The sequence below is a fragment of the Parafrankia soli genome, assembly GCF_001854695.1.
In the GTDB taxonomy this organism is placed as follows: domain Bacteria; phylum Actinomycetota; class Actinomycetes; order Frankiales; family Frankiaceae; genus Parafrankia; species Parafrankia soli.
Genome location: NZ_MAXA01000213.1, coordinates 115,344 through 230,686, shown reverse-complemented (window position 1 = coordinate 230,686; position 115,343 = coordinate 115,344). Strand labels below are relative to the sequence as shown.

Annotated in this window: 104 protein-coding genes, 1 tRNA gene, 1 pseudogene and 1 riboswitch (2 of these 107 cut by a window edge); of the genes and pseudogenes, 56 read left to right on the top strand and 50 right to left on the bottom strand. The window is 73.0% G+C overall.

From position 1 onward, the window contains the following. Positions 1 to 220: the 5' portion of an S-(hydroxymethyl)mycothiol dehydrogenase gene (locus tag BBK14_RS17345; RefSeq protein ID WP_071063756.1), read on the bottom strand. The gene continues 881 nt to the left of window position 1, outside the view; 220 of the gene's 1,101 nt are visible here — the first part of the coding sequence; its start codon is at positions 218 to 220; its stop codon lies off the left edge, out of view. 549 nt (positions 221 to 769) lie between these two features. Here BBK14_RS17345 and BBK14_RS17340 point away from each other — a divergent pair. From BBK14_RS17340 to der, 9 genes are all read left to right on the top strand, one after another. Next, complete coding sequence (locus tag BBK14_RS17340; protein WP_071063754.1) at positions 770 to 1,759, top strand: ParA family protein; 990 nt, start codon at positions 770 to 772, stop codon at positions 1,757 to 1,759. A gap of 113 nt (positions 1,760 to 1,872) precedes the next feature. Further along, positions 1,873 to 2,562, top strand: coding sequence for a M50 family metallopeptidase (locus BBK14_RS17335; RefSeq protein WP_071063752.1), 690 nt, complete (start codon positions 1,873 to 1,875; stop codon positions 2,560 to 2,562). Between the two features lie 67 nt (positions 2,563 to 2,629). Then, positions 2,630 to 3,760 (top strand): segregation and condensation protein A, encoded by a 1,131-nt coding sequence (locus BBK14_RS17330; protein ID WP_071063750.1) that lies wholly within the window; start codon positions 2,630 to 2,632, stop codon positions 3,758 to 3,760. Next, positions 3,757 to 4,473, top strand: coding sequence for an SMC-Scp complex subunit ScpB (gene scpB, locus BBK14_RS17325; RefSeq protein WP_071063748.1), 717 nt, complete (start codon positions 3,757 to 3,759; stop codon positions 4,471 to 4,473). Before BBK14_RS17330 ends, scpB begins: the two co-directional genes overlap by 4 nt. Next, complete coding sequence (locus BBK14_RS17320) at positions 4,470 to 5,249, top strand: pseudouridine synthase (RefSeq protein WP_071063746.1); 780 nt, start codon at positions 4,470 to 4,472, stop codon at positions 5,247 to 5,249. Before scpB ends, BBK14_RS17320 begins: the two co-directional genes overlap by 4 nt. After that, positions 5,246 to 6,436 carry a prephenate dehydrogenase gene (locus tag BBK14_RS17315; RefSeq protein ID WP_071063744.1) on the top strand — a complete coding sequence of 397 codons (1,191 nt, stop codon included), beginning with the start codon at positions 5,246 to 5,248 and terminating at the stop codon, positions 6,434 to 6,436. The genes BBK14_RS17320 and BBK14_RS17315 overlap by 4 nt, the downstream gene beginning before the upstream one ends. Before the next feature lie 213 nt (positions 6,437 to 6,649). Then, positions 6,650 to 7,480 carry a (d)CMP kinase gene (gene cmk, locus BBK14_RS17310; RefSeq protein ID WP_071063742.1) on the top strand — a complete coding sequence of 277 codons (831 nt, stop codon included), beginning with the start codon at positions 6,650 to 6,652 and terminating at the stop codon, positions 7,478 to 7,480. After that, on the top strand, positions 7,477 to 8,421 hold the full coding sequence (locus BBK14_RS17305; protein ID WP_071063740.1) for a lysophospholipid acyltransferase family protein: 945 nt from the start codon (positions 7,477 to 7,479) through the stop codon (positions 8,419 to 8,421). Before cmk ends, BBK14_RS17305 begins: the two co-directional genes overlap by 4 nt. A gap of 112 nt (positions 8,422 to 8,533) precedes the next feature. Beyond that, positions 8,534 to 9,922, top strand: a complete 1,389-nt coding sequence (der, locus tag BBK14_RS17300) for a ribosome biogenesis GTPase Der (protein ID WP_071063738.1) — start codon at positions 8,534 to 8,536, stop codon at positions 9,920 to 9,922. Positions 9,923 to 10,553: 631 nt separating this feature from the next. Here der and BBK14_RS17295 read toward each other — a convergent pair. Beyond that, positions 10,554 to 10,627, bottom strand: a tRNA-Pro gene (locus BBK14_RS17295). A gap of 144 nt (positions 10,628 to 10,771) precedes the next feature. Then, complete coding sequence (locus tag BBK14_RS38970) at positions 10,772 to 11,251, bottom strand: hypothetical protein (protein WP_241831616.1); 480 nt, start codon at positions 11,249 to 11,251, stop codon at positions 10,772 to 10,774. Between the two features lie 351 nt (positions 11,252 to 11,602). On the opposite strand from BBK14_RS38970, the gene BBK14_RS17285 reads away from it, so the two are divergent. The 14 genes from BBK14_RS17285 (at position 11,603) to BBK14_RS17220 (ending at position 25,785) form a co-directional block, all read left to right on the top strand. Beyond that, on the top strand, positions 11,603 to 12,625 hold the full coding sequence (locus BBK14_RS17285; protein WP_241831615.1) for a class F sortase: 1,023 nt from the start codon (positions 11,603 to 11,605) through the stop codon (positions 12,623 to 12,625). 739 nt (positions 12,626 to 13,364) lie between these two features. Then, positions 13,365 to 14,423 carry a C40 family peptidase gene (locus BBK14_RS17280; protein WP_071063732.1) on the top strand — a complete coding sequence of 353 codons (1,059 nt, stop codon included), beginning with the start codon at positions 13,365 to 13,367 and terminating at the stop codon, positions 14,421 to 14,423. A gap of 226 nt (positions 14,424 to 14,649) precedes the next feature. Next, positions 14,650 to 15,252: a cardiolipin synthase ClsA gene (gene clsA / locus BBK14_RS17275; RefSeq protein ID WP_071063730.1), complete on the top strand. Its 603-nt coding sequence runs from the start codon at positions 14,650 to 14,652 to the stop codon at positions 15,250 to 15,252. A gap of 26 nt (positions 15,253 to 15,278) precedes the next feature. Continuing rightward, positions 15,279 to 17,795 carry a mannose-1-phosphate guanyltransferase gene (locus BBK14_RS17270; RefSeq protein ID WP_071063728.1) on the top strand — a complete coding sequence of 839 codons (2,517 nt, stop codon included), beginning with the start codon at positions 15,279 to 15,281 and terminating at the stop codon, positions 17,793 to 17,795. 67 nt (positions 17,796 to 17,862) lie between these two features. Then, the gene (locus tag BBK14_RS17265; protein ID WP_071063726.1) at positions 17,863 to 18,765 is read left to right on the top strand and encodes a DUF881 domain-containing protein; all 903 of its coding nucleotides are present in this window, start codon (positions 17,863 to 17,865) and stop codon (positions 18,763 to 18,765) included. Next, entirely contained in the window at positions 18,762 to 19,112 is a 351-nt protein-coding gene (locus BBK14_RS17260) for a small basic family protein (protein WP_071063724.1), read from the top strand. Before BBK14_RS17265 ends, BBK14_RS17260 begins: the two co-directional genes overlap by 4 nt. Then, a complete protein-coding gene (locus BBK14_RS17255; protein WP_071063722.1) occupies positions 19,109 to 19,960 on the top strand; it encodes a DUF881 domain-containing protein in 852 nt (283 codons plus the stop codon). Before BBK14_RS17260 ends, BBK14_RS17255 begins: the two co-directional genes overlap by 4 nt. A gap of 114 nt (positions 19,961 to 20,074) precedes the next feature. Beyond that, positions 20,075 to 20,455: a glycine cleavage system protein GcvH gene (gcvH, locus tag BBK14_RS17250; protein ID WP_071063721.1), complete on the top strand. Its 381-nt coding sequence runs from the start codon at positions 20,075 to 20,077 to the stop codon at positions 20,453 to 20,455. Positions 20,456 to 20,864: 409 nt separating this feature from the next. After that, positions 20,865 to 21,410, top strand: a complete 546-nt coding sequence (locus BBK14_RS17245; protein WP_020572244.1) for an FHA domain-containing protein — start codon at positions 20,865 to 20,867, stop codon at positions 21,408 to 21,410. Positions 21,411 to 21,426: 16 nt separating this feature from the next. After that, positions 21,427 to 22,242, top strand: a complete 816-nt coding sequence (gene ftsR / locus BBK14_RS17240; RefSeq protein WP_071063911.1) for a transcriptional regulator FtsR — start codon at positions 21,427 to 21,429, stop codon at positions 22,240 to 22,242. Positions 22,243 to 22,401: 159 nt separating this feature from the next. Beyond that, positions 22,402 to 22,887, top strand: coding sequence for a bifunctional nuclease family protein (locus BBK14_RS17235; protein ID WP_006540374.1), 486 nt, complete (start codon positions 22,402 to 22,404; stop codon positions 22,885 to 22,887). A gap of 361 nt (positions 22,888 to 23,248) precedes the next feature. Continuing rightward, positions 23,249 to 23,875, top strand: a complete 627-nt coding sequence (locus BBK14_RS17230) for a MerR family transcriptional regulator (RefSeq protein ID WP_116430100.1) — start codon at positions 23,249 to 23,251, stop codon at positions 23,873 to 23,875. Between the two features lie 63 nt (positions 23,876 to 23,938). Further along, positions 23,939 to 24,976, top strand: coding sequence for an ATP-binding cassette domain-containing protein (locus tag BBK14_RS17225; RefSeq protein ID WP_071063718.1), 1,038 nt, complete (start codon positions 23,939 to 23,941; stop codon positions 24,974 to 24,976). Next, positions 24,973 to 25,785, top strand: coding sequence for an ABC transporter permease (locus BBK14_RS17220; protein ID WP_020462472.1), 813 nt, complete (start codon positions 24,973 to 24,975; stop codon positions 25,783 to 25,785). The genes BBK14_RS17225 and BBK14_RS17220 overlap by 4 nt, the downstream gene beginning before the upstream one ends. A 60-nt stretch (positions 25,786 to 25,845) precedes the next feature. On the opposite strand, the gene BBK14_RS17215 is transcribed toward BBK14_RS17220, so the two are convergent. Beyond that, on the bottom strand, positions 25,846 to 26,415 hold the full coding sequence (locus BBK14_RS17215) for a phosphatase domain-containing protein (RefSeq protein ID WP_420849170.1): 570 nt from the start codon (positions 26,413 to 26,415) through the stop codon (positions 25,846 to 25,848). Between the two features lie 500 nt (positions 26,416 to 26,915). Here BBK14_RS17215 and BBK14_RS17210 point away from each other — a divergent pair, with 500 nt between their 5' ends. The 6 genes from BBK14_RS17210 to BBK14_RS17185 all read left to right on the top strand — a co-directional run bounded on the left by BBK14_RS17210 (position 26,916) and on the right by BBK14_RS17185 (position 34,844). Next, positions 26,916 to 29,807, top strand: a complete 2,892-nt coding sequence (locus BBK14_RS17210; protein ID WP_071063716.1) for an FtsK/SpoIIIE domain-containing protein — start codon at positions 26,916 to 26,918, stop codon at positions 29,805 to 29,807. 179 nt (positions 29,808 to 29,986) lie between these two features. Next, on the top strand, positions 29,987 to 31,090 hold the full coding sequence (locus BBK14_RS17205; protein WP_241831614.1) for a hypothetical protein: 1,104 nt from the start codon (positions 29,987 to 29,989) through the stop codon (positions 31,088 to 31,090). Between the two features lie 111 nt (positions 31,091 to 31,201). Next, the gene (locus tag BBK14_RS17200) at positions 31,202 to 31,465 is read left to right on the top strand and encodes a hypothetical protein (protein ID WP_018499991.1); all 264 of its coding nucleotides are present in this window, start codon (positions 31,202 to 31,204) and stop codon (positions 31,463 to 31,465) included. Between the two features lie 393 nt (positions 31,466 to 31,858). Then, positions 31,859 to 33,379, top strand: coding sequence for an alpha,alpha-trehalose-phosphate synthase (UDP-forming) (locus tag BBK14_RS17195; RefSeq protein ID WP_071063714.1), 1,521 nt, complete (start codon positions 31,859 to 31,861; stop codon positions 33,377 to 33,379). Positions 33,380 to 33,417: 38 nt separating this feature from the next. After that, a complete protein-coding gene (locus BBK14_RS17190; RefSeq protein ID WP_071063712.1) occupies positions 33,418 to 33,642 on the top strand; it encodes a hypothetical protein in 225 nt (74 codons plus the stop codon). 92 nt (positions 33,643 to 33,734) lie between these two features. Then, on the top strand, positions 33,735 to 34,844 hold the full coding sequence (locus BBK14_RS17185) for an ATP-grasp domain-containing protein (protein ID WP_241831613.1): 1,110 nt from the start codon (positions 33,735 to 33,737) through the stop codon (positions 34,842 to 34,844). A gap of 61 nt (positions 34,845 to 34,905) precedes the next feature. Here the strand turns inward: BBK14_RS17185 and BBK14_RS17180 are convergent, their stop codons facing one another. The 4 genes from BBK14_RS17180 to BBK14_RS17165 all read right to left on the bottom strand — a co-directional run bounded on the left by BBK14_RS17180 (position 34,906) and on the right by BBK14_RS17165 (position 37,877). After that, positions 34,906 to 35,457, bottom strand: coding sequence for a SixA phosphatase family protein (locus BBK14_RS17180; RefSeq protein ID WP_071063710.1), 552 nt, complete (start codon positions 35,455 to 35,457; stop codon positions 34,906 to 34,908). Positions 35,458 to 35,726: 269 nt separating this feature from the next. Then, on the bottom strand, positions 35,727 to 36,095 hold the full coding sequence (locus BBK14_RS17175) for a WhiB family transcriptional regulator (protein WP_020462464.1): 369 nt from the start codon (positions 36,093 to 36,095) through the stop codon (positions 35,727 to 35,729). 778 nt (positions 36,096 to 36,873) lie between these two features. Beyond that, positions 36,874 to 37,257, bottom strand: a complete 384-nt coding sequence (locus BBK14_RS17170; protein ID WP_071063708.1) for a rhodanese-like domain-containing protein — start codon at positions 37,255 to 37,257, stop codon at positions 36,874 to 36,876. Beyond that, a complete protein-coding gene (locus tag BBK14_RS17165; RefSeq protein WP_071063706.1) occupies positions 37,254 to 37,877 on the bottom strand; it encodes a cysteine dioxygenase in 624 nt (207 codons plus the stop codon). The genes BBK14_RS17170 and BBK14_RS17165 overlap by 4 nt, the downstream gene beginning before the upstream one ends. A gap of 618 nt (positions 37,878 to 38,495) precedes the next feature. Here BBK14_RS17165 and BBK14_RS17160 point away from each other — a divergent pair. Further along, a complete protein-coding gene (locus BBK14_RS17160; RefSeq protein ID WP_071063704.1) occupies positions 38,496 to 40,334 on the top strand; it encodes a GAF domain-containing sensor histidine kinase in 1,839 nt (612 codons plus the stop codon). Positions 40,335 to 40,408: 74 nt separating this feature from the next. On the opposite strand, the gene BBK14_RS17155 is transcribed toward BBK14_RS17160, so the two are convergent. The 3 genes from BBK14_RS17155 to BBK14_RS17145 all read right to left on the bottom strand — a co-directional run bounded on the left by BBK14_RS17155 (position 40,409) and on the right by BBK14_RS17145 (position 43,391). Continuing rightward, positions 40,409 to 41,104, bottom strand: coding sequence for a response regulator (locus BBK14_RS17155; protein WP_083391024.1), 696 nt, complete (start codon positions 41,102 to 41,104; stop codon positions 40,409 to 40,411). Positions 41,105 to 41,202: 98 nt separating this feature from the next. Beyond that, on the bottom strand, positions 41,203 to 42,414 hold the full coding sequence (locus BBK14_RS17150) for an MFS transporter (protein WP_071063702.1): 1,212 nt from the start codon (positions 42,412 to 42,414) through the stop codon (positions 41,203 to 41,205). A gap of 107 nt (positions 42,415 to 42,521) precedes the next feature. Then, positions 42,522 to 43,391, bottom strand: coding sequence for a rhomboid family intramembrane serine protease (locus tag BBK14_RS17145; RefSeq protein WP_071063700.1), 870 nt, complete (start codon positions 43,389 to 43,391; stop codon positions 42,522 to 42,524). Positions 43,392 to 43,596: 205 nt separating this feature from the next. On the opposite strand from BBK14_RS17145, the gene BBK14_RS17140 reads away from it, so the two are divergent. Then, positions 43,597 to 45,000 (top strand): MFS transporter, encoded by a 1,404-nt coding sequence (locus BBK14_RS17140; protein ID WP_071063698.1) that lies wholly within the window; start codon positions 43,597 to 43,599, stop codon positions 44,998 to 45,000. A gap of 27 nt (positions 45,001 to 45,027) precedes the next feature. Here the strand turns inward: BBK14_RS17140 and BBK14_RS17135 are convergent, their stop codons facing one another. The 3 genes from BBK14_RS17135 to BBK14_RS41345 form a co-directional block, all read right to left on the bottom strand. Further along, a complete protein-coding gene (locus BBK14_RS17135; protein ID WP_071063902.1) occupies positions 45,028 to 45,396 on the bottom strand; it encodes a hypothetical protein in 369 nt (122 codons plus the stop codon). A 432-nt stretch (positions 45,397 to 45,828) separates the two neighbouring features. Continuing rightward, positions 45,829 to 46,635 carry an HNH endonuclease signature motif containing protein gene (locus tag BBK14_RS17130; protein ID WP_275078495.1) on the bottom strand — a complete coding sequence of 269 codons (807 nt, stop codon included), beginning with the start codon at positions 46,633 to 46,635 and terminating at the stop codon, positions 45,829 to 45,831. Next, positions 46,535 to 47,215 (bottom strand): DUF222 domain-containing protein, encoded by a 681-nt coding sequence (locus tag BBK14_RS41345; protein WP_275078494.1) that lies wholly within the window; start codon positions 47,213 to 47,215, stop codon positions 46,535 to 46,537. Before BBK14_RS41345 ends, BBK14_RS17130 begins: the two co-directional genes overlap by 101 nt. 69 nt (positions 47,216 to 47,284) lie before the next feature. On the opposite strand from BBK14_RS41345, the gene BBK14_RS38965 reads away from it, so the two are divergent. Further along, entirely contained in the window at positions 47,285 to 47,542 is a 258-nt protein-coding gene (locus BBK14_RS38965) for a hypothetical protein (RefSeq protein ID WP_071063696.1), read from the top strand. 498 nt (positions 47,543 to 48,040) lie between these two features. Here BBK14_RS38965 and BBK14_RS17120 read toward each other — a convergent pair whose 3' ends face one another. The 3 genes from BBK14_RS17120 to BBK14_RS17110 form a co-directional block, all read right to left on the bottom strand. After that, positions 48,041 to 48,982 (bottom strand): LLM class F420-dependent oxidoreductase, encoded by a 942-nt coding sequence (locus BBK14_RS17120; RefSeq protein ID WP_071063694.1) that lies wholly within the window; start codon positions 48,980 to 48,982, stop codon positions 48,041 to 48,043. 487 nt (positions 48,983 to 49,469) lie between these two features. Continuing rightward, positions 49,470 to 50,024 (bottom strand): hypothetical protein, encoded by a 555-nt coding sequence (locus BBK14_RS17115; RefSeq protein ID WP_241831612.1) that lies wholly within the window; start codon positions 50,022 to 50,024, stop codon positions 49,470 to 49,472. A gap of 221 nt (positions 50,025 to 50,245) precedes the next feature. Further along, a complete protein-coding gene (locus tag BBK14_RS17110) occupies positions 50,246 to 50,698 on the bottom strand; it encodes a GNAT family N-acetyltransferase (RefSeq protein WP_071063692.1) in 453 nt (150 codons plus the stop codon). A gap of 331 nt (positions 50,699 to 51,029) precedes the next feature. Here BBK14_RS17110 and BBK14_RS17105 point away from each other — a divergent pair, with 331 nt between their 5' ends. Continuing rightward, on the top strand, positions 51,030 to 52,187 hold the full coding sequence (locus BBK14_RS17105; RefSeq protein ID WP_241831611.1) for an SMP-30/gluconolactonase/LRE family protein: 1,158 nt from the start codon (positions 51,030 to 51,032) through the stop codon (positions 52,185 to 52,187). A gap of 42 nt (positions 52,188 to 52,229) precedes the next feature. Here the strand turns inward: BBK14_RS17105 and cbiE are convergent, their stop codons facing one another. The 4 genes from cbiE to BBK14_RS17085 all read right to left on the bottom strand — a co-directional run bounded on the left by cbiE (position 52,230) and on the right by BBK14_RS17085 (position 56,471). Further along, positions 52,230 to 53,570, bottom strand: coding sequence for a precorrin-6y C5,15-methyltransferase (decarboxylating) subunit CbiE (gene cbiE, locus BBK14_RS17100; RefSeq protein WP_071063690.1), 1,341 nt, complete (start codon positions 53,568 to 53,570; stop codon positions 52,230 to 52,232). 65 nt (positions 53,571 to 53,635) lie between these two features. Further along, positions 53,636 to 54,979, bottom strand: a complete 1,344-nt coding sequence (locus BBK14_RS17095; RefSeq protein ID WP_071063688.1) for a sensor domain-containing phosphodiesterase — start codon at positions 54,977 to 54,979, stop codon at positions 53,636 to 53,638. Between the two features lie 120 nt (positions 54,980 to 55,099). Further along, positions 55,100 to 55,366: a TFIIB-type zinc ribbon-containing protein gene (locus BBK14_RS17090; RefSeq protein WP_071063896.1), complete on the bottom strand. Its 267-nt coding sequence runs from the start codon at positions 55,364 to 55,366 to the stop codon at positions 55,100 to 55,102. 64 nt (positions 55,367 to 55,430) lie between these two features. Next, positions 55,431 to 56,471, bottom strand: coding sequence for a phosphotransferase (locus tag BBK14_RS17085; RefSeq protein ID WP_235013581.1), 1,041 nt, complete (start codon positions 56,469 to 56,471; stop codon positions 55,431 to 55,433). 142 nt (positions 56,472 to 56,613) lie between these two features. On the opposite strand from BBK14_RS17085, the gene pepN reads away from it, so the two are divergent. Next, the gene (pepN, locus tag BBK14_RS17080; protein ID WP_071063686.1) at positions 56,614 to 59,187 is read left to right on the top strand and encodes an aminopeptidase N; all 2,574 of its coding nucleotides are present in this window, start codon (positions 56,614 to 56,616) and stop codon (positions 59,185 to 59,187) included. On the opposite strand, the gene BBK14_RS17075 is transcribed toward pepN, so the two are convergent. From BBK14_RS17075 to BBK14_RS17065, 3 genes are all read right to left on the bottom strand, one after another. After that, positions 59,174 to 59,995: an enoyl-CoA hydratase/isomerase family protein gene (locus BBK14_RS17075; protein ID WP_071063684.1), complete on the bottom strand. Its 822-nt coding sequence runs from the start codon at positions 59,993 to 59,995 to the stop codon at positions 59,174 to 59,176. The genes pepN and BBK14_RS17075 overlap by 14 nt on opposite strands. Positions 59,996 to 60,060: 65 nt before the next feature. Further along, positions 60,061 to 60,888, bottom strand: coding sequence for a hypothetical protein (locus tag BBK14_RS17070; RefSeq protein ID WP_083391023.1), 828 nt, complete (start codon positions 60,886 to 60,888; stop codon positions 60,061 to 60,063). A 20-nt stretch (positions 60,889 to 60,908) separates the two neighbouring features. Then, positions 60,909 to 61,139, bottom strand: a complete 231-nt coding sequence (locus BBK14_RS17065) for a hypothetical protein (protein WP_071063682.1) — start codon at positions 61,137 to 61,139, stop codon at positions 60,909 to 60,911. Positions 61,140 to 61,290: 151 nt separating this feature from the next. Between BBK14_RS17065 and BBK14_RS17060 the strand changes: the two genes are divergently transcribed. The 5 genes from BBK14_RS17060 to BBK14_RS17040 all read left to right on the top strand — a co-directional run bounded on the left by BBK14_RS17060 (position 61,291) and on the right by BBK14_RS17040 (position 67,187). Then, positions 61,291 to 63,558, top strand: a complete 2,268-nt coding sequence (locus BBK14_RS17060) for a phosphoinositide-specific phospholipase C-related protein (RefSeq protein ID WP_241831609.1) — start codon at positions 61,291 to 61,293, stop codon at positions 63,556 to 63,558. Positions 63,559 to 63,710: 152 nt separating this feature from the next. Further along, the gene (locus BBK14_RS17055; RefSeq protein WP_071063680.1) at positions 63,711 to 64,577 is read left to right on the top strand and encodes an AfsR/SARP family transcriptional regulator; all 867 of its coding nucleotides are present in this window, start codon (positions 63,711 to 63,713) and stop codon (positions 64,575 to 64,577) included. 2 nt (positions 64,578 to 64,579) lie between these two features. Then, positions 64,580 to 64,834 (top strand): lasso peptide biosynthesis PqqD family chaperone, encoded by a 255-nt coding sequence (locus tag BBK14_RS17050; RefSeq protein WP_071063678.1) that lies wholly within the window; start codon positions 64,580 to 64,582, stop codon positions 64,832 to 64,834. After that, the gene (locus BBK14_RS17045; protein WP_083391022.1) at positions 64,831 to 65,289 is read left to right on the top strand and encodes a lasso peptide biosynthesis B2 protein; all 459 of its coding nucleotides are present in this window, start codon (positions 64,831 to 64,833) and stop codon (positions 65,287 to 65,289) included. Before BBK14_RS17050 ends, BBK14_RS17045 begins: the two co-directional genes overlap by 4 nt. Then, positions 65,286 to 67,187: an ABC transporter ATP-binding protein gene (locus BBK14_RS17040; RefSeq protein WP_071063676.1), complete on the top strand. Its 1,902-nt coding sequence runs from the start codon at positions 65,286 to 65,288 to the stop codon at positions 67,185 to 67,187. The genes BBK14_RS17045 and BBK14_RS17040 overlap by 4 nt, the downstream gene beginning before the upstream one ends. A gap of 8 nt (positions 67,188 to 67,195) precedes the next feature. On the opposite strand, the gene BBK14_RS17035 is transcribed toward BBK14_RS17040, so the two are convergent. Next, complete coding sequence (locus tag BBK14_RS17035; RefSeq protein WP_241831608.1) at positions 67,196 to 68,764, bottom strand: ABC transporter ATP-binding protein/permease; 1,569 nt, start codon at positions 68,762 to 68,764, stop codon at positions 67,196 to 67,198. Between the two features lie 185 nt (positions 68,765 to 68,949). On the opposite strand from BBK14_RS17035, the gene BBK14_RS42260 reads away from it, so the two are divergent. After that, positions 68,950 to 69,111 (top strand): hypothetical protein, encoded by a 162-nt coding sequence (locus BBK14_RS42260; RefSeq protein ID WP_083391021.1) that lies wholly within the window; start codon positions 68,950 to 68,952, stop codon positions 69,109 to 69,111. Positions 69,112 to 69,277: 166 nt separating this feature from the next. Next, positions 69,278 to 69,922, top strand: a complete 645-nt coding sequence (locus BBK14_RS17030; protein WP_241831603.1) for a DsbA family protein — start codon at positions 69,278 to 69,280, stop codon at positions 69,920 to 69,922. Here BBK14_RS17030 and nhaA read toward each other — a convergent pair. From nhaA to BBK14_RS16980, 10 genes are all read right to left on the bottom strand, one after another. After that, positions 69,866 to 71,263 carry a Na+/H+ antiporter NhaA gene (gene nhaA / locus BBK14_RS17025; RefSeq protein ID WP_071063672.1) on the bottom strand — a complete coding sequence of 466 codons (1,398 nt, stop codon included), beginning with the start codon at positions 71,261 to 71,263 and terminating at the stop codon, positions 69,866 to 69,868. The two genes, BBK14_RS17030 and nhaA, sit on opposite strands and share 57 nt — an antisense overlap. A gap of 171 nt (positions 71,264 to 71,434) precedes the next feature. Continuing rightward, positions 71,435 to 72,205 carry a class I SAM-dependent methyltransferase gene (locus BBK14_RS17020; RefSeq protein WP_071063670.1) on the bottom strand — a complete coding sequence of 257 codons (771 nt, stop codon included), beginning with the start codon at positions 72,203 to 72,205 and terminating at the stop codon, positions 71,435 to 71,437. Between the two features lie 376 nt (positions 72,206 to 72,581). Next, complete coding sequence (locus BBK14_RS17015; protein WP_198541322.1) at positions 72,582 to 73,259, bottom strand: NADPH-dependent FMN reductase; 678 nt, start codon at positions 73,257 to 73,259, stop codon at positions 72,582 to 72,584. Positions 73,260 to 73,359: 100 nt separating this feature from the next. Continuing rightward, positions 73,360 to 73,938, bottom strand: a complete 579-nt coding sequence (locus BBK14_RS17010) for an FHA domain-containing protein (protein ID WP_071063668.1) — start codon at positions 73,936 to 73,938, stop codon at positions 73,360 to 73,362. A gap of 62 nt (positions 73,939 to 74,000) precedes the next feature. Then, complete coding sequence (locus BBK14_RS17005; RefSeq protein ID WP_071063666.1) at positions 74,001 to 75,296, bottom strand: VWA domain-containing protein; 1,296 nt, start codon at positions 75,294 to 75,296, stop codon at positions 74,001 to 74,003. After that, entirely contained in the window at positions 75,296 to 76,417 is a 1,122-nt protein-coding gene (locus tag BBK14_RS17000; protein ID WP_071063664.1) for a protein phosphatase 2C domain-containing protein, read from the bottom strand. The genes BBK14_RS17005 and BBK14_RS17000 overlap by 1 nt, the downstream gene beginning before the upstream one ends. After that, positions 76,414 to 78,717 (bottom strand): serine/threonine-protein kinase, encoded by a 2,304-nt coding sequence (locus BBK14_RS16995; protein ID WP_071063662.1) that lies wholly within the window; start codon positions 78,715 to 78,717, stop codon positions 76,414 to 76,416. The genes BBK14_RS17000 and BBK14_RS16995 overlap by 4 nt, the downstream gene beginning before the upstream one ends. After that, positions 78,714 to 80,126: a hypothetical protein gene (locus tag BBK14_RS16990; RefSeq protein WP_071063660.1), complete on the bottom strand. Its 1,413-nt coding sequence runs from the start codon at positions 80,124 to 80,126 to the stop codon at positions 78,714 to 78,716. The genes BBK14_RS16995 and BBK14_RS16990 overlap by 4 nt, the downstream gene beginning before the upstream one ends. A gap of 5 nt (positions 80,127 to 80,131) precedes the next feature. Continuing rightward, positions 80,132 to 81,091 carry a glutamate ABC transporter substrate-binding protein gene (locus tag BBK14_RS16985; RefSeq protein WP_241831601.1) on the bottom strand — a complete coding sequence of 320 codons (960 nt, stop codon included), beginning with the start codon at positions 81,089 to 81,091 and terminating at the stop codon, positions 80,132 to 80,134. A 567-nt stretch (positions 81,092 to 81,658) separates the two neighbouring features. Next, on the bottom strand, positions 81,659 to 83,050 hold the full coding sequence (locus tag BBK14_RS16980) for a hypothetical protein (protein WP_071063655.1): 1,392 nt from the start codon (positions 83,048 to 83,050) through the stop codon (positions 81,659 to 81,661). 174 nt (positions 83,051 to 83,224) lie between these two features. On the opposite strand from BBK14_RS16980, the gene BBK14_RS16975 reads away from it, so the two are divergent. Beyond that, positions 83,225 to 84,250: a sigma-70 family RNA polymerase sigma factor gene (locus tag BBK14_RS16975; protein WP_071063653.1), complete on the top strand. Its 1,026-nt coding sequence runs from the start codon at positions 83,225 to 83,227 to the stop codon at positions 84,248 to 84,250. 10 nt (positions 84,251 to 84,260) lie between these two features. Here BBK14_RS16975 and BBK14_RS16970 read toward each other — a convergent pair whose 3' ends face one another. Together BBK14_RS16970 and BBK14_RS16965 are read right to left on the bottom strand one after the other, a co-directional pair. Then, entirely contained in the window at positions 84,261 to 84,629 is a 369-nt protein-coding gene (locus tag BBK14_RS16970) for an STAS domain-containing protein (protein WP_071063651.1), read from the bottom strand. A 142-nt stretch (positions 84,630 to 84,771) separates the two neighbouring features. After that, positions 84,772 to 85,707, bottom strand: a complete 936-nt coding sequence (locus tag BBK14_RS16965) for a sulfotransferase family protein (RefSeq protein WP_071063649.1) — start codon at positions 85,705 to 85,707, stop codon at positions 84,772 to 84,774. Between the two features lie 236 nt (positions 85,708 to 85,943). On the opposite strand from BBK14_RS16965, the gene BBK14_RS16960 reads away from it, so the two are divergent. The 3 genes from BBK14_RS16960 to BBK14_RS16950 all read left to right on the top strand — a co-directional run bounded on the left by BBK14_RS16960 (position 85,944) and on the right by BBK14_RS16950 (position 88,965). Then, the gene (locus BBK14_RS16960) at positions 85,944 to 86,924 is read left to right on the top strand and encodes a hypothetical protein (RefSeq protein WP_071063648.1); all 981 of its coding nucleotides are present in this window, start codon (positions 85,944 to 85,946) and stop codon (positions 86,922 to 86,924) included. 57 nt (positions 86,925 to 86,981) lie between these two features. Beyond that, a complete protein-coding gene (locus BBK14_RS16955) occupies positions 86,982 to 87,896 on the top strand; it encodes a hypothetical protein (protein WP_071063646.1) in 915 nt (304 codons plus the stop codon). 256 nt (positions 87,897 to 88,152) lie between these two features. After that, positions 88,153 to 88,965: a VIT1/CCC1 transporter family protein gene (locus BBK14_RS16950; protein WP_083391020.1), complete on the top strand. Its 813-nt coding sequence runs from the start codon at positions 88,153 to 88,155 to the stop codon at positions 88,963 to 88,965. 102 nt (positions 88,966 to 89,067) lie between these two features. Here BBK14_RS16950 and BBK14_RS16945 read toward each other — a convergent pair whose 3' ends face one another. The 3 genes from BBK14_RS16945 to BBK14_RS16935 form a co-directional block, all read right to left on the bottom strand. Beyond that, entirely contained in the window at positions 89,068 to 90,567 is a 1,500-nt protein-coding gene (locus tag BBK14_RS16945) for a class I adenylate-forming enzyme family protein (RefSeq protein ID WP_071063642.1), read from the bottom strand. Between the two features lie 14 nt (positions 90,568 to 90,581). Beyond that, the gene (locus BBK14_RS16940; RefSeq protein ID WP_071063881.1) at positions 90,582 to 90,896 is read right to left on the bottom strand and encodes a hypothetical protein; all 315 of its coding nucleotides are present in this window, start codon (positions 90,894 to 90,896) and stop codon (positions 90,582 to 90,584) included. 200 nt (positions 90,897 to 91,096) lie between these two features. Then, positions 91,097 to 92,590, bottom strand: coding sequence for a TetR/AcrR family transcriptional regulator (locus BBK14_RS16935; RefSeq protein WP_071063640.1), 1,494 nt, complete (start codon positions 92,588 to 92,590; stop codon positions 91,097 to 91,099). A gap of 264 nt (positions 92,591 to 92,854) precedes the next feature. Between BBK14_RS16935 and BBK14_RS16930 the strand changes: the two genes are divergently transcribed. Continuing rightward, positions 92,855 to 93,322: an ester cyclase gene (locus tag BBK14_RS16930; protein WP_071063638.1), complete on the top strand. Its 468-nt coding sequence runs from the start codon at positions 92,855 to 92,857 to the stop codon at positions 93,320 to 93,322. Here BBK14_RS16930 and BBK14_RS16925 read toward each other — a convergent pair. Next, complete coding sequence (locus tag BBK14_RS16925; RefSeq protein WP_083391036.1) at positions 93,274 to 94,125, bottom strand: SAM-dependent methyltransferase; 852 nt, start codon at positions 94,123 to 94,125, stop codon at positions 93,274 to 93,276. The genes BBK14_RS16930 and BBK14_RS16925 overlap by 49 nt on opposite strands. A gap of 420 nt (positions 94,126 to 94,545) precedes the next feature. On the opposite strand from BBK14_RS16925, the gene BBK14_RS16920 reads away from it, so the two are divergent. Beyond that, positions 94,546 to 95,079, top strand: a complete 534-nt coding sequence (locus BBK14_RS16920) for a pyridoxamine 5'-phosphate oxidase family protein (protein ID WP_020462410.1) — start codon at positions 94,546 to 94,548, stop codon at positions 95,077 to 95,079. A 165-nt stretch (positions 95,080 to 95,244) separates the two neighbouring features. Here BBK14_RS16920 and BBK14_RS16915 read toward each other — a convergent pair whose 3' ends face one another. The 3 genes from BBK14_RS16915 to BBK14_RS16905 all read right to left on the bottom strand — a co-directional run bounded on the left by BBK14_RS16915 (position 95,245) and on the right by BBK14_RS16905 (position 98,810). After that, the gene (locus BBK14_RS16915; RefSeq protein ID WP_241831600.1) at positions 95,245 to 95,994 is read right to left on the bottom strand and encodes a neutral zinc metallopeptidase; all 750 of its coding nucleotides are present in this window, start codon (positions 95,992 to 95,994) and stop codon (positions 95,245 to 95,247) included. A 277-nt stretch (positions 95,995 to 96,271) separates the two neighbouring features. Further along, on the bottom strand, positions 96,272 to 97,891 hold the full coding sequence (locus BBK14_RS16910; RefSeq protein ID WP_071063633.1) for a sulfatase family protein: 1,620 nt from the start codon (positions 97,889 to 97,891) through the stop codon (positions 96,272 to 96,274). A gap of 265 nt (positions 97,892 to 98,156) precedes the next feature. After that, positions 98,157 to 98,810 (bottom strand): lysophospholipid acyltransferase family protein, encoded by a 654-nt coding sequence (locus BBK14_RS16905; protein ID WP_071063631.1) that lies wholly within the window; start codon positions 98,808 to 98,810, stop codon positions 98,157 to 98,159. An 89-nt stretch (positions 98,811 to 98,899) separates the two neighbouring features. Between BBK14_RS16905 and BBK14_RS16900 the strand changes: the two genes are divergently transcribed. From BBK14_RS16900 to BBK14_RS42880, 6 genes and pseudogenes are all read left to right on the top strand, one after another. Next, positions 98,900 to 99,529 (top strand): TetR/AcrR family transcriptional regulator, encoded by a 630-nt coding sequence (locus BBK14_RS16900; RefSeq protein WP_241831597.1) that lies wholly within the window; start codon positions 98,900 to 98,902, stop codon positions 99,527 to 99,529. A 106-nt stretch (positions 99,530 to 99,635) separates the two neighbouring features. Continuing rightward, a complete protein-coding gene (gene recD2, locus BBK14_RS16895) occupies positions 99,636 to 101,870 on the top strand; it encodes an SF1B family DNA helicase RecD2 (protein WP_071063627.1) in 2,235 nt (744 codons plus the stop codon). A 134-nt stretch (positions 101,871 to 102,004) separates the two neighbouring features. Then, positions 102,005 to 102,118, top strand: a riboswitch (SAM riboswitch). Positions 102,119 to 102,154: 36 nt separating this feature from the next. Further along, positions 102,155 to 103,663: an aminotransferase class V-fold PLP-dependent enzyme gene (locus BBK14_RS16890; RefSeq protein ID WP_071063624.1), complete on the top strand. Its 1,509-nt coding sequence runs from the start codon at positions 102,155 to 102,157 to the stop codon at positions 103,661 to 103,663. Between the two features lie 214 nt (positions 103,664 to 103,877). Further along, positions 103,878 to 105,581 (top strand): DUF262 domain-containing protein, encoded by a 1,704-nt coding sequence (locus tag BBK14_RS16885; RefSeq protein ID WP_071063622.1) that lies wholly within the window; start codon positions 103,878 to 103,880, stop codon positions 105,579 to 105,581. Positions 105,582 to 105,631: 50 nt separating this feature from the next. Then, on the top strand, positions 105,632 to 106,843 hold the full coding sequence (locus BBK14_RS16880) for a type II toxin-antitoxin system HipA family toxin (RefSeq protein ID WP_241831595.1): 1,212 nt from the start codon (positions 105,632 to 105,634) through the stop codon (positions 106,841 to 106,843). Next, a pseudogene (locus BBK14_RS42880) lies at positions 106,797 to 107,132 on the top strand (helix-turn-helix domain-containing protein); the annotation flags it as partial. The gene BBK14_RS16880 and the pseudogene BBK14_RS42880, both read left to right, overlap by 47 nt. A gap of 33 nt (positions 107,133 to 107,165) precedes the next feature. Here BBK14_RS42880 and BBK14_RS42875 read toward each other — a convergent pair. The 5 genes from BBK14_RS42875 to BBK14_RS16855 all read right to left on the bottom strand — a co-directional run bounded on the left by BBK14_RS42875 (position 107,166) and on the right by BBK14_RS16855 (position 110,232). After that, a complete protein-coding gene (locus BBK14_RS42875) occupies positions 107,166 to 107,495 on the bottom strand; it encodes a hypothetical protein (RefSeq protein ID WP_071063618.1) in 330 nt (109 codons plus the stop codon). A gap of 16 nt (positions 107,496 to 107,511) precedes the next feature. Next, on the bottom strand, positions 107,512 to 108,144 hold the full coding sequence (locus BBK14_RS16870) for an ATP-dependent Clp protease proteolytic subunit (RefSeq protein ID WP_071063616.1): 633 nt from the start codon (positions 108,142 to 108,144) through the stop codon (positions 107,512 to 107,514). Continuing rightward, entirely contained in the window at positions 108,141 to 108,875 is a 735-nt protein-coding gene (locus BBK14_RS16865) for a ClpP family protease (protein WP_071063614.1), read from the bottom strand. The genes BBK14_RS16870 and BBK14_RS16865 overlap by 4 nt, the downstream gene beginning before the upstream one ends. A 245-nt stretch (positions 108,876 to 109,120) precedes the next feature. Continuing rightward, positions 109,121 to 109,579 (bottom strand): MerR family transcriptional regulator, encoded by a 459-nt coding sequence (locus BBK14_RS16860; RefSeq protein WP_020462400.1) that lies wholly within the window; start codon positions 109,577 to 109,579, stop codon positions 109,121 to 109,123. 188 nt (positions 109,580 to 109,767) lie between these two features. Then, on the bottom strand, positions 109,768 to 110,232 hold the full coding sequence (locus BBK14_RS16855) for a MerR family transcriptional regulator (RefSeq protein WP_420849168.1): 465 nt from the start codon (positions 110,230 to 110,232) through the stop codon (positions 109,768 to 109,770). A 592-nt stretch (positions 110,233 to 110,824) separates the two neighbouring features. On the opposite strand from BBK14_RS16855, the gene BBK14_RS16850 reads away from it, so the two are divergent. Both BBK14_RS16850 and BBK14_RS16845 read left to right on the top strand, forming a co-directional pair. Then, positions 110,825 to 111,721: an NUDIX hydrolase gene (locus tag BBK14_RS16850; protein WP_071063610.1), complete on the top strand. Its 897-nt coding sequence runs from the start codon at positions 110,825 to 110,827 to the stop codon at positions 111,719 to 111,721. Positions 111,722 to 111,965: 244 nt separating this feature from the next. Continuing rightward, positions 111,966 to 113,771: a serine/threonine-protein kinase gene (locus tag BBK14_RS16845; RefSeq protein ID WP_071063608.1), complete on the top strand. Its 1,806-nt coding sequence runs from the start codon at positions 111,966 to 111,968 to the stop codon at positions 113,769 to 113,771. Here BBK14_RS16845 and BBK14_RS41710 read toward each other — a convergent pair. Further along, a complete protein-coding gene (locus tag BBK14_RS41710) occupies positions 113,758 to 114,468 on the bottom strand; it encodes a helix-turn-helix transcriptional regulator (protein WP_071063605.1) in 711 nt (236 codons plus the stop codon). The two genes, BBK14_RS16845 and BBK14_RS41710, sit on opposite strands and share 14 nt — an antisense overlap. A 330-nt stretch (positions 114,469 to 114,798) precedes the next feature. On the opposite strand from BBK14_RS41710, the gene BBK14_RS16835 reads away from it, so the two are divergent. After that, positions 114,799 to 115,343, top strand: the 5' portion of a protein-coding gene (locus BBK14_RS16835; protein ID WP_198541321.1) for a DEDDh family exonuclease. Its footprint extends 451 nt past the window's final position; only the first 545 of its 996 coding nucleotides appear in the window; its start codon is at positions 114,799 to 114,801; its stop codon lies beyond the right edge, outside the window.

Sequence of the window (115,343 nt, the reverse complement as noted above, 5' to 3'; positions counted from 1 at the left end):
CCGTCCCGGCCGCCTCGTGGCCGAGTAGGAACGGGTAGTCGTCGTTGATCGCGCCCTCGCGGTAGTGCAGGTCGGTGTGGCACACCCCGCACGCCTGCACCCGGACCCGGGCCTCCCCGGGGCCCGGCGGCGGCACGATGATCCGTGTCAGCGCCACCGGCGCGCCCTTCTCGACCGCGACGACCGCCTCCACCGCCACTGCCTGCGGGCCATCCGTCATGGCACTCCCTTTCACCATCGCCGTGTCATCACCGACTCACCTGGACGTCAGCCAACACCCGACCGTCATCTCACCGCAATGTCGTCGCGCAACCGGAGCCGGCGGGCGGGGGAGCGGCTCTGCGCCCGCGGCGTCCGGTCCGGCGGCGGCGACGTAGGCGGCGGGTACGCGGTGACGTAGGCGACGGTGTGCGGCGACGTGCGCTTCGGGTACATGGAGCGCAAGATGAACTACCGCAGATATCGCCGCGAAACGCGCCGGGTGGGCACCGAAGTTCGAGTCACACATGAGGCGAGGAACGCGACACGCCGACTGGCGGCCCCCGAGACCGCCGATACCGGGTCCGGGTCGGTACGCTCCAACCGGTCCGTTTCTGCTCGTCACAGGAGGAGACCTCCGCCGGGAAGCAGTAACAGCCGACGCTGTAACAGCTGATGYGGTATCAGCTGATGCGGACGCACCCGAAGCTGAGACAGCCGAAGCAGGGGCACCCGAACCAGAGGTATTCACGCAGGGACTGCCCGAGCAGTCGTGAGGAGCAGGTACACCGTGGTCCGTTCCGACTCCGCCGCGGTCTCCGGTCCGCCGGGCCGCCGCTACTACGGTGAGGTGACGGTCGGCGAGCCCCGCCTGTCCGAGGACGGCCGGCTTGAGGTCGGGGGCGAGGAACCCGACGAGGGTGTCGGCAAGCCCGGTCCGACCGGGCGTCCGATGCCGGTGTTCCCCGTCCCGCCGGCACTGAGCTCACACGGCCCCGCCTGGGTCGTCGCCATGTGCAACCAGAAGGGCGGCGTGGGCAAGACCACGAGCACGATCAACCTGGGGGCCGCGCTCGCCGAGTACGGCCGGCGGGTGCTGCTCGTCGACTTCGACCCCCAGGGTGCGCTCTCGGTGGGCCTGGGCATCAACCCGATGCAGTTCGAGGTCACCGTGCACGATCTGCTGCTCGGCGGCGACGCCGACATCCAGGACACCATCGTCGAGACCCAGGTCGAGGGCCTCGACCTGTTGCCGAGCAACATCGACCTGTCGGCCGCCGAGGTGCTGCTGGTCACCGAGGTCGGCCGCGAGCACAGCCTGGCCCGCACCCTCACCCCGGTGATGGACGTCTACGACGTCATCCTCATCGACTGCCAGCCGTCGCTGGGCCTGCTCACGGTCAACGCCCTGACGGCCGCCGACGCCGTCATGGTTCCGCTGGAGTGCGAGTACTTCGCGCTGCGCGGGGTGGCGCTGCTCCTGCAGACCATCGACAAGGTGCGCGAGCGGCTGAACTCCCGCCTGGAGCTCGCGGGCATCCTGGCGACCATGTACGACGCTCGTACGCTGCACGCTCGCGAGGTGCTCGCCCGGGTCGTCGAGCGGTTTCCCGAAGAGGTCTTCCACACGGTGATCAACCGGACGGTACGGTTCCCGGAGACCACCGTGGCCGGGGAGCCGATCACGACCTACGCGCCGACATCTGTCGGTGCGGCCGGATACCGTCGGCTGGCCCGGGAGCTGATGGCGCGCTACGCGACGCCGCCCGCGGTCGGGTGACCCGGGCCGGCCCGCCCGGCTGACCTGTCGGCCAGCCGGTGGGCCGGTAGGCAGCGGGACCCGGTCGGCGGGTCCTGGAGGTAGGACGACGGATCGGGGACGGACGACAAGCCGTGCTGTTTCACCTCGCCGAGCCCGCGGCGCTGCTCGGGATCGTGCTCGCCTTCGTCATCGGCATCGTCGTCCACGACGGTGCGCAGATCCTCGCGGCCCGGCTGGCCCGTGACCCGATCCCGAGGCGCTCCGGGCGGCTGACCGCCGGGGTGGGCACCCAGCGGATCAGCCCGTTCAGCTGGGTCGGCGTGCTCATCGGCGGTGCCGGGTGGGCGGAGCCGATCCGGATGAACGACGTCTGGCGCAAGCGCCGTTTCCACGTGGCCGCCGCCCTGCTCGCGGGCCCGCTCTCCTACGCGCTGCTCGCGCTCGCGTCGCTCGCCGGCGCACGCGCGCTCACGCAGCGCGCAGTGATCGACACCGGGGACCGCGCGGCCGAGATCGTCGGCGGCACCTTCTCGGTGGAGCTGCTGCTGTGGATGGCGATCACCTTCGGGTCGTTGTGCATCCTCAGCCTCGTCCCGGTGCCGCCGACGGACGGCGGGCGCATCCTGTTCCTGCTCGGCCCGCAGTCCGAGGGCTGGCGCAAGGCGAACCACCGGCTCACCGAGGGCAACGTCGGGGTGGTGATCCTCCTCGCGGTGATCATCCTGCCGGTGCTGTTCCCCGGGTTCCCGTCGGTGATCGGTCAGCTGATCTGGCCGCTCACCCGCGGCCTGGGCTCCCTGATCGGGATCGATCTGCCGTAGGCGGGCCCAGGTGGGTGCGGCCGGTGTGCACGTCGGGACGATACGTCACAGGGCGTAACGTGGCCGTATGAGCTCGTCCGGGACAGACACGGCCACCGGTGTGGGCGTGCTCGGCCCGGCAGCGGACGAACCGGTGCCCAACGGGCCCACTGCTCCCACAGGGTCCACCGGACCCGCCAGGCCGATGAAGGCCGCCGCGCCCGCCGCGCCTGCCGGGGCCGCCGTGCCGACCGCGCGTGGCGGGCGCACCGAGCCGTTCGTCGTCGAGCTGGAGAACTTCTCCGGCCCCTTCGACCTGCTGCTCTCGCTGATCGCCAAGCATCGGCTGGACGTCACCGAGGTGGCGCTGTCGCAGGTGACCGACGAGTTCGTCGCGCACATCAGGCGGCTGGGCAAGCACTTCGACCTCGGCCAGGCCACCGAGTTCCTGGTGATCGCGGCGACGCTGCTCGACCTGAAGGCCGCCCGCCTGCTGCCCGGCGCGATCTCCGACGACGAGGCCGAGGACTTCGCCCTGCTGGAGGCTCGTGACCTGCTGTTCGCCCGGCTGCTCCAGTACCGGGCCTACAAGGAGGCCGCCGCGATCTTCACCGCGATGATGGCGCTGGAGTCGAGGTTCGTCCCGCGGGCGGTGCCGCTGGAGCCGCGCTACGCCGCCGCGTTGCCCGAGGTGCAGATCAGCATCGGGCCGTCCGAGCTCGCCGCGCTCGCCGCCCGGCTGCGTGAGCCGCCGCTGCCCCCGCAGGTGGCCACCGACCACGTCCACCTGCCCCGGGTCAGCGTCCGCGAGCACATGATCGCGGTGATCGGGATGCTGCGGGAGCTGGGTGCCGCGTCGTTCACCGCGCTGTGTGCGGGCCTGGCCGAGACGATAGAGGTCGTCGCGCGCTTCCTGGCCCTGCTGGAGCTGTTCCGGGAGGGCCGGATCGTCTTCGAGCAGGAGCGCCCGCTCGGTGAGCTCATCGTCCGCTGGGTCGCGCGCCCCGAGGACGACGACCGTCCTGTCGGTGCCTCGCTCTACTCTGGCGAGGATGAGCCGGACGAGCCCTTCACCCCTGTGGTGAGCACCGCCCCCGCCGGGGACACCGCCGCCGCCGGTGCGGGTGCCGGTGCCGGAGCGGGGGAGGGCACCGGAGCTGAGGACGATCCGCTCGACGGCCGCCGCCGGCCGAGGCGACCGAGGAGACCGACCGCGTGACCCCTGATTCCACCAACGGGCCAGTCGGCGCCGACGGCTTCGCCGGCACCGACTGGCCCACCGGCACGGGCGCGCCCGCTGGCACGAACGGGGCGGTTCCCGCGCCCCGGTCGCCGGCTCCGCCCCGGTCGCCGGGCCCGCGGGTGCCGCCGGCTCCGCCCGCGGGCGAGCGGCCATCCGACATCGCGCTCGTCGAGGCGGTGCTGACCGTCGCGGAGAACCCGGTCGGCGTGGCCGAGTTCGCCACCGCACTCGACATCCCCGCCCGGCGGGTCGAGGCGCTGCTCGCCGAGCTCGCCGCACAGTACGAGCGGGACGGGCGCGGCTTCCGGCTGCGCCACGTGGGTCGGGGCTGGCGGCTGTACACGGCCGACGAGTGCGCCCCGTGGGTCGAGCGCTTCGTGCTGGCCGGCCAGTCCGCCCGCCTCTCCCAGGCCGCGCTGGAGACGCTGGCGATCGTCGCCTACCAGCAGCCGGTCAGCCGCGGTCGGATCTCCGCGGTGCGCGGGGTCTCGGCCGACGGCGTCATCCGTACCCTCACCGCCCGCAACCTCGTCGAGGAATGCGGCCACGACCACGAGTCGGGAGCCATCCTGTACCGCACCACCGACTACTTCCTGGAACGCATGGGCCTGCGTGACCTGGACGAACTGCCCCCGCTCGCACCCCTGCTGCCGGGTGTGGACGATGTCGATGACATCGTGGCGTCATGAACGGCACCGAATCCGAGTCCCCCGGCACCCGCCGCCGGGACCCGGCGTCCGAGGGCATCCGTCTGCAGAAGGTGCTGGCCTCCGCCGGCATCGGTTCTCGCCGGCACAACGAGGAACTGATCGACTCCGGTCGCGTCCGGGTCGACGGCGAGGTGGTCCGCGAGCAGGGCCGTCGGGTCGACCCGGAGACGGCGGTGATCGAGGTCGACGGCGAGCGCGTCGTCACCCGCACCGGGCTGGTGCACCTGGCGCTGAACAAGCCGCGCGGTGTGCTGTCGGCGATGTCCGACGACCGCGGCCGGCCGACCATCGCCGACTTTCTCACCGAGTTCGGCTCCGTTGGCCTGTTCCACGTCGGCCGGCTGGACGGCGACAGCGAGGGCCTGCTGCTCGTCACCAACGACGGCGATCTCGCCCACCGRCTCACCCACCCGTCCTTCGGCGTGCCGAAGACCTACCTGGTCGAGATCAGCGGCCCGGTCCGCCGCGACGTCCCGCGCCGGCTGCGCTCGGGGGTGACCCTCGAGGACGGCCCCGTCTCGGTCGACGCCGCCCGGATCGTCGACGTCGCCGCGTCCCGGGTCATGATGGAGCTCACCCTGCACGAGGGCCGCAAGCACGTGGTCCGCCGCATGATGGAGGCCGTGGGGCACCCGGTGCACCGCCTCGTCCGGGTCTCGTTCGGCCCGGTGACGCTCGGCACGCTGCGGGCCGGCCGCGCCCGCCATCTCACCCGGCACGAGGTGGGGGCGCTCTACAAGGCGACCGGGCTGTGAGTCCCGGCGAGCCCCCCACGGCGGCCGGGCGGTTCTCGCCGCCCTACGTCCGCCCGGGGGTCGAGGCGGCCGCGGGGGGCTCGCCCGCGTGGGATCCGGCGCACCTGCCCGAGCTGCGCCGGGTGGCCGTCGTCGGGTCCGGGCTGATCGGCACGAGCATCGGGCTGGCGCTGTCCGGGCGCGGCGTGGAGGTGTTCCTGCGCGACTCCGACGGCGCCCAGGTGAAGCTCGCCGAGGCGATGGGCGCCGGCCGGCCCTGGCAGGGCGAGCGGGTCGACCACGCGGTGATCGCCACGCCGCTGCCCACCGTCGCCGCCGAGCTGCGCGACCTGCAGCGCGGCGGCCTGGCGACGACGGTCAGCGACGCCGGCAGCGTGAAGACCCGCCCGCTGGTCGAGGCCGTCCAGCTCGGCTGTGATCTCGGGGCCTGGTGCCCGGCCCATCCGATCGCCGGGCGGGAGCGGCACGGGGCGGTGTCCGCCCGCGCGGACCTGTTCGCCGAGCGGGTGTGGGCGGTCTGCCCGGTGGCCCACACCGGCGCGGACGCGATCGCGGCGACCGCCGCCCTCGCCCTTGCCTGCGGCGCGACACCGGTGCGCACCACCCCCGAGCGCCACGACGCCGCGATGGCCGTCCTCTCGCACGTTCCGCAGCTGGTGGCGAGCGTGCTCGCCGGGAGCCTGCTCGGCCTCGACTCGCACGACCTGCCGTTCGCCGGCCAGGGCTTCCGCGACACGACCCGCCTCGCCGACAGCGACCCCGTCCTGTGGGCGTCGATCATCGAGGGCAACCGCGGGCCCATCGCCGAGCGCGTGCGCCGGCTGGGGCGGGAGTTCACCCACCTCGCGGACGTGCTCGCCGAGGGGACCCGTGACGAGGTGGTCGAGGCGGTCACGGCGGCGATCCACGGCGGGCGGCACGGCCGGTCGCTGCTGCCCCGCAAGGCCGGCGCCCGGGCACTTCCGTGGGGCTGGGTCGGTGTGGTGCTCGACGACCGTCCCGGCCAGCTCGCGGCGCTGTTCGCCGTGATCGGCGAGTGGGACGTCAACATCGAGGACGTCGGGCCGTTCGAGCACAGCCTGGACGCCCCCGCCGGCATCGTCGAGATCGCGGTCGATCCGGACGGCGCGGACGGACTCGTCGAACGGCTGACGCGGGCCGGATGGACGGCATATCGGCGCTCGTGACGGACCAGCGAGTAGCCTGAGCCGGGTTGGCCGTCCGGCAGGTGTTCTAGGGACCACCAGCCTGGGACTTCCGGCCCGGAGACAGTCGGGGTGGGCGCGCCGCGCCGCCCCGGCCGCGACCGGGCCGTCGGCCCGGGTCCGAGACGCCGCCGGCCTGGCGTGGACGAAGGAACATGCGGGTCGCACAGACACGCGTCCGGACGGAGGAGACGGGTGAGCCCCGACGACGGGTCCGCTTCGCCGGGGGCTTCGGCCACCGGCAGCCACGACGATGCTTTCAGGACGGGGGGCCCCGGGACGACGGTGGCGCCCTCGGTACCGGGCCCGGTGACCGCCGGGGCCGCCCCCGCCGCCCCCACCGGTCTCGTGGTCGCGGTGGACGGCCCGGGCGGCTCCGGGAAGAGCACCGTCTCCCGGGAGATCGCGCGCCGGCTCGGCCTGCGCTACCTGGACACCGGGGCGATGTACCGGGCGGTCACCCAGGTCGCACTGGAGCGCCGCATCGACATCGAGGACCCGGCCGCGGTGGCCGAGGTCGTCGAGCGCACCGTCCTCACGGTCGGCACGGATCCCGACCGCCCGTCGATCTCCGTCGACGGGGTGAACGTCGACGAGCAGATCCGCACCCGGGCGGTGACGAACGCCGTGAGCGCGGTCGCCGCCGTGCCCGCCGTGCGGGCCCGGATGGTCGCGCAGCAGCGCGAGATCATCGCCGAGGCCCTCGTCGCCGGCGGCATCGTGGTCGAGGGCCGCGACATCGGCTCGGTCGTCGCGCCGGACGCCCCGGTCAAGGTCTTCCTCACCGCGTCCACCGAGGTGCGCGCGCTGCGGCGGTCCCGGCAGCTGGGAGAGAAGGGCGTCGACGACGTGGCCCGCACCCTGGCCGAGCTCGACCGCCGTGACGCCCTCGACAGCTCGCGCACGGTCGACCCACTGTCCATTCCCGCGGGCGCGATCGTTCTCGACTCCAGCGCGCTGTCGGTCCCCGAGGTGGTGGACGAGGTCCTGCGCCAGGGCGAGCACGTGCTCGCCACGACCTCATGACCGCCGCCGACGGCCGGCTCGACACGCCGGACGGGCCGGTGGCCGAGCCGGTAGCCGGGGCCGGCGCTCCGGCCGAGCCCGCTCCGGTCGAGCCCGCGGCGGTCGAGCCCGCCGCGGTCGAGTCGGCTCCGGCAGCTCCGGCCGCAGGCGGAGTCGAGCCGGCGCCGAAGGCCGTCGTGCCAGCTCCGAGCGGCGTCGAGTCGGCGACGAGCGGGGCCCGGGCCGAGCGGGTCCGTCCGGCGACCTCGGTCGGGGCGCCGGCGCACCGCGGTGCCGCGTCGAAGCCGTTCAACGACATCACCCACCGCGTGCTCAAGCCGCCGGTCCGCCAGGTCCTCAACCACCTGGTGATGAACGTGGTCCACGAGGGCTGGGAGAACGTCCCGCACGGCGAGCCTCTGATCTTCGCGGGGAACCACAGCAGCTGGATGGACGGGCCGCTCGTCGTCATCGAGGCGCCGCGCACCGTGCGGTGCCTGGTGAAGTCCGAGATGTACAAGGGCATCCTGGGCAGGCTGCTGCTGTTCGTCGGCCAGATCCCGATCAACCGCGGCCGCCCGGACCGCGACGCCCTGCACACCGCGCTCGACGAGCTCTCCCGTGGCGGCGCCATCGGCGTGTTCCCCGAGGGCACCCGGGGCAGCGGTGAGATGGCCGCCGTCCAGCACGGCATCGCCTACCTGGCCGTGCACGGGCGTTGCCGTGTCCTTCCCGTGGCCTGCATCAACACCGGTGCCGCGCTGCCCCGGGGCGCCAAGTGGCCGCGTCGGTCGGTGAAGGTCCGGGTGGTGTTCGGCAAGCCGTTCGAGGTGGAGGTGCCGGCGAACCCGCGTTCGCGGCGGGCGCTGGCCGCCGTGGCGGAGGACATCCGGGTCCGGCTGGCGGATCATCTGGCGACGGTGCGTGCCGGCGAGAGCCGGGATTCGTCGGCGGCGGAGTAAGTTCTACCGGATCGCTGTTTGTTCCGAGTGCGCCGGACGGGTCCGCCGTCCGCGGAAGGACAGCTCGCAGCCAGTTCACCGAGATGTCCAGCCCAAGCGGAGTGCAGCCGTCATGAACACCGAAGATCTCGCCGCGTCCGTCGACGACGGCCCTGTGGGCGCTGCCCTCCCGCTGGCGGGAGGGCAGCCCGTCCTCGCCGTCGTCGGCCGGCCGAACGTGGGCAAGTCGACGCTGGTCAACCGCATCCTGGGCCGCCGCGCGGCCGTCGTCGAGGACGTCCCCGGCGTCACCCGTGACCGGGTCGCCTACGACGCGGTGTGGAACGGCCGCCGGTTCACCCTCGTCGACACCGGCGGCTGGGAGCCCGACGCCCGCGGCCTCGCCGCCCGGGTCTCCGACCAGGCCCGCGCCGCGCTCGACACCGCCGACGGCGTGCTGTTCGTGATCGACGCCACCGTCGGCGCGACCGACGCCGACGAGGCCGTCGCCCGGGTGCTGCACCGGTCGGGCCGGCCGGTGATCCTCGCCGCGAACAAGGTCGACGACGCCCGCACGGAGGCCGACGCCGCCGCGCTGTGGAGCCTCGGGCTGGGCGAGCCGTACCCGGTGTCCGCGCTGCACGGCCGGGGCAGCGGCGACCTGCTGGACGCCGTCCTCGCGGTGCTGCCCGAGGCACCCCGCGAGCGGTTCACCGAGGAGGACGGCCCCCGGCGCGTGGCGCTGATCGGGCGGCCGAACGTCGGCAAGTCCAGCCTGCTCAACAAACTGGCCGGCAGCGAGCGCTCGCTGGTGCACGACGTCGCGGGCACGACCCGCGACCCGGTGGACGAGCTCGTCACCGTCGGCGGCGAGACCTGGATGTTCATCGACACCGCCGGCCTGCGGCGGCGGGTGAAGGAGGCCTCCGGCGCCGAGTACTACTCGTCGCTGCGCACCGCCTCCGCGCTGGAGGCCGCCGAGGTCGCGATCGTCCTGCTCGCCGCGGACGAGCCGGTCACCGAGCAGGACCAGCGGATCATCAGCATGGTCACCGACGCCGGCCGGGCCCTCGTCCTCGCCTTCAACAAGTGGGACACGCTCGACACCGAGCGCCGTCTCGACCTGGAGCAGGAGATCGTCCGCGAGCTGGGCCGGGTGGCCTGGGCGCCGCGGGTGAACATCTCGGCCCGCACCGGCCGCGCCACCGACCGGCTCGCCCCGGCGCTGCGGACGTCCCTCGACTCGTGGGGAACGCGCATCCCGACCGGCCGCCTCAACGCCTGGATCGGCGAGGTCGTGGCGGCCACGCCGCCGCCGTCGCGGGGCGGGAAGCTGCCGCGGGTGCTGTTCGCGACCCAGGCCGGGGTGCGCCCGCCGCGCTTCGTCGTGTTCACCACCGGATTCCTCGAGCCGGCCTACCGGCGTTTCCTGGAGCGCAAACTGCGCGAGGACTTCGGCTTCGCCGGCACGCCCATCGAGATCTCGATCCGGGTCCGCGAGCGTCCCGACCGCCACCGCTAGCCCCGGGGCTGAGCCGTGCTGTCGTACCCGCGGTCCTTCTCGGTGGTGACGGAGCGGTGTGCCGGTACAGCAGAGCGCGGCCGCTCGGCCTGGTGCCGTTGTAGCTCGGCATGGCGGAACTGGTAGGCGGTGCCAGGCTGCCGCAGCCCTTCACGAATCCGCCCGGGATCCCGAACGTGAGACCGATCTGGCGGGGATCCTGCGGGGTGAGCACCGGATCCCGATGAGCTTCGGACGCAGTGCTGTTCATCGTCTTCCTGCCTGAGCTGGCGTCCCTGGCCATCGAGACACGGCTGCGGAATGAGCTCGCTCCCGACAGAGAGCATCACCCCGGACATGCGTCCAGTCATGCAGGAGGAGGTGTCGGGCGCCTGATCGCAAACAACGGGAGTCGGGTGGACATACCTCGCGCTGACGACAGCGTGACGTTCCTGCATCCGGTGCCGTCGGTTCGTCGTGGCCCGGAAGCGGGGAGCCGCCGGGCGGCGCGGCACCTGACAGATCAGGTCCCGAGGTCCCAACGGGGACGAGGCGGAGCCCTTCAACCGGGATCGGCCAGGTGGTCCCGACAGCACGAAAAAGCCCGCTGACCAGGCTTCTGCCTGTCCAGCGGGCGGTAAACCGTTTTATGTCGGGACGACAGGATTTGAACCTGCGACCCCCAGACCCCCAGTCTGGTGCGCTACCAAGCTGCGCCACGTCCCGTGCTGACGAACGCTACCCTACCGGAGATCCGGCGCTGTGGTGGGGGTCGATCTCACACACCGGCTCAGGTCCGTCCCGGGGGATCGGCCGGCGCGACATGACCACACCGGCCGATCCGTCCTAGGCTCCTGGGGGGCGGTCGGTTCAGATCGACCCGTGGCCGCGGCGGCGCATGCCCGCGCCGATCAGGATGGCACCGAGACCGGCCCCGGCGATCGGCAGCAGCGGCGAGTTGCCACTGTCCGCGGTGCCGCCACCGCCCGCGCCGACGCCGCCGACCGGGGCCCCTCCGGCGCCCGCACCGACACCGACACCGGCACCGGCGACGACGCCGACCGGGCAGTCCCTGTCCTTGTCCTTGTCGTCGAACCAGTCGTCGTCCTTGTCCCTGTCGTCCTTGACGGCGTCCTTGTCGTCGACGAAGGCACGGGCCTCCTTGTCGCCTTCGCGGTCCTTGTCGTCCCTGTCCTTGTCGCCGAAGATGTCCCACTCCTCGGACTTCTTGTCGTCGCACCGACCCTTGTCGTCAAAGATGTCGGCGTGCGCGGCCGTCAGTCCGGGTCCGAAGCTGAGGATGACGGTTGCCGCGCTCGACATGGCGAGAAGCGCGGCGCTCCGTCCCATTCCCTTCCTCATCTGGTCCCCTCTCTCACGCATGGTTATTGCTTGGTCACTGCGAGTGACACCATAGCGAGGAGTGGTCGGGATGGGACGCAGCGAGACGGCGTGGTGTGACGGGTCCGAACGGGCCGCGGGTGCGACCGGCGCGGGACCGGCATCCATTGCGGGACATGGGTTGAGCTGCGGCGCGCGACCGCCTCGCACCTCCTTGCCGGATGTGGTCCTGGCGTGGGTCGTTCGCGTCACGCGACTCGACGCGCAACTACGCTCGGCTACCACCGAGGCTCGATACCATCACCTTGCGTAGTTCTTGGTGGGTCGGTGTCGATGGACGGTCGCTGGACGGAGACAGTCGTGAAGCGTGGAGCGACGGAGCGGTCGCCGGTGCGTATGACGTTCTCCCGCCTGTTGCTCGTCGCGGGCGTGGTACTGGTCGTCGGGAGCGGGTTCCGGCTGACCGAGTCCGATCCCGCCCCGCCCTCGGACACCGAGAGGGTCGACGTCGCCGGCCTCGGCACCGCGATCGACCAGGCCGGCGCCCTGGACGGGACGGGTGCGCCCACCGGCCCGACGGCCGCCGCGCCGGTGCCGGCGCTCCCGCCGGTCGTGGTCACCGACCCGACGCGGGTGCGGATCCCGGCGATCGGAGTGGACGCGGCGATCGTCCGGCTCGGGCTGAACGCCGACGGCTCGCTGGCCGTGCCGAAGAAGTGGCAGGAGGTCGGCTGGTACGACCGGGGCCCGGCGCCCGGCGCGCTCGGCCCGTCGGTGCTGGTCGGCCACTACGACTCGACCTCCGGGCCGGCCGTCTTCTACCGCCTGCGGGCGTTGCGCGCCGGGGACCAGATCGAGGTCACCTCGCCGACCGGGCTGCGCACGACGTTCACGGTCGACCGCACGGAGGACACGACCAAGAAGGCGTTCCCGACCGATCGCGTCTACGGCGCGGTGGGCCGGCCGGAGCTGAGGCTGATCACCTGCGGCGGGGCGTTCGACGAGGACACGAACCACTACCTGAGCAATCTGATCGTCTACGCGCACGCGAACAGCCCGTCCGTGCCGGGCGCCCAGCCGCCCGGCGCCGGGGCGCCGCCCGCCGGCGCCCCGGCGCCGGCCGTGTCCGCGCCGGCTGTGCCCACTCCAGTCGCGCCGGCGCCGTCCCCGTCCCCGTCCCCGGCCGTGTCCGCGCCGGCTGTGCCCGCTCCAGTCGCGCCGGCGCCCGCCATCCCTGTGCCGGTCGGGGTGGCACCCGCAGCCCCGGTGTCTGTCGCGCCCGTGCCTGTCACGCCCGCTACGGCCATGCCCGCGCCCGCCGCGCCCGTGCCAGGCGCGGGCGCGGCGCCGAACGCCCCCGCTCCGCCGGCCCCAACCGGCTGAGCCGGCCGGCGACCTTTCGCCGGATGTTTCGCGGTGGCCCCAATGTGCTTTGCGGGCGCTCCGCGGCGGTCGCGCGCCCCCCACGAAGGTCGAGCCCGCCCCGCCCATTCTGTTTCACGCGTATTGCCCGGTGTGGCCGCGCAGACCCGCCGTCGCTGGCGCCCGGACCCAAAAGGCCACGTCCGGGGCGGTCTGGCGGCCCGTGCGGGGGCGTTCCGGCGCGCGTCGCCCTGATGATCCGCCCGGCTGGCGCCGGAAGCCCGAATGCCTATATCAGGCAGGCATCAGCGGCCTCTCCCCGGGTGCCGTCACGGCCCGCCCGCCCCACGCCCGCCGGGTGTTGATCCGACGGAAAGTAAGCGGCTATTTCCATGTCGTGATCGAACCCTCGCGTTCCGGGAAGGTGGGCGATTGTTGTGAGGGGGGTGATTGTCGGGCAAGTGCCGAAGTCCACTATCTTCAGCATCGGCACCTGCGTGCACAGCTATTTGAGAGTGCCGAGCACCGTCCGATGTATGTAAAGCGTCGAGCCGAAGCGCCGTGTCCTGCCCCCGGCCCGACGACCCCTCCGAGACAGGCGGGGCAGGACGAGGGACCTCGGCGGTCCCGGTGACCGGGCGATCCGTCCGGCCGCCGGACGGCCGATCCGGTCCTGCCGGCCGTGCTGGCCGGCGGGTCGGTGTGCGATGCCGAGCGCGGCAGAGCGCCTCACAGGCGCCGGTAGAGAGAAGGACACGCGTTGCCCCGTCGTGGAATTGCCTGGCTGCCCGAGGACTGGGAGCAGTTCGTCAAGGGGCGACAGCGCCCCTCGAACGCCCGATCGGGTACGGGCGCCCGGCGGCGCACCTCCCAGCCGCCTCGTCGGGCGGCGACGATCGCCGCGTTCACCACGGGCACGCTCGCGGCCTCGACGGCGGCCTTCGCCGCCACGGTGCCGGCCACCCCGGACGGCGCCGCGTCCATCGACCCGGGCGCGACCCAGACGGCCTCCGTTCTGCCGGGCCAGGGCGGGACGGACGCGCCGGACGCCGCGGCCGCCGCCGCCGCGGCCGCCGCCGCGCCGCTGGCGGGGGCGATCGCGTCCTCCGAGCCGATGTTCACCAAGGTCTCGCTGACGGCGGACAACACCACGGTCGCGCCGAACGCCCCGGTGGTGCTGACCGTCCGGGCCAATGAGGCTGGCGGCGCTCCGCTGGCCAACCAGCGGGTCCGCATCGTCGTGGTGAACGGGCCGAAGTGGCAGACCTCGACGGCGCTGACGACCGACACCAACGGTCAGGCCCAGATCACCGCGCGGCTGCTGACCACCACGACGATCACCGCCGTCTTCGACGGCACGAGCGCGCTGCGGCCCTCGCTGGCCGGCGCGGCCACGATCACGATCAAGGCGCCGACGGCGCCCCGCCCGGCCGTCAGCCAGGCCATCCCGTCGGTGATCCCGGGCAGCTCGATCGGGGAGAAGGCCGTCTACCTGGCCTCGCTGCAGAAGGGCAAGCCGTACGTGTGGGGGGCGGAGGGCCCCTACTCGTTCGACTGCTCCGGCCTGGTCCAGTACGTCTTCAAGCAGCTCGGACGTTCCCTGCCGCGCACCGCGCAGGGCCAGTACGACGTGTCTACCCACGTGCCGCAGTCCGGTAAGCGCCCCGGCGACCTGATCTTCTACGGGACCGAGGGCAACATCTACCACGTGGGCATCTACGCCGGGAACGGCTACATGTGGGCCGCGCCGCAGACCGGCGGTGTGGTGTCGCTCCGCCCGATCTACAGCTCCACCTACAAGGTCGGCCGGATCATGTGACGCGCGGGGCGGCACTCGGCCCGAACCGGGCCGAGTGCCGCCCCGCGCTCCCGCACCTGGCCGCGCGCCGTCCCGCACCACGCCGGGCCCGGACGGCGGCGACCACTCGGCGACCCGGCCGGCGCCTATCCGCTAGCGTCAGAGCCGACGACCCGCGTCCAGCGGTCGGCGCGCGAGCCGTCGGCGCCCGTCTTCGTGCGGCCGGGTCGGGGAGGAGGGACGCGGCGTGACGGCGGAGACGCAGGCCTCCGACCGGATCTGGACCATCCCGAACCTGCTGTCCGGTCTGCGCCTGCTGGGCGTGCCGCTCTTCCTCTGGCTCGCGCTGGGCCCGGAGGCGGACGGTGCCGCGCTGGGTGTGCTCGCCTTCGCCGGCATCAGCGACTACCTGGACGGCAAGCTCGCCCGGGTGCTGAACCAGACCAGCCGCCTCGGGGTGACTCTCGACCCGCTGGCCGACCGGCTCTACATCTTCGCGACCATCGCCGCGCTCACCCTGCGCGACATCGTCCCGCTGTGGTTCGCGTTGGCGCTCGTCGCCCGGGACGTCGCACTGCTGGGCCTGGTGCCCGTGCTGCGCCGGCTCGGGGTGGGCACCGCGCTGCCCGTCCACTACCTCGGCAAGGCGGCCACCTTCAACCTGCTGTACGCCTTCCCGCTCCTGCTGCTGTCCGCCGGCGACTCGTGGCTGGCGACGGCGGCCCGCCCGCTCGGGTGGGCGTTCGCCATCTGGGGTATCGCTCTTTACTGGTGGTCCGGCCTCCTCTACGCAGAACAGGCCCGCCGGCTGGCCGGGGAACGCGCCCGCCTGGCCGCGGCGCGAAAATAGGGAGGTAACCCTTGAGAGCCGTCGTGATGGCGGGCGGCGAGGGCACCCGGCTGCGGCCGCTGACCGCGAACCTGCCGAAGCCCCTGCTGCCGGTCGTCAACCGCCCGATCATGGAGCACGTCCTGCGGCTGCTCAAGCGGCACGGTTTCGACGAGACCGTGGTGACGGTCCAGTTCCTCGCGGCGATGATCCGCAACTACTTCGGCTCCGGCGACGAGCTGGGCATGCACCTGTCCTACGCGACGGAGACCACGCCGCTGGGCACCGCGGGCAGCGTGAAGAACGCCGAGGACGCGCTGCGCCACGAGGAGTTCCTGGTCATCAGCGGTGACGCCCTGACCGACATCGACCTGACCGACCTCGTCGCCTACCACCGGGCGCAGGGCGCGCTGGTCACCGTCGCGCTCAAGTCGGTGCCCGACCCGCTCGAGTTCGGCATCGTGATCACCGGCGAGGACGGGCGGATCTCCCGGTTCCTGGAGAAGCCGACCTGGGGCCAGGTGTTCTCCGACACTGTCAACACCGGCATCTACGTGATGGAGCCGGAGGTCCTCGACCACGTCCCGGCCGGCGAGGCGGTCGACTGGTCCGGGGATGTCTTCCCCCGGCTGGTCGCCGCCGGGGCGCCGGTGTTCGGCTATGTCGCCGGCGGCTACTGGGAGGACGTCGGCACCATCGCCAGCTTCCAGCGCGCCCAGGCGGACGTGCTGAACCGGCAGGTGGACGTCTCGATCGGCGGGTTCGAGGTCTCCCCGGGGGTGTGGATCGGCGAGGACGCCGACGTCCATCCCGACGCCATCCTCAAGGGACCGCTGGTCGTCGGCGACTACAGCAAGGTCGAGGCCGGCGCCGAGCTGCGCGAGTTCACCGTGCTCGGCAGCAACGTGGTGGTGAAGCGGGGGGCCTTCCTGCACCGGGTGGTCGTCCAGGACAACGCGCTCATCGGCCCGCGGACGAACCTGCGCGGCTGCGTGATCGGCAAGAGCACGGACGTGCTGCGGGCCGCGCGCATAGAGGAGGGCGCGGTCATCGGCGACGAGTGCGTCATCCAGGAGGAGGCGTTCGTCTCCCATGACGTCAAGGTCTACCCGTTCAAGACCATCGAGGCCGGGGCGGTCGTCAACACCAGCGTCATCTGGGAGTCGCGCGGGCAGCGGTCGCTGTTCGGCCCGCGTGGGGTCTCCGGACTGGTCAACGCGGAGATCACACCGGAGCTGGTGGTCCGCCTGGCCAGCGCGTACGCGACGACGCTGAAGAAGGGCTCCACCGTCACCACCGCGCGGGACGGCTCGCGCGCGGCCCGGGCCCTCAAACGGGCCGTGATCAGCGCCCTCACCGCCGGCGCGATCAACGTCCGTGACCTGGAGGTGGCCCCGCTGCCGGTCGCGCGCTTCGACGTCCGCACCTCGGACGCGGCCGGCGGAATCATGCTGCGCTCCAAGCCGGGCGACGCCGAGCGCATCGACATCGTCTTCCTCGACGCCGACGGCGACGATCTCTCCCCGGCCGCGCAGCGCAAGCTCGACCGCGTGTTCACCCGGCAGGAGTTCCGCCGAGCGTTCCCCGGCGAGATCGGCGACCTGCGCTTCCCGGCGCGCACGGCCGACGTCTACACCCAGGACCTGCTCGACCGGGTGGACACCAGCGGGCTCGCCGAGGCGGATCTCAAGGTGGTCGTCGACCCGTCCGGGGGAGCGGCGTCGCTGCTGCTGCCCACCCTGCTCGGCCGGCTCGGCGTCGACGTGCTGACCGTCAACGGCCGGCTGGACGAGACCTACCCCGAGCCCGGCGCCGAGCAGGAGCGCAGGGCCCTGGACCGGCTGGGCGCGCTCGTGGCGAGCTCGCGCGCCGCGTTCGGGGTCCGCTTCGACCACATCGGCGAGCGGATCACCATCGTCGACGAGCGCGGCGACCTCATCAGCGACGAGCGGGCCCTGCTGGTCATGCTCGACCTCGTCGCGGCGGAGAACCGCGGCGCCCAGGCGGCGGTGCCCGTCACCACCACCCGGGTCGCCGACCAGGTGGGGCGCTTCCACGGCCTGACCGTGCGGCGGATGTCGATGTCCGGCTCCGAGCTCTCCCGGGTCGTGCAGGCCGAGCCGATCGTCTTCGCCGCCGACGGGCGGGGCGGGTTCGTCGTGCCGGAGTTCGCCCCCGTGATCGACGGCCTGGCGGCGTTCGTCCGGCTGGTCGCGCTGGTCGCCCGGACCAGGCTGACGCTCAGCGCGATAGACGCGCGGATCCCTCCGGTCGCGATGGTGCGGGCGTCGGTGCCCACACCGTGGGCGGAGAAGGGCACCGTCATGCGCCGCGTCGTCGAGTCGGTGGACGTCGACTCGGGCGACCAGGTCGACACCACCGACGGGGTGCGCGTCGTCGGCCCGGACGGATCCTGGGTGCTGGTGCTGCCCGACCCGTCCGAGGCGGTGACCCACCTGTGGGCCGAGGCGGCGGATCTGGGTGGCGCGCAGAAGCTGGTGCGCCGGTGGAGCGCCGTCGTGGAGACGGTGCCGCCGGAGCAGGCTCCCGTCAACCGTCCATGATCGTAATGGCTTCCCGGCGGCGGAACGCGACGGGTATGCCACAGTGGCCAGCCGGCCATCGGCGAGAATGCCGGATGTGCACGGACGGACACGGCTGACCACGCGCGCGAGCGGGGGGAGCCCGCTGGCGGGCGGCGCCGCGGCGACGGTGCTCGAGCGGATCGTGGCCGACGCGCTCGAGCCCGCCTACGCGCGGGGCTCCGACGCCGCGCGCGGAGCCGGTCGGCGCGGTGGCGGGTGGGCCAGGCGGCTGCTGCTGCCCCTGACGCTGCTTCTCGCGGGCCTGCTTGTCGCCGTGAGCGTGCGCCAGGCGGTCGATGACGCGCCGTCCCGGGAGCGGCTGCGGGCGCGGCTGAGCGCCGAGTACGAGGCCCGCTCCACCCACCGGGACGGCCTCGCCTCCTCGGTGGCCGTGCTCCGCTCCGCCACTGAGGGCCTGGTGAACCGGCGCCGGACGGCCGACGGGCTCTGGGCGGTCGCGAACGCCGAGATCGACGCGCTCGCGGCGCCGGCCGGCCTGGCGCCGGCACGCGGCCCCGGCGCGCGGGTGACCCTCGTCGACCCGTCGGCCGGGCCGCCCGCCGACGCGGGCAACCCGCGGCCGACGGCACAGGGCCCCGACGGCCGGCTCGCCGACCACGACCTGGCCGACATGGTGAACGCGCTGTGGGCCACCGGCGCCGAGGCCATCGCCGTGAACGGGGTCCGGCTGACCGCGCTGAGCGCGGTGCGCGCCGCGGGCGACACGATCCTGGTCGGCCTGAGCCCGGTCGCGGCACCCTACGTGGTCGACGTCGTCGGGGACCCTGACACGATCGTTCCGGGGGTGACCGCCGCGGCGGTCACCCTGCGCCTGCGCACCCGGATGGGCGCGCCCCCGAACGCCGTGACCGTCGCCCGCCTGGACGACGTCACCGTGCCGGCGGCCCCCAGCCCGAGCCTCCGATATGCCCGAGGGAGCGGATCTTGACCCGTGAAGGTGCGATCACCGGCCTGCTCGCGCTCGTTGTCGGCGTCGTCGCCGGGCTCCTCGTCGCGCCGAAGCCCCCGACCTGGCTGGACCCGTACCTGCCGGTGGCGGTGGTCGCCGCGGTGGACGCGGCGGTCGGGGGCCTGCGCGCGGCGCTGGAGCGGGTCTTCTCCGACCGTGTCTTCGTCGTGTCCTTCCTGTCGAACGTGCTGCTGGCCGCGGCGCTCGTCGCGCTGGGTGACGCGCTCGGCGTCGGCGGCGCGATGTCGACCGCGGTGGTCGTCGTCCTCGGCATCAGGATCTTCACCAACGCGAGCGCGGTCCGCCGATCGCTGCTGAAACTGTGACCGACGAGCTGCCGTCCCGCACTCCTCGGCTCCACGTGCCGCCGCCCGGCGAGTCGCCTCCCGGTGAGCTGCCGCTCGGGGAGCCGGCGGACACCACGGGGCCGGCCGGCGGCGGCCCCGCTGTCGTGCACCCGACTGTCGGGAAGGCGACGAGCGGCGGCACCGGCTCCCGGGTGCGGCTGTTGCGATACGTGACGGTTCTGTTGCTCGCGGTGCTGGGATTCGGTGTCGCCGTGATGATCCGGATCGCCGACACGCCCGAGCGGCTGGCGGCGGCCCGGCCCGACGAGCTCGCCACCGAGCTGGAGGACCTCGCCGTCGCCGGGCGGCGGCTGGAGGTGGAGGCCACCGGTCTCGAGCAGACCCGCGCCGCGGTCGCCGACGGCGCGCGCGGCGACGCCGACCTCGACCGGGCCCGCCGCGAGGCCGAGGCCCTGGCGGTACTCGCCGGCACCGGCCCGGCGACCGGGCCGGGCGTCACCCTCCGCATCGACGACCCGCGGGGGACCGTCGAGGCGTGGATCCTCGTCGACGCCCTGCAGGAGCTGCGGGACGCCGGTGCCGAGGCGATCGAGCTCTCCGGTGTCCGTGTTGTGGCCTCCACCTACATCGTCGACGCTCCCGGCGGCGGTATGACCGTGGACGGCGGCAGTGTCGTGCCGCCCTACGAGCTGCGCGTGGTCGGGGACGCGCACACGCTTGCCCAGGCAATGCGGATTCCTGGCGGAGTGCTCGATACGGTAGCTACCCGGGATGGCGCGCATGCTGAGGTCACGAACTCGGATCGGATCGAGATCAGGGCGCTGCGGGCCGTTCCGACCCCCCGTTTTGCCCGTCCAGCCGGTTGAGGGGCGCGCCCCGCGACGACGCCGTCGCGGTGGGCGCCGGCCGTCCGGACGGTCCCATGCGTCCGTCGACGCCCGTGCCGGCGCTCGGCACCACGACCGCAGGAGGCGATTCCGGTGTACCCGGACGACCTGAAGTACACCCGTGAGCACGAGTGGGCCCGGGTCGAGGGGAACAGGGTGCGGGTCGGCATCACCGCGTACGCGCAGGAGGCACTCGGCGACATCGTCTTCGTGTCGCTGCCCGAGGTCGGGCAGGCCGTCTCGGCCGGGGAGCCGTGCGGCGAGGTCGAGTCGACCAAGAGCGTCTCCGACATCTACGCGCCCGTCTCCGGCGAGGTCGCGGCCCGCAACGAGGCGCTCGTCGCCGCTCCCGAGCTGGTGAACTCCGACCCCTACGGGGAGGGCTGGCTGGTCGAGGTCACGGTGGTGGACGCGGCCGTCCTCGACGACCTGCTCGACGCCGCCGCCTACCGCGAGCACGTCAAGGAGCAGTAGCCGCGCGGGAAGTTCGCGGCCGGCGTGAAGTTCGTGGCCGGACTGTCATTCCGGGACAGGCGTTCCCGGGGTGGGCGCGGTCATTGGGCGGTGCTATGCGCATTGGCCTGGCTATGTCCTATCTCGTCCGATGTCAAGTGAAGGGCGGCCACCGCCCGTGTGCGGTGGCGCCACGCCGAACAAACACCCGACGCACCCTTTTCACGACGGTGCGCCTGATGCACTAGCCTCGAAGTGCGCCGTGACGGCATCGGCCGCGGACACCGCCGCGTTCGGCCGTTCGCGCGGGGTGAGTGCCCGATCACATCGGGTCAGGCCCCTGTCGGGGAACATTCCTGCCGCCGTCAGGGCGGCGGACCGAGCGGCCGGGCTCCCGCCTGCGGGCATCCGGCAGGAAGCGGACGAGACTGTGTTCTGCACGAGGTGCGGCCAGCAGAACCCGTCCGACGCGCTGTACTGCGCGCGGTGCGGGTCGCCTCTGGTGCGTCCGGGCGAGCCCGTGGCGCCGGAGCGACCCGCGGAGCAGACGTCGACGCTCAACCTGGCCGCCGCGCTCTCCGGCATCGAGGGTGACCACGTCGACGAGTCGACCGAGCGCGACGCCGTCGCCGCCGTCGACGCGCTTCCGCCCGGCTCGGCCCTGTTGGTCGTCAAGCGAGGCCCGAACGCGGGCAGCCGGTTCCTTCTCGACGCCGATCTCACCACCGTCGGGCGCCATCCGGAGAGCGACATCTTCCTCGACGACGTCACGGTCTCCCGGCGGCATGCCGAGTTCCACCGGTCGCCCTACACCAAGGGATTCTCCGTGCGTGACGTCGGCAGCCTGAACGGTACCTACCTGAACCGGGAGCGGATCGACTCCGCGGAGCTCACCGGCGGCGACGAGGTCCAGATCGGCAAGTTCCGCCTGGTCTTCCTGACGGGCGCGACCTATGGGGGGGTCGGGGTTCGGTGAACAGGTCCACGACGAGGTGAGCGGCGGCAGCAGCGCCGCGGCGGAACCCATGCGCTCGTCCGGTCGTGCGGAGGAGTCCCGGCCGGGATCGTCGCGGCGGGGCGGCCCGGGACAGCGGCCCGAGGATGCCGCGAAGACCCTGAACATCGGCGAGGTGCTGGACAGACTTCGCACCGAGTACCCCGACATCACCCTCTCGAAGATCCGCTACCTGGAGTCCGAGGGGCTGGTCGAGCCGGCGCGCACCAGCGCGAACTACCGGAAGTACTCGCTCGACGACGTCATGCGCCTGCGGCACGTGCTGCACGCCCAGCGTGAGCGGTACCTCCCGCTGCGCGTGATCAAGGAGGAGCTCGCGGCGCTCGACCGAGGCGACACCCCGCTGCCCCGGACGGGCCCGCGTGCCGTGCCCGACCGGCCGGCTGTCCGCGGCCTGGACGGCCTGCTGGGCGCGGAGCGGGTCCGTCTGTCCCGCCGCGAGCTGCTCGCCGCCAGCGGCCTCGACGACGACTCGCTGGCCGAACTGGAGGGCAACGGGCTCGTCGGCCCGATCGCGGGCGGCGGCTACTACGACTCCGACGCCCTGCTGGTGGCCCGTACCGTGGCCCTGCTCGCGGCGCACGGCGTCCAGGCGCGGCACCTGCGTGCCGCCCGCGCGGCGGCGGATCGTGAGGCAGGTCTCATCGAGGCGGCGGTCGCGCCGCTGCGGTCCGGTCGTCTGTCGGAGTCGGATGGCCGCGCCGCGGAGACCGCCGACGAGCTCGCCACCCTGCTGGTGCGCATGCATGCCGCGCTGTTGCGGACCCGGTTGACCGGCAGCCGGCCAGGCTAGCGGGGCACGGTCACCCAAAACGGCGCCATCTTCCACGGAAAGTGAGAACTGGCGGGCGCGCTGACGCGGGGCGGTAGCGGGGATACTGTCTCCCCGTGGGGTTTTCTGGCTCCGGTCACAGCGTCCCGCCCTACCCCACCTGCGCTAGGAGGTAGATCGGTGCATCGGCTGGACATCGTCGGCGTGCGTGTCGAGCTTCCGTCGAAGCAGCCGATCGTCCTGCTCAAGGAGGTGGGTGGGGAGCGGTACCTGCCGATCTGGATCGGCGCGGTCGAGGCGACGGCGATCGCCTTCGCCCAGGAGGGCATCACCACGGCCCGGCCGATGACCCACGACCTGATGCGGGATGTGCTGCGGGCACTCCAGACGGAGCTGACCCAGGTCACCATCACCGACCTGCAGGACGGAGTCTTCTTCGCCACGCTGGTGTTCGGTAACGGCGTGGAGGTCTCCGCCCGCCCCTCGGACGCGATCGCCCTGGCCATGCGGATGGGCGCGCCCGTGTACGGGGTCGAGGCGGTCCTGGCCGAGGCCGGGATCACCGTCCCGGAGGAGCAGGAACAGGAGCAGGAGAGCGAGCTGGAGAAGTTCCGGGAGTTCCTGGACACCATCTCGCCGGAGGATTTCAACACGCCGGGCTCCTGAACCAGGCTCGGAGGGCCGCGAGGCCCCGGTGCCGCGCCGGATGTGACCCGAGCGGGGTAGCTCGTCCGGTTGGGCGCACACTTGTCCTGGTGCGGCCAGCATGTCCGCTGGACTACGGACACGCCGGCTTGGATCATTGAAGAGACGATGCCCCGCCCTTACGGTCGGGCGAACCGACTGCCCATCCGGTGCGCCGGCCGGCGCGGGGATGCGTCGCCGTTCGCCGCCGGGGGCGGCCACGGTGCCCCGCCGCCGACGCGGCGCGGGCCCGGGCTGGTGGGCGTGTGGCGCGGCGCCGGTGTGGGCGGTGTCGTCAGCGGGCGGGCCGTGAGGCTCCCGGACTGTCCGGAGGATGGGACTGGTGAATGGTGGCACCTCGATCGGAGCAGCCGCGCGGGTGGCGCCGGAGGAAGCCGATCCCGCCTGGGTGGATGCCGAGCGGACGACCATGATCGAGCAGGGTCAGCTCTTCGGCGACGAGATCCCGCAGCCGCCCGGTGACGACGTCGGATACCGCGGGCCGACGGCCTGCTCGGCGGCCGGCATCACCTACCGCCAGCTTGACTACTGGGCGCGCACGGGCCTGGTCGTGCCCAGCGTGCGCGGGGCGAGCGGGTCCGGCAGCCAGCGCCTCTACTCGTTCCGCGACGTGCTGGTCCTGCGGGTCGTCCGCAAGCTGCTGGAAGCCGGGGTGTCGCTGCAGAACATCCGGGCCGCCGTCGACCATCTGCGGACCAGGGGAGTGGCGGACCTCGCCCACCTGACCCTCATCAGCGACGGCTCGACCGTCTACGAGTGCACCTCGGACGACGAGGTGATCGACCTGGTCCGGGGTGGTCAGGGCGTCTTCGCGATCGCGGTCGGGCGTGCGCTGGAGGACATGCGCGGCCAGCTCGCGGAGCTGCCCTGCGAGCGCCCCGGCAACCCGGCGGYGACGCACCCCGGCGACGAGCTGGCCCACCGCCGGCGGCGGCGCAGCTCGGCCTGATCGGCACGCCCCGCGGGGAAAAACCATTGGGGAACTGTCGGTGGCCTGGCGTACGGTCCCCGTGTGACGGATCATCCCGCGGTCCTCGTCGAGGGCCTTCGCAAGAGCTACGGCCGACATACGGCCCTTGCCGGGCTCGACCTCCTCGTCGCGGAGGGCACGGTCCACGGCGTTCTCGGCCCCAACGGGGCCGGCAAGACGACCGCTGTCCGCATCCTGGCCACGCTGCTCGCCGCCGACGGTGGGCGGGCCGAGGTCCTCGGGGTCGACGTGCTGCGCCAGCCGCAGCTGGTCCGTCCCCGGATCGGCCTGACCGGCCAGTACGCGGCCGTCGACGAGCGGCTGACCGGCCTGGAGAACCTGGAGATGTTCGGCCGGCTGTACCGGCTGTCAGCCCGCACCGCGCGGGCGCGGGCGGCCGAGCTGCTCGAGCGCTTCGACCTCGCCGAGGCCGCCGGGCGGCAGGCGAAGACGTACTCGGGCGGCATGCGTCGGCGCCTAGACCTCGCGGCGAGCCTCATCATGGCGCCGGCCGTGCTGTTCCTGGACGAGCCCACGACGGGGCTGGACCCACGCAGCCGCCAGGCGATGTGGCGGGTGATCGCCGACCTCGTGCGCGACGGCACCACCGTGCTGCTCACCACGCAGTACCTGGAGGAGGCCGACCAGCTCGCCGACCGGGTCTCCGTCGTCGACACCGGGCGGGTCATCGCCGAGGGAACCACCGACGACCTCAAGCGCCAGATCGGCGGCGACCGGCTCGACATCACCGTGGCCGAGGGCTGCGACCTCGGCGGTGCCGCCGAGGTGCTGGCCCGGTCCGGTACCGGCGCGGCCACCGTGGACGCCGACGAGCGCCGGGTGAGCGTCCCGGTCTCCGGCGCGGGCATCCTCGCCGAGGTCGTGCGCGGCCTCGACGAGATCGGGGTCACGATCGTCGACGTCGCGCTGCACCGCCCGTCCCTCGACGACGTCTTCATGACCCTGACCGGTCACGGCGCCGCCCCGGCGGGTGCGACCGGCCCCGGCGGGCCGGGCGGTGACGACGGGCCTCCCGGCCCGCGTACCGGCGACGACGAGCGGGATCTGGTGAAGGCATGACCACTCTCGATCTGACACCCGTCGCGCGGCGGAGCCGGCTGACCTGGGAGCTCCTCGACGCCTGGGTGATGTGCCGGCGCAACCTGATGAAGACCTGGCGGGTGCCCGAGCTGCTGGTCTTCGCGACCATCCAGCCTGTGATGTTCGTCCTGCTGTTCAGCTACGTGTTCGGGGGCGCGATCGACGTCGGCCCGGATCTCGACTACGTCGACTTCCTGATGCCCGGCGTCTTCGTGCAGACAGTGATCTTCGGCGCGATGATGACCGGGATCGGCCTCGCCAACGACAAGGAGGAGGGGCTGATCGACCGCTTCCGGTCGCTGCCGATGAGCCGCTCGGCCCTGCTGACCGGGCGGACACTCGCCGACCTGGTCCGTAACGCCTTCATCATCCTGATCATGCTGTTGGTCGGCCTGGCGGTCGGCTTCCGCTTCGGTGACACCACGGTTCCGGCCATCCTGGCGGGATTCGGCGTGATGCTGATCTTCTCCTACGCCTTCTCCTGGGTGTCGGCGGTGATCGGCATGTCGGTCCGCAGCACGGAGGCGGCACAGTCCGGCGGGATGATCTGGGTCTTCCCGCTCGTCTTCGCCAGCTCCGCCTTCGCCCGGGTCGACACGATGCCGGGCTGGCTGCAGGCGTTCGCCGACCACCAGCCGGTCACCGTCACGGTGGATGCCGTGCGCGCCCTGTTCCTCGGCGGCCCGGTGGCTGACGACCTGCTGCTCTCGCTCGCCTGGTGCGGCGGGATCCTGCTGCTGTTCGGGCCGCTGGCCGTCCGGGCCTTCCGGAGGGACGCCGCAGGCTGACGAGGCCGCGAGATCAGGCCGCCCGGATCACGGCAGGGCCGATCGTGGCGGGCCGCGGCCTCAGGTGCGTCCCTCGGTGTTCTGGGCGTTGCCCAGGGTGGGCTCGTAGGCGACCCAGTCGGCGCGCAGCACGGGCCAGCCGTCGGCGCGCAGCAGCTCCACGACCGCCGGGTCGTCGTCGACCACGACGGCGACCCGGCGGTGCACGCCGAGCCGGCGCAGCTCGGAGCGCTTGAAGATCCGCGCCGGGCGGCGGTCCGCGTCCGGGCGCATCCGTAGCTCGTTGAGGGGCAGCCCCTGTTCCCGCAGCCAGCGCTCGGTCGCGGCCCGGGAACGCTCCGGGCGCCCGGTCAACCAGAGCACCTCGTGGTCGCGGGCGAGCGAGCGCACCAGCTCCACCCCCTCGACCAGGGGCGGATCGACGTCCGCGGCAGCGAAGAACGCGTCCCAGTCACCGGGGCGGGCCCGCAGGAAGCGCAGGCGGTGCCGCACGTCGGCGACCACCCCGTCGACGTCGATGACGGCCAGCGGTCGGTCCGCCGGCGCCTCCGCCGCGGCGGCGGCCTGAAGCGGGCCACCCGCCACGCTGTCAACTTCAGCCACGCTGTCGAGACCAGCCACGCCTTCCATACCGGTCACGCTATCCACGTCGCCCGCACCGCCGCCGCCACCAACGCCGGCCGGGGCCCCGGGGCCCGCCAGCCCGTCCGGTTCGGTCTCCGACCCCGCGTCCAGGCCGGACATGCGCCCCGGATCCGCCACTTGTGTGCCTCCCGTACGGCGTCCACGTCGATGCTCCTCCGCCGGGCCATTGAACACGCGCGACACAGCGGATAAACCGTCGGTGTCCCGGCGGGCATCCGGTACGGTCCAGTTCATCATCGGGTGTTTCCCACGGTTATCGGCTGAACTGGCCGGGGACACCGGCCGGAGACACCCGGGTGGTCGCCGGTTCCGCATGCGGTGAAACGGCCCGACGTGACGCAACGGTCGCTAGCGTGGTGTGCCAGTGACTGATCGCTGGTGGTGATCCGCCAGCTGGCACCAGGTCAGGTGGCGGCGGGTGTCGTGGCGTCGCGGACGCGGCCCGGTCAGGAGACGTTCCGGTCGTCTGTCGCGAGGAGGTCGCGGTGTCGGGCACGCGGCGAGCACGCCTGCTCGTCTCCGGCATCACGGAGAGCCTGGAGGCGGCGCTCGCGCTCGCCGACCAGCTCGACGAGCAGGCGACCGAGCTGGCCTCCGGCGCGCTGCCCGTCCCGTCGGCCGCCGCGCTCGACCCGGAGACGCTCGGCGCGGTGCCGGCCGACCTCGCCGGCGATCTCGACCAGGTCGCGCTCGCGCTGAGCGAGGCCGGCGCGCTCGCCCGGCGGCAGGCGCCCGCGTTCGCCGGCGCCGGCTGGGACGCGCCGGAGTGGCGGGGAACACTGCCCGCGGGCGGCGCCGACCCCACGCCCGGGCCACCGGTCCGGCCGGGGCTGTGGCGGCTGGGCCGGATCCTCGTGCCGCCGCTGGCCCGCGGCGAGCGCACCGTCGAGGTGCCGCTGGCGGTGCCGTTGCTCGACGCGGGAAACCTCCAGATCGAGACCACCCGCCCCCGCCGCGGCGAGGCGGTCGGCCTGGTCCGCGGCCTGCTCACCCGGATCCTGGCGAGCGTCCCCCCGGGTGGCGTCCGGATCACCGTCTACGACCCGCACGAGCTCGGGGCCGGCCTCGCCGCTTTCGCCCCGCTGCGGGTGGCCGGGGTCGTCGGCCCGACGCTGACCAGCCGCGCGCGCCTCGAGCTCGCCCTCGCCGAGCTCTCCGGCGAAGTCGGTCGGATCACCGTCGAACGCCTCGCCGGCCGGTTCGACTCGCTACGCGAACGGGAGGACGCCGGCCTGCCCCGGTCGGAGCCGTGGCGGCTGCTGGTGCTGCTGGGCTGGCCGTCCCTGCCCGACGAGGCCGCCCGTGCGCTGGACGCGGTGGCCTCCCAGGGCCCCTCGTGCGGGGTGCACGTCATCGCGGTCGTCGAACCCGGGGGCGGTGGGGTCGACGTCCCCGGCGGGCGGGCCGCGGGGCGGCTGCCGAACGCGGAGACGATCACCGCGGTCGAGCTGCTGGCCCTGCGCGGCGAGAGCGACGGCGGGATGCCCGGCGGCTGGCGCAGCACCCTGTCCGGCCTGCTCGGCTGCGTCCTAGACGCCCCCCCGCCGTCGGTGGTCGTCTCGGACGTCACCGCCCGGGTCGCGGCCGGGGTGGAGCGCGCCGCCGCCCGTGCGCCGGACCTGGGTGGCCTGCTGCCCGCCGGGCTCTGGGAGTACGAGAGCTCGGCCGGGGTCTCCGTCCCGGTGGCGCACGGCCCGGACGGCGAGGTCACCCTCGCCTTCGATGACGACACCGTGCACGGCCTCGTGGGCGGCCAGGCCGGGGCCGGGAAGTCGACCCTGCTGCTCGACGTGGTCTACGGGCTGGCCGCCCGCTACGGCCCGGACCAGCTCCGCTTCCACCTCCTCGACTTCAAGGAGGGCCTGGAGTTCGCCCAGTTCGCCGCGCGTCCGGGCGACCCCTTCTACCTTCCGCACGCCGACACCGTCGGCATCGAGAGCGACCGGGAGTTCGGCGTCGCGGTGCTGCGCGCCGCCCGGGACGAGATGCAGCGGCGCTCGGTGACGATGCGGGCCGTCGGCGCGCGCGACCTGCGCGGGCTGCGTGCCGCCGACCGCAGCTCCGCCTGGCCGCGCACCCTGATCGTGATCGACGAGTTCCAGGTCATGCTCACCCCACTCGACGCGGTCGCCCGGGAGGCGGTCGCGCTGCTCGAGGTGATCGCCCGCCAGGGCCGCGCCTACGGGATCCACCTGCTGCTGGCCAGCCAGACGCTGTCCGGCATCGACGCGCTGGACGCGACCGCGGGCAAGCGCGGATCGATCTTCGGCCAGTTCGCGCTGCGCGTCGCGCTGCGGACGTCGATCTCCGAGTCCCGGGTTCTGCTGTCGACCGCGAACGAGGCGGCGGGCGCGCTGTCCGGGGTCGGCGAGGCCATCGTGAACCGGCGCAACGGCCATCCGATCGGTAACGAGCACGTCCGGGTGGCCTATCCCGACCCGAAGGTGATCGCCGGGCTGCGGGAGCGGATCGAGGCCCTCGTGGCCCAGGCCGTCCCGCCGATGCGGGCGCCGCGGGTGTTCGTCGGCCACGCGCCGGCCGTCCTCGCCGACAACCCGGCCTTCCAGGCGCTGGCCGGGCGGCCGGCGCCGCTGCCCGGGGAGGCGGCGGGGGACCCGCTGGCCTTCGTCGGCGTCCCGCTGGACCTGGCCCCGCCGGCGGTGGGGGTGCGGCTCGCCCGGCTGCCGGGCCGGCACCTGGCGATCCTCGGCCCGCTGCGCCGCGAGGCGGTCGGCATGGTCCAGGCGGCCGCCGTGTCCGTCGGTGCCCAGACGCCGCGCGGCGGGCTGGTCGTCGACGTGGTCGCTGCCGATCCGGCCACGGTGGCCGCGGCCGAGGTCATGGCGGACGTCCTGCGGCGCTCCGGGCATCCCACCCATGTCACGGACGTCACCGGTCTGCGCGGGGTGCTGGGGTCGGCCGCGGCGGAGATCCGGGCCCGGGAGGAGGCCGCGCTGGCCGGGCGGGGCGAGGCCGCCGCGGGCATGCGGCTGATCGTCGTGTTCGCGATGGACGCCGGCCGCGCCGGGCTCGAGGCGCGCGACGACGCGTCGCGCCGGTCCGGTCTCGACGACCTGCGGACGCTGACCCGGCGTGGCCCGGCCACCGGCGTGCACCTGCTCTGCTGGTGGCGGGCGCCGTCCCGGCTCGTCGACGACCTCGGCCCGGGGCACCGGGACGACATCGCGGCCTGGGCGGCGACGGGCCTGCCCGGTGGTGACCTGTTCGGCCTGGCGGGACACCGTCCGGTCACGGCGGGCACGACGCCGAACCGGGCGGTGCTGTTCGACCGGCACGCCCAGGCCGAGCCGCGCACCGTCGTCCCGTTCGCCCCGCTCGGCACGGGGTCGGCGGCCGAGAGCGGAGCGGCGGTGTGAGCGGCGCGGGCCGGCGTGGGGTGAGTGATCCGCCCGAGGCGGGGAATGCGCGGAGGGTGGCTGATCCATATGGACTCTCGACGGGTCCCGATGCTGCCGGGGCGGGTGCCAGCGGCGGGCTGGGGCCTCCCGGCTCCGGTCCCGATCCCAACCTCGGCCACGGGCGGGGGAACGGGAGCGTGAGCGGCGGCGGGAGCGTCCCGGGGGCGGGCGGGACGATCGGCTCCGGCCTCGCCGAGATCCCGGACGGGCCGCTCGTGCCGACCATGCCCTCAGGCGCCACCGCTCCCACCCCCCGGTCCGGCTCCGCCGCGGCCGTGCCGCCCCGGCCCGGCGCGTTCGTGCCGCGGGAGCTCGACCATCCGCTGGTAGCGGCCAACCGGTACCGGGAGCTGATGGGGGCCTCCGACGCGGTGCGGGCCCGGCTGGCCGAGAGCCTCGCCGCCCGCCAGGAGGGGCACGACGTGATCGCCCGCCGGCACCGCTCGGCGGCCGACGACATACGCACACGCATCGGCGTCGTCTGGGGGAGCGTCGGCGGGTCGCTGGCCCCGCACGGCCTGGGCGAGCTCGACCAGGTGCGCCCCCGCAGGGGCGAGGGGCCCGACCTCGAGGCCGTCTACCAGCGGTACGCCGGCGATCTGGACGGGCTCGACCGTGGCCGCGGCGGCCGTCCCACGGCTGTGACGATCGACGCGGCGGGCGGACGCCGCGCGTCGCGCGGCTCGCGGGCCCGCGGTGTCGACGAGCAGCCCTCCATGGGTCAGCGCGGCGGGAAGCGGCTCGGCGCGGCGTCCGGCGGCCTGGTCGGCGCCGACGGCCTGGTCGACCCGGAGCGGGCGAAGAAGCTGGCCTACCGGCTGTGCCTGGAGGTGATGGCCCGCTCCGCCGAGCTGCGCGCGGTGACGAAGGGCGCCTCCGGGATGTCCGCGGGGCTGGTCACCGCCCTGTGCTGCGCGCTCGGCGGCGCGCTGACGGTGGCGGCCCGGGTGTTCGTGGCGGCGCCGGCCCTGCCGTGCCTCGCCGCGGCCGGGGGAGTGGGCGCGATCGCGGTGGTCGCGGCCACCGGCTCGTCCGCGGCGGCCGCGGTGCGCAGCGCCCTGCTCGCCGCGGCGTCGGCGGCGGTCGCCGTCTTCGCCACGTTCGGTTTCGTGCCCATCGAGCCGGCGGGGGCCATCGGCTCGCTGGCCGTGCTCGCGCTCGCGCTGCGGTTCGGGCTGGGCTTCGGCGCGGCCACCGGCTCGTCCAAACCCACCGGCCAGGGCGGATCCGGGCGGCGCTGAGGCCGGGGCCGGGCAGCCCGCGCCGGTGCGGGGACCAGCCGGTGCGGGGACCAGTGGGTGAGAGGACCCAGCCGGTGAGAGGACCCAGTCGGTCAACGAACGGAGTGCACGGTGGCAGGGACGATCGCCGACGTCAAGGCACAGCTCGACGAGGCGTTCCGGCGCACGGAAGATGTGACGGGCCAGCTCGAGGGCGCGCTCAACATGATCGAGGAAGCGCAGGCGATGGTCGTGGCGGCCACCGACGGCAGTGAGCACCTCGCCGTCGAGCAGCTCACCAGTGCGCTGGTCGAGACCAGGGACAGCCTGGAGAACGCGCTCGCCGCGCTCGGCAACGCCGTCCAGGAGGTCAAGGTCTACCGCGACGGTCTGTGACCGGTGGCGTACCACCGGCCCGGATCCGGCGTGGTGTCGGACACACTGCCGGTGGGACCGGTGTCGGCGGGGGAGAACCGCGGCGCGCGGTGCGGCCGGACCGGCCGGGCATGTGCACTGGTCGCGCAGTGGTGCGTACGTGGACGAACTGGTCGGGGTTCGTGCCACGGAGACCCGCACGCGCTGTGCGGTGGTGGTAACCCGCCGGGTGTCCGGGTAACAACGTCCTGGCCGGGCGGCAACGCGGTGCATCCGGTAGCCAGGCTCACTACAGTCCGGATTGTCCCGTGCGCTCGACCCTTCGGCGGGCCGTGGCCGACAGTGCCCACATTGCCGGCCGTGCGCCGACCGACGGTGCCGGGCACCATGACGACCAGGAGGGCTTCTTCCGCCGTGTCGGACATCGACCTGCTCGATCTTCCGCTGGTTCTGCTGTCCAACCGAGGTCCTGTCAGCTTCGATCGTGACGCGTCCGGCCGGACCGTCAACCGTGGCGCCGGCGGGCTGGTGTCCGCGCTGTCCGGCCTCGCCGAGCACCTCGACGACGCGGTCTGGGTGTGCGGCGCCGCGACCCCCGAGGACGCCGCCGTCGCCGGTGAGAACGACGGCGGCGCGATCCTGGTGCAGACCCAGCCGACCCCGCACGTCGTCGAGGGGCAGCCGGACGGCCCGTCGATCAGGGTCCGGTTGGTGGTGACTGATCCGGACGCCTACGCCGACTTCTACAGCGTCTGGTCGAACCCGATCCTGTGGTTCATCCAGCACGGCCTGTACGGCCGGTCGCTGGCTCCGGTGCTCACCCGGGCCGAGCACGACGCGTTCGAGAACGGCTACGCCGCGGTGAACCGGGCCTACGCCGACGCCGTCGCCGACGAGGTGCGGTCCCGCGGCGGCAAGGCGCTGGTGCTGCTGCAGGACTACCACTTCTACCTGGTGGCCGAACACGTCCGCGAACAGTGCCCCGATGTGGTTCTCACCCACTTCGTGCACATTCCGTGGCCGGGCCCGGACGAATGGCGCGTGCTGCCCGGGAACATCCGGGAACGTCTGCTGCGCGGCCTGCTCGGCAGTGACGTCGTCGGCTTTCACACCCGCCGTTACGCCCGGAACTTCGTGCTGTGCGCCGGCGAGCTGCTCGGCCTGCCGATCAACCTCGACGACCTGACCGTCACGGTGAACGACCGGGTGGTGAGCGCCCGCTACTATCCGATCTCCGTCGACCCGGCGGCCCTCGACGCCACGCTGGCCAGCGAGGACGTCGCCGCCCACATGGCGATGCTGCGCTACGTGTTCCTCGACGAGGACCGCCAGCTCGTGCTCCGGGTGGACCGCACCGACCCCAGCAAGAACGTGGTGCGCGGTTTCCTGGCCTTCGGCACCCTGCTCGACCAGCATCCCGAGCTCGTCGGGCGGGTCAGCTTCCTCGCGCTGCTGCAGCCGAGCCGGACCGACGTCCCGGAGTACGCCGACTACATCGCGCTGATCGGCGCGGTCGTCGCTGAGATCAACGCCAAGCACACCAAGGAGGGGCGCCAGCCCATCGATCTCCGCATGGTGGAGGACTTCGCGCTGGCGGTCGCCGCCTACTCGATCTGTGACGTGCTGATGGTCAACGCCATCGCCGACGGCATGAACCTCGTGGCCAAGGAGGTCGCCGTCGTCAACCGGCGCGGCGGCGTGCTCGCGCTGTCCGAGATGGCCGGGTCGCACGAGGAGCTGGGTGAGTTCGCCGTCACGCTGCACCCGTTCGACGTCCAGCAGATGGCCGACGCCCTCTACACCGCGCTCACGATGCCGATGGAGGAACGGCACCGTCGGCTCGCCGCGGCCGCCGAGCAGGTCCGCACGCACGACGTCCGGCGATGGCTCAACGACCAACTGGCGGATCTGCGTCACCTGGCTGGATTCTCCTGAGACGTTCCCGGGCGGGTACGCTCGGCGGGAGGTCGGGCATGGTTACCGTGGACGACGAGACAGGAGTTGACGTGTCGGAGACCGGTCATGTGCGGGGCAACGTGGGCTCTTGGGCGGCGGTGTACATCATTATCGCCGCCTTCATCTTCGGGACTCTCGCGTTGATCCTCGGTTCGGTGCCCCTGTGGATCGCGGCCGGTGTGGCGATCGTCGCGGGTGCCGCCATCGGCCTGGCCTCCAACATCATGGAGCAGGCGTACTGAGCGCGGCGCGTCTCTGGTTCAACCAGACCTGGCGCGGCACCTACCAGCTCATCGGGCTGCTGCGGGACGGAGCCGGCCCCGGCCGGCTGACGGTGCTCGGTTCCCACCAGATCCCGAGCACCCCGTTCCTGCAGGCCTGCGACGCCGTCATCGACGAGCCACCGGGCGAGGGCGACGAGTTCGTCGAACAGGCACTGGCGGCGTGCCGCCGGCACGGGATCGACGTGTTCGTCCCCGGGCGCAACATGTTGGACGTCGCCGCCCGGGTCGGCGAGTTCGAGGCCGCCGGAGTGCGGGTCATGTGCTCCCCAGCCGCCTCGGCGCGGATCTTCACTACCAAGTCCGGGCAGTACGCGGCGATGGCGGCCCGTGGCCTGCCGGTGCCCCACACCCGGACGGTGACAACCTTCGCGGAGTTCGAGGCCGCCTGCGACGAGCTGTCGGCCGCGGGCTGCACGGTCTGCGTCAAACCGGACGTCGACCACGGCGGCCAGGGCTTCCGGATCATCGACGGGGACGCCGAGCGCCTGACGGCCCTGTTCGAGCCGCCGTCGGTGCGGGTCAGCCCCGCCACCATGGAACGCATCCTCGGCCGGGCCGGCAGCTTCCCCGCCCTCGTCGTGGGCGAGTTCCTGGACGGGCCGGAGTTCAGCGTCGACGTGCTCTCCCGTCCTGCTGCTGGCACGAGCCCCGCGCCCGGCACGAGCCCCGCGCCCGGGGCGGGCCCGGTGGCGATGCCCGGCAGTGTCCTGGCGGCGGTGCCGCGAGGCAAGGACGGCCTGCCCTGGACCCGCAACCTGCGGGCGGACGCGGCCGTGACGGAGCTCGCCACCCGCGTCGTCGAGGAGTTCGGGTTGGCGTACCTGAACAACGTCCAGGTCCGCTACCGCGGAGCCACGCCGGTGCTGCTCGAGGTCAACACGCGGGCCGCCTCCGGGACCTACCAGTCGGCGGCGGCCGGGCTGAACCTGCCCTGGCTCGCGCTCGCGCTCCTGCTCGGGGAGCCGGTGGAGGTGGGCTCGCCGGACCTCCCGCAGACGCTCATCGCCTACAACGAGGCGATGGTCATGCGCCCGCTCGACCGCCTCTCGCCGCGCCCGCGTGGCCATGGCGTGGCCCGGGACGCCGCCCGTCGGCTGGGCTCGGCCGCCGGCCGGGTGCACCGCCGCAGCACCGGCCCCGACCGAGCCCAACCCGCCTGACGGCCCGGCCGGGCCCCTGCCGGTGCCAGTCGCTTGCCGGTGCCAGTCGCTCCCTGGCGGCTCAGTCGTCCGCCGGGTCCCCGGGGGTGCCGGCGGACGTCCGCAGGGAGCGCGGGGTGACGAAGTCGAGCAGCCTCGTCGTGGCCGGGCCGAGCTCGGCCCAGCGCGGCACCGAGGGGCCGTGCACGGCCAGCGCCGCCGTCGGGAACGTCGGCACGCGGTGCCGCTCGGACGGGGCGAGCAGCCCCACCGCGAGCGTGTGGATGCCCGGGTTGTGGCCGACCAGCAGCACGGTCGGGACACCGTCGTCGATCTCCCGCAGCCGGGCCAGCAGGTCGTTCGCCTCGGCCAGGTAGAGCCGGTCCTCCACCAGCACCGGGACGTCGCCGGGCAGCGCGTCGGCCAGGTGCTCCACCGTCTCGCGGGTGCGCACGGCGGACGAGCAGAGCACGAGGTCGGGCTCGAGACCGGACGCGGCCAGGTAGTCGGCGACCAGCGCGATACCGCGGCGCCCCTTCGGGGAGAGCGGGCGGTCCTGGTCACGGACCTCCGGGTCGGACGTCCAGTCGGACTTGGCGTGCCGCAGCAGCAGTAGGCGCGAGGTGGGCCTCACCGCGCGGCCTCGGCACGCGCGAACCCGTCGCCACCGGACACCATGGTCCTCCCCGTCTGTCGCCTGTCGAACGCCCGTCGAACGCGCCGGCACAGGCGCCGTGACGACTCGCAGACTGCCCATCGCCGGAGGTCTCCGTCAATGCCTTCGTTACGCCGCTCACCGGCCTGTGGTCTCGATGTGGTGGCGTGAGGCGTCCGACGAGGACGGCCCGGTCATCGCCGGGGGGGACGATGACCGGGCCGGAGGACGTGCGGCCCGTGGCCGGGTCAGCTCGCGACGGCGATGGAAAGCAGGAGGCGGTCCGCGGCGGCGAGCGCGTCGTCCGCGCTGAGCCGGCCCCGCGGGACGAGGGCGGAGCGTTGGTCCGAGGTCAGCCCGCCCCAGACCCCGTGCTCTTCCTGGCGGAAGATCGCGGTGGCCAGGCAGGCCCGCTGCACCGGGCAGTCGGAACAGATCTTGCGGGCCCGGGTCTCGGCAGCCGCACGTGCTTTGGTGTTGCGCCCGTCCGGCGGGAAGAAGGCGTCCGGGTCGCCGTCGCGGCACGCGGCGTCCTGGCGCCAGTAGACGGGCCAGCCCTCGCCGAACGGCTGCGGCGGGAGGTCGCGACCGGGAAGTACGGGTACGCCGGCACTCATCGGTTGCCTCCCTCGCGGACGGAATCGGACGGCGACAGGGACATGGGTGCGGCGGGGCTACCGACCGGTAGCATGCCGGGCTGACTGGGCATACCGTCTCCTGCTGACGTTGCAAAGGCGGACAGGTGCGCTGCGGTAACGCACGTCCGGCGTAGCGCCATACACCGGACAGGCGGGCCTACCAGCACGAGTCGAGAAGCCCCCAGGTGCTTCCCAACAGTGCGCCCGGCGTGTACTCGGAGCCCCGCTCGGAAACGATCCCGTCTCGTCTCGTTAACCGAGGAACGTAGACTTCTCTCGACCGGATAGCAAGGGTTCCGGAACGCCGACGTCCGGATCTYTCCGGGCCCCCCGATTGGTGGTGCTCCGGGGCGGCGGACCTCACCTTCCCAGGTCCATGGCGGTTACGTCACCGTTTCCGCGCGCGCTGTGCGCTAGGTCTCCCAGGCATACAAGCGGCTGCTGTACAGGCATTCTGTAGAGGCAGCAAGATCGGTGTGACGGCACCGTGGCGGTGAGATGTCGGTGCGGGGAGCGCCGGTCGGGCGCGGCCGGAGGCCGCCTCCGGAGCGGGTTGCCGGCAGGTAAAAAAGGTACAAAATGCCGCCGGATTTCGGATGTCGTCGTTCATCGGCCTTGAAATGTGCTCAGGACCACATGAGGGTACCGTGGGCTTGAAACGTATCAACGGCCGGCGGCCGGCGGCCGGCGCTCAGCTCGGATCGGCTGGCGATCGACTCGAGCTCGGTCGGCGGTCCGCCGGTGGTTGGGCTGGAGATCAGCTGGTGGTCGGCAGGCCCGCCGCCGCCCAGGCGTGGAACCCGCCGATCACGTCGGTCGCCGCGGGCAGGCCCAGGTCCTGGAGTGAGGCAGCGGCCAGGCTGGAGGTGTAGCCCTCGGAGCAGATCACGATCGGCACGATGTCGTCGCCGGTCGCGAAGGGGGCCCGGGCTTCGCAGGTCGGGTCCAGCCGCCATTCGAGCACGTTGCGTTCGATCACCACGGCGGCCGGGATCGAGCCCTCGGCGGCCCGCTGGGCCGCCGGCCGGATGTCGATCAGGACGGCGCCGTCGGCCAGCGCCGCCGCGGCCTGCTCGGGGGTGAGCCGGCGCAGCCGGGCACGGGCCGCGCCGAGCATCGCGTCGACCCGGCTCTCGCTCATGCCGGGACCACCGCGGCCATGCCCCGCGACTCCCGCGACTCGCGGGGCATGGGCGGCTCCGTCCGCCGGGCGAGGTCCGGCGCGTACCGCAGCGGCAGCTCGGGCGGTGAGTAGGCGTGGATCGTGGTGGCCAGGCCGTGCCCGCGGTTGACGATGCGGTGGACGTGATCCGGCTGGAAGACGGCGAGCGCCCCCGCCCCGTGCCGGTGCGTCCGGGTGATCTGCCAGTCTGCCCCGCACTCGTCCTCGTCCACGGCGCCCTCGGCGACGGCCAGCGCCCCCAGCGCGCCGCCGTGATCGTGGATCTCCGTCCGCTGCCCCGGGTACCAGCCGATGAGCCACACCTCGACGGCGCCGGACAGCAGCAGGCGGGTGTACCAGCGGCTGTCCGGGTCGTGCCGGACGAGTGGCCGCCAGGCGAGGTCGGCGCCCGCCAGCCGGGCGACCAGTTCGCGCAGGTCCGCGAGGCCGAGAGTCATCGGCTCGTCGACGAGAAACCGGTCCGGCACGAGTGGCGCGACGCCGGACGGCGCGGCGCCGGGCGGTGCGGCGCCGGGCGACGTGGCCTCATGCGTGGCCGCCACAGCCGGACGGAGCAGCGCAGGGTGGATCAGCGGCATCGGTGCCTCCTTGCACGAGTGCCATGCGCGACGCGAGTGCTGGCGGGCGGACGTCACGCAGGTGACGCCATCGCGGAAACGTCGAACGCATCGGTGGGTCGAACGCATCGGTGAGCGGAGTGAAGAGGCCTCGTGCCGACAGCCGGCGCCGGGCGCAGGCGGGGCGGCTCCCAACCGGCCGTCGATGTCTCCGGCTGACCGGCGCTTCCCGCGGACCGGCGCGCATGCGCGGGCGGGCCGCGGCCGGTGACCGGCCCCGGGGCATCGGGTGCGGTGGCTGGGATCAGCCCCGGGGTGCGGGCTGGTGGCTTCGGCGTGCCTCTTCAGGGCGCCCCGCGGCGTCAGGCCTTGCGGGGCGGGCGGGACGGGCCTGGCGGGCGGCGGGCAACAGCCCGCCGGCGGTCAGACCCGGGTCGTACAGGCCGCGGTGACGACCCTGCTCAGGTCGGTCACGCGGTCGCTGTGCAGCAGGAAGCCCGGTACGGCCATACGAGGGACTCTACGCCATCCCGGTGCCCCGTTCGTGGCAGGGAGGAGTTCGCCGGATACGCCGGGGAGTCCCCTGGGGGGTCATGCGCTCGTTATCGTCACGGGAGGCGATCGGACGGGAGGCGTGGGATGGTCCAGACCGGCGCCGGCCGTTGCCTCAAGCCCGCTCCGAGGTCGGAGGTCTACGCGGTGCAGAGCCGGATGCGCGGCCTGCTCGACGCCGTGGTCGATGTCGCGCGCGAGCTGAGCCTGCCAGTGACGCTACGCCGGATCGCGCAGGCGGCCCGCTCCCTGGTGGACTGCGAGCTCGGCGCGCTCGGGGTCCTCGGCCAGGACGGCGCCATCACCGAGCTGATCGCGGTCGGCCCGGGGGAGGAGGTTCCCCGCGACATCGCCCGGATGCCGCCCGGCCGCGGCCTGATCGGCGAGCCCGGGGGCGGCCCCCACCCGGGCGGGAACGCGCCGCGGGTGGGCACCGCCGTCATCGCGCCGGAGACGCTCGGCTTCCCGCCCGGCCGGCCTCGTTTCACCACGTTCCTCAACGTCCCGATCGCCGTCCGCGGGGAGGCGTTCGGCAACCTGTACCTGGTGGGCAAGCACGGACCCGAGTTCACCCAGGAGGACGAGGACCTGGTCGAGGCGCTCGCCGCGGCCGTCGGCTTCGCCATCGAGAACGCCCGTCTTTACGAGGCCACCCGACGGCGTCAGGCCTGGCTCACCGCGAGTGCCGAGATCACCACGGCGCTGCTGTCGGTGGCCGAGCCCGTCGACGCGTTACGGCTGGTCGCCCGGCGTGCCAGGCAGATCACCTCGGCCCTGCTCGCCGCGATCGTGCTCCCGGTGAACAGCGCGGAGGCGGCCCGGCCCGGCCGCTTCGGCGTCCAGCCCCGCCGGCCCGCCGCGCGGGCCGGCGCGGCCCCGAGGTCGCTGGAGGTGGCCGTCGTCGACGGTCCGCTCGCCGAGCAGCTGCGGGGGCGGATGCTGCCCGAGCGGGTCGGGCTGTTCAAGATCATGAAGGAGGGCCGGGCGGTGCTCGTCCCCGCCGAGCGCGCCGATCCCGCCGCGCACAGCCTGCTGGGCGAGGCCGTCGACGGCCTGGTGATCGGCACCGTGATGGTCATCCCGCTGCTGGCCGCCGGGCGGCCGCTGGGGGTGCTCATGCTCACCGCGGCCCCGGGCGCGGTCCCGTTCGACCAGCTCGACCTGGAGATGGCGGCGGCGTTCGCCGGCCAGGCCGCGCTCGCCCTGGAACTCGCCCGCGTGCAGTGGGACAGGGAACGCCTCGCGGTGTTCGAGGAACGCGACCGCATCGCCCGCGACCTGCACGACGTCGTCATCCAGCGGCTGTTCGCCACCGGTCTGCAGATGCAGGGCCTCGCCCGGGTGATCGACGAGGGCGCCGCGGTGCGGCTCAACGACGCCGTCCGCGAGCTGGATCAGACGATCGCCGACATCCGCCATACGATTTTCTCGCTGACGGCGTCCGCCGGCCCCGTCGACCTGCGGGCCGAGATCGCCGGAATCGTGTCGCAGGCCGAGCAGGCGCTGGGCATCCGGCCCACGGCCCGCATCGACGGCCCGGTCGACCGCGGTATCCCGGAGGTGATCCATCCGCACCTGCTGGCGGCCATCCGTGAGGCGCTGTCGAACATCGCACGGCATGCCCGGGCTACCCGCATCGAGGTGCTGGTGCGGGTCACCAACACCGACGTCTCGGTGCAGGTGCGCGACAACGGCTGCGGCCCGGGTGGCGCGTCGCGCAGCAGCGGCCTGACGAACCTGCGCCGCCGGGCTCTCGACCTCGGCGGCCGGATGGAGTTCGGCCCGGGCGAGGACGGCATCGGCACGACGGTGACCTGGCACGTGCCGCTGGTTCAGCCCATCCCGCCACCGCGCGCGCTGCCGGCCGGGGACACCCCCGCCCCGCGACTCGGCGTCGGGCCCGCGGAGGGGCCTGGTGGGCCCTGAACCGGTCCGGCGGCGCGGTGCTCCCCGTCAGGCGCCCCAGCGGCCAGTCAGGGCCGGGGCTCCCACGCCGGCTGTCAGGACGACAGCTTGGTGGCGAACACGGCCGCCTGCGTGCGGCTCTCCATCCCGAGCTTGGACAGCATGCTCGACACGTAGTTCTTGACCGTCTTCTCCGCCAGGAACATGCGGGCGGCGATCTGCCGGTTCGTGAGCCCCTCGGCGATCAGCGCGAGGATCCGCCGCTCCTGGTCGGTGAGGCCGGCGAGGCGCTCGTCCTCCACCGGCCCCTCGCGCAGCCGGAACAGCACCCGGGAGGTGACCGCCGGGTCGAGCAGGGACTGGCCGGCGGCCACCTGGCGCACCGCGTCGACCAGCGCGGTGCCCCGGATCTGCTTCAGGACGTAGCCCGCGGCCCCGGCCATGATCGCGGTGAACAGGGCGTCCTCGTCGTCGAACGAGGTGAGGATGAGGCAGGCGATCTCCGGATCGTGCGACCGGACGTGCCGGCACACCTCGATCCCGCTGCCCTCCTGTAGCCGCGCGTCCAGGACGGCGACGTCCGGGCGCAACATGATGATGTCCGCGATCGCCTCGTCGGCGCGCCCGGCCTCGCCCACCACGACGATGTCGGATTCCTCGGAGAGCAGGTCACGCAGCCCGCGGCGGACGACCTCGTGGTCGTCGAGAAGGAAGACGCGGATGGAGCCCGCCCGCGACTGCTGGGCGGGCGTCACGCCGGCCCCGGAACTGCCCGTTGATACCTCTGACACCGTTGACTCCGCCCGACCCCGCTGTCGTTGAAGAACGTCGCTGTATGTCACGTGCAGCATGCAGATTATAACTCTGGTGAACGGCTGGTTAGCCGGGTTCAATCGTTGTGTGGACGATGATCCACCAGTCGACCCGAGGAGAGCGGGCGGCGGCCGGTCAGCGCGGCCGAACCGATGAGAACACCGGCCCCCGCGGTCACCAGCAATCCGCGGTGCGCGCCCCCGCCGTCCACCAGACTGCCGGCGACCGGCGCCCCGACGGCTATCCCGCTGACGACCGCCATGGTGAGCCAGGCGAACCCCTCGGTACGCGCCCCGGCGCCGACCAGGCGCTCGACCACCGCGTTGCCGGTGATCAGGGTGGGGGAGACGGTCGTCCCGGCCAGCAGCGCGAGCGGGATCATCAGCTCGAGGGTCACCCCGGCCAGCGGCAGGGCCATCCCGACCGCCATCACGGCCGCGGCGAGCAGGAACCGGCCGGACAGGGGCCGGGTGTGCGCCCGCGCGCCGTACACGAGTCCGGAGACGGCCGACCCGGCCGCGAACAGCCCGAGCAGCATCCCGCCCACCGCGGCGAGCCCCTCCTCCCGGGCGAAGGCGACCATCGACACGTCCACCCCGCCGAACGCGATGCCGATGCACAGGAAGATCAGCAGGAGGGTGCGGGTGCCCCCGTCGCGCAGCATGCGGGCGCTGGCGGCCGCGCCGCCGCCGCGCGGCCCCGGATCGCTCTCCCGCAGCGCGATCAGCGCACCGGTGCCCGTCGCCAGGAAAACCATCGACGCGACCAGGCCGGCGGGCGGCGCGATCAGCACCGCCAGCAGCGTCACCAGGGTGGGGCCGAGGACGAACACCACCTCGTCGAGCGCCGACTCGAGCGCCAGCGCGGTGCCGAGCAGCTCCCCGCCGCCGAGCCGGGCACTCCACCGCGCGCGGACGCAGGCGCCCACCGGGGGCAGCAGACCGCCGGCGACCGCCGACGCGGTGAACCACACCGGACGCGGCGCGCCGGCGGTCACCGCCACGGTCAGCGTGGTCATCGCCGCCAGATGACCGGCCAGGCAGCCGGACAGCACCCGGGCCTGCCCGAACCGGTCGAGGGCCCGCCCGAGGCGCGGGGCGAGCAGCGCCTCACCGACGGCACCGGCCGCCGCGACCGCCCCACCCACCCCGTAGGAACCGGTCTCGGCCTGGACGAGCAGCACCGTCCCCACGGAGACCATGGCGATCGGGAGCCGGCCCAGGAACGCGGCGGGGACGAAGCGGGCGGCACCCGGCGTGGCCAGGGCGCGGTGATATGCGGTTGTCATAGCCGCACCAACGGTGCCGTATCGCCAGGCTCGTCACCAGCGGTTTTTCCCCACACCCGCAGGGTGGCCCGGGCGGGCCCGCCCATGTGGGGGCCCGCCCGCCGGGCTCAGCCGCGGTGACGGGGCCGCCGCTGCTGGCCGAATCCGGGTGGCTCACGCACCCAGCGATGCTGGACCGCCCGGCGCGGATCGGGCCCGGCCGCGCGCAGCCGCTGGACGAAGGGCGCGACCAGCACGGCCCCCACGACGAACCCGACCACATGCGCGCCGTAGGCGACGCTCCCACCGTCGGCCACCCCGAAGCCGGTGAAGTACACGTACTGCAGCGCGAACCAGAACCCGAGCACGATCCACGCCGGCAGCCAGAACGGCAGAAAGAACAACACCGAGACCAGCCCGATGACCCGGGCGCGGGGGAACACGACGAGGTACGCGCCGAGCACCCCGGCCACCGCCCCGGACGCGCCGATCAGCGTGTCGGTGGTGTTCCCCTCGAACGCGGCGAAGCCGTACGCCGCCGTGAAACCGCAGGTCAGATAGAAGAGCAGGTACAGCAGCCGGCCCATCCGATCCTCGATGTTGTTGCCGAACACCCCGAGGAACAGCATGTTGCCGAGCAGGTGCAGCCAGCTGCCGTGCAGGAACATCGCGCTGAGCACCGACAGGGCCGGCGACTTGTCGAACGTCGGCGGTGACTCCTGCAGGCAGCCCACCCGGCCCCGCGCGTCCACCGCGAGCCGGCCGGAGTTCGCCACCGACAGCTGCTCGTTCGACAGCAGCTCCTTCGGGATCGCACCCCATTCCTGGAAGAAGCGCTGCTGCTCGCACGCGTTCTGCGTCCGTGAGGTCTGTACCCCGGCAACCGAGCTGACCACCGGCGTGAAGAACACGAAGATCACGACGTTGGCGGCGATCAGCAGCCAGGTCACGACCGGCCTGCGCCGCAGCGGATTGATGTCGTGAATCGGAATGACCACATCGGACATCCTGCCGTAGCCGGTCAGACCGCCGTATCTGGCCGGGTCGCCGCAGCCGGGCAGGCCACCCCCGGCCGGTCAGACGGCCACGAGCGGTGCGGCGCCGGCCGTCCACCGCGGCGCCGGCCGTCCACCGCGGTGGGATGCGACGCTCCTCACCTCGGTCTCGTTATCGCCGGCCTTTGGTGGGGGGCAAGGTAGGGGCATGCCCGCCGCTGGCTCTGCCGACCTACCGGGAGGAGCCGCCTCCGGTGGCCCGGACACGGGGACCACGGCGGACGCCGCCGCCCCGCCCACCCGCGCGGCCCCGGTTCAGCCCCCAGCCGGCCGGGCCCGGCGGCGCCCGTCGACCAGCCGCCGGGCGGGGTTCGTCCTCGCGACGTACGCCTTCGTCGTCACCATGCTCGGCACCACCCTGCCGACGCCGATCTACCCGCTCTACCGCGAGCGGTTCGGTTTCTCCCAGCTCATGGTCACCGTGGTCTTCGCGACCTACGCCGTCGGCGTGATCGCGGCCCTGCTGCTGTTCGGACGGCTCTCCGACCAGGTCGGCCGCCGCCGTGCGCTGCTGCCCGGCCTGCTCGCCTCGGCCGCGAGCGCCGCGGTCTTCCTGCTGGCGGACAACGTCGGCGTCCTGCTCGTCGGTCGGGTGCTCTCCGGCCTGTCCGCGGGCGTGTTCACCGGGACGGCCACCGCGACGCTCCTCGACCTCGCGCCACCGCACCGGCGGGGACGCGCCACCCTGGTCGCCACCATCGCCAACATGGGCGGTCTGGGCTGCGGCCCGCTGCTGGCCGGCCTGCTCTCCCAGTACGCCCCCAACCCGCTGCGGCTGACCTTCGTGGTCGATCTGGCGCTGCTCGTCCCGGCCGCGGTCGGCATCTGGCTGATGCCCGAGACCGTCGAGGTGACGGGCCCGGCCCGGCCGCGCCCACAGCGCCCCCGGGTGCCACCGAGCGCCCGGTCGGTCTTCGTCGGCGTCGCGCTGGCTGCCTTCGCCGGATTCGCCGTCCTCGGCCTCTACACGGCCGTGGCACCCGCCTTCCTGGGCGCCGTGCTGGATCCGCCGAACCGGGCCATCACCGGACTGGTCGTCTTCGCGGTCTTCGCCTCCTCCGCCTGCGGCCAGGCCTCGCTCGACGTCGTCACCCGCCGGCTCGCCGCACCAGGACGTCCGCCCGAGCGCATCGGGCTCACCGTCGGCTGCGCCGGGCTGGTGCTGGGCATGGGCGTGCTCGCGCTGGGCCTGGCGACGTCGTCGGTCGCCGGCCTCGTGATCGGTGGCGTGATCTCCGGAGCGTCCCAGGGGATCGCCTTCCGGGCCGGCCTCGCCGCCGTGAACGCGGCCTCCCCGGCCGACCGCCGCGCCGAGGCCGCCTCCGCCTTCTTCGTCGTCGCCTACGTGGCGCTCTCACTGCCGGTCGTCGGGGTCGGCCTGCTCGTCGAGCTGACGAGCCTGACCACAGCCGGCCTGGTGTTCGCCGCGATCGTGGCCGCCCTGGCGATCGTCGTCCTGGCCCTGCTGCGCACGGGCGCCGGCGCTGCAGCTGCTGCTGGTGGTGGTGCCGCTACCGACGGGGCGGTCCCGGTACCGGCGCGGGACCGGTAAAGACTCATGAGGCGGGCGGCGGCTCCGCTACCGCCCGATCGCTGCGTCGGCGGCGGCGATGTCCTTGTGGAAGCGCTTGTGCACCCGCAGCTTCTCGCCGGTCGCCTCCGTCGTCCCCCACAGACCGCTGACCGGCCCCAGAACGGTCTCGCGGGGCAGGCGCGCGAGCGGCGCGTCTCCCTTCGGCTTCGTCGGCACGAGCTTGCCGGCCCTGAGCACCAGAATGCTCTGGTCCGTCACGACCACGATGCGGTAGTCGATCCAGAAAATGATCAACATGGTGAGAAGGAAGAAGTACGGGGTCGGCCCGGTCTGGGCCTGTAAAACGTGCTGTACGGTCTCACCCGGGGCGAGATAGGGCTGGGCGCGCGCGGCGAGTTTGTCGCGGAGAGCCATCGTCACTGGTCCTAACTGTTTGTCGAAAAGCAAGTATCCGAGATGATCGGACTAGTCCGGGAACTCTAGCGCGGGGCGGTCTCTCCACTGCTCGGGGGCGGTGCTGGAATCTTTTCGCATCGCCGAAAACCCTCGTCTCGTACGTTCCCGCAGGTGGAGATGGTGGGCCGTCCTGCTCGCACCCGGGCACGACACCGGACGAAGGCGGTGACGTCCCCGCCCGACAGCCCGAATAGCCGTCCGGTGTCGTGAAGTTGACAGGATCGCTGGAACGGCTGATGATCGCTGGAACGGCCAAGATCTCGGAACCCTGCGCAACGCTCTCCTCTGGCAGGACGAGCGCGCGAGGAGCGCGTCGGCGATCAGGTAGCCCGCGATGCGGTCGCCGCCGTGCTCACTTGCTGGAAGAGACTCCCCGCATGAGACACCCGCTTAAGAGCGCGTCGCGCTCGACGGCGGAACCTCGTAGTCCGGTTCCGGTTCCGGAACTGGGTGTGGTGGGGGTCGGAATGGTGGCTGTGTGTCGTGGGGTATTTTCCACCCCGAGGCGGTGTTGCCTGATGGTTCATCGCCACCTCCTTTCGCCGTGCCAGCCTTGTGTTGCGGTTCGATGTATGAATGTGGGTGGGTGACGCGCGTCGCCCCGAACGGGCCCGTCCAGACGAACGTTCCTTCCTGTGGTTGTGTCAGCTGCCAACGGTCGGAGTGCTTCATGCGGTGGTGCTTGCGGCATATCGGCCCGAGGTTCCGGTTGAGTGTCGGCCCGCCGGTCGTGTGCGCCACCGTGTGGTCGATATCCGCGCGTCGCGACGTACGGGCGCATCCCGGGAAGACACAGCCACGGTTCCGTGCCCGCACATGCCGGGCCTGAGCCGCGGTGGGTAGCCGCCGGTCCGCGATCTCGACGAGCGTGCCCTGAGGGTCGGTGAGGATTCGCCGCCATGTCGATCCCGGCCGTGCGGCCATCTCCCGGGCCACCGCCGCGGGAACCGGACCGTACCCGGGGATCTCCCCGGGATCCTCCGCCAGGCCCAGCAGCACCGTCACCGGCACCACGACCCGCACCTCACACGCAAGCGGCACCGCATGCTCAGCCCGCCCACACAGAAGATCGACGAGGACGTCCGCGCGGATCTGGTCACGGCTGCGGCTGTCCCCGCCGCCTCGGTGCGCGGCGATCCCCTGGGCGATCTGGTCGACCCGCTGGTAGCAGGCGGTCGCCTCCTCGGCGGGCAGCACCGCGGAGGAGGCAACTGGCCCCGTCCTCCCCCGGCGAGACCCACACCCGCCGTTCCTTCCTCCGGGCCCGCGCCCGTGCGGCCGCCCCGGCCGGATCCACCGTGTGCACGGCACGGCGGCACGCATCCGTGAACGCCCCCCGGGTCGGCCGCGCACCCCCGGCCAGCACCCGCGCCTCGACCTGCGCCGCGAGCGGACCGTCCAAGGGGCGGACCGCGTTCTCCAACGAGCGCAACCGCTGCACGTCCAGCACCCCGGACTTCAACGCCTCCACCGCGTGGGGCAGCCGGCGCGCCACCGTGCACGCGAACAGCATCTGACCCGCCGCGGCCTGCGGGGACACCCCCAGCACCGCCGCGACGTCCTCCGGAGCGAACTCGTCGAACAGAACCTCCCGGCCGGCCGCCGGCGGCCGCAGGTCGGCGAACTGCGCCAACAGCCCCAGCAGGTCCGCGTTCCCCGCCGCTATCGACCGGACCGCCGCACCGATCCGCACCAGCAGCCCACGCACCCGCCCCTCGAACACCTCCTCCGTCTCCGAGAAGCCACGGGAACCGGAACCGTCCTCGTCGACCTTCACTCCGCACGGCATTCATGGCACCGACACCCACCCCACCATAATATCGAACACACGTTCGACCATAAAGGTGTGTGCGCCACCCCGACAAGCACGAACCCAACGAGACCACACCAAGTTCACATTCGGCCCGGGAAGATTTCTCGTTGCGAACAGGCGGCGGGCTCTGTCTTCGATATCTTCCCCGCTGGGCTGGGTGCGGCCTTTCGTGTCCTGGCCGTCCTCGCCCTCGGCTTGTATCTCGGATTTCTCGGCCTCAGCGAACTCCTCGCCGCCACCATCTTCGAGATTCTTCGCGCCATCGTGATCGCGGCGCTGCAGTCCAAGTGACCACCCCGATCGACCCGCCCGAAGACTGACCCCGGGCGGCCTCTGTTCGCTGGGGCACCTCGCTTTCGGCGCGGCGGCGGACGGGCGCCACAAGCCGGCGGGAAGGCCAGCAGGACATCCGTGGAAAACGGGATTTTGGCGGCAGCCACCGACCGGGCGCCCGGATCTGATTACGAGTGGGGTATCGAGGTGAACCTGGGCAAGCCCGCAGGGGCGTGGATCCTGTCCTACCGCGCCCGGGCGGCCGGCGACCCGATCTCGGCGACACAACGATTGAGACTGGGGTCGGATGATCCCATCCGCGAGATCACGCTGTCCGGTAGCCCGCCGCAGGTGTTCGTCGACGCGATGGGACGTATGGGCTCTCGTCTCGTTGCGGGCCCGCCTCCACCCCGGCCAGCGCCGCACGCCCGTGCGAGGGCACCCGCGCCGGAAACAAGGGCCCCACTTCGCCGCTGCGGTTGTGGGAGGTGGCGACTGGTCGGCAGGTGCGGGAACTTAGTCCGCGGCGAGCGCGGACGCGAGGTCCATCGGGTTGGGGCCGCCGTTCACGATCGAGAGGACCGGGGTGGTCACCCCGTGTTCGACGTACCGTCGCAGGCCGGCCCGGCACTGCTCGACCGTCCCGTGCACGATCAGCTCGTCCACGACCTCGTCCGGGATCGCGGCCAGGGCGGCCTTGCGATCGCCGGCCGCCCACGCGCTCCACATGCCCTCCAGCGCCGACTGGCGGCCGAGCCACAGGTGGAACTCCCGGTATACCGGCACCGTCAGGTAGGCGGCGATCATCTTCCTGAGCAGAGGGCGGGCGGCTGCCGGGTCGTCGTGCACGTACACGAAGATCCGGGCGACCACCTCGGCGTCAGAGTTGTGTTCACGCACGTGCGGTAGGACGGTGTCGCAGTCGGCCGGCGAAAGCCAGTTAAGGATCACTCCGTCCGCCTCGCGACCGGCGAACTCGAGCATCCGAGGTCGCAGTGCGGCGACCATGATCTTCGGCGGGGCGGGCGGTACGACGCCGAGCCGGAAGCCGCGGACCGTGAAGGACGGGAACTCCTCGCTGATCTTCTCGCCGGCGAAGGCCCGGCGCAGGAACCGGACGGTGTCCAGCATCCGCTGGTACGGGCGGCTGAACGGGATGGAGTTCCAGTTCGAAACGATCACATCCGACGACGTGCCGAGTCCGAGGACGAACCGGCCCGGCGCGGCGGCGGCCATTGTCGCCGCGGTCTGGGCGAGCAGCGCCGGGCCGCGGGTGTAGGCCGACACGATCGCGCTGCCGAGCCGCAGCCGTGGTTCGCCGGCGGCGAGCGCCAGCGGAACGATCCCGTCCGTCGTGGTTGCCTCGGACGACCAGACGTCGGTGTAGCCGGCGTCCGCCAGTCGCCCGCACAGTGCGGGCAGGTCCGTCAGGGGCGCATCGGCCAGCGGAATCGTCATCCCCCCAGCGGCCAGTTCCGGACGAGGTCGGATCMTGGTCGGTGACGGTCCCGGCTGGGGCGGGGCTGGCGCCCTGTCCGCCGGAGGGCGTCCTGCCCGCGCGGTCGCTTTCGTCGCTCTGATCGCTCGTTGTCCGAGTCACCGGCGGAGTATCCCGCAAAACATTCGCATCTGACCCGGACAGCCGTCGTATCCGGCCGTCATCCGCCGCGATCGACCCAGGCGCCTTCGAGTCGCGTCCCCGCGTACCGGCGGATACAGGATGTCGACCACTCCTGGCAGGTGGTGCTACATCCCGTGACGGGGGTGGCGCAGTACCCGACGTGCAGCGTGTCCGTCACCGCGGCCCCGCCTGGCCCAGGCGKCGATCCAGCTCGGCGTCCAGGGTCGGGCGGGCGGATAGGAGTCCTGGTGACGCATGTGGCTGGAACAGCACGCCGTGGCTCCTGCCACCATCGCACAGGTACGGGTACGGGTACGGGCATCTTTAGCAGCCCCTGTAGGTGCGTTCCGGGTCCGCCAACGCAAATAGGTCGAAGTTGCGGGGATCTGGGCCGAGAATATCTTCTGGCCCTTCGTCAAGGCCGCCCGGAAACCCCACGGACAGAAACACGATGACACCTTCGATCGACCGGGAAAAGCACAGCCGTGCCCCGAAGCGAACACGTTGACCGGGATGGATCTCGTCGGCGCGCTCCAGCTTCCACCCCGCCGCGGGCACGGCGCGGCGGTAGAAGTCCGCTACCTCGTCGACCGTGCCCGCGGAGTACACACGCGAGGCGTACGGGATGTTGGTGCTGTCGGTGCAGCCGTAGCTGACGCCCTGATCCTGAAGCGTTACACCGGTGGGACGCAGCTCGAACTCGGCAAGATCGTTCAGCCTCGCGTCGAGGCTCCTGTCCTGGGCTGTGCATTCTCCCCCCGGCCAGCGATCGGGCAGCCAGCCGTTTTCGGACAGACGGGGGCTCGGGTGACTCTGCAATAGTCTCTCGCCGATGTCTGAACGTGGCCGGCGCGAGGCTACCATTTTGACCGCGTCCACGGTGGTTGTGTACTGCGCCGGGAAGTGCGCGCACCTGCTGGCTCCATCTGACGGAACCGTAACCGGGCAGTCGGAGAGGGGGCCACGCCCGCGACGCTACTGCGCCCCAAGCCTTCGGGTCATGAAAATACCTGTGCCATGTGCGTCAGCGGCCCACCCGGGTGATCCTCTGGAAGCTCCAAAGTTGCGTGCGTCGGGGGAGTGGTGTGGATCTCGCGGCGTTATGTTGCGGGGCGGAGCGGGACGGCGAAGTGGTGTGCGGTGATGGTCATGCCGGTGTTGAGGTACAGCCGGTGCGCGTCGGCCCGGTCGAGTCCGACGCCGGAGTCCAGGTGCACCTGCGCGCACTCGAGCTGTCGCGCCTCGTCGAGGAGCCAGTCGAGTAGACGTCTGGCGTATCCCTGCCGTCGGGCGCTCGCGATCGTGGAAAGGTCGTCGACGTAGAGGAATCGGCCGGCGGACAGGGAGTGGCGGACTCGGAAGCCGGCGACGGCCAGCGCACTCGGCTGGCCCCGTTCGAACACGCCGACCAGCCGGTAGCCCTCCAGGCGTTGCACCTCGTCGACGATACGGACGAAGTCGGCCGTGCCCACCAGCGTGGGCCGTAGCTGGGAAAGCGCGGGGAACGCTGAGGCTGTCGCCGGCGGCAGGATTTCACGGATCTGGCTGGTCACGTGGAAGGACGTTAATGCGGGAGGTCGGTGCCCGGGAGCAGGCCCTGCATCGCAGCGCGGCCGCGGCTCGGCGGATGAGCAGGGATTCCATCCGCCCCGCGTTCGGTGGATCCGTACGTCCTCGGCCGTAGCGCGGCGATCGTGATCTCCGGTGGGGTGCTGCTACTGTCACGTCGCATGATCGTCGATCCTGGTGTGGGTTCGACTCACGACTGCGTCGTGCGTGCGCTCGTCGAGCTGATGGTGGGCACATGCCCGGACCGAGTGCTGCGTGTCGCGATCGACGGTCCGGACGCGGCCGGCAAGACGACGCGAGGCGGCGAGCGATGCGGTGCTCATCGTCGACGGTGTCTTCCTCCTCCGGGGCGAGCTGCGCGATTATCGGGATCTCAGCGTGTTCCTTCAGATCAGCCCTGCCGAATCGCTGCGCCGTGCGCTGCGCCGCGACGTCGCCCTGTTTGGTTCACCCGACGCGGTCCGTGAACGCTACGAGGCGCGCTACCTGCCCGGCCAGGCGCTTTACCAGGCTTCCGCCGCGCCCGGGGAACGCGTCGACGTGCTGATCGACTACGAGCGTCCAGAGGGCCCCGCGTTCTGCGTTGGCCCGTGTGAGCAGCCGGCACCGTGCTGGCAGCAGAGGAGCACCGTGAACGAGATACGGACGTTGCTCACCGGGCGTGGCCTGGTCGAATCGCCGCGCTGGCATGGTGGGCGGTTGTACCTCTCGGACTGGTCGGCGGGCGAGATCGTCGCCGTCGATCTCGCCGGCGGAAGCGAGGTGGTCGCGCGGGTGGAGTCGCTGCCGCTGTGCACCGCCTGGCTGCCGGACGGCCGGCTGCTGATCGTCTCGTCCGCGGCCGGACTGCTGCTGCGGCGGGAGCCTGACGGGGCCCTCGTCACCCACGCCGACCTTGGTGGGGTCGGCTGGAACGACATCGTGGTGGACGGGCGAGGCAACGCCTACGTCAACCAGGTCGGTTTCGACCCGGTGGGCGGGGAGTCGTTCGGGCCCGGCTCCGTCGTTGTCGTCACGGTGGACGGCTCGGTGCGCCAGGTGGCCGACAACGTCGCCTTCCCCAACGGGATGGCGGTGACCTCCGACAACGCGACCCTGATCGTCGCGGACTCGTACCGCCACTGCCTGTTGGCCTTCGACATCGGCGCCGACGGCGGGCTGTCCAACCGCCGGGTCTGGGCCGACCTCGGCGTAGGTGCCCCGGACGGCATCTGCGTCGACGCGCAGAACGCGGTCTGGTACGCCGACGTGCCCAACCAACGGTGTGTGCGGGTCGCCGAGGGCGGCACGGTGCTGCGGACCGTCGAGCTGGACCGTGGCTGCTTCGCCTGCGCGCTCGGCGGTCCCGACGGGACGGAGCTGTTCATGGTGGCCGCCGAATGGCGGGGCATGACCGAAGCCGAGATGGTCTCCCCGGGCTCCGGGCAGGTGCTCGTCACCCAGGTCGACGTGCCAGGGGCGGGCTGGCCGTGACACAGCCCGCCGTGCGTCCGGGGGCCCTACGGATATGGAGCCCTACTGATCGTGGGGACGGGTCGCCGCCCACTGGGTGACAGGCATCATCGGGCGCCAGCCGGCGAAGCCGCCGACGGGTGACGCACGGCTCACCGCCAGCCGGATGAGATCCCCGCCGTGCCGGGCGTGCCACTTCGCCAGGATGACCTCGGATTCGATGGTGACCGCGTTGGCGACCAGGCGGCCGCCGGGGCGCAGCGCCTCCCAGCTGCGGGTGATCGTGTCCGGCGCGGTCAGCCCGCCGCCGATGAACACCGCGTCGGGGACGCCGGTCTCGTCGGCCAGGTCGTCGAGGGCGGCGGGGGCGGTCGCCGCGACGACCCGCAGTGCCGGCACGCCGAGCGCCTCGGCGTTTCGGCCGATCATGCGGACGCGGTCGGCGTGGGGCTCGACGGCGACGGCCCGGCAGGCAGGGTGGGCCCGCATCCACTCGATGGAGATGCTGCCGCAGCCGGCGCCGACGTCCCACAGCAGCTCGCCGGGGGCCGGCGCCAGCCGGGCGAGGGTGACGGCGCGGATCTCCCGCTTGGTGAGCTGGCCGTCGTGCTCGAAGACGTCGTCGGGCAGCCCGGGGATTCGGGGGAGGTGGCGGGTCTCCGGCCCGGCGGTCAGCTCCAGCGCGACCAGGTTGAGGTCGGCGGTGGAGTCGGGGCCGGCGTCCGAGCTGTCGGCCGAGGTCGCGGCGCCCTCGTAGACGCGCGCCTCGGAGCGGGCGCCGCCGAGGGCGCTTGCCCGGGTGTCCCGGCGGCGTTCCGCCGGGCCGCCCAGGTGCTCGAAGATCGTGACCGTGCTCCCACCGAAGCCGCGGTCGGTGAGCAGCCGGCACAGTTGCGCGGGCGTCCGGCGGTCCGCGCTCAGGACGAGCAGCCGCCGGCCGGCGGTGAGCGCCGGGTGCACCGTGGCCAGGGGACGGGCGACCAGGCTGACGATCTCGGTCGTGTCCAGCGCCCAGCCCAGGCGGGCGCAGGCGAGGGAGACCGATGACGGATGGGGGAGCACCCGGACGCGGGCGGCGCCCAGCTCCCGGACGAGGGTTGTTCCCAGGCCGAAGAACATCGGGTCGCCGCTGGCCAGCGCGCAGACCCGCGCGCCGGCGTGTGCGTCGACCAGCTTCGCCAGTGCGGGCACCAGTGGCGACGGCCAGCGCACCCGGCGGGCGCGGACCGCGGCGGGGAGCAGGTCGAGCTGCCGTTCGGAGCCCATGATGACCTCGGCCCGTGACAGTTCGTCGCGGGCGGCCCGGGTGAGGCCGTCCCAGCCGTCGTCGCCGATGCCGACGACGGTGACCACCGGGCCGCCGGCCTCCTGGTGGGTGACGTCTGTGTTCCCGGGGTCAGCCATGAGATCGACCTGCCACGGACCGCACGGTAGCGGAGCCGGCGGTGACGTGTGCCCTCTGGCGTGGTCTACCCCGGTGGCCACGCGTTCCGGTAGCCAGCAAGCTCACGTTGTGTGAGCGTTCGGGTGCCCGTCGGTGTCGGGATGGTCCGCGTGCCGCTCGTCCCAGGCGGTGGGCCGGACGCGAGCATGCCCGGGCGGGCCAGCAGGAAGCCCTGGACCTGATGGACCCCGGCCTCGCCGAGGACCTCCAGCTCCCTGGACGTCTCCACGCCCTCGGCGAGCACGGTCGCGCCGATGTCCTCCGCGAAACACACGAGCGCGGTGGCCAGCGCCCGGCAGGCCGGGGCGTCCTCCCCGATCTTCCGGATGATGCTCTGGTCCATCTTGATGATGTCCGGCCTGAGCTGTAGCAGCTGGTGCAGGCCCGCGTAGCCGGCGCCCACGTCGTCGAGCGCGGTGCGTACCCCGCGGCCGCGCAGGGCGTCGAGCGCGAGCATGACCGTCGGGTAGTCGTCGATGCGGCTGTGTTCGGTCACCTCGATGATCACCCGCTCCGGCGGGATGGTGGCGAGCAGGTCGATCAGCGCGCCCGACACGATGGCGGCCGGTGACGCGTTCACGGACAGCGGCAGCCCGGCGGGCAGCCATGGCAGCGCCGCGAGCGCGTTGCGGATCGCCGCGACCTCCAGCTCGACGCCCAGCCCGACGGACGCCGCGTCGGCGAACCACCGCTGCGGGGACGACTCGTCCGAGCCGGCGGTGCAGGTGCCGGGGCAGCGGGAGAGGGCCTCCACACCGGCGATGTCGAGCGTCGCCCGGTCGTAGATCGGCTGGAAGACCATCGCCGGCCCGCCGTCGTCGATCAGCCGGCTGATCCGGCGCCAGACGCGGTCCCGCTCGCGCCAGTCGCCACGGTGGTCGGAGACGCAGTTCGACAGCGCGTCGGCGATCAGAGCCAGGAACGACGCGTCGCGGTCGCGCAGCGCCGGGCCCGGGTTGTGGCTCATGCACGCCAGCGAGCCGTACACGGAGCCGTCGGGCAGCAGCACCGGGGCCACGACATAGCTGCCGATGTCGACCCGTCGGGCCAGCGCCGGGTCCGCGGTGCGCCCGTCCCGCCCGGCGTAGCGGACGACCTGCGGCAGACGTCCCTCGAGTGCGGCCCGCGTCCGCTCGTAGCTGGCGGTCGTGCCCACGGCGATGCCGAACGACTCGATGTCGCCGTCATAGTGCTCGACGACCAGGACGTCGGCCACCCGGCGGGTGATGACGGCCAGCTCCATCCCGAGCCGGTGCCGGGCGACCGACATCAGCCCGGCCACGACCGCGCCGCACTGCTCGGTGTGGAGCGGGTCGACCGTCGGCGAGCCGGCGGACAGGTCGCGCGGATACCGGGCCGTCGCGGGCATTGCTGCCTCCCTGGGCCGCCTTACGGGAGTCCCTGGAGGCGATACCCGCTGGTGGCGGGAGGTAGGCGTCCGCGTTCAGCCGCCGGCCGTCGTGGGGAGACCGTCAGTCGGGGGAGACCGTCAGGAGGAGAACAACATCCGGGTGAGGCGGCCGTGGCCGTACCCGTGGCCGTGGCCGTGCGAGCCCCAGGCCGGCGGGGCGTAGTGGCCGCCGGGCGCCATCGGCGGAGGCGGCTGCGCCGGCTGCGCCCACTGCGACTCCAGGCGGGTGAGCGCCTCGAGCTCGCCGTAGTCGAGGAAGATCCCGCGGCAGTTGTCGCACTGCTCGATCTGGACGCCGTTGCGGTTGTAGGTCCGCATGGATCCGTGACACTTCGGACACACCATGGTCTGGTAACTCACGGCAGCAGCCTACCGGGCGGGTCGTGTCGGTCCGTACTTTTCGCGGCTGTCAGTGTCCCGACCACATCCGGCGGGCGCAGGCCACGAAAGCGTCGGCGCCCTCGTCGAACGGGGTGCCGTCAGTGGCGAGGTCGGTGACGGCACCGGCCGCGTACTGCACGGCCACCGCCCGTGCCGGGCCGTCCAGGGCCTCCCACGGATCGCCGTCGGGGCCCGCCGCCGGGCCGCCGGCCTCCCGGTAGGCGCCGAGGAAGGTTCCCCAGACCTCGGCGGGCAGGATGCCCGCGGCGAACCAGGCCGCCGGACGGGCCAGATCCCAGGCGGGATCCCCCCAGCCCAGGTCATCGACGTCCACGATGCGCCATCCGGCGTCCGCGGCGCTGGCCGGAGCGGAGGCCACCCGGACGACCTGGCCGAGATGCCAGTCGCCGTGGATGAGGGCCGGCGCCGTACCCGGGCGGGCCGGCGTCCGCCCGAGCCAGGACGGCAGCGTCGGGTAGGCCCGCCGGACTTCGTCCGCCAGCCGCTCGATCTCGCGCACCGACGCGCCCGAGGCGGCGCCAGCCCGGGTGGCGCGGGCCACGGCGGCTTCCATGCGGTCCAGCGAGCGCCGCAGGCGGGTACAGACGCCGGCCGCCGGGACGTGCGCCGGGGCGAGCGCGGTCAGGTCCGTGGCGTGCAGGCGGGCGAGCAGCGCGGCGGCCGCCGTCCATGGCGCGTCCTCGACGCGGGCCTCCACCTCGTCGACGCGCAGCGCCCTCCCGGCCGGCCAGGCGCTGACGAGACGGCCGCCGACCGGGGCGAGCAGGCCGCCGTGGCCGCCCCGGATGCGCAGGGGAGACAGCAGTATGTCGCCGAGCCGTGGATCAGCGGCCAGCCGCAGCCGCGCGAGCAGCGGCTGGAGCTCCTCCTCGGCCATGTGCGTCTTGACGACGAGATCACCGTGCCGGACGACCAGCCGGCCCTTGCGGTCGGTGAGCACCTCGCCTCCGGGGCGGGTGAGTTCGTCGAGCGTGACCTGGGCGGGGGACGTCCCGCGCGGAGGCCGGTGCCCGGGGGCGTCGTCGCGCTGGGCGGCGCTGCTCGTCATTGGTCCGATTTTGCCGGTGTGGTCCTGAGCGGCGCGGCCCTGGGCCGGTTCCGGGCCGGTTCCGGACGGGACGGGTGCGGTCGAGGGCGCGCGCGGAACCCGACAGGCGCGGTGGGGCGGGCCGGGCACTACCGTCGGGCAGATGCAACCGCTGAGCCAAGCCGAGGCCGTGGCCCGAGCCGCGCTCGTCCAGGTCCACTCGTACCACGTCGACCTGGACCTGACCGGGACCTCGTCCGGCCCGCGGTTCACCTCGACCACCACGGTCTCGTTCTCGTGCCGGCAACCCGGCGCGGCCACGTTCGCCGAGCTCAAGGCGATCGGGGTCGAGCTTGCCCGGCTCAACGGGCGCGACCTCGGCCCGGGTGCCGTCGCCGGGGGCCGGCTCGCGCTGCCCGACCTGCTCGCCGACAACACCCTCGAGGTGCGGGCGACCATGGAGTGCACGAACACCGGTGAGGGGCTGCACCGGTTCACCGACGCCGAGGACGGCGAGGTCTACCTCTACGCGCAGTCCTTCCTCGACGACGCCGCGCGGATCTTCGCCTGCTTCGACCAGCCCGACCTCAAGGCGCCGCTGAGCCTGACGGTGACCTCCCCGCCGTCCTGGGAGGTGCGGGGGAACGGCGCCGGCACCCGGGTCGGCCCGGGGCGCTGGGAGTTCGCGCCCACCGCCCCTCTGTCTACCTATGTGGTCTCTCTCGTCGCCGGGCCGTACCAGGTGTGGAGCGCGACCCACGACGGGGTGGCGCTGGGGCTGGTGTGTCGGCGGTCGCTCGCGCCGTACCTGGACGCCCAGGCGGCCGAGATCTTCGAGATCACCACCGGCTGCCTCGACCACTACCACGAGCTTTTCGGTATCCGGTACCCGTTCGGGAAGTACGACCAGGCGTTCGTGCCCGAGTTCAACATGGGCGCGATGGAGAACCCGGGCCTGGTCGTCTTCCGCGACGAACTGGTGTTCCGCTCCGCGGTCACCGAGGCCGAGCGCGAGCGGCGCGCCGTCGTGATCGCCCACGAGATGGCGCACATGTGGTTCGGCGACCTCGTGACCATGCGCTGGTGGGACGACCTGTGGCTCAACGAGTCGTTCGCCGAGTACCTGGGCACCCGGGTGACGGCCGCGGCGACCCGCTTCACCGACGCCTGGACGAGCTTCGCGGTGGGCCGCAAGAGCTGGGGCTACGCGGCCGACCAGCGGCCGTCCACCCACCCGGTGGCCCCCGACGACGTCGCCGACACCGCACGGGCGCTGCTCAACTTCGACGGGATCTCCTACGCGAAGGGCGCCTCCGCGCTGCGTCAGCTCGTCGAATGGGTGGGCGACGACGCGTTCCTGGCCGGGCTGCGGGCCTACTTCACCGCGCACGCCTTCGGCAACGCCACCCTGGACGACCTGCTGACGGCGCTGGCGCGGGCCAGTGGGAAGGACCTCACGGCGTGGTCCGCGGCGTGGCTGCGCCGCGCGCAGGTCGACACGCTGCGTCCCGAAGTGATCCTCGACGACAGCGGTGCCTACGTCTCCGTCGAGATCACGCGGACCGCCCCGGCGGACCATCCCGCCGAGCGACCGCACCGCGTCGGCATCGGCGTGTACGACAGTGACCCGGACAACGCCCCGGACGGCGCTCCCGGCCCGGTGACGCTCGTGCGACGTGTCCTCGTCGATCTTCCGTCGTCGCCGGCCGGCGGGCGCACGCCGGTGCCCGAGCTCGCCGGCACCCGTCCCGGCCGGCTGCTGCTGCTCAACGACGGGGACCTCACGTACGCCAAGATCAGATTCGTCGCGGGGGAGCTGCCCGGCCTCGGCGCCGTCCTGGCTGAGCTGGGCGACCCGCTCGCCCGCGCTGTCGTGTGGGCGGCCGTCGCGGACGCCACCCGGGACGCCGAATGGCCCGCGGCAGACTACCTGGCGCTCGCCGCGCGGGCGCTGCCCGCCGAACGCTCGGTCGCCGTCTTCGAGGACGCGCTGCGCTTCGCCGCCGCGACCGTCGTCGACGTCTTCCTGCCCGAACGGGACCAACCCGCCGCCCGCGCCGCGCTCGCCGGCGCCTGCCGCCGCGTCATCGCGGGTGCCGCCGGGACGTCCGGCCTGCTGCTGGCGGCGGCCCGCGGCCTGGTGCGGTGCGCAGGGACGTCCGAGGTGGACGAGCTGCGCGGCTGGCTCACCGGCCGTGGCGTCCCCGACGGCCTCGTCGTCGACCCGGACCTGCGCTGGCTGGTGCTCGACCGGCTGGTCGTCCTGGACGCCGCCGGGGAGGCCGAGATCGCCGCCGAGCTGGACCGCGACCGCAGCACCCGGGCCGCCGAGCATGCCGCGCGGAGCAGGGCGGCGATCGGCGAGCCGGCGGCCAAGGCCCGGGCGTGGCAGGCCGTCACCGAGGACCGCGCCACCTCGGTACGGCTGGTGGCGGCGACGGCCCAGGGCTTCTGGCGACCGGAGCAGGCCGAGCTCACCGCCGGCTACGTCGACCGGTACTTCGCCGACATGCCCACGCTGGCGTCGGCCCGCTCCCCGCATGCCGTCCGGCAGGTGGCCGCCGCCGCCTTTCCCCGTTACGCGGTCGAGGCCTGGACGCTTGCCGCGGCTCAGGAGATGTTGAGCCGCGGCGACGTCGGCCAAGTGCTCTCCCGCGTGGTCGTCGACGCCGCCGACGACCTGCGCCGGGCCCGCACCGCCCGCGAGCTGCACCTGCGGGTGATCAGCGCCCCGTGAAGTCGGGGGTCCGCCGCTCGGTGAACGCTGCCCGTGCCTCGGCGTAGTCCTCGGTGGACTGCACGATCGCCATGTGCGAGGCGATCATGTCGAGGCTGGCGCGCAGGTCCATGGTCTGCGACTGGTAGACGGTCTTCTTGATCATGGCGGCGGAGATGGGGGACATGCCCGCGAGCCGCCCGGCGAACGCGTAGGTCGCGTCGAGGAGCTCGTCGTCCTCGTAGACCCGGTTCACCATGCCGATCCGCTCGGCCTCGACGCCGTCCACCGTGTCGCCGGTCAGCAGCAGTTCCAGCGCCTTGGCCGGTCCGACCAGGCGGGGAAGCAGGTAGCACCCGCCATCGCCGGGAACCAGGCCGATCTTGATGTAGCCCTCGGCCAGTCGCGCCGAGCGCCCCGCGAACCGCAGGTCGCACATCAGCGCCATGTCGAGCCCGGCGCCGACGGCCACCCCGCTGATCGCCGCGATGAGCGGCTTCTCCAGGTCGAGGACGGCGCGGGCCACCTTGTGGACGCCCTCGGTGAGCATCCGCCGGCGCGCGATCGGTGTGGGCTCGATGCCGCCCAGCACCGCCAGGTCGATCCCCGAGCAGAAGGCGCCGCCGGCGCCGGTCACGACGACGACCCGCACCCGGGGGTCGGCGGCCGCGGACCGCAGCGCCTCCGCCCAACGGTCGATCATGGTCAGGGTGAACGCGTTCTTCACCTGCGGCCGGTTGAGGGTGATCGTCGCGATGGCGCCGTCCACCGTGTAGATCAGCTCGTCGGCGTCAGGGCGGGCCGGGCGGGCCGTGTTCTCGTCGCTCATCTGGCCGTCCTACCAGTCCAGCCCCGCCGGAGGCGCTGGTGTGTGCGCGAGGCCCTCTGCAGGCGTCAGTGTGAACGTTCCCACCAGTGGTGGCGGCTGTGCCGGCCGCCACCGGCGCTCGCGGGCTCGCGGATCCCGGCGGGCTCGCTGGTTCCGGCGGGCTCGCTGGTTCCGGCGGGCTCACGGGTTCCGGCGGGCGGGGTGTCCGCGCGGCGGGGCTCGTCCGGGTAGACCGACGCCTCGTCGAGGCCCGGCCCGGCGGCAGCCCGGCCGGCGGCCGCCTGGTCCGCGGCGGCCTGGTCCCTGACGGCCTGGTCCGATGCGGGCGCGGCCGGTTGGAGCTGGCGGCGGTGGCCGCGGGCGTGCCGGCTCGGTTCGGGATGCCCGAGGCGCCGCCGCCGCGCCGTGGCGACGTCACGGACGCCGACCACGCTGAGCCGGCCGAGCGCGCTCGCGCCGAGGAAGAGCATCGCCGCGCCCAGCCCGTAGAAGAAACTGATCATGATGAGCGCCTGGAGTCCCTTGCCCCCGAGCGGGACGCCCATCGCCGCCGGGTTCCAGATCTGTGACAGCGGTGGCCCGACGACGAACCACACCCCGGCGACCGTCGCCAGCGTGGCGCCGAACGCGGCCATCGCCCGGTTCTGGCTGAATATCAGGATCAGCCCGCCCACGACCGCGACGATGCCGGGCAGGACGGACAGCCAGAAGCGGTTGGCCGTCCACTCCCACGTCTGCGTCGTGAAGCCGAAGTCGAAATAGGGCCCGACGAACGGGATGAGGGCCCCCCAGATGCCGAGCGCCACGAGCAGGAACCCGCTGAGGGCACCCTTCGTCCGCGGGACGTGCCACATGTCGCGACCACGTGGCCGATCGATCACTGCCGTGTCCATGCCTTCTCCCTCCCCGTCCGTTACCGCGGTCCGCGGGTGGTCGCCGAACGGGTCGTGCTGACGTGGGACATCACGCCCGCGGGCCACAGAGCCAGGGCCGCGAGCACGGCCACCGTCGTGGCCACGGCGAGCAGCACCCAGGCGTTGAGGATCATCCCGACCAGCGCGAGCACCAGTCCGACGACGACGACCCCCGTGAGCGCCCACACAAGGACGGGGCGCTCACGGGGCGGGCTCGAGTGCATGGTCATCGGACACCTCGGTTCCTTGGCCGGCCACGGGCCTCCCGCATGGGCCGTCGGTGCCGAGATACCCCGTCTCCACGTATTCCAGCGGCCCGGACGTGGGATGACCTCGATTCCGTCAACTGTTCGACTACTGACGTCGGTAATCTGGCGTCCCATGGGTTGGCTGTGGGGAGCCTCGCCGRCCTGGTTCGGGGCGGCCCGGTTCCGGCCTGCCCGGCTCTGGGCGGTTCGGGTCCGGCCCGGCTGGTCCCGGCTCGCCCGTTTTGTTGGGATCCGGCGGCGTGGCCTCGGGGGTGTGGTCTGCCTGGTCGCGGTGGTGTCGGCGGTTTTCGTCCCGGCGGGCGTCGCGCTGCTGACCGTGCACGAGACAGCCCAGCAGGCCCGTTTCTACCGCGGCGCGCTGGACGAGGCGCGGGTGCACGAGCGGATCAGCGACGAGGTCCTGACCGACCCGGTGCTCACGGACGTGACCGGTGACCTGCTCGCCGACCTGCCCGTCGACCCGGACCTGATGGTCGACAACCTGCAGCTCGTCGTCCCGCCGTCGGCGCTGCGCGGGATGACCGACGGCGTCGCCGACAACGTCGCCGCCTACCTCGACGGCAGCCGCGCCGAGTTCGTCCTCGCCGTCGACCTGCGGCCGATCCTCGACAACATCGGGCGGCTCGCGTCCGTTTACCTCGCCGGGCAGGTGTCGGGCGCGCCGCGGTACCGCACCGAGGACGTCGCCGCCGCCCTGCGCGACGTCCTCGACGGTGTGGACCGGGTCAGCCAGGGCCGCCCGCCCGCCTCCGTGCCCGAGATCGATCTCACCGACGATCAGGTCGCCTGGGCGACCGACCTGCTGGTGAGCCGGGTGGACGGGGCCGACCGGCCGGTCGCGCGGGAACAGGTGCTGGTCGCGCTGCGCTCCGGTGATCTCGGCGCCGCGCTGGCGGTCGTCGGCCCGCTGATCTTCGCCGGGGACGTGTCCGCCGTCGCCGACCTGCGGTCGCGCCTGGCCGGCGGCACCGTCCTCGACCTCGGCCGCCCGCTCGCGGACGCGCCCGGCGGCCCGGCCGGCTTCGTGCTCCGCACGATCCACACGATCGGCGGCACGGGCATGCTCGCCCTCGCCGCGCTCTGCTTCGCCCTGCCCGCCGGCGTGCTCGGTCTCGCCGTCCGGCGGCGCGGACCGTCGGTGCGGCTGGTGGGCGCCGCGCTCGTCGCGGGCGGGCTGTCCGCGCTGGCCGCGGGGGTCCTCGTGACCGGCCTGGTCGGCGACCCGCTCGCGCCGCTGCGCGGGCCGGACTCGCCGCTTCCCCCGGCGGGGCGGGTCCTCGCCGGAGACATCGGCCGCGTGCTGGTCGCCAACGTGCGCGCGACCTGGAGCGAGATCGCGGCGATACCGCTCCTGGCCGGGCTCCTCCTCGGCACCGTGACGGTGGTGGTGCGCCGGCTGTCGCGCGCCGAGTGGCGCGTGCGGCGCCTGGTGGCGGTGGGCACGACCTGCTCGGTGTTCGTCGCCGTGTCCTGGGTGCTGATCCCCGGCGAGGCGGGCACCGGCACCGCGTTCTGCAACGGTGGGGCGGACCTGTGCAACCGGCGCTACTCCGACGTGGTCTACCCGACGACCCACAACGGGATGGCGTCCGTGCAGGCCGGGTTCCTCGGCGCGGTGCAGGACCCCGACCTGGTGGGCCAGCTCGACAGTGGCATCCGCGCTCTGATGCTCGACGTCCACCACTGGACGACACCCGCGGAGGTCGAGTCGTTCCTGGCCGAGCTGCGCCCGCGGGCCCGCGAGGCGCTCGCCCCGTTCGCCACCGGTGCCCGTTCGAGCCGCCCCGGGCTCTGGCTCTGCCACGGCATCTGCCAGCTCGGCGCGACCCGCCTGGACGACGCGCTGGCCGGCGTCGCGGGCTGGCTTGCGCGCAACCCGGCCGAGGTCATCACCATCATCGTCCAGGACGGCGTCGCGCCCGAACCGATCATGGCCGCGTTCCGGGTGGCGGGCCTCGGTCAGTACCTGGTCCGCCCGCCCGCGCCGGGCCGGCCGTGGCCGACCCTCGGCCAGCTGATCGACCGCGGCCGGCGCCTGGTCGTCTTCGCCGAGAACGGGGACGTGCCCGGCACCTGGTACCGCAACTTCTACCGCTCCAACGCGGACACCCCGTTCGACGTCCGGATCCCCGGGGGCTTCAGCTGCCGGATCGGCCGCGGGGCCAGCCGGCCCACCATGCTCCTCATCAACCACTGGCTCACCGACCACGCCGCCACCCGCGCCGACGCGGCGCTGGTGAACACCAGCTCGTCGCTGACGGCGCATGCCGAGCAGTGCGCCGCCCGCGGGCTGCGCCCGACCTTCCTCGCGGTCAACTTCGCGACGGTCGGTGATCTTGTCGCCACCGTCGCCGCCTACAACCGGCATTCGCCCGACTGATCGCTCGGGTGCTCCCGGTCATCGGAATGTCGCTGTATGTGAGCTGTATGTGATGGGAAGATTCCCTACCGGGTCGGGACGGAGGTGACATCGACCCCCCGCCGCCCCGGCCGGACCGTCTAAGCCCGCCGCCCGCTGGGGAGGAACGCCTCATGGAACCGCGGCGTCACCTGCCCTTCCGGGTCCTCGGCCCGCTGGAGGTGAATGCGTCCGACGGCCACACCGTGCCGATCGGGCAGCCGAAGAAGCGGCGTCTGCTCTCGCTGCTGCTGTTCAGCCGCGGCCGCTGGACGAGCACCGAGCGGATCCGCTCGGTGCTGTGGGACGCGGACCCGCCGCCCTCGGCCCTCGGCAACATCAAGACCTACGTCTCCGACCTGCGCCAGATGCTCCCGCCGGGGGAGACGGCCGGACTCGGCCGCATCCAGAGCCGGCCGGGCGGCTACCGGCTCAACGCCGCCGCCACCGAGGTCGACGTCTGGATCTTCGAGGACGCGGCGCGCCGCGGCCAGGACGCCCGGTGGGCCGGCGACCGCGACCGGGCCGTCGATCTGTTCGGCGACGCGCTGGCCGTGTGGCGCGGCGAGCCGTACGACGAGCTTCCCGAGGAGGTCACCCGCGCCGAGTCGGCCCGCCTGCACGAACTGCGCGCGGTGGTGCACGAGGACCTCATCGACGCGCTGCTCGACCGCGGCCAGTACGACCGGGTCCTGCCGATGCTGCGGGCGCTGACCGTTCAGCACCCGCTGCGGGAGCGGCTGTGGGGCCAGTTCCTGGTGGCGGCATGCCGCTCCGGGCACCGCGCCGAGGCGCTCGCCGCCTACCGCACCGCCTACCACCTGCTGTCCCGGGAGCTGGGCGTGGAACCCAGCGGTGAGCTGCGCCGGATCCACGCCCAGGTGCTCGCCGGCGAGCTCGACGCGGCCACAGCACCGGCTGGGGCGCCGGCCGGGGCGAACGGATGGGGCGGCGGCCGCGCGCGCCCGCGCGCCGCCGGCGGACGAGAGGAACGGGTCTGACCGTGTCGACGCAGCTGCGCAAGCACGTGATCCGCACCGAGACCGAGTACGGCGCCGTCCTGCTCGACGAGCGGACCGGTCGTTACTGGACCCTGAACCCCACCGCCGACCTCGCCGTCGGCGTGCTGGCCGGCGGCGGGACGCTCGCGCAGGCCGTGAGCGCGGTGACCGCCGCCTTCGACGTCGATGCCGCGACCGCGCGGTCCGACGTCGAACGGCTGGTCGCGACGCTGCGCTCGGCCGGGCTGGCCCGGTGACCCGCCGGCCCCGGCGTGGCGGGGCCCAGCGAGGCGGGGCCTGGTGGCGGTGGCTGCGCCGGGACGCGCTCGCCCTGCTGGCCGTCACGCTCGCCCGTGTGCTGATCAGGCTGCCGCCGGGACGGCTGCGTCGGGTGATGGAACTGCTGGCCGCCGGGACGCGGCCGGCCGGGTACCGGCAGACCCTGGCGGCGATGGAGGCGGTCACGGCGGTCAGCCGGACCTGCCGAGGCCAGTCCGGGTGCCTGCCGCGCGCGGTCGCCACCGCGCTGGTCTGCCGCGTCTCGGGGAGGTGGCCAACATGGCGGACAGGAGTACGGGCCGTGGGCTCGTTCGCGGCGCACGCCTGGGTGGAGGCCGACGGCCTGATGGTCGGCGAGTCCGTCCCGCCGGACACCTACCGGCCGATGATCACGGTCCGGTCGCGACCGCGACCGGCCGCCAGGGTGAGGTGACCACGCCCCCGCGGCCGTGGCCGCCGACCGGCGGTCCGCCGCCCGGGCCCTCGGGGCCGTTGGGTGGCCCGCCGCCCGGGTTGTCCGGGCCGCCGGGCCTGACGCCGCCTGGTGCCGGGCCGCCGGGGCCCCGCCCGGGTTTCGGCGACCTGTGGCGGCTGCTGCGCGGGCACGGCCGGCTGATCACGTTCGCGACCACCCTCACCGCGTTCGGCACGGTGATCGGCCTGGCGCAGCCCCTGCTGGTGCGCGCGGTCATCGACGCGGCGCGGGCCGGCGGGGTGCCGGTCCTGCTGATCGTCGTGCTCGTCGCGGTCTTCCTCGTCGAGGCGGCCGTCGACACCTGGGGGCACTACCTGCTGGAGTGCACCGGGCAGCGGGTGCTGCTGGGCCTGCGGCGCAGGCTGATCGGCCACCTGCTGCGGCTCCGTATCCGCGTGTTCGACGCCGAGCGCATCGGTGACCTCCTCTCCCGCTCGAACGCGGACACCACGGTGGTCCGGGACGCCGTGGCCTACAGCCTGACCACGTTCGTCACCAGTGTGATCGGGGTGCTCGCCGCGATCGGTCTGATGGTCTGGCTCAGCCCGGTGCTGTTCGGGCTGGTGCTGGTCGCGGTGGTCGTGGCCGGCGCGATCGTGCTGACGGCACTGGCCCGGGTGCGGGCCGTCTCGGAGCAGGGGCAGGCGAGCATCGGGCGGATGACCGCCGACCTGGAACGGGCGCTGACCGCGATCCGCACCGTGCGCGCCAGCAACGCCGAGGAGCGGGAGACCGAGCGCATCGGCGGGCACGCCGACGACGCCTACCGCGCCGGGCTGCGCATGGCCCGGCTCAGCGCGGTGATCGCCCCCGCCACCCAGCTCGCGGTGCAGGGCTCCGTCCTGGTGGTCCTGCTCGCCGGCGGTGTCCTGGTCGCCCGCGGCACGACGTCCCTGGGTGACCTGGTCGCCTTCCTGCTGTACGCGACCTACCTGGTGATGCCGCTGTCGCAGCTCATCGAGTCCGCGCAGACCATCCAGCGCGGCCTGGGCGCGCTGACACGCGTGAACGTCGTGTTCACGATGCCGCCGGAGGAGGAGCCGGCACCGGCCGGGCCCGTGACGCAGGTGAGGACCCTGGCGTCGGTGGGGAACGGGGCGTCGGTGGGGGACGGGGCGGCCGCGACGCCGGCGCTGGAGTTCCGCGGCGTCTGGTTCTCCTACGTCGAGCGGCCCGTCCTGCGGGGACTGTCGTTCACCGTGCCGGCGCGGGGCCAGGTCGCGCTGGTCGGGCCGTCCGGGGCCGGCAAGTCGACGGTGCTGGGCCTGATCGAGCGGTTCTACGAGCCGGACGCGGGGGAGATCCTCGTCCACGGCGTGCCGCTGGGCTGCTCCGAACGGGCCCAGACCCGGCGGCAGGTCAACCTCGTGGAGCAGGACGCCCCGGTGCTCAGCGGCTCGCTGCGCGACAACCTCGCCTACGCCTGCCCGGACGCCACCGACGCCGAGATCGCCGAGGTTGTCGACATCGCCCGGCTCACCGCGGTCGTCCGCCGCCTGCCCGCCGGCCTCGACACCGACGTCGGGGACCACGGGGTACTGCTCTCCGGCGGGGAGCGCCAGCGCGTCGCCGTGGCCCGCGCGCTGCTGGCCCGGCCCACCCTGCTGCTGCTCGACGAGCCGACGTCCCAGATGGACGCGGTCAACGAGCACGCGCTGACCCGGGTGATGGCGGACATCGCCGCCCGCCGGGCGCTGCTGGTCATCGCGCACCGCATCTCGACGGTCCGGGCGTCGGATCTGATCGTCGTGCTCGACGAGGGCAGCGTGGTCGCCACCGGCCGGCACGAGGAGCTGCTGCGCACCTCACCGGACTACGCCCGCCTCGCCGCCGTCGGCCTGGACCGCACGGCCTGACGGGCGGTTCACGGGCCCTGCCGGCGCAGCGTCGCCGCGGCCAGGGCCAGGGCGACCAGCGTGCACGCGGCGATGACGAGGGCATCCCGGACGACCAGCGCCGGCACCCCGGGGGAGGCGCCGATCCGGGTCAGCGCGTCCACGACGTAGGTCATCGGGAGCAGGAAGCTCACCGTGGCGAGGACGGGATGCAGCTGGCTTTGCGCCACGAGGATGCCGCACAGCAGGAACTGGGGGAGCAGGACCGGTGGCAGGAACTGCACCGCCTGGAACTCGGAGTTCGCGAAGGCGCTGGTGAGCAGGCCGAGCGCGGTGCCGAACAGGGCGGCGAGCACGGCGAGCAGGCCGAGCACCGGCAGCGGCCCGGCGATGTGCAGGTCCAGCAGGACGACGGCCGTCGTGGTCGTGACGACGGCCTGCACGACGGCGAGCAGCCCGAACGCGATGCCGTACCCGGCGAGCAGGTCGCCGCGGCCGATCGGCGTGGTCATCAGGCGCTCCAGCGTCCCGGACCGCCGTTCCCGCAGCATGGCGACCGAGGTTAGAAAAAACATCGTCATCAGCGGAAAGACGCCGAGCAGGCCCGTCCCGGCCCGGTCGAAGGCGGTGGGGCTGTTCGCGAAGATGGCCTGCAGCAGCCCCAGCAGCGTGGGTGGGAGTACGAGGACGAGCAGGACGGTGCGCCGGTCGCGGCGCATCTGGCGGATCACCCGCAGCGCGGTGCTGCTGGTGCGCGCGAGGTTCAGCGGCTGGCGCGTGTTCCTGCCACGGGCCTCCGGCGTGCCGTGGGTTCGGGGCACGCCGAGGGCCGCGGGCGCGTCGCTCGCCCGGGAAGCGCCGACAAGCCGGGGGCTGTCCCGCGGGGGAGGCGCGTCGCCGCGTACCGGGGAGTCGGCGCAGGCCGGCGCGGACGACTCCACCAGGCACAGGAACGCGTGGTCGAGGTCGCCGGCCCCGGTCAGGGCGAGCAGGTCGGCGGGCTTCTCGTCCGCGATCAGCCGGCCCTCGCGCAGCAGCAGGAGGCGGTCGCAGCGGGCCGCCTCGTCCATCACGTGTGAGCTGACGAGCAGGGTCAGGCCGCGGTCGGCCATCCGGTGGAACTCGTCCCACAGCTCGCGGCGCAGCACCGGGTCGAGGCCGACGGTCGGCTCGTCCAGGACGAGCAGCTCGTGCCCGCCGATGATCGCGGCGGCCAGCGACACCCGGGAGCGCTGGCCGCCGGAGAGCTGGCCGACCGGGGTGCGGCCCTCGGTCGCCAGGCCGACCCCGGCGGCGGCGCGCTCGGCCCGGCGGATGATCTCGGCTGGGCTGGGGACCCGGTCCGCGGAGAGCGCTGCGAAATAACGCAGGTTCTCGTCGACGGTGAGATCGTCGTAGACGGAGGCGGTCTGGGTGGCGTAGCCAACCCGCCGCCGGAGCTCGATCTCGCACGTGTCGAGGCCGAGTACCCGTAGCTCTCCGCTCACTCCGCGCTGGATGCCGACGACCGCCCGCATCAGCGTGGTTTTTCCGCATCCGCTCGGGCCGATGACTCCGGTGACCGATCCGCGGGGAACCTCGAACGACAGGCCGTGCACGATTTCCTGCCCGCCGTGGCCAGCATGGCCGCCCCAGCTCGTCCCACGTCGTATGTGGAGGTCCACCGCCCGGACCGCCAGATCGTCGTCGGCCTTTGGAACACGTCGTTCCGACGTTCTCGGCTCGGCCACGGGCGTCAGCCTAACGGCATCGCGAGGTCGCCGTCGCTCGCTACAATGACCGTATGGGTGAGGTTCGCGAGAATACTGTAGTTAACAAGAATACTGTAGTTAACAAGAATGCTGTAGTTGGCGGGAATTCTGTGGTTGGCAAGAATGCTGTGGTCCGAGAGAATTCTGTGGTTGGTGGGAATGCTGTGACTCGTGAAGGGGTGCCGGATTCGTGAAGGGTCGCCAGTTGAAGAAGGCGTGGAAGTTCCTGAAGGAATGGTAAACGAAGAAGATGCGGGAGTTCGCGTGGATGTGTCCGCTCAAGCGGGTGGTGCGTTTCGCGAGAATTCGGTGAATGGCGCGGGGTCCGATGGGGATCCGGGTGCGACCGGTGTCTGCGACGTGCCGTCGGGGCCGGGTGTCGGCCCACGGGCCGACGCCCGCAAGGCGCACGGGCGAGCTGGGAAGCAGAGCCGGTGCGTCTCGACCGATCCCGGGCGCCACTCCCGGGGTGAGCCGGGCGCGCCGGTGGTGATCGTCGAGTACGGCGACTTCGAGTGCCCCTACTGTGCCCGTGCGGCCGCCGTCCTGCACGAGCTGGTCGACTCCTCTGACGGCCAGGTCCGGCAGGTGTTCCGGCACTTCCCGGTCTTCGACATCCATCCCTACGCACTCACCGCCGCGCTGGCGGCCGAGGTCGCCGGGGCACACGGCCGGTTCTGGGAGATGCACGACCTGCTGTTCACGAACCAGGACAAGCTGGCCGACAAGTACCTCATGGCCTTCGCCCGGTCCCTGGGGATCGAGACCGACCTCGTCGTCGGCGACCCGGCCCAGCCCTACGGCGACGCCGTCGAGGCCGACTACGCCGGCGGCGCCGAGCTGCGGGTGCAGGGCACCCCGACGATCTTCATCGACGGGGTGCGGTACCGCGGCCGGCTCGAGCTCGGGCCGTTGCGGACGGCCGTCGCCCGCACGGGTTCCGGCCGGTCAGCGGATGACCGGGATGACAGCCGGCGTCGGCGAGTGCCATGGGCGCGGCGGTAGCGCCGGGATCGCCTCGTCGGAGCCCGGCGAGCACAACGACCAGCGTTCCCCGACATAGCGCAGCACGAACGTGCCCAGCACCGCGGCGGCGAAGGAGCCGACCAGAATCCCGATCTTGGCCTGCTCGGCGAGGGCCTCGTCGGTGAACGCCAGCTCGGTGACGAACAGCGAGATGGTGAACCCGATTCCGGCGAGGACGGCCGCGCCCACCAGGTGGCCGTAGCGGACACCGCCGGGCAGCGCGCCGAGCCCGGTGCGCATGGCGACCAGCGAGGTCGCCGTGATCCCGATCCCGTTGCCGACCAGGAGCGCGACCACGACCCCGATCGTGACCGGGGAGGTGGACGCGTCCGCGAGGGTGTGGCTGTCGAGGTGCACGCCCGCGTTGGCCAGGCCGAAGATCGGCACGATCAGGTACGCGCTGAGCGGGTGCAGGGTGTACTGCAGCCGTTCGCTGGTGGAGACGGTGGACTTGGCCGCGGAGACGGCCAGCGCGGCCCGCGAGGCCGTGGAGTCCTCCCGCAGTGCCCGGACGTAGATCGGCACCTCGTCGATCTGCTCGCGGCGCGGCGGCGCGGACGGCAGGACCAGCCCGATGATCACGCCGGCGAGCGTCCCGTGCACCCCCGACGAGTAGATCGCCACCCAGAGAACGAGCGCGGCCACCACGTACGGCGGCAGCCGCCAGACACCCATCCAGCGCATGACCCCGATCACGACCAGGACGGCGGCCGCGGCGCCGAGCCAGACCGCGTCCACCTTGTCGGTGTAGAAGATCGCCACGACGGCGATCGCGCCGATGTCGTCGACGATGGCCAGCGTCAGCAGGAACAGCCGCAACCGGTCGGGGCAGCGCGGCCCGAACAGGGCGAGAATGCCGACGACGAAGGCGGTGTCGGTCGACATCGGGATGCCCCAGCCGTCTGCGGCGGGCCCGGAGGAGTTGAACAGGAAGTAGATCAGCGCCGGCAGTGTGAGACCGCCGACCGCGGCGAGCGCGGGCACGGCGACCGTCCGGCGGTCCCGCAGTTCCCCGGTGGTGAACTCGCGGTTGATCTCCAGCCCGACGACCGCGAAGAAGATCGCCATCGCGCCGTCGTTGACCCAGTGGTGCAGGGTCATCGACAGCGCCGCGTCCCCCACCCCGAGGGTGGCGGTGGTCTCCCAGAGGTCGTGGTAACTGTCCGCGACGGGGCTGTTCGCCCAGATCAGCGCCGCCGTCGCGGCGATGACGAGCAGGACGGCGCCACCCGCCTCCGTCGCGAGGAACTCGCGAACGGACGGCGCGACCTGGGGCAGCCGGACCCGCAGCTCCGGCCCCGGCCTGGTCGGAACGGTCATGCGGCCGGGATTTCTGCGCTCGGGATCGGTGGGGTCGGGCTCATCGTGTGCGTCGATTCTCCTCGAGGTGAAATCGTGCGTGCCTCCGCACGTCATCCTCGTGCCTGGCGCCGGCCTGGGCGCCCGGACCGGGTGACCCGTTCGTGGGCCGCCCCAGGCCCCGGCGGTTGGTCAGACCCGGCGGACCTTCCAGATGCACTCCGAGGGCCACCGGCGCGCCCACGCCTCCTCGGCGTTGTCGCGGTGGGTGGCGTCCGCGCCGGTCTCGGGCCTCGGCTCGACGAGGTCCTCGACGACGAACCCGCTCTCGCGGAACAGCCTGATCCAGGCCCCGTACGGCAGGTTCGCGCTGACCAGGCCGTCGGTGTCGGAGATGAGGCGCAGGCCGAAGTAGTCACCGACGAGCCGGTCGCCGGCGGCCTCGGCGCCGTCCGGGATGCTGATCTCGTAGATCGGGCTCACGTGACCGAAGGCGAGCAGCCCGCCGGGGCGCAGGATCCGGGCCGCCTCGGGGATCGCCCGGTAGGGATCGGCGAACGAGAAGGCGCCGTGATCGGCGAAGACGATGTCGAACGACCCGGCCGCGAACGGCACCTCCTCCGCACTGGCCTGCACGAGCGGGAATTCGAGCCCGGTCTCGCGCTGGAGCCGGCGGCTGTGGTGCAGCTGGCGCTCGGAGAGGTCGAGCCCCACCGGATGCGCGCCGCGGCGGGCGAGCGCGGTCGACCACTGGCTCCCGCCGCAGCCCATCTCCAGCACGTCGAGTCCGACGACGTGGCCGAGGACGTTCAGCCGCGACTCGGGGATGCCCCACACCCCCCAGGTGATGTCGCCGGTGAACGCCTGCCCGCGGATCTGGGGGGCGTTGAACCGCTGGTAGTCGTCGGAGATCTCGTTCCACCGGGTGCGATTGTTCCGCACGTGGGTGTCGTCGCCGATCATCCGTTCGTCCGCTCCTCGTTGAACGTCGCCGTCATTGCACGTCGTGGCCACCACGCGCCGTGGCGCGATGGTGGTCGGGCGCGGGGATGCCGTGGTGGGCGCCGGTGCCGGGTTCCCGCGTCATAGCCCTGACGTGGGCGCCTGCCGCGCACGCGGCAGACGCGGCATCCGCCGGGCCCCGTGACTGTACGAGACGCGACAGAAGGGGTACACGGGGGGTGCGGCGGGCGAACCGCGCAGATCGGCTCCCGGGGCCGGGTCGTGGGGCCGGGTCGTGGGAGGGCGAATCACGACGACGGAACGGTTCGAGGTGGGACGGGAGATCGCCGCGTCGTCGGCGGGCGCGGTCACCGGATCCGGGGGCCCGGTCACCCGGTCAACGCTGGTACGGGTGGGTGCGCCGCTTGTCGCGCAGGGCGGACCCCCACCAGCAGAGCTGGTCCAGCAGCGCTGTCGCCGCGCCGTCCACCGGGCCGGGGTCGAGCGGCTCGCCGTCGGCACCGAACCGGCTCCAGGCGTTGTGGAAGCTGACCGTGTCGCGGATCGTGACCGCGTGCAGCTCGGCGAAGACGACCCGCAACGCCTCGACGGCGCGCAGCCCGCCGGACATCCCGCCGTAGGCGACGAACGCGACGGGCTTGGCGTGCCACTGCGGGCCGAGTGCGTCGACGGCGGTCTTGAGCGGTCCGGGGAAGCTGTGGTTGTACTCCGGGGTGACGATCACGACCGCGTCGGCGGCGCCGACGCGGTCCGCGAAGGACTCCCAGGTCATCGGGTCGACAGCGGCCGTGTCGACAACGGCGGTGTTCGCGCCGCCGATCCCGGCGATCCCGGCGAGGTCGACGACGTCCACGGTGACGTCGGGGCGCTGCCCGGCCCGGCGGGCGAACCACCCGGCCACGACCGGGCCGAACCGGCCGGCGCGGACGCTCGCGAGCACGACCGCGACCCGCAGCGGTGTGATGTCCGGGGTGTGCTCGGCGGCACTCGGTGGTGTGTCCGCGGGCCCGGCTTCAGCCGCTGCGCGCTGGTTGGAGATCGTCAGATCGCTCATGACGGCCAGACTAAAGGTTAAACCTAACTTCAGGTCAAGGTATGGGTGCGGGACGTGGCAGGGCCTGGACGGTCGGTGGAGTCCGGGGATGGACGGGCGTTCAGCGTGGTCTGACGGTCACCCGGGTCCAGGCGCCGACGAAGACGTGGTCGCCCTCGCGCACGAGCGCCGAGTCGTCCACACCCACCCTGGCCAGGTGGGCCGCGTCCGGGCCGAGCCAGGTCCCGTTCGCCGAGCGGAGGTCGGTCACCGTGACCGTCCCGTCGGCGTGCCGCTCAAGCAGTGCGTGCGAGCGGGACACGCCAGGATCCATGGGAGGCAGCGAGAGATCGAGCTCCGGTGCCTGGCCTCGGGAGCGGCTGCGCCGTCCGATGACCGCCCGTGGGGCCGTCATCCGGATCAGCCGGCCGGCCGCGTCGGTGGGGAAGACCGCGCCGTCGTTCTCCCCGCGGTCGAAGTAGGCGCGGTCGGGAGCGATCTCGACCGCCCACGCGGTGCCCGCCGATCCGGTGCCCGCCGATCCGGTGCCCGCCGAACCGTTGGACGTCCACCCGTCGGTCGCCTCCGGAGCGGCGCGCGTCGCCGCGCGGCCCAGTGGGACCACGCCGACCGCCCGGGGGCCTGTCCCGGTGACGGCGTTGTGACCGCACGCGCGGCAGACGGGGTCGGTCACCGGCATGGGGAACCCGCACCCGGCGCACGGGGCGTCCGCGCTGACCTGGCCCGGGGGGTGCGGCGAGCTCACCGCCGGGCGGGCATGGTGACGGTCGAGCCCGCGTCCAGGTCCATCTCGTCGAGGGTGTCGACCTGGGGACGCAGCCGTACCGCTCCGGTGGCCGCGTCGTCGATGTCGACGACCTTCGCCAGCCGTTCGAGGGTCGCGCCGTCGTCGGCGGCGGCCGCGATCCGCGCGGCCCTGCCGAGCAGGGTGACCGCGCTGACCTCGTCCCCGTCGCGGCGTGCCGCGAGCCCGCCCTGCACGGCGCGCGCCAGCTCCGTCTGGCCGGTGTAGTGCGCGACGACCTCGTCGATGCGGGTCGACAGCTCGTCATCCTCGGACCACGCGGCGAGCACCGCCGTCCGGGAGAGCTCGTCCTCGCCGGCGATCACGCTGACGCGGGCGGCGAGCCGTTCGTTCCCCACCGGCGCCGGGGGGACGTCGACGCACAGGTGGTACTCCCGTGTCCCGGTGGCCCAGGCGCCCGTCGGATGGTCGCGGGTGAGCGGATTGACCTCGACGGCCCGCGCGGTGAGGTCCTCGAGCTCGGGCGACACCTGGCGCAGGAACCGGATCGTCGCCCCCTTGGGCGTCCACACCCGCAGGCCGACCCGGTCGATCCCGCGGGCCTGTGCCCGCTCGATCAGCGAGCGGAAGTCCTCCACCATCTCCGCCGGCTCGCGCAGCAGGGCGACGCTGCCCAGCAGGGTGGAGGCGACGCGGCGCAGCTCCGCCACCTTCCAGTCGGCACCGACGCCGCGGCAGTCGCACTGGAACCGGCCCTCACACGCGGCCAGCGCGGCGGCGAAGACGGCCTCGCTCTCGCCGTTCTGGCCGTCGGTCAGCAGGATCGCGTGGTGGATGGCGTCCGGGCGGGTGGCCATCAGGTCGCGGGCGAGCAGCAGCCACCGGCCCATGGCGGTGCCGCCGTGGGGCCGCAGCCGTTTCACCGCGGCCTTCGCGGCCTCGCGGGTCCGCGGCGACGCCTCGACGAGCTCCTGGCGCGTCGGGTACACCATTTCGGCCTGCCCGGTGCCCGCCACCACGGCGAACGCGACACCGTCGTGCAGCGTGTCGATGGCGGCCTGGGCCGCCCTGCGGGCTTCGATGATTTTCGAGTGGGGGTAGTCCATCGACCCCGAGCAGTCCAGCAGGATGACCTCGGCGGCGCCCGCCGTGGCGGCGGTCCCGGCCGTCCCGGGGGCGTCGGGAGTACCAGGGCGGACGTCGTGCGCGGTGACGGTGATGACGGCGTGCACCTCGCCCGACCCCTCGGGCAGGTACTTGTTCTGGCTGACCTCGAGACTGAAGTCCACCATCAGGTTCTCCCTGGAATGTCGATGACGATCGCGGTCACGTTGTCGGAGCCGCCCCCGCGCAGCGCCACCTCGACCAGGTGCCGCGCGACGTCGATCGCCGGCGCGCCGGGCCCGAGCGCGTCGACGTGGCCGGCGAGCGTCTCCGCCGCGGAGGCGTAGTTCCACAGGCCGTCGCTGCACAGCACGACCCGTCCCGCGCTCGGCAGCGCGACGGCGCGGATCCGGGGAATGGCGGAGGCGCTCCCGACTCCCAGCCAGCGCGTGATCGTATGGGCGTCGCGTCCGCGTTCGGCCAGCTCGGGGGCCAGCCGGCCGGCCCGCACGGCCTCGGCGGCGACGGTGTCGTCCTCGGTGAGCCGGCGTGCGCCGGAGCTGTCGACCAGGTACGCGCGGCTGTCGCCAAGCCAACCGACGACCAGCGTCGCGTCCACGACGACGGTGCCCACGAACGTGCACGCGGGGGAGAGGCCGAGCCCGGCCGCCCCCGCGACGGCCGCGTTCTGAGCCGCCCGCGCGGCGTCACGCAGGGCGGCCGCCATCTCGCCGGCCGTGTCCCGCTCCGCTTCGGGTGTCGCCGCCCCGCCTGCCCGCCCGCCACCGAGGTAGGCCTGCTGCGGTGCGAGGCCGGGGTCCGGCCCGCCCGCCGGCACCGGAACGGCCCGGGACCGCCAGGCCTCGACCCGGTCGGTCAGCAGAGCCGTCGCGGCCGCGGCAGCGGCCGCGGCAGCCGGACCGGAGCCCCGCGCACTTGACACCCCGTCGCAGACGACGCCGACCGCGCCGAGGCCGACCGCGCCGACGCTGCTGTCGGCGGCCAACGCCACGCCCATTCCGTCCTCGTTCGAGTGGTGGACGAGGCCGCGGTCGGACACACCGGCGGCGGCGCCGAGGTCGGTCTCGTACCGGTCGACGTCGGCAACGAGTACGGCGTGCATGGTGGCGGCGGTACGCGAAGCGGGCCCGGTCCCGGAGGCGGCCGTCGCGGTCAGGGCCGCGCCGCACCGCTCGCAGTACCGGTCCCCGGCGAGCGGCGTCGCGGCGCACCGCGGGCAGGCGGGCGGCGTCGTGACCGGGGTCTGCTCCTCGGGGCGGGGCAGCGGCCCTGCCGGGTGCCCGCTCACCGCCGCGTCCTCGGGCGCACGGCGTTCGCGAGATCCACCAGGTCGTAGCGCTCCTGCGCGCTCCGCGCCAGGGTGGCCAGCTCCCGGTAGGCGCGCTCCAGCCCGAAGCGCAGGTCGTCCTCGCGTAGGCGGGTGCCGGCGACCTCGACGTCCGGGTCGGGTGGCGTGTCTCCCGCGAGGAGCAGGTCCAGCGCGCAGCGCAGCAGGTCCCGGGTGAGTGCCACCCGGCGCCGCCGGTCGACGTCCAGGCCAGCGAGGATGCCCGACGCGGCGACCAGGTCGGCGGGCCGCGGCACACCGGCCGCCGTCCTGGTCCCGCGGACGAGCGCGGTCCGGATCCGGGCCTCCTGATACGCCGCAGACGAGGGCGGAACCCGCTCGTAGGCGGCGACCGCGCCGGCGCGGTCCTTCGTCGCGACCCGCACCCGGGCGAGGCCGAACGCGGCGCTGGTGAATCCGTCGTCCGTCCGCGAGACCAGGTCGAACAGCGTGGCGGCCCGGGCCTGGTCGCCGGCCGCCTCGGCCGTGACGGCCAGCGCCAGCTTGGGCGCGAGCTCCCCGGGCACCTGCGCGTACACGTCGGTGAACGCCGCGGCCGCCGCGGCGGTGTCGCCGTCGCCGTCGCCGCCGAGCGCGAGCAGCCCCCGGTACCAGCGGACCCGCCACTCGAACGGATCCTCGGCCTCGATCTCGTCGAGCACGGCCGCGGCGGCGGCGGTGTCCCCGTTCTCGAGGTGGGCGCGGGCCAGCCGGAGCCGGACCTCGACCGTCGCCGGGCTGATGGCCGCCAGCAGCGTGGCGAGCTGCGCGGGCGAACTGTCGGGCAGCGCCGCGAGGGTGCCCGCGGCCGGATCCTCCGGGTCGACGCGCAGCCGTGGCAGGCTCGCCCACCGCGGCCTGACGACCGACCCGTCGGCGTCCTCCCCGGTCAGGTGGACGTCCCCGGTGAACCGCCGGCTCGGCGCGGGCACGGGTGCGCCCCGTTCCGCGGCGAGGATCTCGCGCAGCACGCCGAGCAGCTCGTCGCGCATCTCGTCGGCGGAGACGAACCTGTCCTCGGGCAGCCAGGCCGTGGCCCGGCGCAGGAACAGGTCGAGCGACTCGTGGCGCGCCAGGACCTCGTGCGTCGACGCCGGCGGGAGACTGTGGACGTAGGTGGTCGTGTTCCCGCGGAAGTTCAGGATCAGCGTGGCCAGCGTCCGCCCGACCGTGTACAGGTCGGAGGCGACGGTGGGCGTCTCGGTCTCGACCTCCGGGGCCGAGTAGCCGCGGGTCCGGTAGGACGCGCCGCTCTCGTCGTCGAGCCGGCGGACCGCCCCCAGGTCGATCAGCCGCAGGCTCTCGCGGCCGAGCATGACGTTGTCCGGCTTGAAGTCGCAGAACACCAGGCCGTTGCGGTGCAGGTAGGCGAACGCCGGCAGCACGGCCAGGATGTAGGCGATCGCCTGGGTGACCGGCAGTGGGTCGGGACGCCCCCCCTCCGCCCGGCGCTGCCGCAGGACCTCGCGCAGCGACGTCCCGCCGACGTACTCCATGACGATGTAGCCGGTACCCGCGTGCCTGACGAACGTGTGGATGCGCACGATCGCCGGGTCGTCCACCGCGGCGAGGAAGCGGCGCTCGGCGATCGCGGCGGCCTGGGCGTCCGGGTCATCCTTGTCGAGCAGGCCCTTGAGCACGACCCAGAAGTTGTCCGCGACCTCACGGTTGCGGGCGAGGTAGACCCAGCCCTGCCCGCCGTGCGCCAGCGCGCCCGCGATCTCGTAGGAACCCACCCGGTCACCGGCGCGCAGCGCCGGGACGAACGAGAACTGGTGCCCGCACGTGACACAGAAGCCCTCGACGGCAGCCGGCCGGCCGTCGCGGGCCCGCCCGACCTCGGCCCCGCAGGCCGAGCACACCCGCCGGTGCTCCGGAACACACGGGTCGGTGAGCAGCAGCGACTCCGGATCGGGGGTCGGCATGTCCGGGACGTCCACCAGCCCCTCCCCGAGCCGGCTCTGGGGACGACGGGCCCGGCCCGGGCGGCGACGCCGGCGCGGTGTCCCGCCCGCCGTCAAACTCCACGACGCGGACCCGCCAGCCGACCCGCTCCCGCCCGACCCGCCCGTGCCCGACCCGCCCGTGCCCGACCCGCCCGTGCCGGGCCCGCTCGTGCCAGGCCCGGTCGGGTCGGGATGGGGCGGTGGCCCCGGATCAGGCTCGGGTGGCCGATACGCCAGCCCGGTCACGTTGCAGTACCCGTCCTCGATGATTCCGTCGCAGTCGGGTTCCGGGCAGGCGATGCCGTCGACCGTCAAGAGCGTTCCTCCGTCCACGCGGCATGGCCGCCCCCGTCACCAACCTGCCGCGCCGCCGACACCGCCGACACCCCCGCCACCTCGCCCGGCGCGGACACTGAAGCTGCCACCGGCGCGGACGCCGGTGGCGGTGCCGGTGGCGGGGGCGGGATGTTCAGCAGGGCGTCGCCAAATACCGTGACCAGGGCTTGTGCCGCGTCCAGATCAACCGGGATGGTGCGCAGCGCGGTCGCGGCGCGTTCGTACAGCTCGCCGATATGAGGCGACTCGAGCTGGCCGAGCCGGCCGGCTTTCGCGCGCAGCGCGCCCAGCAGGCCGCGCAGCTCGTCCCGACGGCGCAGCGGCGCCGAGTTCGTCGTGACGGTCTCCTCCGCCGCGGCGAGCGTCTCCCGCGCGACCCGGTGCCAGGCGCCCAGGCCGTGGGCGACCAGCCGCCACTCACCCGCGGCACCGGCCGCCACCAGCCGGTCCAGCCATGGCCGCAGCCCGCTGCGCGGGCCGTCGAACCATCCGTCACCCAGCCGCACCAGGCCGGTCGGGTCGCCGGTGAGGCGTTCCACCACAGTGCGGGCGGCGCGTTCACCCTCCTGCGCGACCGGCACGATCCGATGCAGCATGTCCTCGGCCGCGGCGAGTTCCGCGTCCAGCCCGTCGAAGGTCCGGCGCAGGACGGCGACCAGCTCGCCCACCTGGGCGGTCGCGGCGATGGCGGGCCCGAGGTCGTCCGGTGTGGTCTCCAGCGGGTTGGCGGTCACCGCCGCGGCGGCGGTGTCCATCGCCGCGCGGGCGGCGACCAGCTCGGGCAGGTCGGGTATCGCGAGCCGCGCGCAGACGGCGCCGGTCTCGGCGAGCCCGCGCGCGGCGTCGACGAGAACCCGGTGATGCGCGGCCCGGGCCGCCGTCACCGCCGCCAACTCGGCACGGACCGCCTCGGCGATCTCCCGGGTGCCGGCGAGGAGGCGCCCGGCCGCGCCAGCCGGCAGGTTGCCGGCCGCACTCCGCGGGAGCCTGTCGGTCGCACCGGCCGGCAGCTGTCCAGGGGCGGATCCCAGCTCCCTGGGCAGCGGCGCGGGTAACTCCCCGGGCGGTGGTGTGGGCGGGTGCGACGGTGGCTCGCGCAGGAACGCGTCGACCCGCGCCGCCTGCCGGGCGCCGATCCGGGAATCCGGCAGGCCGCGCAAAGCCTCGGCCCGGCCGAGCACCTCGCTGACGGCGCGATGGCGGTCCCACAGCCATCCCAGCCCGGCCCGGGCCACCGCGGCGCGGGCGGCGGTCCGCCCGCGCAGCCGCGTGACGTCGCCGAGCACCTGTTCCGCGGTTGCGTCGAGCTCGAGCAGGCTCGCCGACAGCGCCGCCGTCTCCGACCGGAGAACGGCCAGCGCGTCGTCCACGTCGCGTCGCAAGGTCATCCGGATCAGTCCCGGTAGACAGGTGACGGCGGCGGGGGCGGCTGGCCCCCGTCCAGCCATCGTCGGTGGATCGCCGCCCAGGCTCCGTCGCGGTCCGCCCGCTCCAGCACGCCGTTCACGAACCGGGTGAGATCCGGCGCGTCCTTGGCGATGGCGATGCCCACGGCCACGTCGAAGGCGCCGACGCCGACGATGCGGGTCTCCGGATCCTGCTTGACCATCCCGAGCAGGATGGCCTCGTCGTTGACGATCGCCTCGACCGTTCCCGCCTGCATCGCCACCAGGCAGTCGGCCGGGCTGGCAAGCTGAACGGGGATCGGCCGCGATGGCGCGTCGACGACCTGCTGCAGCGAGGTGGTGCCGGCCGCCGCGCACACCCGCCGGCCGCCAAGGTCCGCGAGGCCCTGGTAGGGCGCGTCCTCCGATACCAGAACGGCTTTGGCCGTCAGGTAGTAGGGCGCGGAGAAGTCGACCTCGGCCGCCCGGTCGCAGGTGATCGTCGTCGTGGCGGCGACCAGGTCGAGAGCGCCGTCGTGAACGAGAGCGACCCGGTCGGCGCCGGTCACCGCCCGGAACCGGACATGGCCCTCCGCGCCGAACAGCGCCCGGCCCACCAGCAGGGCCAGATCGACCTCGAACCCCTCGAACTCGCCGGTGTCCGGGTTGCGTGACCCGAACGGCGGCGTGTCGGTACGGACCCCGACCGTGAGGTAGCCGCGGTTGACGATCTCGCGCAGGGTGGGGCTGTCCGGCTGACCGGGCGGGGGAAGCACGACCGGCGGGCGCAGGCTCGCGGTGCGGTCGCCGCACCCCGGGGACGTGGTGGAGCGCGCCGGCAGCGGCGACTGCGGGGTGACGGCGGCCGGCAGGGGGTCGCCCGCCGCCGGCAGCGTGCTCGTCACGGTGCCGCAGGCCGCGGTGGTGCCGAGCAGCGGTACGGCGGCGAAGATCATCGCTCTGAACATGGTTCTCGGCGTGATCCTCGATGTGATCCGCCGGCTTCGGTGGCCTGGCCCGCGTCCGACCCTCCGCATGATCGCTGATGCTAGATCGTCGGTACTCCTCCGATCGCGACTTGTCGTGTTCTCGTCACCCGATCTCATTTCCGGCACACAACGCCCCACCCACCCCCGAAACCCCACAACCCCAGCCACTCCCGCCTACCTCATCCACCCCCGCCAGCCATCCCCGTCCCTCTCCCCGCCGGGGTAGCCGGGCCCGAAACGATGTGTGGCGCTTGGGAGAGTCCATGGACTCACTGACCCGCCACGGTCGTGTTGGGGTGGCTTTTTGCTGGGTGTCAGGTTTGGGAGACCCTGCCCCGGACCGTAACGGGGCAGGTGGGTGGGGTTGGTCGCGGTAGGTGGGGGTGGGTGGGGAGAGTCCGGGGAGAGTCCGGGGAGCAGGTGTGGGTGAGGCGGTTCCAGCTTCCGTCGGCGATCGCCTGGGCGAGGACGCCGTTGACGAAGCGGGTCAGATCCGGGTGGTTCAGGCTCACGCGGCGGGCGGTCACCGGTGTTGCCGAGGTGCCGTCAGCGGTAGTCATTGATTCTCGACTGCACCCCGGCCAGCGTGAGGAGCATCGCCAGCCCGAGCGCCGTGCCGGTACCGGCGGCGACACCGTCGTAGGTGCCCGCGGCGGAGCTCAGCCCGGCGGCGAAACGCTCGCGGCTCGCGGTGAACGCCGTCTCGGCGTCGCCGTCGAAGCGGGTGAACGTCGAGGTTCCCTCGTCGAGGGCCACCCGCACGGCCTCCTGGAAGCCGCCGACGTCGCGGACCAGGTCCCGGACCCGGACGGCGGTGTCCTGGTAGCGCTCCCAGTCGGGTACGAGCACGTCCTGTCCCGGCGCGTCCGGGCCGTCCAGCGCCGCGGCGGTGGCGAGCGCCCCCGTACCGGCCGGGCGGCCCGCCGGGTCGTAGCCGAGGCGCTCGGTCACCCGGCGCGCGTCGGCGTCGAGGTCGTCGCCGTTGCCGCGGGCGATCAGGGAGAGGCTCTCGTCGCCCCAGGCCCGTAGCGCCAGCACCCGCACCTGGGCGACGACCGTCATCGGCCGGAAGGCGTCGTTCCTGCTGTCGACCAGGCGGGCCCGGGAGACACCGAAAGCCAGCAGGGTGAGACCCGTCGCGATCACGACCAGTACCGTCGCGGCGACCAGGCGCAGATTGAACATCCGGTGCGTCCGCCGGAACAGGCGGATCTGCAGGGCGACCAGGGCCGCCAGCGCCGCCGCGCCGGCCACGCCGACGAGGACCGGCTGGTACCAGCGCGTCGCCTGGGCGTACCCGCGATCGATGTCCAGCGCGTCCTCGGCGGCCAGCCGGTCGACCGCTGGGAGGATCCTGGTCTGCATGAGTTCGGAGGCCTGACGAAGGTACGCGCCGCCGACGACATTTCCGATCCGGTTGTTCGCGCGCGCCCGTTCGATCAGGCCGGTGTACACCGGCAGCTGGGCCGCCAGGACGCTCAGCGGCTCGCGCGGCCCGCCGGCGAGCGCCAGGTCGACGATGCGCCCGCTCGCCGAGGCGATGCTCTCCTGGTAGGCCGTCCGCTGGGCCGGCGGCTCCACGCCGCCGGCCAGAAACGCGCGGGCCACGGTCGCGTCGGCCACCGAGAGCTCGGCGTGCAGCTGTTGCGCCGCCACGAACGACGCACCGGAGTCGCGGGCGAGGGCGTCCACGGCGTGCTGGCGGGAGAGCGTGGACAGCAGGCAGACGGACAGCGTCACCATCAGGACACCTACGAGCCCGGCGGACAGCAGGCGCAGGAATCCGGGTGGAGTCCGGCTCCGTCGCCGGATCGTCCCCGCCGCCGCGGCGACGGAGGCCGTGGCGCCCGAAACCGTGAAGACAGCAGTCGCCGAGCCGGACGCGGGAGCCGGGTTACCGGCGGCCGGTGCTGCGGACGGCGTTCCCACCGCGCTCATGTCTGATGATCTTAATTCTGCTGTGGCGCAGGGAAAGACCCGCGCACTGTCGGGTGTGCGTCATGGCCGCGGCGGTTTTGTCGGAGGTGCTGGCTAGCCTTGGTTCTGGGCGTCGGTGACCCGCGGCGGCCGATCGGGGCGGTGAATCAGGAGGGCGAATCGAGGTGACCTCTGATGGGTGACGTTCCTCCCGGCGGCAGAACCGGCGGGGCTGCTCTGGCCGGGGCGGAGGCGGGTGTCGAGAACCTTCTCGAGCCGTACCGCCGCGAGCTGACCGGCTATTGCTACCGAATGCTCGGCTCGCCGTTCGAGGCGGAGGACGCCGTGCAGGACACGATGATCCGCGCCTGGCGCGGAATCGACCGGTTCGAAGGCCGGGCCGCGCTGCGGTCGTGGCTGTACCGCATCGCGACGAACGTGTGCCTGTCGATGCTCGGCGCCAGTCAGCGGCGGGCCCGGCCTATGGACCTCGCCGGCCCGTCGACGGCCGACTCCCCGCTGCCCGCGCCGCTGCCGGAGACGGCCTGGATCGTGCCCGCGCCGGACGGCCAGGTCTACTCCAGCGCCGCCGACGCGGCCGACCCCGCCGATCTCGCCGCCCGTCGCGAGACGATCAGGCTCGCGTTCGTCGTCGCGCTGCAGCACCTGCCGGCCCGCCAGCGGGCGGTGCTCATCCTGCGCGAGGTGTTCGGCTGGTCGGCCGCCGAGGTCGCTGACCTGCTGGAGACCTCCGTCGCCTCGGTCAACAGCGCCCTGCAGCGGGCGCGCGCCACGATCGCCGCGTCGGAGATCTCCGACGCCGACCCGCTGCGCCCCGCCGACGCCGAGCAGCGGGAGCTGCTCGCCCGCTATGTCGACGCGTTCGAGCGGTACGACCTCGAGTCCCTCGCGGCGCTGCTGCACGAGGACGTCACGATGTCGATGCCGCCGCTGGGCCTGTGGCTGCGGGGCCACGCCGACGTCCGGGCATGGATGCTCGGTACGGGCCAGGGCTGCCGGGGCTCGCGGCTGCTGCCAACCGTGGCCAACGGCCACCCGGCCTTCGGGCAGTACCGGCCCAGCGCCACGGGTTCCGGGCACGACCCGTGGGGCCTGGTCGTTCTGGAGGTCTCGGCCGGGCGGGTCGCCGGCATCAACACGTTCCTGGACGTCGAGCGCCTCTTCCCGCTGTTCGGCCTGCCGGCCCGGTTGCCTGGCTAGTGCTGCCCGGTCAACGCCGGCCGGGTACGTCCTGTGCCTGCTGCGTCGAGGTCGGCGCGGCGGCGGGAGTGAGGCGTCCGACGAGCGGGGCGAGGCCGGTGAGAGCCAGCAGCTCCCAGACCCGTGGTGGTGCGTGCACCTGGACGAGCCGGTGGTGCCTTCGCGCGACGAGCACGAGCCTGGCGATCGCCTCGACGACGACGGCGTCCGGCCGGCCCACCGGGGTCGTGTCGAGGATGACGGCGGCTTCCGCGTCGGCGCGCAGGAGCTCGTCGAGCCGCGCGCACAGCTCGGGAACGGCCTCCCGCCGGAGCCCGGGAGGGAAGGGCAGCACAACCGTGGCAGCGGCGCCTGGCGGCGGCGATCCGTCATCGGGCATGATCGGCCTCCCATCCGTGGGTGCGCGCACCGTGGCCCACCCACCGACGTGGCCCACCCACCGACACAGACCGATCGGTCACCCCGAACTCATCGCCCCCGCCACCGGCCGCGCCGCCGTCACCGGTCTCGGCCTGCCCGGATCAGTCGATGACGTCCGGCTCGAGGCCCACGGTGAGCCAGTCGGCGTAGGACTGGCCGGTGACCTGCTCGAGCAGCGCGATGTCCGCGGTGAAGTAGGGCAGGACGGCGGCGCGCTGTGCCGGTGTCATCGTCGGCCTTCCGCCCCGCTGCCGCTGCAGGGCCGTCAGCAACGGCCCGCGTGGCACGGCGCGCACCGGGGCCGGGAAATGGTGCCCGATCCGCCCACCGGTGCGAAGGACGGCGCGCAGCACCGCGTTCGCCGCCGTGTCGGCGACGAACGGCGTCACGTTCTGGGACGGGACGGCGTCGAGCAGCCCGGTCTGCACGCCCAGGAACTCGCACACCCGGTCGAGCGTCGGCACCGGCGAGTCCCGCAGGTCGCGGTAGCGCAGCACCAGCACCTGCTCCCGGGCGAACAGGCCGAACAGGTGCTCGAGCTGCCGGCCGTAGAGCCCCTGACTGACGTAGTGCCAGAAGTGCGCCCAGCCGGCGTCGCGGCGGCGCTCCTCCAGGGCGCACGCCCGCACGAAGTCACGTTCGGACTCCAGGCCGGCGGCCCACAGATGCGTCCAGTTCGAGTGGGCGCGGTCGACCGGGTTGCGCAGCAGGACGACGAGCCGGGCCTTCGGGATCAGCCGGCGGATGCGGTTCTGCGCGTCGAGGTCGTACAGGTAGAACGGCGTCGCCTCGCCGCGGAGGGCGCCGTCGGGCGCGGGGTCGAACAGTGCCTCGTAGTCCGCCCGGCGCCAGACGTGCTCCTGGTAGGTCTGCGCGTCCCCGGGGCCGCCGCGCGCGGGCGGCGGGCCTTCCGAGAGGAAGAACTTCGGTTCCTTGACCCGGGAGAGGAACAACTCGGGGTGGCGGCTGAGCGCGGCGTGCAACGCCGTGGTGCCGGCCTTGGGAACCCCGATCACGAGGAAGTCGGGCAGGGACATCGACGACTGCTCCAGGGGCCGGCGCGGCTGATGTGGGATCGGAACAGACTAAGTGACATTCCCGATTGAAAAAAGTGAAAAGCATCGCGCCGGGCACCCCCGTGGGTGTTCCGTGGCAGGCCGGCGTTCTGACCGACGCTACGGTCGAGGCCCTGGTAGGAGCCCGGATCAACTGCGGTGAGTGACCGACCGTGTCGGTTGCCGGGTTTGTTCATCAGCTAAGTAGGATTCCGCCCGTGGTGACGTACGAGGTCGAGCGGACAGCCGTGAACGTGCCCCTGCCTACGCCGGACAACGCGGTGACGGTGGTGTCGCCCCCGGGCGAGGGGCCGGGCTTCTGGGCCGGGGCGCCGAGCGCCGTGCTCGTCGACGGCGCGTTCTACCTCGCCTACCGGCTGCGCCGCCCGGTCGGGCACGGCCGCGGGTACGCGGTGGTGATCGCCCGTTCCGACGACGGTGAGCGGTTCACCCCGATCCACACGATTCACCGGGACGCCTTCCCCGCGGAGTCGCTGGAGCGGCCGGCCCTGGTGCCCACCCCGTGGGGGAGCTGGCGGCTCTACGTGAGTTGCGCGACGCCGGACAGCCCGCACTGGTGGGTCGACGTGCTCGAGGCGGACGCGCCGGACGCCTTCGACCCCGCCACCCGGCGCACCGTGCTCCCCGGCGACCGGTTGACCGCGGTCAAGGACCCGGTCGTCGTCTGGCATGACGGCCTGTGGCATCTGTGGGCCTCCTGCCATCCGCTGGACGACCCGGCGGCCACCGACCGCATGGACAGCCGGCACGCGACCAGCCCGGACGGGCTGACCTGGACGTGGCAGGGCACGGCGCTCGCGCCCCGGCCCGGCGCGTGGGACGCCCGCGGGGTCCGGATCTCGGCCGTCCTGCTCGGCGACGCCGGTGACGGCGTCGGGGGCGGCGCCGGCGACGGGGGCGGTCTCGACGGCGCGGGCGCCCGGCTGGACGCCGTCGCCTACTACGACGGCCGGGCCAGCGCGACGGAGAACTGGTCGGAGCGCACCGGCATCGCCGTCGGTGGGCTCGACGGGTTCGCGGCGGTCGGCGACACTCCGATCGCGGTCTCACCGTACGGCGGCGCGCTGCGGTACGTCAGCGTGGTGCCGCTGCCCGATGGCGGCCACCGGCTTTACTACGAGCAGGCCCGTCCCGACGGTTCGCACGAGCTGCGCACCGACCTGCACCCCCGGAGCTGACCCGGCCCGCACGCGCAGCCCGAACCGCACCATCCCCGCCACCACTGGTGGCGGGTCATGTGCCTGACCGGCGTCGACTACTTCTCCGCGCTGGGCTACCAGCCGGGCATCGCCATCCTCGCGGCCGGCGCGGTGAGCCCGATCACCACGGCGGTGCTCGTCGCCGTGACACTGTTCGGGGCGCTGCCGGTCTACCGGCGGGTCGCCGGCGAGAGCCCGCGTGGTGAGGGCTCGATCGCGATCCTGGAGAAGCAGCTCTCCTGGTGGAAGGGCAAGCTGCTGGTCCTGGTGCTCCTCGGCTTCGCCTGCACCGACTTTCTGATCACGATCACCCTCTCGGCCGCGGACGCCACCGCGCACATCCTGGAGAACCCGTACGCGCCGGACCTGCTCGCCGGCCACGAGGTCGCCGTCACGCTGGTGCTCCTGGCCCTGCTCGCGGCCGTGTTCCCGCGCGGGTTCACCGAGGCGGTGGGGATCGCCGTCGTCCTGGTCGTGGTGTACCTGGCCCTGATCGTCTTCCCGAAGCTCGCGCTGGGACTCTCCGGCTTCGAGACCGGTGTAGCGGTGATGCCGCTGATCCGCGGCGGCCCGGACAGCCCCGACGACACCGCCGACACCGACGCGAACCCCGCCGGCCGGATCCGCGGCGCGCGGCGGCTGCTCACCACGGCGGCGCTGATCATGGCCGTGCTGCTGTTCACCAGCAGCCTCGCGACAACGGTCCTCATCCCCGAGCGGCTCGCGGAGCCCGGCGGCCCGGCGAACGGGCGGGCGCTGGCGTGCGCCTCGACGAGACGGCCACCCGGTGGGTCACCGAGGCGGCCCGTTCCGGGGCGCTGCACCTGGTCGCCAACGAGTTCGACACCGGCGACGCCGCCGAGTACGCCGACAACCCGGACTCGTCGGAGTTCGAGGGGCGGCTCGACGTCTGCGGACGGGAGCGGCACGGGTACGGGATCCTGCAGCTGACCAGCAACTCCGTCCCGAACGCGATCGCGGCCCCGCTCCTGCACCTGCGCGACCTCACCGGCACCAGGCCGAACGTGTACTTCGAGTGGTCCGAGGGCAACCCGCTGCAGAATCTGGCGCGCTTCGTGTTCTTCGGAGCCGGCGAGGTCGCCTCGACGACCCGGGAGATCCTCCGCGAGGCCGAGCCCGACCCACAGCGCCGCCCGTTCGTCCACGTGGCCTGAGCGGCTCCGGCGAGGGGGTGTGGCGCTGGCCCATGGCGTCGGCCCGAGGACGGTCGACCGCCGTAGCCTCGTCCCTCGTGAGACGAGGCGGCAACGGCGACCGAGTGGAGCACGAGCGGCCTGCGGGCGGGCGGTCGGCGAGGGCGCGGACGGGGGAGGCGCATCCCTCGAAGCACTCGGCGGGCGCGGGGTGGCTGCGTCCCGCGGTGTTCGGGGCGATGGACGGTCTGGTCAGTAACGTCGCGCTGATCAGCGGGTTCGCGGGCGGGGACGCCGGGCGGCCGGCGATCGTGCTGGCCGGGCTCGCGGGCCTGGCCTCCGGGGCGTTCTCGATGGCGACCGGGGAGTACACCTCCGTCCGCTCGCAGAACGAGGCGATGCGGGCACAGATCGAGGTCGAACGGCGGGAGCTGGCGCTGTATCCGCAGGCCGAGCACGCCGAGCTGGTCGGGTTCTTCCGCGATCAGGGGGTCGACGCGCCGACCGCCGAGTCGGTGGCCCGCCAGCTGGCGCACAGCCCGGACACGGCGCTGCGCGTGCATGCCCGCAACGAGCTCGGCCTGGATGTGGACGATCTGCCGTCCCCGCTCGGCGCGGCCGGTGCGTCGTTCGGTGCGTTCGCCCTCGGCGCGCTGGTGCCGGTGGCGCCCTACCTGGCCGGGTTCGCCTCGTTCGCGATCGCGGCCGTGCTCGCCGCGCTGGGGCTGTTCGCCCTCGGGGCCGCGGTCAGCCGCTTCACCGAGCGCTCGGCGTTCTACAGCGGCGCCCGCCAGCTCCTGCTGGGCCTGGTCGCGGCTGCCGCCACCTACGGCATCGGCGTCCTGGTCAACGCCTTCATCGCCTGACGCCTCGCTGTCACACCTGACTTCGAGGCCAGCCGCAGCGGCTCCCGCCGCGGCGGCCGGCGGGCGGCGATCCAATCGCCGCGCACCGGCCGCCGCCGGTGGTCAGGAGGAGAACGCCTGCTCGAGCTCGGTGCGCAGCACCCGGCGGAGCAGCTTGCCGTTCTCGTTGAACGGCAGCTCCGAGCGGAACTGGATGTGCTCCGGGGTGCGGCTGGACCGGAGCTGGGCTCGCACGTGGCCGCGCAGCTCGTCCTCGGTGACCTCGCCGGAGGTGACGACCGCGGCCACCACCTGCTCCCCCCAGTCCCGGTGCGGGATGCCGACGACGGCGGCCTCCTCGACGGCGGGATGGGTGATGAGCACAGCCTCGATCTCGCCCGGGGACATGTTCTCCCCGCCGCGCACGATGACGTCGTCGAGCCGGCCGTGGACGTACAGGTAGCCGCCCGAGTCGAGGTGGCCCTCGTCGCGGGTCGGGAACCAGCCGTCGTTCTCGATCCGCCCGATGCCCAGGTACTCGCCGGAGACCTGCCCGCCGCGGACCCAGATCTCACCGTGCTCGCCGGTGGGGACCTCCTGGCCGCCCGGGTCGCGGATCGTGACCTCCAGGCTCGGCAGCGGCTTGCCGACCGACCCCAGCCGCGCCCGTACCTCCGGGTCGTCGCTGCCGATCGCGGCCTGGTGGTCGTCCGGGCCGAGGACGGCGATCGTGCTCGAGGTCTCGGTGAGCCCGTAGGCGTTCACGAACCCCACGTGCGGGAGTGCGGTGACCGCGCGCTCGATGACCGGCAGTGGCATGGGCCCGCCGCCGTAGGAGATCGACCGCAGGGACGGCAGCCCCTGGCCGTCGGCCTCGATGACGTCGAGGATGCGGCCGAGCATGGTCGGCACCACCATCGCGTGCGTGACCGACTCCGCCCGGACGAGGTCGACCCAGGCCCGGGGCTCGAAGCTCTCGAGCTGGACGACCCGACGTCCCGAGTAGGTCGACGAGCAGGACGCCGACACCCCGGCGATATGATACGGCGGGACGCTGACGATCGCGACCTCGTCCTCGGCGGAACCGGCGAACTCGACCGTGGAGATGACGTACTCGGTCAGGTTGCGGTGGCGCAGCACAGCGGCCTTGGGCTCGCCGGTGGTGCCGCTGGTGAACAGCAGCACGGCGATGTCCTCGGGGTCGCCGCCCCAGCCGTCGGCCTCCTTGGCCTCGGTGTCCGCGGCGATGGCGAGCAGCTCGTCCCGGGTGACCAGGTGGATGCCGTCGATGTCGCCCAGCCGCTCGGCGACGCCGGCCCCGACGACGACGGTGGCCGGCGCGGTCCGGGTGACGATCGCGCGCAGCTGCTCGTCGGCGAGCCGGTAGTTGATCGGCACGAACGGTTTGCCCGCGATCGCCGACCCGAACAGGGTCAGCGGGACGGCGGGCGAGTTCAGGTCGATCAGCCCGACCCGGTCTCCAGGCAGGGTCTGCAGCGCGGCACCGACCCGGCGCGCCTGGTGCGCGAGTTCGGCGAAGCTCAGCCCGCCGACGCGCGGACCGAGCGCGACCCGGTCGGCCAGGCCGTCCGCGGCCATCTCCAACAGCATCCCGAGGTGCATGTGCTTGTCGCCCGTCAGTCCGAGGAGGGGAGAGGCTTGGCGTCCTTCAGCGGGAGCGGGACGTCGCCGATCGACAGCGATCCGGCGCCGGCCTTGGTGCACAGCAGCTCGAGCCCGGACTCGGGGTCGGCGAACCGCTTGCCCAGCGGGGTGCCGGCGCTGAACGCCGGGTCGAGGGTGAGCCCGGCGGGTGCCTCCGCGCCGACCTCGATCACCGGGTGGCCGCCGCAGCGCAGGTCGACGGCGGCCGCCGGCGGCTTGACGACGATCACCTCGGTGTCGCACACCGTGGACTTGTAACGCGTACCCGGCTTGACCAGGGTGCTCACCCGTGTGACCTCCTCGTTCGGGCATCCCACCGCACATCCGCGCGGGGGGGCCATTCTCCTCGCACCAGACTCTCAGAATCGCCGCCGAGATGCCGTGCCACCAGCCGATTGCCGGGCACGACGCCGCCGAGAGTCACCAGGCGTGAGGACGGCGGCCCCCGACGGTGACGGTGGCGGGGGCCGCCTGCGAGAAGCCGGCGTCAGGGCCGGGGGAGGTGGCGTCCCGAGGGGACGGACGTGGCGTCGGCCCGGGCGCTGTCGCGGTCGGCGCCGGCGGGCTGGGAGTCGTGGGGGCCGCTCTGGGGGCACAGGTGCGCGCGTTCGAGCACCGTGGCGACGAGGTCGACGATCTCCGCGAGCGGGCGGTCCGGCTCGGCCGCCACCATCGCCTCGGGCAGTCGCTCCAGCAGGGTGAAGAACGCGATGCTGGCGACCCGCGGATCAAGCGGATGCGACCAGCGCGCCGGGCCCAGCAGGGCGGTGTAGCCGGTGTGCAGCCGTTCGCCGACGAGCCGGCGGGCCGCGTCGAGACGTGGGTGGCACGGCCGCCGGTCGAGCCAGGCCCGGGTGACGCCCAGGTACCGCAGGTGGAACGCGACGGCGTCACCGAGCCAGCTCCGTAGCTGGGCGGAGTCGCTCCCGAGAGCCGGGCCGATCCGCCGCAGCCGGCCGTCGAGCTCGGTGATCGTCTCGATCGCCTCGTCGCTCAGCGCCACCAGCAGGTCGAGTTTCTCGTCGAAATACTTGTAGAACGTGCCGCGCGCGTAACCCGCCTCGGTGACGATGTCGTCGACCGAGCATTGGTGGTAGCCCTTTTCGGTGAAACATCTGATCCCGGCGTCGAGAAGCCGCCGAACGGTCACCGTGGCGCGGCTGCTGAGTTGCCGCAGACGGCCGTCCGGCGGCAAGGCCGGCAACGGCCCGGTCGCCGGTGCCGGTACGGACCAGAGGCGTTCTCCGGTGCTCGGCGGGCGCGGGGTGGGGATCTCCCGGCTCAGCTGGGCGAAAACACTCACGGGGGTGTGCGGGAAAAGAATGAGCTGGACCAGCACGGCGAGGTTGTCGGTCAGGTAGTCGGTACCCATCGCCGTGCCGCGGGCGGCCGGCCCGGTGCCGGGGTGTTCACGGCCGAGCGGCGCATCGGCATGGCGCGTGTAGTTACAGCTGCTCACCAGCGCGGTCAGCGCCAGCGCCGCGTCGGCGGCGGCGAGGCCGGTCACCCCCGACGAGGTGAGCCGCTGCGCGATCCGCTCCCGGTAGGCAGCCGAGAAGCGGCTGACCAGCGGTGGTATCGCGGTGCCGGGCGAACTGACGTTCGCCCACTGCACGAACATCGTCGCGTACCTGTCGTACACCCAGGCCCACTCACCGAGCCACCAGTGCAGATTGTCGAAGCCGAGCTCGCCGGGTTCCAGCGGGCCGATGCGGCGAACCACCCGCATGAGCGCGCCGCCGCATTCCTCGAGCAGCTCGACGAAGATCTGCTCCTTGCTCTCGAAATACTGGTACAACGTGGCCCGGGACACCTCGGCGGCCTTCGCGATGTCGTCCACCGACGTGCCGTGGAAGCCCTGGGATTCGAATAGCGCCAGCGCCGTGTCGACGATGCGCGTGCGGGTGCGTGAACCGCGTGCCCCCACCACCGGACTGGTGGGGCCGTAGCTCGCCCGTCGCAGGATCTCGTTCTCGGACATCCATGTCAGAGTATGCGAACGGATCGCGATGCTTTCCGTTCTGCGGCGCGGAACGCCGTCGCCCGCCGAAAGGTGGAATTCAGTCGGCTGGTCGGCTCCCGGCTGTCTCACCGCTCCTGGTGGACGGCGGGTCGTCGCGGAGCCTGGCGCGGCTCGCCCGGCCATCGCTACGATTTCGGCCGGCTCCGCGGCCTGCGCGCCGGCGCGCCTGCGGACTCTGCGGGCCTGCGGATGCACGGGCGCACATGGACGAGGGGGAGGCACGTGGGCGAGGCGCTGGACACGGTGCGGCGGATGCTGACCGCCTTCGACGAGGCGGACGACGTCACGCTGCGGTCACTGCTCGCCGCCGACGTCGTCATGGAGGCGCCCGGCCCGGTCCGGCTGAGCGGGCGGGACGCGGTCGCCGACTACAGCGCCCGGTTCCTCTCCGCCTTCGCCGACCTGACGGTGCAGACCCACGTCCTGGCCGAGCAGGGCGAGATGGTCGTCGAGGAGTACACGCTCGTCGCCACGCACGCCGCGACGTTCACCACACCCGCGGGTGAGGCGCTGCCGCCCACCGGGCGGCGGGTCTCGGTGCGCATCGCCGAGGTCTACCGGGTGCAGGACGGCCACATCACGGAGAACCGCTTCTACTTCGACGCGGCCCATCTGTACCACCAGCTCACCTCTGCGCCAGCTCACCCCGCTGTCAGCTCACCCTCTGCCCGCTCATCCACCGCCCGCTGAGCCGTGACGAAGTAGCCGGCGACGGGCATCTCCGCCGGGATCGGCCGGCGCAGCTCGATCGCCACGGTGGTGGAGTCGATCTCCCGGCCGCGCCAGCCGTGGTCACCCAGCCAGGCGGGGGAGGCCCCCTCCAGGCCGCCCTTCCACAGGTCGGCGAACTCCCCCAGCGGGGGGACGTTCCGGGCCTCCTCGACCATCTCCTCGGCCAGGCCCTTCGCGTCCTCCAGCGCGAGCCGGCTGCCCGGAGCCGAAAGACGGGTGACGTCGGTGAGCAGGCGTTCGGCCTCCTCCGCGGACAGGTAGACGACGATGCCTTCGGCCAGCCAGGCGGTGGGCTCGGCCGGGCGGAAGCCGGCATCGAGGATCTCATCGGCCCAGTCCTCGGTCAGGTCGGCCGACACGGCGTGACGTTCGCACCGCGGCCCGGTCCCACCCGCGGCCAGGACCCGCTCCTTGAAGGCCAGCATGTCCGGCCGGTCGACCTCGAACAGGCGCGTCCCGGCCGGCCAGGGGAGGCGGAAGGCGCGGCTGTCGAGACCGGCCGCGAGCAGCACCATCTGCCGGACGCCCGCCTCCGCGGCGGCGAGCAGCTCGTCGTCGAAGAACCTGGTTCGCACGACCAGATAGGCGTTCATCATCTCGGCGAGTGCGCCCAGCCGGCCGCCGGCGTCGGGTGGGATCAGCGGCAGCGCGTCGCCCGCCGCGGCCACGAACGCCGGTGCCAGCCAGTCGTCGAACAGCCGGTCCGGACGCTCGCTCTCCCCGGCCCGGATCCACGCCGTGGCCAGAGCCGTCCGTCCCACGCCATGCGGAACCTCGTTCATGTATCGAACGTAGTTCAGTCCTTCCGCAGGGTGCTGACGATCGGCCCATTGTGGTATAGGTGTGGCCTTCGTCCCGACTGGCCCGGCCCGGCGGTCGTGCCGGCGGTCGTGCCGGCGTCAGCACCGGCGTCAGTGGCGCCATGGACGCCGGCCCGCACCCGCTCCGGCGGCCCGGGTCAGAGCGGGCGCGGTGGCCATCCGGCCCGCCCGCCGCGTCCGGACGGCGGGTCCCGCGCCGGCCGCATGCACCGGCGGATCGCGGCGACAGGCCCTGCCTGCCCCGGTCTGGCCGGGCCTACGGTGGCCCAGGTACCGAGGGATCACCCCGGTACCGGACCAGAGCCGTCTCGGCGACGCCGTCCGGCGCCCCGGCGGCGACCTACGACCACGGAGGCCGTCATGACGCGGACCGACGCTCCTGCTCCGGCGACCATCGGCGCTCCGCTGGGCTCCGGTGCTGCGCAGCGCACCAGCGACCGGGGGAGCATCCCCCGGTCGGGCATCCCGCGTGACCACGCCGGCTTCGGCGTCCTGACCTTCGACATCTGCGTGCGGCTCGTCGCCGGCGAGCGGATTGGCCGGGTCGCGTTCGTCGCGGACGGCGAGATCCTGGTGCTCCCCGTGAACTACATCGTGGACGGCAACACCGTCGCGTTCCGGTCCCGGGTGGGCTCGAAGCTGTCCGCCGCCACCAACCACAGTGTCGTCGCCTTCGAGGTGGACGGCTACGACGCCACCGTCGGTGTCGGCTGGAGCGTGCTGATCAACGGGTGCGCGGAGGCCGTCCGGGAGGACGCGGAGATCGCCCGGCTCGAGGCCAGCGGGCTGGCTCCCTGGTCGGTGAACCTGGAGCGGCCGAGCTGGGTCCGCATCCACTGGGACTCGGTCTCCGGGCGGACCACCATGCGTCCGCCGACCGCCGACGAGTGCTGAGCCGCCCGCCGAGCCGCGCTCTCGGGCGGCCGCCGAACCGGCCCCTGGGCCGTCCGTCGAGCCGGCCGCCGACCCGGCGGCGGGGACGCCGGGCCCGCCGGTGCCCCCGCGCGGCCGGCGCCCCCGCCCAGGCTGTCAGCCGCCCGCGCGCCGTCAGTCCCGCCGTCAGCCCGTGACGCTGCCGTTCGGGGACTGGCCGATGCGGCGGCAGGTGGAGATGTCCTGCTGGTAGCCGAGGTCGAACGCCTGCGCCCGCTGCATCGGCGTGCCGTGGGCGTCGGGCGCGGACGCCTCCTGGTCGAACCAGCCGCCGCGGGTGTCGCCCAGGCTGAAGAAGAGCATCGAGCCGTTCACCGCCTCGGTCGAGGTGAGCCGGCCCGCGTCGACCGCGAAGCGGGCCTGCCCACCGGCCAGGCAGTCCGCCTGGTTCTCCTCGGCCCGGGACACCGCGCCGAGGGTCCCGCCGATCCGGTCGCCGCGGTGGCCCAGCTCGTGCATGATCACAAATGCCGGATAGGACGGGCCGCCGGTCTGGTCGAGCTGGGCCATGAAGTCGGTGCTGTACGCGACCGTGTCGTCGGTCGTGCAGTAGAGGGCGTTGTCGGCGAACACCTTCGGGTCGGTGACGCCGTCCGCGCACGCGATCTTGGGAATCTCGCCGTTGCGGTAGGGGACGTAGTGCGGCTGGGTCCACGCGGCGCCCAGATGGGCGCGCCAGTAGCCGTTCACCGACCCCGGGCACTCGGCGGGCTCCGAGATCAGCGTGTCGACATCTGCCAGGGTCCCGATCTTCCCTCCGCAGGACGGGGTCTGTGCCCAGGCCGCCGAGGCACCCGTCGGAGGGATGCCCAACCAGCCCGCAAGCAGAAAGAGCGAAAGGGCGAATACGGCCGCAACGGCCTTTCTGGCGCGCACGACGGCCACCGTAGAGGTCATTTCGGCCATCCGGGGCGGGCCGGTCGACTCCGTGGCACACCCGTCGTCGCCGGGATGGCCGCAATGGGTGTGCCCGTATTTCCCGGATTACCGGTTCAGCCTGGACAACGCCGTGCGGGTGACCTTCGCCATGCGGTCCGCGGCATTGTGTGACGGTCGTCCCGTACCCGCTCCGGGAGGCACCGACGGGTCATCCGAAATCCGCTTCGGGCCGGGGCCGCAGCCCGGCCCGAAGCGGATTTCGTCCGACTCGGTCCTACGTCCGGCAGGTCGCTCCGGCGCATGTGGCGAGCGCGTCCAGGCGGCTGTCGAGGCGTGCGACGAGCTCGGCGTTCGCCGCCCGTCCCGCCGGGGTCGCCAGCAGGTTCGTGAGCTCGTACGGATCGTTGGACAGGTCGTAGAGCTCGCGCTCGTGGACCACGGTCCGGTCCGTGTCGTACCAGCGCACGTACGTGTACCGGTCGGTGCGCAGCCCGCTCCAGGCTGGGATGTCCAGGTAGTGGGCGACCGGGTCGGTGGCGGCCGCCACGATCGGCTGGCCGGGCACCTGCTCGGCGGCGATGCCGTCGTCACCCTGGCCGCCCGGGCCGGCGTACTGGCCCAGCAGGTCCGAGCGCCACTGCGCCGGGTCCTGCCCGCGCAGCAGCGGCGCGAGTGACATGCCGTCGACGTCCGCCGGGACGGGCACCCCGGCCAGCTCCAGGAACGTCGGCGCGATGTCGATCGCGGCGACCATGTGGTCGTCGGTTCCCCTGGTCACCCCAGGCCCGGCGACGACCAGCGGGACCCGCAGCGACTCCTCGTACGGCGCCATCTTGTGAATCAGCCGGTGCGCGCCGAGGTTGTAGCCGTTGTCCGAGGTGAAGACCAGGTAGGTGTGGTCGAGCTCGCCGGTGTCGCGCAACGTCGTGACGATGTCGCCGACCATGTCGTCGAGCGCGAGGAGCGATCCCATCCTGTTCCGGTAGTCGTTGTCGTTGATCAGGTTCACCTGGGCGCTGCGGACCCCGGCGCTCGTCCGCAGCCACGCGGGCTTGTCGCTGACGTCCGGCTCCTGGTAGTTGGGCGAGCGTGGCGCGAGATCGTCCGTGAACGGATTGTTGCTGTCGCGCGGCGCTGGCGGCAGCGGCAGGTGCGGGGCGGTCGAGGCGGCGTAGAGCATGAACGGCTCGTCCTTCGCCGCCGCCCGCTCGAGGAAGTCCACCGACTTCGCGGCGACGACGTCGGTGGAGTAGTTCGCGGGATCGGACGGGCCGCCGTAGTGCACGATCGTCCCGTTCTCGTTCAGCGCGTAGTTGTAGCCGGTGTAGAAGAAGTTGTCGACGCTGCCGTACCACTCCGTCCAGCCCGGAGGAACGTGGTCGGGCACGTCCTCGATGCCGTTCATGTACTTGCCGACGAGCGCGGTGTTGTAGCCGCTGTCCTGCAGGTACTTCGCGAAGGTGCGCTCCTCGTTGCCGTTCGCCGCGAACGTCGCCCAGCCGCCCTCGTCGCCGCTGTTGGTGAGCACCCCGGTGTTGTGCCCGTACTTTCCGGTGAGCAGCGACCCGCGGGCCGGGCAGCAGATCGGGGTGGGCGCGAAGCTCTCGGTGAAGGTCAGGCCGGCGTCGCGGATGAGCGCTGCCGTCCTCGGCATCGCCTCCCAGTAGGGCGAGGTGGTCGCGTCGAGGTCGTCGGCGGGGATGAAGACGAAGTTGGGCCGCTGCGTGTCGGCTGCCAGCGGCGTGGCTGCCAGCGGCGTGGCCGACAGCCCGGGCGGCGTCGATGGCTCCGGGCCGCCCGCGGCGGCGAACACCGCCGCGCCGAGGACCGCGACCAGGAGGCTGGCCGTCCCGATCCGGGCGCGTGTTCCGAGCGGCCGATGTCGTCCGGGCACAGAGCACTCCCTTTTCCGTGGTTGCCTCCGGCCGGGATTCGTGTGCACCGGCCGTGGCCGCGCCGGCGGGCGGCGGCCGGCCCATCCTGGCCGGCGCGGATTCGAGAAAGACGAACGGAACATGTGCCCGGGATGTGAGCGCGCACGGCGTGCCCGCAACAGTTCCACGAACCGGTGAACCCGTGGACCCGTTTGGCCCGCGAATCCGCCAACTAGTTCTGTCGAGAAATTCGTGAGTCGATGCGCTCAACCCGGTACACGGCGTTCAGGCGTGTGGGTCCGGCCCGCGGTGGTCCGTGGCGTACGCGTCGACGTACTCCTGGCCCGAGTGGTCGGCCAGCACCCGCATGAGCTCGTCCGTCGCGGATCTGATCACCATCCGCTCGGTCGGCGCGGGGCAGCCCGGCGGGCCGTCGGCGAGCACGCGGCGGTACCGGGAGAAGTCCAGGGGGCGGCCGACGATGATCTGGACCCGCCCGCGCCGCCAGCAGCGCCGGCCGCGTGGGCTCACCGCCTCGGTTCCCTTCAACACGACCGGGACGACCGGTGCCCCGGTGGCGAGCGCGACCCGGGCCACCCCCGTCCGGCCCCGGTAGAGCCGGCCGTCCGGCGATCTCGTGCCCTCCGGGTAGATTCCCCACGCGCCGCCGGCCTCGAGGACCCGGACAGCGGCCGTGAAGAACCAGCGGACCAGCCGCCCCCGCACCCCCCGCCCGGTGAAGTACTCCTGCTTCGTCAGGAACGTGATCCGCCGGGGGACGAGGCGGACCAGGAAGAACGAGTCGGCCACGGCCAGGTGGTTGCCGGCCAGGATGACCGGCCCATGCCGCGGGATGTGCTCCGCGCCGGTGACGGCCGGACGTCCCAGCAGGCCGAGCAGCGGCCCCACCACCAGCACCTTGATCAGCCAGTACGCCATGCGCCCGCGCCCTCCTGGTCCATCCGGCCGGCGGGCGGCGTCCCGCCGAGTAGACACTGTCTACTTCGGGGATGGTAGACACTGCCTACGTGGCGGGTGAAGGGGCGCTGCGGCGCCGGCTGGTCGAGGTGGGCACGGCGATGCTCGACGAGGGTGGGCTGGCCGCCGTCAGCCTGCGGGCGATCGCGCGGCAGGCGGGTGTCTCGCACGGCGCGCCCCGGCGGCACTTCCCCACCCACGCGGCGCTGCTTGCGGCGATCGCGGCCGAGGGGCTGGCCGATCTCGCCTCCCGTCTGGCCGGGGTCCGGGCGGCCGGCGAGGCGGCCGGAGCCTCCCCGCACGAGTGCGTCGTCGACGCCGGGTCCGCGTACGTCCGCTTCGCTCGCGAGCGGCCCGCCATGTTCGAGCTGATGTTCCGGCACGACATCCTGGTCGGGTCGGGGGAGAACCTCCGTGAGCGGAGCCTGCCGCTGTTCGACGCCTGGACCGATCTCGTCCGGGCCGCGCTGCCCGCGCTGCCCGCGCCGCCCGCCGGAGCGGGCGCGGGCGCGCCGGAGCAGGTGCGCAGGCGGGCACTGCTGGCGTGGACGCACCTGCACGGCATCGCCGTGCTCGCGGCCAACGAGAGCCTGGGGCTGGTCACCGCATCACCCGATCCCACCGAGCTGGTCGTCGAGGCGATCGGTGTCCACCTGTGCCCGGACGCGGGGCCGCACTGATCCGCCTGCTGCCGGCGTCGACACTGTGAGCGAGGATGGCCGGATTCCCGACATGCCACGGGCGACCGCCGAAGCCCGGATCGCCGAAGCCCCGGAGTGACCAGCCGTGTCCCGACCCGCCGCAGTGCCGTTCCAGCTCGCCGTGCTCGAGGCCGTCCTCGAACGGATCACCTATGCCAACGAGGAGACCGGCTACACGGTCGCCCGGGTCGACACGGGCCGCGGCGCGGACCTGCTGACGGTCGTCGGCGCGCTGCTCGGCGCCCAGCCCGGCGAGTCGCTGCGGATGCGCGGGCGGTGGGGCTCGCATCCTCAGTACGGCCGCCAGTTCCAGGTCGAGGACTACACCACCGTCCTGCCGGCCACCGTCCAGGGCATCCAGCGGTACCTCGGATCAGGCCTGGTCAAGGGGATCGGGCCCCGGTTCGCCGAGCGCATCGTCGAGCACTTCGGCGTCGACGCGCTGGACGTCATCGAGACCGAGCCGGCGCGGCTCATCGAGGTGCCGGGCCTCGGCCCCAAGCGGACGAAGGCGATCRCCGCGGCCTGGGAGGAACAGAAGGCCATCAAGGAGGTCATGGTCTTCCTGCAGGGCGTGGGCGTCTCGACCTCGCTGGCGATCAAGATCTACAAGCAGTACGGGGACGCCTCGATCGGGGTGGTGCGCACCGAGCCCTACCGGCTGGCCGCCGACGTGTGGGGCATCGGGTTCCGCACCGCGGACACCATCGCGCAGGCGGTTGGCATCCCACACGACAGCCCGCAGCGCATCAAGGCCGGCCTCGCGTTCACCCTCTCCGAGGCCACCGACAGCGGCCACTGCTTCCTGCCCGAGACCCGGCTGATCGCCGACGCCGTGCGCATTCTCGGCGTCGACACCGGCGCGGTGATCGAGGGGCTCGGCGAGCTGATCACCGAGGAGGGGGTGGTGCGCGAGGAGGTCCCCGGCGAGGATCCGGAGCAGCCGGTCGCCGCGGTGTACCTCGTCCCGTTCCACCGCGCCGAGATCTCCGTCGCGGGGCAGCTGCTGCGCCTGCTGCGGGCCGACGAGGACCGCCTTTCCGTGTTCGCCGCCGTCGACTGGGAGCGGGCGCTCGGCTGGCTGCACACCCGTACCGGGGTCGAGCTGGCGGCGGCGCAGCGGGAGGCGGTCACCCTCGCTCTCACCTCCCGGGTGGCGGTGCTGACCGGCGGGCCCGGCTGCGGGAAGAGCTTCACGGTGCGCTCGGTCGTCGAGCTGGCCCGCGCCCGGCGGGCGAAGGTCGTCCTCACCGCCCCGACCGGACGGGCCGCCAAGCGGCTCGCCGAGCTGACCGGCCACGAGGCGTCGACGGTGCACCGGCTGCTCGAGCTGCGTCCCGGCGGCGACGCCGCCTACGACCGGGACCGCCCGCTCGACGCCGACCTCGTCGTGGTGGACGAGGCGTCCATGGTCGACCTGCTGCTGATGAACAAGCTGGTCAAGGCCGTCCCGCCGGGCGGGCACCTGCTGCTGGTCGGCGACGTCGACCAGCTTCCCTCCGTCGGCGCCGGGCAGGTGCTGCGTGATCTGCTCACCACCGGCACGCCGATCCCGCACGTGCGGCTGACCCAGGTGTTTCGCCAGGCCAGCGAGTCGGGCGTGGTGACCAACGCGCACCGCATCAACCGCGGGGACCATCCGCTGGTGCGCGGCCTGGACGACTTCTTCCTCTTCGTCGCAGAGGAGGCCGAGGATGCCGCCCGGATCACCGCGGAGGTGGTGGCGCGGCGGATCCCGGCCAAGTTCGGCCTCGACCCGCGGCGCGACATCCAGGTGCTCGCGCCGATGCACCGCGGCCCGGCCGGCGCCGGGGCGCTCAACATCGCGCTGCAGGAGGCACTCACGCCGAGCCTRCCGGACCGCCCCGAGCGCCGCTTCGGCGGCCGGGTGTTCCGGGTCGGCGACAAGGTCACCCAGGTGCGCAACAACTACGACAAGGGCGCGAACGGGGTGTTCAACGGGACGCTCGGGGTGGTCACCGCGCTCGACAACGACAGCCAGACCCTGACCGTCCGCACCGACGAGGACGAGGACGTCGACTACGAGTTCACCGAGCTCGACGAGCTGACCCACGCCTACGCGGTGACGATCCACCGTTCGCAGGGCAGCGAGTACCCGGCCGTGGTCATCCCGCTGACGACCAGCGCATGGATGATGCTGCAGCGCAACCTGCTGTACACCGCGGTGACGCGGGCGAAGAAGCTGGTGGTCCTGGTCGGCTCGCGCCGGGCCATCGGGCAGGCGGTCCGCTCGGCCGGCCACGGGCAGCGCCACACCGCGCTCGCGCACCGCCTGCAGTCCGCCGGGCGCTCCGGATAATTTTCCGCGGCTCGCGGCTCGCGGCTCGCGGTCGAAGCGCGCGATTCGCCGTCCGCTGGATGTTCCGGGTATTTCGGCCCGGTCTCGGTGTCTCTGCGGTGTCCGTCCGGCACGGGCTGCTACAGTTTTCGCCAGGTCCTGAGCGCCAGCGTCAAGCCCCGGCTTGCTGGCCGGCAACCCTCCTCCGCGGTGGGGTGCCCCGGGTGTGACCAGGCCCGCGGCGAACCCGCCGTCGGCAAGTGCGGACCCCCTCTGGGTCCACCGGGGCCCAAGGAGGCTTCGTCGTGTCCTTTTCGTATGCCACCACGTCTCCCGACGTTGATCGGGAAGGGCCCGCCGTCGGCGCGCTGCTCGACGTGGTGGGGGCCGGCATCCCCGTTCCGCTCGCCGACGGACGCGAGGTCCCGTACGCCAATCTCGACCAGGCCGCCAGCGCCCCCTGCCTGCGCGGGGTCGCCGAGCACGTCGAGCGCGTCCTGCCGTACCCGGCGAGCGTGCACCGCGGAACCGGCTACTCCTCCGCGGTCTGCACCGCGCTCTACGAGGGGGCCCGCGACGCCGTGCGCACGTTCGTCGGCGGCCGCCCGGACGACGTCGTGATCTTCACCCGGAACACCACCGACTCGGTGAACCTGCTCGCCCGCTGCCTCCCGCCGCAGCCGCCCGACCCGGCGCGGACGTCCGACCCGGGCCACGCCGTGCCCGGCGGGGTCGTCGTGTTCGACCTGGAGCATCACGCGAACCTTCTCCCGTGGCGGTCCCGGCCGGGCTGCCGGTGGGTGCCCGCCGCGCCCACCCGCGCCGACACGCTGCGCGCGCTCGCCACCGCCCTGGACACGGCACCGACCTCGCTCGTCGCGGTGACCGGCGCGTCCAACGTCACCGGCGAGGTGCCGCCGCTCGCCGAGATCGTCCGGCTGGCGCGCGCGGCCGGCGCGCGGGTCTTCGTGGACGGCGCCCAGCTCGTCCCGCACCGTCGGGTCGACATGGCCGCGCTCGGCATCGACTACCTCGCGTTCTCCGGGCACAAGCTGTACGCGCCGTTCGGCGCCGGCGTGCTCGTCGGACGTCCGGACTGGCTGGCGGCGGCCCCGCCCTATCTCGCCGGCGGGGGCGCCGTGCGTGAGGTGACCAGCTCCGCCGTGGCCTGGGCGGACGGCCCGGCCCGGCACGAGGCCGGCAGCCCCAACCTCCTCGGCGCGACGGCGATCGCGGCCGCCTGCCGGCTGCTGGGCGCGCTCGACGCCCGCGACCTGCACCAGCACGAGGACCTGCTGCGCCGCCGCCTGGTGGACGGGCTGCGCGCGATCGAGGGGGTCACCGTCCACTCCCTGTGGGCCGACGGCGACGACCCCACCGAATCCGAAGCGGCCACGAGGCCCATCGGGGTCGTCACCTTCTCGGTCGCCGGGCGTGATCCCGGCTTCGTCGCCGCCGTCCTCTCCGCCGAACACGGCGTCGGGGTACGCGCTGGACGCTTCTGCGCGCATCCGCTGCTGGCCCGACTCGGGGCCGACAGCGGCGCGATTCGCGCGAGTGTCGGTGTCAGCTCGACGAGCGCCGACGTCGACAGGCTGCTGGCCGGGCTGGCCGAGCTCGTCGGAGATGGCCCGCGCCAGCGGTACCACGAGCTGAGCGAGGGCGGTTGGGCTCCGGCGTCGGACGATCGCACACTGCCGCCCTGGGTCGCCGCGTACCTGGCGACCGATCGCGTCCCCGGCCGTGTGTCCGCACCGGGCTACGGGCCCGACAGCGCCGGACTGCCGGCGTACTCCACCCCCTGCGGAACCTGAGAACCCCTCCGGAACCTGAGCCGGCCCGAATCCGGCCGGGCCCGAACCTGAGCCGGCGTGGACGTGGCGCTCCACGCCGGTACCGTGCGGCGCACGGCGCGTTCGGGAGATTCGTTCCCGACCCCCGCGCGTATGGTGGACGTGCGCGGAACGTAGCGGAGTGCGCGGGGTAAGTCGGACGCAGGTCCGACGCGAGTAGCGCGAGGGCGGTCAGATGTCGACGGGGGGCCTCGAAACGCAGCCCAGCGCGACCACGTACGAACTCGAGGATCTGGTGGTCCGTGCCTGGGAGGGGCGAATCCGGGTACCGCACTTCCAGCGCGACTTCCGGTGGAACAGCCAGGATGTGCTCCGGCTGTTCGACAGCATAATCCGGGGATATCCGATCGGTAGCCTCCTGCTGTGGGTCCGCGCCTCGGAGCAGGCCACCGTGACGCTGGGGGCGCTCGTCATCGACGCGCCATCGGGAGACAACACTCTGTGGGTCGTCGACGGGCAGCAGCGGATCACGAGCCTMGCGAACGCCCTGCATCCCGAAGGCAGCCGGCGAGCGCCCTTCACTGTCTCCTACGACCTTCGGAATAACCTCTTCGTGAGTCGGCCGAAACAGGCGGAGATCTATCACATACCGCTCCCTGTGCTGTTCGACCTGGACCGTCTGATCGACTGGTTCTCCGAGGTGGGGGAGAGCGCCAAGGAGTACTTCCCGGAAGCACGTCGGGTCGCGAAGCTGCTTCGTCAGTACAAGGTTCCCACCTACCTGGTACGGCAGGACGACGAGGCGGTGCTCACCAGCATCTTTGACCGTATGAATAACTACGGGAAGCGGTTGAGTCGCGCGGAGATCTTCTCCGCCCTCTTCGCTGGGCCGGAGAAGAGTGCGGCCGACGACCTCACCATTCCCCGCATCGCGGAGGAGATCGCGGACCGAACCGGCTTCGGTCTCATCGATTCCAACACGGTGCTGCACGCCATCCTGGCCCGCCGTGGTTCGGATCCGACGCGTGACATCCGCTCCGAATTCGACGACTCCGGCCGGAGGAGMTCACCGGAGTTCCCCGGAGAGAGCCGTGATAGTGCCTATGTCCAGGGCAAGGAGGCACTGGTACGGGCGGTCATCTTCCTTCAAACGGAGGCCGGAGTTCCGCATATCTCGCTGCTGACGTACAAGGCTCTTCTCGTGGTTCTTGCCCGGTTCTTTGCTCATTTTCCAGAGCCGGCAAGCCGGAACCTGAAGCTTCTGCGTCGTTTCTACTGGCGAGTATCCATTGATGGTCCCGTGGTCTTCAAGGGAAGCTTCACCCAGATGAGCCGGATGCTCAGCGCCCAGGTCGTTCCGGGTGATGAGACGACCTCTGCCCAGGGGCTTGTACGGGCGATGGGTGAGTCGACTCGAACGATACCCGGCGCCGACCGGTTTCGGACCAACGAGGCAGTCGGAAAGATCATACTGTGCTCCTGGTGGGCGCTCCGGCCCCGTTCACCTGTGTCGGGCGAGGTGTATGACGCGAGTGAGCTGGCGGAGCTGCTCGCGGAGCAGTCGACCGCGGCGCTCGCGGTACACCGGATCTTCTCCCGCAGGGTGAACATGCTGGAGCAGCTCTGGGCCGCCAATCGAATATTCGTGCCGAGCCTGACCGACTCGTCCGACACGTTTCTCGAGTTCTTCGTGACTCGTCCACCCACATTGACTGAGGCCCAGTGGGGAGCGGTGCTCACCTCCTACTGTCTGGACCCGCACTCGCTGGGTCTCCTGAACGCCGGGAACCGCTCGGAGTTCCTTCAGGTCAGGCAAGAGGTCATCCGGGAAAATCTGCGGTCCTTCGTACTGCGGATGACGGAGTGGGACTACGAGGACACCCCGCCCCTCGCCTCACTCGACTTCGACCTCCCCGACTCGGACTACGTGGACGGTTAGAAATGGTGCCGGCCAGGTCGACGTACGCCGTCCTTCTCCACGGCTCCCGGGTGGGAACGCTTCGCCAGCGTGGTGACCACACGCAGTTCTCTTTTGTCCAGGAATACCTGGAGACGCCGAACCGCCCGGTTCTTGGGCTCCGTTTCGAAGAGAACCTCGGTGCGCCGTACTCCGCCGCGCTCCGCCTGCCGCGGTGGTTCTCGAACCTCCTCCCGGAAGGACCGCTGCGGGCGTGGATCGCCGCTGACCGTGGAGTTTCTCCCGACCGGGAAATGGAACTACTGGCTCAGGTGGGGCACGATCTTCCCGGGGCGGTCCAGGTCGTCCAGGTCGAGTCCGACGACGAGACCTGGGAACCGACTGGACGGAAGCGGGAACAGCCCACCCCGGCAAGATCGGCGCCCGAGTCGCCGTGGCGGTTCTCGCTCGCGGGCGTGGCACTGAAGTTCTCGATGTTGGAGCGGGGCGACCGTCTCACGGTTCCGGCCCGCGGCGAGAACGGCGACTGGCTGGTGAAGTTTCCCGACTATCGGTTCCCGGACGTCCCGCGTAACGAGTACGCGATGATGTCGATTGCCCGTGACGCGGGCCTCGACGTTCCCGATGTGCGGTTGGTCCACCGCGACGACCTCGAGGGACTGCCCGCCCGGATGTGGCCGAACGACGAACAGTGGGCCTACGCGATCAGGCGGTTCGACCGGCATCAGGACGCGGACCGGACGCCCGTGCATATCGAGGACCTCGCCCAGGTGCGCGACAAGTACCCGGACGCCAAGTACGAGGGAGACTTCGAGACCATCGCGGCGCTGGTATACCGAGGTCGTGATGTGCGTGCGCTCCGCGAGATGGTCCGCCGGCTGGCCTTTTCCATCCTTGTCGGAAACGGTGACGCGCATCTGAAGAACTGGTCGCTGATCTATCCGGACCAGAGAATTCCCACCCTGGCCCCGGTGTACGACATCGTCTCCACCGTGGCCTACCGGTCCCATGGCGGTCATGTCGAGGATCTCGGCCTGCGCTTCGACGGAAGCAAGCGTTTCGAGGCGGTGCGACTGTCTTCCTTCGGCAGGCTCGGAGACAGGCTTGCCACCCGTTTCGGGGCGATCGACGCGGATCTGGTGGAGACCGCGGCCACGGTGTGCGACGACGTGATGCGGCACTGGGCGGCACACCGCGAGATCCTCGCCGGCAACACGCGCCTCGCAGCCGAGATCGATGGCTGGATCAGGGCGGCGCAGGCGCGGATACGCCCGTCGCGGTGAGCACTCGCGGATGTCCGCCGTCCGGGCCCGGTTGCCCGCGTACGCTTCGCACAGGGCACTGTCGCGCTGGGAGGTAGCGGCCTTGACGACGATCGCCGGAACCGCGGCGGGTGGTGGTGTCACGCCGGCACGGGCCGCCGGACCGGCCGCGCCGCCGCTGCGCAGGCTCATCGGCGCGGTGCTGCGCCGGCTCCGCCAGGCACAGGGCCGCACACTGCGGGATGTCGCAGAGGCCGCGCAGGTCTCCATGCCCTATCTCTCGGAGGTGGAGCGCGGGCGCAAGGAGGCATCCTCCGAGGTACTGGCCGCGATCTGCCGGGCGCTAGACATAAGGCTGGTCGACCTGCTCGCCGAGGTGATGACCGAGCTGGCCCGGTACGAGCCGCTGCCGTTGCCGGCGTCGCACGCGGTGGCATCGCATGCGGTGGCGGTCCAGCAGCCCGGGGTGTCCTGTTCCGTGGCGCCCGGTGCCATGACGCTCGGCGGGCTGGCTGCCGCCGGCGTCGGTGGCGTCGCGGCGCATGTCGCACTGGGCGCCCATGTCGTCGTCGCCCGCGGTGGTCGGGCCCTCCGCCGGAGTCCGGGCCACCGCCGCCGTGCGTTCCTGGTCCGGCTCGCCGCCCGGCCGGGCCCGGGGCGTCCGCCCGCCCACCTTGGTGCGATCGGGTTCAGGCCGCCGGGCGACGGACCTTGCGGCTCGCGACGACCTCGTCCACGATCCCGTACTGCCGCGCCTGCTCGGCGGTGAGGATCGTGTCGCGTTCGACGTCCCGTCGGATCTCGTGTTCGGCCCGCCCGGTGTGCTCGGCGAGCATCCGCTCCATCAACGCGCGCAGCCGCAGCACCTCCCGGGCCTGGATCTCCAGGTCGCTCGACTGGCCCTCGCCCTGCGCCGAGGGCTGGTGGATCAGGATCCGGCTGTTCGGCAGCGCGACGCGCTTCCCCGGAGCGCCCGCGGCGAGCAGGATCGCCGCCGCGGACGCGGCCTGGCCCATGCACACCGTGGCCACCTCGGGCCGCACGAAGCAGATCGTGTCGTAGATCGCGGTGAGCGCGGTGAGTGATCCGCCGGGCGAGTTGATGTAGATCGAGATGTCCCGGTCGGGATCCTCACCCTCCAGGAAGAGGAGCTGCGCCATCACGTCGTTGGCGGAGGTGTCGTCGATCTGCGTGCCGAGGAAGATGATCCGTTCACGGAGCAGCTTCGAGTACGGGTCCATCGAGTATTCGCCGCGGGGGGTGCGCTCGACGACGTTCGGCAGCACGTACCGCGCGGACGCGGCCATCGGGGCCGGGGTCATCGGAGGGCCACCCGGCTGTCACCGCCGCCGGCTGCCCGGCTGTTCGCGTCCGGGGTGACCTGGTCGACCCGAGCGATCACCCGGTCGACCAGGCCGTAGTCCCGGGCCTCCTCGGCGGTGAACCAGCGGTCACGGTCGGAATCCGCCTCGATCCGCTCGACGGGCTGTCCGGTGTGCTCGGCGATGCGTTCCTGGATCAGCCGCTTGGTGAACAGGAGCTGCTCCGCCTGGATCGCGATGTCGGTCGCGGTCCCGCCGATCCCACCGGACGGCTGGTGCATCATCACCCGGGAATGGGGCAGTGCGAACCGCTTTCCGGGCGCCCCGGAGGAGAGCAGGAACTGACCCATCGACCCGGCGAATCCCAGCGCGACGGTCGCCACGTCGTTCGCGATGTACTGCATCGTGTCGTAGATGGCCATTCCCGCGCTGACCGACCCACCCGGCGAATTGATGTACAGGTGAATGTCCGCGGACGGATCGTCACTGGCGAGAAGGAGCAGCTTCGCGCAGATCGCGTTGGCGACGGTGTCCTCGACCACCGAGCCGAGGAAGACGATCCGGTTCTGGAGGAGCCGGTGGAACACCTGGTCCTCGAATGGGCCGGCCGCCGTCCCCGGGGCCTCGCCGTACTGGCCGGTGCCGGTGCCGGTGCCGGTGCCGGTGCCGATGTCGGTACCGGCGCGTGGGCGGTGTGGCCGGCTGTGTCGCGGCTGATACAGGGCATTCATGGTGCGCGTGACCTCCCGCCGGCCCGACGGGGTGTGGGGATCGAACGAAGTGGCCGGCCAGGCCAGCGTCGCCGAGAAACGGGCCGTCGGACGGCCGGTCTGCCCGTGGCAGATCTGCCCACGGCAGAGCGCCGGAGCGGGCGCCGGGGATCCGAGGCGCCCGTGCCCGGCGGCCGCCCGCTACCGGGCAAAGGTGCTCCGGGAGCGCTCGATCGCAGGACGCCCGATCGCCGGGACGGCCCTGCCTAGAAGGCGTCCGGATCGATGTCGAAGCGCAGCCGGGCTCGGGCGGTGTCGTCGTGCAGCGTGACCATGAAGTCCTCGGCGACGCGGACCTGCTCCTGCAGCGAGGCCAGCTTCTCCTCGGCGAGGCTGACCCAGGTCGCCAGCCGCTCCTGGAGCTCCTCGCGCCGCTCGCGGGCGAGGCCCTCCCGGTCGATCTCCTCGCGCAGGCCGAGCAGCGCCCGCATCTCCTCGAGGGTGAAACCCAGCGGCTTCATCTTCTTGATGAGAAGGAAACGATCCAGAGCGTCGTCGTCGTAGAGCGGATAGCCACCGGGGCTCTCCCCGACGGCCACGAGCAGGCCAGCTTCCTCGTAGAAGCGGACCGTCCGCAGGGAGAGCGCGACCAGGGTGGCGACCTCTCCGATCTCGTAGACGCCGCGGCGGGCTGAGGAAGAGGTGATGTTGCCTGTCGTGGACAATTCGACCCTTACGTCGGTATCACGGGCGAGGTGACGGTGGCGCGAGCGGAACCGTGTCGGCTGGGCGGATCTCGGTGCGACACTCCCGTAGGCGGGTTCGTGACCAGCATATTGCGGACGGGCGGCGGCCCGCGTACGCGGCGGCGTTCGCGGTGGTCCGCGTAGGCGTGGCTCAGCGCCGGGGCGGTTCACCGCTCCGGGTGATCGGTCCGCTCCTCCGAGCGTGATCGTTCGACGTCGCCGTGCAGGCCGACGACGAAGTCCTCGGCGACGCCGGCCTGCTCACGCAGCGTCGCCAGTTTCTCTTCGGCCAGGGCGACCCAGGTCCGCAGCCGCTCACGCAGCTCGGCCCRCCGCTCGGGGATCAGTTCCGGGTCGGCCAGCTCGTCGCGGACGGCGAGCAGCGACCGCATCTCGTCCAGGGTGAAACCGAGCGGCTTCATCTTCCGGATGACGAGGAGCCGGCTGACGGCGTCGTCGTTATAAAGACGGAATCCGCCGGGCGTCCGGCCGGCCGGTACCAGAAGCCCGGCCTCCTCGTAGTAGCGCACCGTTCGCAGCGACAATCCCACCCGCTCGGCCACCTCTCCGATCTGGAGGGTGTTGCGTCGGATCAGGCTGGGGAGGGATTCGTCCCTGCGCATCGTCGACAAAGCTACCCTTACGTCAGGGTCGGGAACCGTGGGCCGCGGCGCGAACCGGTGGCCGAACGGGGTGACTCCCGAACACGTCTGCATAGACTGTGCCATTGGTACGGAGCACTGTACGACGTCGCAGACCGGGGCGGAAATCGGCCCGACAGGCGATGTCCGCGTCCGGCGCCGGCGTCGGGGGAGGGTCTACCCGCGCTGCAGGGTCATCGCTCCTATGCGGATCGTGACGGTCCGGTGTCCGTGCGGGCGGGCCGGGTGGCTCCTGAGTAAAGGCGCGCCGGCGCCCCACCGGTCGATTGCCAGGTGATCGCCGGCTCATTGTCGGGTTAAGTCGCTTTACCGTCGGGTCATACCGGTGATTGTCGTCCTGCCGACATCGGACGCACGCTGACGATGTGGCGGGCATGACGCACTGGGATGTACACGTGGGTGTCGGCACCCGAACGCGCGACCCGAACGCGCGCGCGATCGGTCAGACTCGACATGTCGGTGCCGGGGGTCTCCACGGCGCCGTCACCGCGCGGACGGCCCGACCGGCGGCGGCCGGCGCGGCGCGCCCGCCGTCGGCGACGAGTGGAGGTAGGCGGCAGCCGTGAGCATCACCAACGAGGCGGTCGGGCGGGTTCTCGCGGCGTACCTGACCGCCCATCCCGGTGACCGCGAGCGGTTGGGACCGCTCGTCCGTGCGTCGGCGGCCCCGGCCCGGGGTTCGGCCCGGCTGACCTCGCGCCGGACGCTGCCCGGCCACGTGACCTGCTCGACGGTCGCGGTGAACGACGAAGGCCGCATTCTGCAGATCCATCACCGGGCGTCGGGCCTCTGGCTCCAGCCGGGAGGCCACATAGAGGACCGCGACGGCTCGCTGTTCGGTGCGGCGCTGCGGGAGCTGGCCGAGGAGACCGGGATCGGCCGCCGCCGCGTCAGCGCGATCAGCGAGCAGCCGGTGGACGTCGACATCCACTGGGTGTCCGCGAGTGCCGCCCGCGGCGAGCCGGAGCACCTGCACTACGACTTCCGCTTCCTGGTCGAGATCCGCGGCTCCGGGCTCGCGCCGGTCGAGACGGGCCTCGATCCCGATGATCCGGAGACGACGCGGCCGCTGTCCGCCCCTCCGCTGTCCGCCCCTCCGCTCGCCGTCCCTCCGCTCGCTGTCCCTCCGCCCGCCGTGCCCGTGGCCACAGACGGCCCCGCCGGGCGGACGGCCTCGTCCCCCGGGGTGGGCGCGTCCGGGCCCGTGCCGCCGGGGGTGGCGGGGACGAAGGTGCCGGGGCCGTCGGCGGCCCCGCCGGGTGCCCACGGAGCGGCTGGGGCAGCATGCACGCCGATGCCGGGCACGGCGCAGGGAACGGCGGCCCGAGTGCCGGCGGGGGTGATTCTGCAGGTTGAGGAGGTCGCCGGCGCCCGCTGGGCCGAGGTGTCGGCGCTCGGCGGCCGGCTGGCGCGCCGCGTGGCGGCCGCGCTGGTCGACCCGGGCGCCAGATGCCGATGATCGTTGCCGTGCGGGCCGTTCGTCCCGAACGGGTGTAAGCACCGGCACGGTCCGGCCCCGCGCTTCGCCGTTCCTCCGATCCCGGGGCACGATCTTCTCAGACCGGCGGTCGGGCCCTGCCCAGGCGGGACGAGGCCCAGGGGTGAACACTTGGACGCGCGACGTCGCGCGCATGACCCCGGACGGCGTCGCACGGTGCCGGTCGAGGCGCACGGTGCCGGTCGAAACGGGGGGAGTCGGGCGGATGGAGATTCCGCGGAGGTTGGGGCCGTTCCTGCTCACCCACCGCATCGGGGCCGGTGGCATGGGCACGGTCTACTACGGAACGCTCGACGGGCCCGCCGGCCGGCCCGCGGCGGTGAAGGTCATCCGCGCGGAGTACGCCGATGACCCTGAGTTCCGCGCGCGTTTCCGACGGGAGATCGAGGTCGTCTCCCGGGTCGCCGGCGCGTGCACCGCGCGCGTCCTGGCCGCCGACCCGGACGGCGACCCGCCCTACCTCGCCACCGAGTACCTCGCCGGCCCGAACCTGGCAGAGTACGTCCGCCAGCACGGCCCGCTCGTCGGGGAGACGCTGCGGACCCTGGCCGTCGGGCTGGCCGAGGCGCTCGTCGCGATCCACGACGCCGGTGTCGTCCATCGCGATCTGAAGCCGTCGAACGTGCTGCTCACCCGGGAAGGGCCGCGGGTGGTCGACTTCGGGATCGCCCAGGCCGCCGACACCGTGTCGCTCACCGGCGCCGGCTCCTCCGTCGGCAGCCCCGCCTACATGAGCCCGGAGCAGATCAGGGGCGGGGGCAGCGATCCGGCGATGGACGTGTTCGCCTGGGGCTGCACGGTCGCGTACGCGGCCACCGGGCGTTCGCCGTTCGGCGGCGGCCCGGCCGACGCGGTGCTGTTCCGGGTACGGCACGATCCGGCCAACCTGGACGGGGTCCCGGGCCGGCTGTACGCGCTGCTCGCCCGGTCGCTGGCGAAGAACGCCAAGGCGCGGCCGGACATCCACACGCTGTTCCGGGAGATCCTCGCCCTGTCGGACGTCGGCGCCGCGGTCAGCAGCGAGGCGCAGGACACCGACCTGACGGCGTTGGTCAACCAGGTGATCGCCGAGGGCTGGCTGTCCGTCGAGCATCTGGACCCCCGGATCCTCGACCTGGACGTGCGGGACGTGAACCCGTTGCCGATCGTCAGGGCGGCGGCCGGCGGCTACGCCGCCTACGCCCGCTCGGATGCCGGCGGGCCCCGCAATCTGGCCGGTGCCCGTGACCCAGTTGGGTCAGGCAACTCTCCTGGGCCCAACAACTCAGATCGGCCCGGCAGCCCAGTTCGGCCCAGCGGTCCAGTTCGGCCCGGCAGCCCACCTCGGCCCGGCCATCCGGCTGGAGTCGGCGGTCCGGCGGTGCCGGTTGCTCCGGGGACGTCGGCCGCGCATGTCGTGCCGTTGCCGCGAGCGGAGTCCCCGACCCTGCACCGGTCCGGACCCGTGCGCCCCGGGCCCGGTCCGGCCGGGCCCCGGCGAGGTCCGGGGCAGCCGAGCGCGCCCAATCAGCAGAGTGGGCCCAACGAGCGGAGCACGCCCAATCAGCCGAGTACGGCCGGGCGACAGGCGCCGGCCGGGCAGCAGTGGGCGGCCGGGCAGCGCGGCGCGGCCGGAAGGCGGATTCCTTCCAATTATCCCGTTTCCCCTGCCGCACCCGCTCCGGCTGCGCCGCCGGGCCCACCGGAGCCAACCGCGGCACGGGGGCCGGTCGGGGCGGGCTCGGGGGAGACCCCGCGGCGGGTTCCGGCGCACCCCGCGACTGCTGTGACGCGGTCGCGTCAGTACCAGGCGCCCGACCCGCCGGCGGCGCATGGGCCCGTCCATCCGCCGTCCTCGGCCGGCGTGCCGGCCGTCTCCCGCCGGGAACGCCGTCGGCGGGAGCGGGAGCGGGAACGGAGGGCGTCGATCCGACGGGCCGCGGCCTGGGTCTGCGACCCGCGCTGGATCGTCGTCCTCGCCGTCCTGGCGGCGCTGGTGCTGGTCGGTATCGCGATGGTCAATATTCGTTGATCCCGGTGCCCTCGCCCGGCGGACGGGCGCTGGTCACCGGGCCCCGGCTCGCCGGCCGCCGCGCCGGGTATCGCTCACCCGGGTTCCAGGAGCCCGGCGAGGCCCAGCTGGCCGGGCGTCGCTCCGCCGGCTCGGGCCGGCCGGCGTTCGCGGGCGCCGGCCGCTGGTCGGCGGGATGCGTCGGCCCGCTCCGCCGCGCGCCGCGGACCATGGCGGTGCGCACCGCGGCGCCGCGCATCTGGACCGTGCCGAGCACCATCTCGTCCACGGGGACGGTGAGACCCTGCTCGACCAGGGCCGATGCCGTCGCGCTGTCGCCCGCGCGCAGCACGTCCCGCACCCGCTCGAGGATTCCGCGCAGGGTCGCGATCTGCTGGGCGCAGCTGGGTGCCCCGAGCTCGGGAAGCCACTCCGGCCACGGATGAGCTGTAATCTCGTCGTCGGGCACGCCCAGTTCGCGTGCGAGCGCGAGCTGTGAGATCCGGTCGGGGGTTACGCCTCGATTCTCCCAGCGCCAGATCTTCTGCCGCTGAGCGGCCATGCTCGCGACGCCGAGCTCGCGGGCACGGACGGCGACGATGCGTGCCACAGCTTCGTAGGACCAGCCGTGTAGGGCGCGAAGCCGCCGCAGGGGGTGACTGGGCTGGGCCGTCGATTCCGTGAGGGAAAGGGGATGTTCGGTCGGTATGACGAACAATCGTCTCACCTTTTCTTCTGTGCCCCCGCCCTCCCATCGCGCTACGCGGTGCGCTGCCGCCGCTGAACTGCCGCACCTGGTCGTCCCCGACAAACGACAGGTGCGCGGCGGGCCGCGGTCGACGGCACCGGCCGGGCCCAGACAGGAATCGCCCCGGTGGCCGTCGACGAGCGACTTAAAACAACGGACACACAATACCATCCGCGATCGCGGCCGGATTCGTTGTTTCCCTCGCGTTGCCCTCCACCCGCACCAGGTTCGCTCCGTCCCCGCACTGCTCCGGGCAGCGCGGCGCCGGACCGTCGGGGGTCTGCGCCATCATCTGCGGCTGTGAGCGCTGAGGTTCTTGCCCCGCCCGGCTTCGCCGCACGTTTTCGTCGGCCGTACGCGGTGGTGGACGTCGAGACCACGGGTCTGTCTCCGACGAGGGACAGGGTGCTGTCGATAGCGGTCGTCCTGACCGCCGCCGACGGCACCGTCGAACACCGCTGGTCAACCCTCCTGGATCCCGGATGTGATCCCGGCCCCGTCCATATTCATGGTCTGACCAGGCAGCGCCTGGCCGGGAGCCCGACGTTCGCCGCCGTCGCCGACGAGGTCGCCGGCCTGCTCGCCGGGCGGGTGCTCGTCGCGCACAACGCGGCCTTCGACTGGCGGATGCTCGCCGGCGAGGCCATGCGGATCGGGACGACGCTCCCGGTCGAGTGGCGGCTGTGCACGCTGACGTTGGCCAGTTGGCTCGGCCTGGAGCTGCCGAGCCTGCGCCTGGCCTCGCTCGCCGCCTACTGGGGTGTCGTCCAGCGGCGGGCCCATGACGCGCAGGACGACGCCGAGGTGCTGGCGACCTTGTTGCCCCGGATCCTGCAACGTGCCGC

Coding starts and splice junctions, on each gene's coding strand:
- BBK14_RS17330 (WP_071063750.1), top strand. CDS start 2,630: ATGAGCTCGTCCGGGACAGACACGGCCACCGGTGTGGGCGTGCTCGGC.
- BBK14_RS17305 (WP_071063740.1), top strand. CDS start 7,477: ATGACCGCCGCCGACGGCCGGCTCGACACGCCGGACGGGCCGGTGGCC.
- der (WP_071063738.1), top strand. CDS start 8,534: ATGAACACCGAAGATCTCGCCGCGTCCGTCGACGACGGCCCTGTGGGC.
- BBK14_RS38970 (WP_241831616.1), bottom strand. CDS start 11,251: ATGGGACGGAGCGCCGCGCTTCTCGCCATGTCGAGCGCGGCAACCGTC.
- BBK14_RS17270 (WP_071063728.1), top strand. CDS start 15,279: ATGGCGGGCGGCGAGGGCACCCGGCTGCGGCCGCTGACCGCGAACCTG.
- BBK14_RS17265 (WP_071063726.1), top strand. CDS start 17,863: ATGCCGGATGTGCACGGACGGACACGGCTGACCACGCGCGCGAGCGGG.
- BBK14_RS17220 (WP_020462472.1), top strand. CDS start 24,973: ATGACCACTCTCGATCTGACACCCGTCGCGCGGCGGAGCCGGCTGACC.
- BBK14_RS17215 (WP_420849170.1), bottom strand. CDS start 26,415: ATGGAAGGCGTGGCTGGTCTCGACAGCGTGGCTGAAGTTGACAGCGTG.
- BBK14_RS17190 (WP_071063712.1), top strand. CDS start 33,418: ATGGTTACCGTGGACGACGAGACAGGAGTTGACGTGTCGGAGACCGGT.
- BBK14_RS17175 (WP_020462464.1), bottom strand. CDS start 36,095: ATGAGTGCCGGCGTACCCGTACTTCCCGGTCGCGACCTCCCGCCGCAG.
- BBK14_RS17170 (WP_071063708.1), bottom strand. CDS start 37,257: ATGAGCGAGAGCCGGGTCGACGCGATGCTCGGCGCGGCCCGTGCCCGG.
- BBK14_RS17165 (WP_071063706.1), bottom strand. CDS start 37,877: ATGCCGCTGATCCACCCTGCGCTGCTCCGTCCGGCTGTGGCGGCCACG.
- BBK14_RS17160 (WP_071063704.1), top strand. CDS start 38,496: ATGGTCCAGACCGGCGCCGGCCGTTGCCTCAAGCCCGCTCCGAGGTCG.
- BBK14_RS17150 (WP_071063702.1), bottom strand. CDS start 42,414: ATGACAACCGCATATCACCGCGCCCTGGCCACGCCGGGTGCCGCCCGC.
- BBK14_RS17140 (WP_071063698.1), top strand. CDS start 43,597: ATGCCCGCCGCTGGCTCTGCCGACCTACCGGGAGGAGCCGCCTCCGGT.
- BBK14_RS17135 (WP_071063902.1), bottom strand. CDS start 45,396: ATGGCTCTCCGCGACAAACTCGCCGCGCGCGCCCAGCCCTATCTCGCC.
- BBK14_RS17120 (WP_071063694.1), bottom strand. CDS start 48,982: ATGACGATTCCGCTGGCCGATGCGCCCCTGACGGACCTGCCCGCACTG.
- cbiE (WP_071063690.1), bottom strand. CDS start 53,570: ATGGCTGACCCCGGGAACACAGACGTCACCCACCAGGAGGCCGGCGGC.
- BBK14_RS17095 (WP_071063688.1), bottom strand. CDS start 54,979: ATGCCCGCGACGGCCCGGTATCCGCGCGACCTGTCCGCCGGCTCGCCG.
- BBK14_RS17090 (WP_071063896.1), bottom strand. CDS start 55,366: ATGGTGTGTCCGAAGTGTCACGGATCCATGCGGACCTACAACCGCAAC.
- BBK14_RS17085 (WP_235013581.1), bottom strand. CDS start 56,471: ATGACGAGCAGCGCCGCCCAGCGCGACGACGCCCCCGGGCACCGGCCT.
- pepN (WP_071063686.1), top strand. CDS start 56,614: ATGCAACCGCTGAGCCAAGCCGAGGCCGTGGCCCGAGCCGCGCTCGTC.
- BBK14_RS17075 (WP_071063684.1), bottom strand. CDS start 59,995: ATGAGCGACGAGAACACGGCCCGCCCGGCCCGCCCTGACGCCGACGAG.
- BBK14_RS17070 (WP_083391023.1), bottom strand. CDS start 60,888: ATGGACACGGCAGTGATCGATCGGCCACGTGGTCGCGACATGTGGCAC.
- BBK14_RS17065 (WP_071063682.1), bottom strand. CDS start 61,139: ATGACCATGCACTCGAGCCCGCCCCGTGAGCGCCCCGTCCTTGTGTGG.
- BBK14_RS17055 (WP_071063680.1), top strand. CDS start 63,711: ATGGAACCGCGGCGTCACCTGCCCTTCCGGGTCCTCGGCCCGCTGGAG.
- BBK14_RS42260 (WP_083391021.1), top strand. CDS start 68,950: ATGGGTGAGGTTCGCGAGAATACTGTAGTTAACAAGAATACTGTAGTT.
- nhaA (WP_071063672.1), bottom strand. CDS start 71,263: ATGACCGTTCCGACCAGGCCGGGGCCGGAGCTGCGGGTCCGGCTGCCC.
- BBK14_RS17020 (WP_071063670.1), bottom strand. CDS start 72,205: ATGATCGGCGACGACACCCACGTGCGGAACAATCGCACCCGGTGGAAC.
- BBK14_RS17015 (WP_198541322.1), bottom strand. CDS start 73,259: ATGAGCGATCTGACGATCTCCAACCAGCGCGCAGCGGCTGAAGCCGGG.
- BBK14_RS17010 (WP_071063668.1), bottom strand. CDS start 73,938: ATGCCGGTGACCGACCCCGTCTGCCGCGCGTGCGGTCACAACGCCGTC.
- BBK14_RS17005 (WP_071063666.1), bottom strand. CDS start 75,296: ATGGTGGACTTCAGTCTCGAGGTCAGCCAGAACAAGTACCTGCCCGAG.
- BBK14_RS16990 (WP_071063660.1), bottom strand. CDS start 80,126: ATGACCTTGCGACGCGACGTGGACGACGCGCTGGCCGTTCTCCGGTCG.
- BBK14_RS16985 (WP_241831601.1), bottom strand. CDS start 81,091: ATGTTCAGAGCGATGATCTTCGCCGCCGTACCGCTGCTCGGCACCACC.
- BBK14_RS16980 (WP_071063655.1), bottom strand. CDS start 83,050: ATGAGCGCGGTGGGAACGCCGTCCGCAGCACCGGCCGCCGGTAACCCG.
- BBK14_RS16975 (WP_071063653.1), top strand. CDS start 83,225: ATGGGTGACGTTCCTCCCGGCGGCAGAACCGGCGGGGCTGCTCTGGCC.
- BBK14_RS16970 (WP_071063651.1), bottom strand. CDS start 84,629: ATGCCCGATGACGGATCGCCGCCGCCAGGCGCCGCTGCCACGGTTGTG.
- BBK14_RS16965 (WP_071063649.1), bottom strand. CDS start 85,707: ATGTCCCTGCCCGACTTCCTCGTGATCGGGGTTCCCAAGGCCGGCACC.
- BBK14_RS16955 (WP_071063646.1), top strand. CDS start 86,982: ATGTGCCTGACCGGCGTCGACTACTTCTCCGCGCTGGGCTACCAGCCG.
- BBK14_RS16950 (WP_083391020.1), top strand. CDS start 88,153: ATGGCGTCGGCCCGAGGACGGTCGACCGCCGTAGCCTCGTCCCTCGTG.
- BBK14_RS16945 (WP_071063642.1), bottom strand. CDS start 90,567: ATGCACCTCGGGATGCTGTTGGAGATGGCCGCGGACGGCCTGGCCGAC.
- BBK14_RS16935 (WP_071063640.1), bottom strand. CDS start 92,590: ATGTCCGAGAACGAGATCCTGCGACGGGCGAGCTACGGCCCCACCAGT.
- BBK14_RS16920 (WP_020462410.1), top strand. CDS start 94,546: ATGACGCGGACCGACGCTCCTGCTCCGGCGACCATCGGCGCTCCGCTG.
- BBK14_RS16905 (WP_071063631.1), bottom strand. CDS start 98,810: ATGGCGTACTGGCTGATCAAGGTGCTGGTGGTGGGGCCGCTGCTCGGC.
- BBK14_RS16870 (WP_071063616.1), bottom strand. CDS start 108,144: ATGACCCCGGCCCCGATGGCCGCGTCCGCGCGGTACGTGCTGCCGAAC.
- BBK14_RS16865 (WP_071063614.1), bottom strand. CDS start 108,875: ATGAATGCCCTGTATCAGCCGCGACACAGCCGGCCACACCGCCCACGC.
- BBK14_RS16845 (WP_071063608.1), top strand. CDS start 111,966: ATGGAGATTCCGCGGAGGTTGGGGCCGTTCCTGCTCACCCACCGCATC.